We start from the raw sequence: 114,060 nt of genomic DNA, 5'->3' as shown, positions 1-114,060 counted from the left end.
GATATCTGGTATGAATTTCTTTAAATGTTAATCCAGATCCTTTACCGAAAGCTCGTTCCTTGAAGTTATCCATCTCCACAAGATCAATTGGCTGGTTAAGATGGTCTAAAATAATAGTGGCTGTTTCTTTTGCTCTCGATAGAGGGCTCGAGATTAATACATCCCAATTGGAATTTTGAAGGTGTAGTCCAGCTTCCTTTGCCTGCTTACGTCCTGTATTATTTAAGGGAATGTCCTCCTGGCCTTGTAAACGCGATTCTTTGTTCCAGTCCGTTTCGCCGTGTCTTACTAAACATATGGTAGTCAAGATATCTAAATCCTTTCTTATGATGAAGCCTGCTTAACTGTTTCGGTTAGGGTCACTATTATTGTACATAACCAGTTGGTCAGGAGCAATGGAAAACATCTCTCGTGTATGCTAGATGATCTTACCATTATAAGTGTTAGAAGGGAGAGTGTTGAAATCATAAGCGATTAAGTCTTCTAATGAATGAACATATGCTCTTCCTGACTCTGCAATCATAAGGTTCATGACAGTATCCTTTTCAGTATAAACTATGATTGGGATACGGTTTGCATAAGCAAACCCCATTTCCCACATCGTGCCGGAATCAGGATAGGGTTTATCACCACTATCATGGATAGCGATCATTACATCAGATTCTAAAATGTGTATCACGTCATTTGAGAATACGGCTTTTCTCCATCGTTCTTCTCCAAATTCTAGAGGTTTGAACTGGTTTTTCATGGGAATGAAGACTTCTAACCCCTTGATATCTTGTAGAATCTCAGCAATTTCTCGTACCCTATTACGTTCTTCTTCGTTAAAAAAAGGACCTGCTAAGAAAACTTTCATTATATAACCACCTTTAGAAAGGAATGAGAAAATGAGAATAATCGTTGTCTCTGATACACATATGCCAAAGAAGGGAGGAGCATTCCCTGAATCTTTCATACAGGAGTTGAGGGAGGTAGACTTGATCATTCATGCAGGGGATTGGAGTAGTATCGAAATATATGAAGCACTTACCTATTATGGAGAGGTAAAAGGAGTTTATGGGAATGTTGAAGAAGATGATATTGTAGAATTACTTCCTGAGAAGTTACTTATAAAGATAGATGGATATAAGATAGGTGTTGTGCATGGTCATGGAGAGAAGAAGACTACTGAAAAGCGAGTGATTGAAGCATTTGAAAATGAGGAAGTAGATCTCATTATCTTTGGCCATTCACACTTACCACTAACAAGATGGGTGAAGAAGACGCTTCTTTTCAATCCAGGCTCTCTAATGGACAAGCGTAAACTTCCTTATGCTTCTTATGGAATTATTGATACCTCAAACGGACTACAATGCACCCACCAATATATTACGTAGAGTGTAAACATAAACTACCCGCTCAATGAGAGCGGGTAGGCATTATTTGAGTAATTTCTTAATAAGTTTTAACCCGTGTTTACGACCAGGGTAACGTATGGAAAGGTCAAACTTTGTCGTTTGCTTAACGATCCCTTTTGAGTGGGTGAAGGCGTCGAAGCTTGCTTTACCGTGATAGCTACCTACGCCGCTTTGACCAACGCCCCCAAAGGGGAGGTGGGGGTTAGCAACATGGAAGAGCGTGTCATTAATACATCCTCCCCCGAAAGATAACTTTGATAAGATTTCTTCTTGTTTCTCTTCATTTTCGGAAAAATAATAGAGGGCAAGAGGTTTCTCATGGTCTCTCACTTCTGCTACAACTTCACCTAGGTCATCGAACGTTAATACGGGTAAGATTGGCCCAAAGATCTCATCCTGCATGACAGCATCCTTCCACGAAATGTGATCTAAAATAGTTGGTTCGATAGCAGTTATATCCTCATCACGCTCTCCGCCAGCTATCAGTTCTCCATCGTTTAAATATTCACTCAAACGATCGAAATGGCGTCTATTGACGATATGACTATATTCCTCATTATAAAGAGGATCTTCACCGTACAGGTCTTTTATAGCCTGTTTTAATTTACTTAGTAATTCGGGTTTAACAGACCGTTGGACATATAAATAATCAGGAGCGATGCACGTTTGACCGGCGTTGGTGAATTTCCCCCATGCAATCCGTTTTGCAGCCAGGTCTAGATTTGCATCTTCATCTACGATTGTTGGGCTTTTACCGCCCAGTTCTAATATGACAGGAGTTAGATGTCGACTTGCTTTTTCCATAACGATTTTTCCGACTGGAACACTTCCTGTAAAGAAAATTAAATCAAATCGCTGTTCAAGTAACTCTTGGCTTACTTCAGCATCTCCCTCTACTACTGCAAAAACGGCAGGATCAAACCATTTATTAACCATTTCCTTCAAGAGAGAAGATGTTTCAGGTGTAAGTTCGGATGGTTTTAGAACAACTGTGTTTCCAGCAGCCAAGGCTCCAATAACTGGGGCGAGCGCGAGTTGAAAAGGATAATTCCAAGGAGCAATTATGAGCGTAACTCCGTAAGGTTCCTGATATAAATAACTTTTAGATCCTGCATGCGTAAGAGGCGTTTTCACCTTTTGAGGCTTCATCCACTCTTTAAGGTTTTTTAGAGCAGAGGTGATCTCGCTATATAAAAAACCAATTTCAGTTGTATAACTCTCAAATTCCGATTTATGCAAGTCCTTATACAGCGCTTCTATAATGGATTGCTCATGTTCTTCAATCATGTTTCTTAGATTGTTTAATTGTTCTCTTCGAAATGAGAAGGGCTTAGTAGATTCTGTGTAGTAGAATGTGCGTTGATGTTGGACTAAATCATGAATCCTCATCTCAAAACCTCCTTAATCTCTCACCTTGAATTGCTTCAGATCGGCAGCGATTTCTGTATTAGAAAAATAGCTCTTTGCTTCATTTAATAATTGTTCAAGATCGTTGTCCTGATAGCGAGAAGAAATGTGAGTTAGAATCAATTGTTGTACCCCTGCGTCTCTAGCAATGCGAGCTGCTTGAGCTGTAGTGGAATGATAGTAATTAAAAGCTAACTCATTTTCGTTTTCAGCGAACGTGGCTTCATGAACTAGAACATCTGCATTCTTTACAAAAGGTATAAATCGCTCGTGATACCTTGTGTCTCCGAACACACAAACTTTTCTACCCTTTTTAGGTGGACCTAAATAATCCTCCCGGTTAATCATCGTTCCATTCTCTAACATGACGCGGGGATGGTCTTTAATTTGCTGGTAAATTGGTCCGGGTTGAACGCCCATTTCTTTCAATCGCTCTACAAGCAGTTCACCGGGTTTATCTTTTTCTTCAAAAGCATACCCATAGCTTAGGATCCCATGGTCTAACTTCTTGCAAGAGATTACAAATTGATCATCTTCATAAATCTTACCTTCTTCGATTTCATGGATATGGATATCGTAGGTTAACCTCGTTGAACTAACAGAGAGTGCTGTTTCGATAAATGTTTTAATACCGCGTGGGCCATATATTTCTAAAGGTGTAGTACCTCCTTGAAAAGACCGGCTTCCTAAAAAACCCGGCAATCCGAAAATATGATCGCCGTGCAAGTGTGTAATAAATATCTTATCAATTCTTCTTGGGCGAATTGATGTATTTAAAATTTGATGCTGTGTGGCTTCGCCGCAGTCAATAAGCCATGTGCTCCGTCTTTCTTGTAATAACTGTAAAGCGATGCTTGTGACGTTTCGTTTCTTCGAAGGAACGCCTGCGCCTGTTCCTAAAAAGATAAATTCCATGATGGTCCTCCTACTCTATGCAATGCTCTTCAACTTCTGCAATCAATTGTTTTAATAAGTCTATTCGTTCCTCAATAGTAAGATAATAGTACCGTTTTGTTCCTTCTTTCTCAATGGATACGATACCTGCATCACGTAGAATCTTCAAATGGTGAGATACTGCAGGTCTTGAAAGGGGAGACTTATCGGCAATTTCATTTACGCTTAAACGTTTATGTTGGTCTAACAATAGTATGATATCCTGTCTGGCCGTATCCCCTAATGCATGAAACGTTAGAGTGTTGAGGCGAAATAACTTTTCAAATTGAGTAGACATGATTCCATTCCTTCTTTCTGTTCATTAGTTTAAAAGTTTAAACGAAAAGGTGGGTGGAAGCAAGTTTTTATTTCACGATTTCAATATCTGTTGGTTAACTGAATATCGATGCTTTATTATCTTGATTAAGCCAAATAAAAAGGAGTATGAAACTTTTTTTGTTTCATACTCCTTTTTTAGTTGAAAGAGAGGTGGATCCGTTCTGATTACATCCAACCTCGTTTGTATTGCACTGGACCTTCTAATTCGACGCCGAGTTCATCAGCAGCCGCTTTCGGCCAATAAGGGTTTCGGAGCATTGCACGAGCTACGAAGATTAGATCTGCTCTTTCGTTACGAATGACTTCTTCTGCTTGAAGGCCAGAAGTAATCATACCAACTGCGCCTGTTGCAATAGATGCTTGGTTACGTATTTGATCTGCATATTGTAGCTGATATCCAGGATATACTTCTGGACGAACTGGTACAACGCCACCAGAACTACAGTCGATTAAATGAATCCCGAGAGCTTTCATGCGCTCTGCATAGTAGAGAAAATCATCCATTTGGTTGCCGTTATCATCGTGTTCATTAGCTGAGATGCGGACGAAAATCGGACCATCCCATGCGGTTTTCACTTCTTCAATCACTTCTTCTAAGAAGCGAAAGCGTCCATTACGGTCCCCGCCATATTCGTCAGTGCGCTTATTCGTAAGGGGGGATAAGAACTGACTAATCAAATAACCATGTGCTCCATGTAACTCAATGATATCAAAGTGCGCTTCTTTGGAACGTCGAGCAGCTTCCTTGAAGGCTTCAATCGTCCGCTTTATATCATGATTGGTCATTTCGGTTGGTGTTTTCATATCTTCTTTGAATGGGATGGCGCTTGGTGCAAATATTTCTTGCTCCAATATCGCCTTACGTCCAGCATGTCCTAATTGTATGGCAGATCTTGCTCCATGGCGATGGATTCCTTCGTTGATTTGTTGTAATCCTACAATGTGATCATCGCTCCATATGCCGAGGTCTTGTGGAGAGATTCGGCCTTCAGGTAATACTGATGTCGCTTCAATCATAATAAGGCCTGCTTGACCTGCAGCGCGGCTTTCATAATGAGCTAAGTGAAACGGTGCTACTTTTCCATCTTCTGTGTGTGAAGAATACATACACATTGGGGACATAGCAATACGGTTCTTTAATGTCACTTTTCCGAATGTAATAGGGGAGAATAAACTAGATTCCATTGGAAATGGTGCCTCCTTTATCGTTATGTAAGAATGAATATATTATTTCATAATCAAGGCTTCTTTACTTGTTTAATGCTTGGATTTTAATTGTTCCTTATGAGCATCTTTTAATTCTTTTAAGGAATAGAATGTTCCCCGCCACTCAATTCCACCTCTTTTTATTGTGAGTGATACGGCTCGTCCAATTGTATAGATGAACAACAGAGCAGAGTAGGGGAGGGTGAGCGCATAAATTGTCTTAAATTGAGTCAGTTTCTTAGTGGTTATGGCCATTAAAGTACACATAAGTGTTATAGCAATAAGACTGAGTGCTCTATTAGTATATGTTGAAAATAACAATGTTATAAAAGGAAACACTTGAGAAGTAAACGTACCTATAACGGCAACAATACTTAATAGAAATGAATAGTTCAAACCAGCAAATGTGTTCTTTTCTAATCCTTTAATTGCTTCTTGTAAAGAGGAATACCATTCAACTGATATGTCTTCCATACCTGTAGCGAGACGCTGCTTATATCCCAGGGATTTAACCTTTTGTCCTAGAAATAAGTCATCATCAGGTCGTTTGGCAATCAATTCATGAGTTCCTATCGCTTCGTAGGTTGGTCGCTTTAACATATTGAACGCTCCGATCCCCATTCCACCTTTCTGGGAATGGTCATTATTAGCCGTCCAAGGTCTCTTAAAGAAGCCAAATCCAAACATAAAATAGGATATAAAAGCTTTTAGTCCTTTACTTTTTGTTACTAAATTAGGAGCAACAGTAAGGTGATCAGCTTTCTCTTGTTCAAGAAACGAGAGTGCTCGTTCGATGGCGCTCTCTGAAAATTGAATATCACCGTCTGTAAAAACAATTACGTCACCTTCAGCTTCTTGATACCCTTTATAGAGTGCGTGATTCTTACCTAACCAACCTTCAGGAAGTGTTTCAATGGTGATCGTTTTTACTTGAAGCGGTAATTTATTCTCCCATTTCTTCATAATAGAGCCCGTGTTGTCTTCTGAGCGGTCATTTACGGCAATAATTTCAAGGAACTCGTGTGTTTGTGATGCTAATGATTGAAGCGTTTTGTCAATAGCACATTCTTCATCTTTGGCGGCTACTATTACAGACACAAATTGCTTTGAACTTTGCCTTTTAATGTTCCTGAGGTCTTGAATAGAGCGTAATCCCCTCCACCCATCCCAAAGAGCGAAGGCCCAAAACATAATGGTTATGAACAAAAGAAACGTCATTTTTTACCTCCGATCTTATGAGGTTAACCATATCATATTTTTAGACAAGTAACGATGTTCAATCGTTCTGTTTAGATTATCTTAAAACTTCCTCCATATAAAAATATCTCCTTTTGTGTGGGGGACCCAAATCAAGCTATAATAAAAAGGTTAATACTATTACATAAAAGCGGTGGTAAGAATGATCATCATGATCGATAACTATGATTCATTTACGTATAATTTATTTCAATATATTCAAATGGCTGGTTATGAGGTAGAGGTCTACCGAAATGACCAAATAACTATTGAAGAGATTGAGGCACTGACTCCTGAGGCCATTGTTCTCTCTCCCGGTCCTGGAACTCCTATGGAAGCGGGCATTTGTTTGTCCATTGTTAAGCATTTTTACAAACAAGTTCCTATACTAGGGATTTGTCTTGGGCATCAGGTTATTGTAGAATCCTTTGGCGGATTAATTGTGAAAGGAGATCGTCCCATGCACGGGAAAGTAACGAACATCCATCACGATTGCCAAGGAGTATATGAGGGGTTACCGTCACCAACTTCTGTGACGAGGTATCACTCATTGGTCGCACAAGAAAAGGCGTTCCCGAATGATCTCATAGTGACTTCGCGTTCAGAAGACGGGGCTATTATGGGGGTTCGTCACAAAAAATACCCAATCGAAGGTATTCAATTCCATCCTGAAGCGATCCTTACAAGCCTGGGGTATGATATGTTACAGAACTTCTTTGCGGTAAAGGAGGTTGCTTCTTCATGATTAAATTTCAATTTAATTTTGCAGATCAGCAAGGTGTTGTTGAGCCATATGTATTTACGAATCCCGAATACGTTATTGAAGCAAATGAAGTGCAAGACATTGAGCCTGCTTTTAAAAGGATAGAAGAGGCAATTGAGGAAGGGATGTATGTGGCTGGCTATGTATCCTATGAAGCAGCACCAGCTTTTGATGAACGTTTTAAGGTTGCATTGAATCCTGATATGCCTTTACTGAAGATGGGGGTTTTTCGAGATACTAGCGCAGTCCCCCTGGCGTCAATTACAAACGGTTATGAAGTTTCTAACTGGAAACTCCAATCTAATTATACCGAGTACCAGAGAGGGATTCACGCCATACATGAGGCTATTGAAAAAGGGGACACGTATCAGGTGAACTATACAGCTCGTTTAAAAGCTGAGTTTAGTGGAAACGATCACGCCCTATTTAATGTTTTAGCCCATAATCAACGATCGTCCTATAGCGCTTATTTACATTTTGACGATTACTCGATCCTGTCTGCCTCTCCGGAGTTATTCTTTCGCAAAGATGGCGGGCTTCTCACAACAAAGCCTATGAAAGGGACGGTGAAGAGAGGGAAAACAACTATAGAAGATGAAGAATTGAGGCAGCACTTATCTCAGTCAGAGAAAGATCGTTCTGAAAACGTAATGATTGTTGACTTGCTTCGTAATGACCTTGGTCGTATTGCTAGACCGGGAACCGTTAAGGTACCTCGATTATTTGAGATAGAAACGTATCCAACCGTCCACCAAATGACTTCTACTGTCCAGGGGGAAATAGCCCAAGAACTACCTTTTTTTGAGGTGTTTCGTGCTTTGTTCCCGTGTGGTTCGATTACAGGAGCTCCTAAGATCCGGACGATGGATTATATATCTTCATTAGAACAATCACCCCGAGATGTATACTGTGGAGCTATTGGGATGATCACACCAGATCGAAATGCGGTCTTTAACGTTCCTATACGTACCGTTTGGATTGACCACAATTCCAGGATCGCTACATACGGTGCTGGCGGAGGAATAACGTGGGAATCTACATCAAAAGGGGAATATGACGAACTTTGGGTAAAAGCTAAACTTCTAACGGAGAAACGTCCCTCTTTTCATCTTCTAGAAACCATTCGTCTGGAAAATGGTGATTATTTCCTAATTGAGAAGCATCTGAAGCGTATGAAATCTAGTGCCACCTACTTTCAATACTCTTGGCCAGAGACATCTATTCATGAAAAATTAGAGGAAATAAAGGGTTGCTATTCAAACGGCCTTTACAAAGTAAGACTTTTACTAAATAAAGAAGGCGAGATCACGAGTGAGGTTGTTCCAGAAAAAGAGCTTTTACGTGCTGTGAGGTGTAAGATAGCGGAAACATCGGTTAATGAGGAGGATCCTTTTCTATATCATAAAACAACTCATAGAGATGTATACAACGAGCACAAGGACTCTGAATATTATTCTGTTCTCCTTTTTAACAAAAGAAGAGAGCTAACAGAATTTTTGATTGGAAATGTTGTTTTGCTTATAGATGGTGATTATGTAACACCACCTATAGAGAGTGGGTTATTATCTGGTACGTATCGTGAATATTTAATTGAGGAAGGTGTCTTACACGTGCGTACACTCTATAAAGAAGATTTAGAGCGTGCTAGTGAAGTATGGATGATTAATGGTTTGAAGAAATGGGTGAAGGTTGATCTAGTTCACTAAAACGTTAGACAAGGGGTTTGAAATTTGGCATAGTAGTGTCGAACAAGATTTTAAGAGACAGGAGCGAATAAATGGATATTATTTGGTGGCTTATTATTATTTTAAGCTTTATTTTCAGTTATGTTGGATTAGTTTATCCCGTTTTACCAAGTCCGTTATTTCTGTGGATCAGCGTACTTGTGTATCAATTCGCTGTAAATGGTAATGAATTAGGCTTATGGTATTGGATTACGATGGTTGTGTTAACTATTGTGCTACTTATCTCTGATATTATTATAAACAGTAAAGCTGTTAAGCACTATGGGGGAACAAAGTGGGGGGAACGCATGGCTGCGATTGGTGTAATCATAGGCTCATTTGTATTCCCGCCTTTTGGTGTAATTCTTGTACCGTTTATTTTCGTTTTTATTACTGAATATATTCAGAAAGAAGATTTGCAAGTAGCTCTTCAGTCATCAAAAGGAGCTATTATTGGATTTCTTGGAGGAACCCTCGCAAAGTTCATTATTCAAACGTTTATTATAGGTTGGTTTATTCTTAACGTAACCCTTTTGTAAAAGGGGGACGCAACAACAAAAAAGCAGCTCTTCCCGGAAGGGGAGGGCTGCTTTTTTGTTGAGAAGGTCAGCTAGATGTATATAAGCCGCCGTTAATATGAATGAATTGACCTGTCATATAGGACGAGTCATCAGAGGCAAGAAGCACATAACTCCCAACGTGTTCAACGGGTTGGCCTGGGCGCCCCATTAAGGTATTTGTTCCGAATTGATCTACTTCCTCTTCTGGGAAGGTCGCCGGAATAAGAGGGGTCCAGATAGGTCCTGGTGCTACACCGTTTACTCGGATGCCGCGGTTTACAAGTTGTTGGGCCATAGACCGTGTGAAGGCGACCACGGCACCTTTTGTAGCTGTGTAGTCGACTAATTCAGCGTTTCCTGTATAAGGGTTGATGGAAGCTGTGTTGATAATAGCGCTCCCTTGTTTTAAATGTGGGAGTGCTGCTTTTACCATATGGAACATGGAGAAAATATTTGTCTTGAACGTGCTTTCTAATTGTTCTACTGATATATCTTCGATTGATTCTTTCGGATGCTGTTCTGCTGCATTATTGACTAACACGTCAAGTTTGCCAAATGTGTCTACTGTTTTCGCTACAATATCACGGCAGGTTGCATCATCGCCAACATCACCTGGCAGAAGTAAAGCTTGGGCGCCTTCTGCTTCTACTTTCTTCTTGGTTTCTTCTGCATCTTCGTGTTCATCTAAGTAAGAAATTGCGACGTGAGCCCCTTCTTTAGCATAGCCTATGGCTACAGAGCGACCAATTCCACTGTCTCCTCCTGTGATCAACGTTACTTTTCCTTTAAGTTTATTCCCGCTCTTATAGTCTTCGTCCGCTTGAAGAGGGGAAGGATTCATTTGGGCTTCATATCCTGGCTGACGTCCTTGTTCTTGTTTACGTGGTCCATCTTGCATTAAATCATCGCGATTCATATAGAGTCCTCCTTATTATGGCGCAAAACTATTTTAAGGTTCGGAGGTACTATTCCACTTGTAACCAGTTTGAAACTTTGATAGCGATATCTTTTTCTTTTTTGATAGAATCAGTTAATTAGGGTAGTCATATGTATGAAAATAAGGACTAAATCAGATCTGATTTAGTCCTTATGTGAATATTGCTATTCATGATAATAGAGTGGGAAGGTCGGTTTTAGTATCCTCCATACCCTCCGTAACCATATCCTCCATAATAAGGATATGGGCCTGGGCCGTAGCCGTATCCATAGTATGGTGGATAATACGGATAGGGAGGGCGAGGTGCTAAGAGGGCGCTGCCTACAAGCCCTCCTACAAGACCGCCAACAAAGGGCCCGCCGAAAAATGGACGCCCAAATCCAAAAGGACCTCCAAATCCAAAAGGACGTCTTCCTATAAAGATTCGTTCATCTGACCTGTATATATTATTGTTCTCATAGTACGGGTGCGTGGAATGTGAATAACCGTTGTAATGCATAAACATTTCCTCCTCCTTTATCTTCTCCGGTTATAATATGCTGTTTTAGCCTTATGTGGGTCTTTGTTCCAAGAGGAAATTTGAAAATAGGCACTTGACCTTGTGTTACACTGAATACAATATGGATTCCCGGAGGTGATGGAGGTGAAGGACTTTCATTGTTGCGCTACATGTGTTCACTTCACGATCATCAAAGAAAAGAGGAAATCGAAGCGATTCTGTGAACGATTGGGCTATGAAACAGACCCCAAATGGAAGTTTAATTGTTGGACACCAAAAGAACACGTAGTCACTTTAATGAAGAAAGATCAGAAAGAAAACCGTTGATTAAATACGAGATGAGGATCTCAGCTTATACTTAAGAACAATAAAGAAGGCTCAGAGTTTATATAAACTCTGAGCCTTCTTCGTGTTAATTTACTTATTACATATTGATAACAGTAACTTTATCGCGTACAACGGACAGAAGGCTTTCGCGAATTCCTTGTACACCAAGACCTGATGATTTTACACCTAAGAATGGGAAGTGATCCGGACCGCGGGAGGTTTTACCGTTCAGTTGAACAGTGCCGACTTCTAGTTTGTCTGCGATACTCATCGCGTTGTCAATATTCTTTGTAAAGATACTCGCTTGCAAGCCATATTCAGATTCGTTTGCAATCTGAATAGCTTCAGACTGACTCGATACGCGGATGATTGGAAGAACAGGGCCGAATGGCTCTTCCCAAGCTACACGCATGTCAGTTGTTACGTTGTCTAGAAGAGTAGGGTGAAGAAGGTTACCTTCACGTGTGTCGCCTGATACAACTTTGGCTCCTTGCTCTTTCGCATCATCAATTAAACTTTGAACATAATCTGCGCTCTTGTTATCAATTAATGGGGTTATATCTTTATTATCCTCTGGCATACCAACAGAAAGGCTCTTCACTTTATGGGCTATACGGTCCACAAGCTCATCTGCAATTTCATCTTGAACTAAAACGCGCTTAATGGCAGTGCAGCGTTGACCAGAGTAACTATATGCACCTGCTACAATTTCTTTTGCTGCTTTATCTAGGTCTGCATCTTCAAGGACAATTGCTGGGTCCTTACCACCAAGTTCAAGAACAAGAGGTACCATAGAAGAAAGCTTGGCAATATGGCGACCTGTACTAGTTCCGCCTGTGAACGAGATCATGTCTACTCTAGGGTGTTGAACTAGGAAATCACCAATTACAGAACCGCGTCCTGTTGCGACTGTTACAAGTTCTTTCGGCAGGCCAGCATCGATTAAAGCTTCCACCATTTTAATACCACTAATTGCACCTTGAGTAGCCGGTTTAAAGACTACACTGTTCCCTTGAACAAGAGCTGGAGCAATCTTTGAAGCAGAGAGGTTTACTGGGTAGTTAAATGGACCAATGGCTAAAATTGTGCCAAGTGGAGCTTTTTCAGCTAAACCTACTTTAGAACGAGAACCACCTTTGAATCCGTCTCCACGTTTTACTTCGCCGTTTAAGCGATAAGCATCTTCTACTGTGTAACGAATGTAATCAACAGTACGCTCTACTTCAGATACAGAGGACTTCTTGTTCTTGGCTACTTCTCTCATAATAGCCGTGCCTATTTCTTCTTTACGTTCCTCGAGGAGATCTGCCCATTTGTTCAAGATTTCGCCACGCTCTTGTACTGAACGTTCTGCCCAAGCTAATTGAGCTTGTGATGTATTTTCAATTGAAGTATTTAACTCTTCTTGAGATAAAGAAGGTACGCTTCCGACTAATTCTTTATTGGAAGGAGAATAAATATCAACAGTAGCGTTTGATTCGCTTACATTCCATTCTCCGTTTAGTAATGTTTTAATCATTTCGTTTGTAGTTGTACTCACTTGTAAAACTCCTTTATGGTTCAGTGTCTACTTCAGGTAGTTAAAAATTTTAATAATTCTTTACTAAGATGCTTCACTGTAAGTTATTTTATAATTGATTAAGGAATATTGCAAAGCATAAACACTGATATATCAATGAAAGTGCTTTCTCAAACGTATTTATTAGTAAAATATGTAATATCGTTCTAATAAATGTATTGTATGCGTTTTCTGTATATTTTCTAAAATACTTAAAATAATTAACAAGATTAAGTCAAATAAAAATAAGTGAGCTAAAAGCGCTCACTTATTATGGTTTGTGTTTATGTAAATATAATTCTCTGTATTCAATGGCAGAATGGGGAACATCTGTAAAGATGCCATCCACCTCTAGTTTATAGGAACGCATTAACCTCGATGGGCGATTAATCGTGTACGTTCTAACGGGGAGATGGAGACGCTTTGCTTCTTTAATTAATCCTCTATTTAACGCGTTATAATTTATGTGCAGCGCGTTGGCTTTTGTCTCTTCAATAAGGCTTTGAAGATCTTTCGGGCGTCTGCTTGTTAAACAAGCGCATTCAATCTCTTTTGATAATCGTTTAAAACGTTTAATGCTTTTAGGGTTAAAGCTCGAAATAATAGTTCTTTCTGCAACTCCGTAATGTTTTATAAGCGCAAGTACCTCTTTCTCAATATCTTTATAATCAATAATGTTGTTTTTTAATTCAATATTTAGAGAAAGTGATGTATTTGAAATCCATTTCAGAAACTCTTCTAAACTGAGAAGCCTTTCTCCAGTGTATTTTTCATTAAACCACTTACCAGCGTCTAGCTTTGTTAATTGCTCGTATGTGTAATCTTTCACATAACCTGTACCGTCAGTAGTTCGATGTAATGTTTCATCATGAATTAAGATAGGGACATGATCCTTCGTTAATTGTACATCTGTCTCAATCCCATCTGCCCCCATCTTTTGAGCTAGGGTGAAAGCGGCCATTGTATTTTCTGGTGCCAGTTTACTTGCACCTCTGTGAGCAAATATGGAAGTTTCCACTACAGCACCTCCTGAATGAAATAGATTCCATATTGATTGTGTTCCATCCAGTTGTAAAAGTCAATTTAGTTTCTGTGAAAGAATGTATTATGATAAGATAGCGTAAATATCTGAATAGTGAATAAATATTTACCCAAATAGGGGAGGAGTGGGATCATGTCAGATTGGAAATCAAAGCAGCAGCTTGTCGATCTACTCTGTCAATTAGTTGAGTACCCAAGTATTACTGGAAGTGAAGCAGAAATAGCCCTAGCTGAGCATATACATCAGCGTTTTATGGAAAAACCATATTTCAAAGAACACCCAAGCCATGTAAAACTCCATCCTTTACCAGACGGTCGTGAATTAGTGACGGCACTTGTGAAGCAAGATGATACACAGGATACAGTCATCTTACTAAGCCACTTTGACGTGGTAGGTGTTGATGATTTCGGATCTAAAAAGTCATTAGCTTTTTATCCTCGTGGTTTAACAGAAGAATATGAGCGAATAAAAGAAGAGCTCCCAGAAGCTATACGACATGATATAGAGAATGGTGAATGGCTTTTTGGTCGGGGGATAATGGACATGAAAGCTGGTCTTACCCTGCATATGTCTATGATTGAGCGTGCCATGGAAGGTGAGTTTAAAGGGAACCTGCTCCTTTTAACCGTCCCCGATGAGGAAGTTAACTCTTTAGGAATGCTTCAGGCACTTCCTGCATTACAAGAAATTAAGAAACAAGAGAATTTGAATTATAAAGCATGTTTGAATGGAGAGCCGATGTTTAGTCAGTACCCTGGTGATCCACGTCAATATGTGTATTCAGGGTCAATCGGAAAGCTTTTACCTGGATTTCTATGCTATGGAAAAGAAACACATGTTGGAGAACCTTTCGCTGGCTTAAATGCGAATTTAATGGTGAGTTACCTCTCGCAAGAACTGGAATTGAATGAAGCATTTATTGAAACCGTAGGAGAGGAAACAACTCCTCCCCCTATTTCTTTAATGCAACGGGATTTAAAAGATGAGTATTCCGTGCAGACTCCTCAAGCAGCCGTGGCTATGTATAATGTCCTTTACTTAAAGCAGTCAAGCAAAGACATTCATAATAAGTTACTTGAAGCCGCTCATCGGGCAAGTAGCCAAACGAGTAAGCATTTTAATGCAAAAGCGCGAGCGTTCTTAAAGGAGAAACCAGGAATTCATATACCAGAAAGACCTGTTCGAGTTTTTACGTATGAAGAGTTATATGATGAAGCGGTACAGCGTTTCGGGGAAGAGGAAGTAGAGAGAAGAAGGAATCTTCTTATTAGTCAAAGAGAGACAGGGGACCGGGAATTCTCAACTTTATTAGTGCAAGAACTCGCTTCATTATGTAAGGACTTAGCGCCGATGATTGTGTTATTTTATAGCCCTCCGTTTTACCCTTCTGTATCTTCAAAAGAAGATAAGTATATCAAAGATACGCTTCAGCATGTTAAGGATTACACAGAAGACAGATTTAAAATCAAGTTAGAAGAAGTGGAGTTCTTTCCTGGATTATCAGACCTTAGCTTTATAGGGCCTCCAACTTCTGAGACAAAATTAAATACACTTCTCGAGAATATGCCTTTACATGGAAATGGGTTCGAATTATCAGATGAACGGCTATCAATGTTACGGATGCCCATTTTAAACGTAGGCCCAAGAGGTAAGGACCCTCATCAGTGGTCTGAACGTTTGGAGCTAACCTACAGCTTTGAACAATTGCCAGAGATCATTTCTGAAACCATTCATACTTTATTGAAATCTTAGTTTAATTATTTTTCAGATCGGTATAAAAAAGTCCAGCTCAATAAATTGAGCTGGACTTTTAAGTTTATTTCCACATATCTCCGTCAAAGTAAATGCCGGTGTCTGGTCCGATTGGAAGACCAACCACAACCCAAATGATCAGCATGATTAGCCACGCAATAAAGAATGCGATGGAGTATGGAAGCATAGTAGAAATTAGCGTTCCGATACCGACGCGTTTATCATACTTTTGAGCAAATGCAATTACGATGGCAAAATACGTCATTAGTGGTGAAATAACGTTTGTTGTTGAATCTGCAATACGGTAAATCAATGTCGTGAATTCTGGGCTGTATCCAATACGCATCATGATAGGTACGAATACAGGCGCCATAATGGCCCATTTTGCTGATGCGCTTCCCATAACAAGGTTAATGAGAGAGGCGACAATAATAAATAGAATAACGACGCGGAAATCATTGATTCCTGTGCTGTCTAAAAATTCGGCACCTTTAATGGCTAAGATGCGTCCAAGGTTTGTTTTAGCAAAGAATCCTACAAACTGAGCTGCGAAGAAAGAAAGAACAATAAAGGAACCCATTGTTTCCATTGTTTCGTTTAACTGATTCGCTACATCTTTGTCGTTTTTAATATTCTTCGTAACAATTCCGTATACAAGACCAGGAATAAAGAAAGCCAAGAATATGCTCGGGACAAGATTGAAGAAGAATGGTGACATAAGAACATCTTCATTGTTTCGTAGTGGGGACCACTCAAATGCAATCAGTAAAGACAATAAGCCTAACGTAACAAGAAGAGATAGGAATGAAAGAATAAGTCCTTTTTTCTCTGCTTTTGTTAAGTAATTAATTTCTTCTTCGACTTCCCCTTGGTAATTGCCAAGACGAGGTTCAACAAAACGATTTGTCACCCATGTGCCGACTACTGTTAATAGAACTACAGAAGCTAACATAAAGAAGTAGTTCATTGTGTATTGAATTTGACCAGCGTACTCAGGGAAGGCAGAGTTTTTAACAGCTTCAATGGTCAAATCAGCGAGCAAAGGATCTAGAGCTGTTAACGATAAGTTTGCACTGAAACCTGCTGAAACACCGGCGAATGCTGCTGCTAGTCCTGCTAATGGGTGGCGTCCAAGACCTGCGTATAGGACAGCACCTAAAGGAACAAGAACAACGTAACCAGCATCTGCTGCCATGCTGGACATAATACCAGCAAATACTAGTGCAGCTGTAATCATAGAACTTGGTACAGATGTAACAAGGCCACGAAGCATAGCGCTGATCAAGCCAGAACGTTCTGCAACGCCAATACCAAGCATCGTTACAAGAACTGTTCCCAGTGGTGCGAAGCCTGTAAAGTTCGTTACAAAGTTCTCAAATATATACTGAATTCCCTCTGAAGACATTAAGTTGAAGACGGTAACTGTTTCTCCCTTAATAGGGTCCTCTACCGTCACGCCAATGGCTGCCATAATTCCTGAGACTACAATAATGAGTCCTGCTAATATAGCAAAGAGTGTTGCTGGGTGGGGAAGCTTGTTCCCGACGCGCTCGATGACGTCGAGGGCCTTTGTTACCCAACCGCGTTTTTGAGTATCCTCCATAGTTGGATCTCCCTTTCTTTTTCTTGTGATTTTTCAAACAATTTAATTTATCGTTTTGAGTACTAAAGAAGTATAGAAAAACTTATGACCGTTTTAAAGGGATATCGTAAAATACGCAATTCCTCGAATTTTGCCAAAAGTAAAAAAATAAACACTACCATTTTTATGTAAGAATCAATTTCCACTCCACATGTACAAGTGTAAGGCTGATGTATGTATTCTTTACCGCATCAACGCATTGGTGTGGTGACGAATGTTGCTCATTATAGAAGAGTGACTCTTTTATCTTTATCGCACTGGTGTGGACAAGGAAATATAGAAACTCATGCAGTAAAAGGTAAAATATTTTTTTTATTTTTTCTATTGCGCAATGTTAGTGTTTCAAAAAGAAGACGTGTTCATTCCCTTTTTCCTCCATGTTCATGACAAATTTGATTGGAAAGGGTACAATAGAATAAAAACTGAATGATCATTCAGTGTGTGGGGGTTTCTTTATGGTACAAACTACAGATAAGATTTATCAACTCTCAATTCCAACGCCTTTCGCAGTAGGCGATGTTCATACGTATTTATTAAAAGGAGAAATGCTAACTTTAGTTGATGCAGGAGTAAAAACAGAAGAGGCCTGGGAATCTTTAAAATCTCAATTGAATTCGCTTGGCTACAGACCAAAGGATATTAAGCAAATTGTTCTGACGCACCATCATCCTGATCACATAGGTTTAGTGGATCGTTTTGATCATTTGGAAGGGGTTTACGGGCATGAAGATAATAGAAATTGGCTTGAAAGAGATGAAGCATTTCTTACTCGTTTTCAAACATTTTTCCATACGTTATATAAGCAGTTTGGTGTAGATCAATCTCATGAAGCGTTTTTTAAGCATTTACAAGATCCGCTTAAATATGTAGCGAAGGGGACCTTAACTCGGCCTCTTCAAGAAGGTGACAGTATACCGGGACATTCAGATTGGGTTTGTCTTGAAACACCAGGTCATGCAGAGAGTCATTTATCGTTTTACCGGTCTGCTGATCAGTCTATGATATCTGGGGATCATTTACTTTATCACATTTCATCTAATCCTTTGTTAGAACCGCCTCGGAATCCTGGGGGAGAACGACCTCGACCGCTTGTCACGTATCAAAAGACGCTTGAAAGGTGTCTACATATGGATATTGGAGAAGTATATCCAGGTCATGGTCCAATTTTTGCTCATCCGGAGGAGCTTATTAAAGAACGTTTAAATAAGCAACGCTACCGCTCCAATAAGGTCTATCACATGCTAGAAGGAGGCCCTCTTACTCCATTCCAAGTATGTAAACAGTTATTTCCAAAGCATATAAAGAAACAATTTGGTTTAACGATGTCTGAAACTGTAGGTCAACTTGATCTCCTGGAAGAAGAAGGGCGTGTTCGTGTACACTTAGAAGATGGAGTCTATTATTATGAAGCAAAATAGGTGATGTATGTGACAAACACGCTAAACAGCAAAAAAGTTATTATTACTGGCGCCTCTAGTGGAATAGGTGAACGTCTAGCTTGGCATGTGGCTAAACAAGGAGGAGTTCCTATTTTACTAGCACGGCGAGGGGAACGTTTGAAGCAAATGATCGAGCAAATAGAAAAGGACACAGGAGTTGCAGGGTATGCGGATTCATGTGACTTATCGGACCGAGCAGATATTGATCGAGCATTTCGTGCGATCAAGGAAACAATAGGAGATGTAGATGCTTTAATTAACAATGCCGGATTTGGGATTTTTGAATCTGTGGAGATGACAGAGCTTGACCAATATGAATCAATGTTTCAAGTCAATGTGCTTGGTCTGATTCAATGCGTAAAAGCAATACTTCCTTCTTTCGTTTCACGCGGAGGTCATATTGTCAATATCGCTTCCCAAGCCGGAAAGATGTCCACCCCTAAAGCATCAGGCTATGCAGCCTCAAAACATGCGGTTTTAGGATTTACAAACGCTCTTCGGTTAGAGGTGAAGTCTAAAGGCGTATTTGTAACGGGGGTAAACCTTGGACCTGTACGAACCAACTTCTTCGACCAGGCAGACCCTGAAGGAAACTATCAAAAATCCGTAGAACGATTTATGTTAGACCCTGACACCGTAGCGCAAAAAGTGGTGAAGCACTTGTTCACCCCAAAACGTGAAATTAATCTCCCCTCTTGGATGGAAGCCGGTTCAAAGCTTTATCAACTCATGCCGGGCCTTACTGAAAAACTCATGCGCAAACAATTTGAGAAGAAATAAATCCTCACACCATGTGAGGATTTTTTTATGGAGTGAACTGTCTCTGTGGGGTGATCAAGAAAGGGCGATGAAGGCTCGAAACTGAGAGGCTTCCCAGCTCGCCGCGGAAAGCGAGTGATTTCCCGAACCACCTTATCCTCAATTTGAGCCAACGGAAGCATTCTCTCAACTTCGAGTCCTCCGCGTAAGGGGGCTTATGTGGAAAAAAGGGGGGATGTCGAAAAAAGGAAAACATCACCACTTGAAAAAGAGAACAAACATTCGCATAATAAAGGTAACAGATAATGCGAACAAACATTCGTTTCGTGGTAGGAGGGTGTCGTATGAATGCGGTGATTGATTATCAATCGTTTCCAAAGCGTAGTATTTTGTGTATTGATATGAAGAGTTTCTATGCCAGTTGTGCAGCTATTATGAAAGGTTTAGATCCGATGAGAACACATTTGGCTGTGGTGGCGGATTTGAAACGGCCGGGGAGTGTGGTGCTCGCGGCTTCTCCAGCTCTAAAAAAAGACTTTGGTATAAAAACAGGAAGTCGGTTATTTGAAATTCCCGATGACCCAAGAATCCATTTAGTCTCTGCTCAGATGAGGCTTTATTTGCATATCTCTACGGAAATTACACGACTTTTTAATCGATATGTACCAAAAGAAGCCATTCATACGTATAGTGTGGACGAAAGTTTTCTCGACGTAACGGGAACGGAGCGGTTATGGGGGGATGCAAAAGAAGTAGCTCGAATGATTCGAAAAGAGTTGTTCGAAACGTTCCACCTTCAATGTGCAATCGGCATTGGTCCAAACATGCTCCTTTCAAAGCTATGTCTGGATTTAGAAGCGAAGAAAACGGGAGTAGCTCATTGGGGATATGAAGATGTAAAGAAAAAGCTGTGGCCTGTCTCTCCTTTAAGTGAAATGTGGGGGATTGGATCTCGAATGGAGAAGCGACTCAATCGATTAGGGATTACAACTGTCGGACAGCTCGCTACCTTTCCTCTAGAGCAACTTGAGAAGCGGTTTGGTGTAATGGGAAATCAACTTTATTATCATGCCAACGGGGTAGATCTCTCTGAGCTTGGGGCACCGATTATGCAGGGGCAGATCAGCTTCGGGAAAAGCCAGATTCTCATGAGAGATTACCCAGATCCGAAAGAAGTGCGATACGTAATCTTAGAAATGTGTGAAGAAGTAGCAAAGCGAGCACGTGCTTACCGTAAAGCCGGTCGAACAATTAGTCTTGGACTCGGATATAGTAAAGATGAAGGGGGTGGAGGATTTCATCGTTCAAAATCGATTGCGTCTCCTACTAATATTACGACGGAAATGTATGATGTGTGTATGCAGTTGTTTGACGAGTTTTATTCCCATCAGACAGTTCGGAAAATTTCTATAAGTCTTTCGAGTATTACAGAAGATGAAGCTATGCAGCTTAGTTTGTTTGAGCAAGATCGTGATAAAAAGAGGGACCTTGGTTATGTTATGGATGAGATTCGGAACAAATATGGCAATGATGCTCTTTTACGAGCCGTTTCCTACACAGAGGCTGGAACTGCAAAGCATCGTAGTAAGCTTGTAGGAGGTCACTATGCAGAATAAGAAAGGGGTTGTTGTGAATATTCGCGGCCATACGACTGTCATTTATTAAAATGTAGAAGTCGCTCCAAAAAAGAGCGCATATGGACTTGTACTCTTCTTTGGGCGACTTTGATTTTAAATTATGCTTCCTTAAATAAATCTTTTTCAATAAGAGATTGTTTAATCGCTTCTTCATTAGTTCCTTGAACATCAAATTCGACTGTTTGGCCTGGTTGTAAGGATACCGCTAACACCCCAAGGAGACTTTTAGCATCCACTACCCAGTGATCTTTTTTTAATAGTACTGTATCTTCGTACTCGCTTATGGTATTAACAAAAAGACTTGCTGACTCTGCAAAGATTGGTTTTTTCACTTGCAATTTCATCTTTATCTCCTCCTAAAATCTTTTCTGTTTTCTTTATCATAATTATGCGTTTAATAGGCTATACCCTTCTTTCGGAAAGAAATATTCGTATTTTGTATAGTACGCACAAAATTTAAATCTGGGATGTAGGCGATTTATACAGAACAATCGAAACTCTTGCTCAACATGTTATGATTTTATAAGATGAAAAGAGATAAGAGGTGGTAGTAAAATGAAATTAACTATAATGGACGAAGCATTAGAACAGTTACGGTTATTACAAATAGAAGGTCATCCTATCTTACGTCTTTATTATGATATTGAAGGTTGTGGATGTGGGGTGAATGGCGTTCGTATTATGTATTTCACAAATGAAACGACACAATATGATGAAGTGGTAGAGAATGATCAGTACAAGATCGTTATAGATGAACAGCAAAAAACCTTTTTCGAACCAGAGATGAAACTGGAATGGACGGGACGTTTGTTCCGCTTAAAGAGTCCGAACCAAATGCTAAATGCTTCGTTATCTTCTAGAGTTATTCAAAAAGGAGTGGAGTTTGTTGGGTAAGAAAAGGCGGGAACACGAGGAAGAAGGGACATTGAAAGACCTTCTTCAAGATGATCTTGTTAAGCAGCTTCAATCTAAAAAAGCAGATCTAAAGAAACAAGAAGAAAAACGTAAAGAAGAAGAAAAACAAAAGAGAATCGAGGAACGAAAACAACGTGAAGCAAACAAAAGCTTTGAAGAGCTATTAAATGATAGCAGTCTCGATTGGGAAAACTTTAAAAAGTAACCGGTAAATACGTGTTTTTATTGTGTAAAGATGTGGTATTATAAAAGTAGAAAGCATATAATAAAAACGACCACAGCTGCAACTGTGGTCGTATGATCTACGTTCTCTCTACTTAAGAGGATCGGCCCATATGAATAGACCTCTCCTGCATAAACGTGTGAAGGGAGGTCTATTTTTTATGCTTTAATAACTCTGTTACAATTTTCACAACAAAGCTAAGAAGCGAAAGGACGAACATACCAAACGAAAACATCACCATGATTACTTGATATGCGTCGATAGGCATCACCCCCTTCCGGATAGGGGTTAGCCGACCACCCTTGTCATATAGAGAGACGAGATCTTTCCTAATTATACCATAATTATGGTGTTTGTCGTTAGTACATAAGAACGCTAGTGGTTTCCTTTGAAGTGGGTCAAAGGAACGAACCCTCCCTTTCCATTTGCCGAGGTGACTCTTCTGCATAAGCTCCCTTATGTGGAAGATTTGAAGTTGAGAGAATACTTCCGTTGGCTCAAATTGAGGATAAGGTGGTTCGGGAAATCACTCGCTTTCCGCGGCGAGCTGGGAAGCCTCCTCGTTCGCTACGCTCTCTGTGGGGTCTCCCCGAGGCTCCTACTGCCGCAGGAGTCTCGCAATTTCCCGAACCACCTTTGCCATATATAGAGGGAACGGAAGCATGCTACATAAGGGGAGGGGATTGTTGAAGCTCTGCCATGCTTGAGCTGCGGGGCCGTTCTACAACTTCTGATAAGGGGTATCTGGGGAGCGGGGAGACTCCTGCAGGAGAAAGAGGTCGACGAGACCCCGGAGCGAACGAAGTGAGTGAGGAGGCTCGACAGCTCGCCTGCGGAAAGCGAGTCGTTCCCCAGACACCCCTAGCTCCCAACTCATAACGGCCCCAACCCTACTAACATGTCTCGACTTCGAGTTTTTAGGGTTACTGATCTTTAGTTGAGTAAACAAAAGGGAAGTCCTTCTCATCTTTAAAAAGGATGAATAGGCTCGAAATGGTTTTAATTCGAGGGGAAATGGATAAACCAAGAGAGCATTCTATTTTGAGGAGGCAAAACGATGAGTACATCTTTTACTCAACAGTATATAAATGGAACATGGAAACAGGGTTCTAGTGAAAAAACCGTAGAAAATTATAATCCATATTCAAACGAATTAATTCAAACGATTCAGTCAGCAAATGTAGATGATTTAAATGAGGCATATGATTATGCTGAGAAGGCACAGTCTGGTTGGGCATCATTAAGACCTGCGGAGAAGCAAGCTTATTTTGATCGGTTGCTTAAGATTATGAATGATCGAAAAGAGGAAATCGTTGGATGGCTTGTTAAAGAATCGGGGAGTACAAAGGTTAAATCACAAGTGGAATTTCAAGCAGCGCTCGCGATTGTGAAGGAAGCCAGTTCTTTCCCAACTCGTATGGAAGGGACAATCCTGCCGTCAAATGTTCCTGGTAAAGACAACTATGTTCACCGTTCTGCAAAAGGAGTAATCGGCGTAATTGGACCATGGAACTTCCCGTTTCATTTAGCACTTCGCTCTATAGCGCCAGCCATTGCAACTGGAAATACGGTTGTGGTTAAGCCAGCTTCTGATACACCAGTCACATCTGGTTTATTAATTGCAGACTTGTTCCATGAGGCAGGATTCCCGGAGGGAGTCATTAATGTATTAGTGGGACGAGGCTCTGAAATTGGCGATGCATTCGTGGAACATTCAACCCCTAAATTAATTTCCTTTACCGGATCCACTGAAGTAGGTAGTCATATTGGGGAGTTGGCTGGTAAACATCTGAAAGACACTGCCTTAGAATTAGGTGGGAATAATGCAATGCTCGTGTTAAAAGATGCGGATATTGACCGGGCTGTTCAAGCGGCTGCGTTCGGTAAGTTCTTGCATCAAGGGCAAATTTGTATGTCTCTAAATCGTATTCTTATTCATGAGAGCATCTATGATAAGTTTACAGAGGCCTTTAAGAATAAAGTAGAGAGCCTAAAAGCAGGAGATCCTGCTGATGATGATACAGTAGTCGGGCCTGTGATTAACCAAGAAGCTGTAGAGCGAATTCAAGAAGACGTTGAAGAAAGTGTAAATCAAGGAGCGAGAAAGTTATTAGGAGGGAAGGTAGAAGGTAACCTTATGCATCCAGTGGTGTTGTCTAATGTGACGAACGATATGCCAATTGCCAAGAATGAAATTTTTGGTCCAGTGGCTGCACTAATAAAGGTGAAAGATGAAGAAGAAGCTATCCAGATTGCTAACGATTCTCCTTATGGCTTAAGCGGATCAATCTTTACAACCGATCGGTACCGTGGAATTGAAGTTGCCAAACGTATTGAAACGGGAATGATCCACATTAACGATCAATCCGTTAATGATGAAGCCCATGTTGCATTTGGTGGAGAGAAACAGTCTGGGATTGGCCGATTTGGCGGAGAATGGGCTATAGATAAATTTACAACTGTTAAGTGGATTAGTGTTCAATCTGAGTATAGGGAATACCCTTTTTAATAACTGTTCACAATAGATGAAGATCGTTCTCCATCTCTAAAATTTGAATGTCTACTAACAAAGAAGCTCCTCGCACTATGTGAGGAGCTTCTTGAAATTAGAATTGTTTTTTAGTTTAGCGGTGTTTTTGGTAAACATTGGGTCTCGTAATCTGTTGAAGCTGCGCATATACATCCTTTGTTAAAGGAGGTGCTTCTAACATAGAAAGGTTTCGTTCTAATTGTTTAATAGAACTTGCTCCAAACACAGCAGTTGAAACAGTAGGATCTTGGAGGACGTATTGCAACGCTAAAGCTTGTAATGAGCGTTCGTCAGAAGAATGGCCTAATAAATGCTCGATCATATGTTTCACTTCTTCTTGAGAATAGGATAAGTAGCCTTCCTGCGCCTTTTCTTGAACTTTTTCGAGGCCATTATTACTTAGCATCCCTTTAGCCAATGGACCTCTGGCCAGTACGCTAATTCGATTTTCGTTAAGCAAGTCCAGAATTTCTTCTTCCGGACGTCGGTCTAGTAGGCTGTATTGCATCATGACACTCACAATATTTGAACGCTTAACATATTCTCGGATAACGTTCGGTCGGATTGAAGAGATTCCGTAGTAACGGATGAGACCTTCCTGAACCAATTCGTCAAATGCAGCTATAGTTTCGTCAATTGGATCATCAATCGTTCCACCGTGTAATTGATAAAGGTCAATATAATCTGTCCCTAAACGATGTAAACTATTTTTTACCGCGTCTTTAATATAGGATTTGGAAGGATCCCAATACCAATCTTCTTGCTCTCGGTCAAAGTGGTTACCTCCTTTCGTTCCTAAAATAACTTCATCTCTTTTTCCTTTTAAAGCTTTACCGACAATCTCTTCATTACGTCCAAAGTTATATAAGTCTGCCGTATCTAAGTAATTAATGCCTGCGTCTAGCGCGCGGTTTACGATGTCTGTCGCTTTCTTTTCATCTGTTCCTAAAGTCATGCAACCCAATCCAATTTCTGATACCATCAAATTAGAGGAGCCTAGTTGTCGTTTATTCAAGATCTATCATCCTTTCTGTTTAAGGTAGTTTCATTTTAAAAGGGTCCTTTGGAAGACTCAACTGTTACACCTTTCCCTAAAATAGGGTAAGTTAAAATATCAATACGTTACAACTCTTGAGAGGAGCTATATATTCATGAAAAAATTCGAAGAAAAAACCGTACATACAGAATCAATCTATAAGGGGAAGGTGATTTCCCTTCAGGTGGACGATGTTTCGTTGCCTGATGGAAATACATCGAAAAGAGAACTCATTAAACATCCTGGTGCCGTGGCTATTATCCCTATTACTCCAGAGGGAAAGATGGTCTTTGTTGAGCAATACCGAAAAGCGTTAGAGCGCTCAGTGGTTGAGATCCCGGCTGGTAAACTAGAGCCAGGAGAAGGTCCTGATGAGACAGCAAAAAGGGAGCTGGAGGAAGAGACGGGGTATACTACAGAGTCCCTTGAGTTTGTTACCTCTTTCTCTACATCACCTGGTTTTGCGGATGAAATCGTTCATTTATATCTTGCGAAGGATCTAAAGAAAGCAGAGAACAAATTAGATGGAGATGAAGATGAATTTGTTGAGTTGATCGAAGCATCATTACAAGAAGCAGAAGAAATGGAAAGAGAGCAGAGAATATGGGATGCGAAAACAGCTTACGCCCTTCTTTATGTGAAGCTAAAGGGTTTAATGTCATAATGCAGTCTTATTTTGCAGATCTTCATGTTCATATTGGAAGAACCATTTACGGAGATCCGGTTAAAATTACTGCATCTGACAAGTTGACTCTTACAAATATTGTGGAACATGCTGCTTATCAAAAAGGATTAGACATGGTAGGAGTGATAGATAGCCATGTACCTGATGTGCAGGCAGAGATCCTTCATCTTATTAAAGAAGGGAAAGCGACTGAGCTTTCAGAAGGTGGTATACGTTATGGTCCTTTAACGCTTCTTTTAGGTTGTGAGGTGGAAGTATACGATGAGCACTGTCAGGGGCCGATCCATGTTTTATGTTATTTTCCGACTATGGAAGCTATGCAGCGCTTCACGGTTTGGCTTAGCGAGCGTGTGACGAATATAACGTTAAGTTCTCAACGAATGTATGGACCGGCAAGGGACCTTCAGAATTATGTGAAAGCTGAAGGAGGGATATTCATTCCGGCTCATATTTTTACTCCTTTTAAGAGTTTGTATGGGAAGGGGGTTATACAATCTCTTGAAGAAGTATTTCATCCCCAATTGATTGATGGTGTAGAACTTGGTCTAAGTGCAGACACCACGATGGCGGAAGGGATAGAAGAACTTTCTCCGTACTCTTTTCTAACAAATTCAGACGCCCATTCGCTTCCTAAAATCGCTCGCGAATACCAGAGTATTAAAATGGAACGATGTACGTTTAAAGAATTTGTGCTCTCTCTTCACGAATTACAAGGGAGAAGGATTGTTGCTAATTATGGAATGAATCCTTTACTTGGTAAATATTACACGACCGTTTGTAATGCGTGCTTACAGGACCCCGGGAATTGTGACTGTGAGGAAGCGGCTGTGGTAAAAGGAGTGGCAGACCGGATTAGTGAGTTGACAAAGGAGGGGGGATATAAAAGAAAGAGGCCTCCCTACATCTATCAAATCCCACTAGAGTATTTGCCAAAACTCGGGCCAAAAACAATGAAAAAGTTATTAAAAGCCTTTGGTACAGAAATGAATGTTCTTCATCATTGTTCTGAGAAAGACCTTGAAGAGGTTGTACCATCATCATTAGCTTATACAATTGTAAGAAATCGTTCAGGACATGTAGCAGTTGAAGCGGGTGGTGGAGGTACATACGGAAGAATAAAAAAAGAGAGATAGAAAAGTATCTCTCTTCTTTGGTCTATATTAAGAGAATCCTTCATAGAATACCTAATAACTAGAACAGATCGCTAGAAATGGAGGATTCTTATGTACGCCAAAGGATACGCCGCCTCTCAACACGTTCGGGAAAATGCTAGTATATATGTATTTACTAGCTTGCTATTTTTAATAGGAATCGTTTTTGGAGCTGTAATCGTAAATAGTATGAACGTCATTCAGAAGCAGGATTTGTTTTTTTATCTTGATCAATTCTTTGAACAAATGATGGGTGGGACGGTAAGTGACGCCCAAAGCCTTTTAAAGAGTAGTTTCTTTTACCATATGAAATATTTGCTACTTATTTTTATTCTGGGTATGTCAGTGATTGGGATGCCGATTATTTGGATCTTGTTGTTCATGAAAGGCATCGTAGTTGGGTTTTCAGTGGGTTTTCTTGTTAATCAAATGGGATGGAAAGGGTTGTTCATGGCAGCGGCTTCGATCGCCCCTCAAAACTTGATTATCATTCCTGTCTATATTATGGCAGGAAGCATTGCGATGATTTTCTCTTTTACATTACTACAAAAGCTCATGGCCAAGAAAGGGCATCAGCCATTATTACCTCCTTTAATGAGATACGGCGCAATCTTTGTTATCTTGTTTGCGGTGCTTAGCATTGCATCCATTATAGAGTCTTATGTATCGCCTGGTGCGTTAAAGGCTGTAGTAGAATTTATCTATGGTCATTAAAATTTTTAGGTAATAATCATTCTAATTAATAGATTGTAATGAATATAATTTGACACTTTCTCTGTATCTGCTTATAATGAAAGGTGGATATACGAGGGAGGGACCAGTCATGGAACAACGCATAGAGAAAATAAAAAAACAGCTCCATTCCCAGAGCTACAAGCTAACGCCGCAGCGTGAAGCAACCGTTCGTGTTTTGCTCGAACATGAAGAGGATCATTTAAGTGCAGAAGACGTTTACCTCCTCGTAAAAGAAAAAGCACCTGAAATAGGACTTGCTACGGTTTATCGTACATTAGAATTATTATCTGAATTAAAGATCGTCGATAAAATCAACTTTGGAGATGGAGTCTCTCGCTACGATTTGCGTAAAGAAGGGGCGGAACATTTTCACCACCATCTAGTTTGTGTGGAATGCGGTGCTGTTGAAGAAATTGAAGAAGACCTGCTAATCGATGTGGAGAAACGGGTTGAAAGCGATTGGGGTTTCCAAGTTAAGGACCACAGACTTACGTTTCACGGCATCTGTAAGAAATGCCAGGTTGTAACAGTAAAATCATAATGTGAGAATGCCTTTTTTCCTGTTGGAAGAAAGGTTTTTTATTTCTTTGTAGTTCATTATCATATATAACTTTTGGTAACATCATTGATTTATACATTATCGTAGACAAAACATGACAATCCGTTTATTTCTATTTACAAATGAAAAGAAATCGGTTACTTTTATCTTGTGTTTCTCTTTTTTTACTAGATTTCTCGTATATTTTACCGAATTTCTGGCATATCTTGTACTAAAGGACATAAGCACTAAAGGAGATGTGCGGATGCGTTTAGTACAACTAATAAAAGATACAATAAAAATCTTCGTGATTTTTACAGCGTGTACTTTGTTATTTTATTTTGGTTTACGCATGATGAATGATGAGTACGAACAAATTCATCGTTATGATGAACCTGAAGGTAAAGCTGTTAAAGTATTTCAATGGGAAGAAGAACAAATTGTAGATCGTTTATCGATCTTTTTCCGGTTAGGGGAGTAATGGTTCATGGAAAATGAGCGTAAAGATTTTCTTCATTATCTAAAGATTGAACGAGGGCTGTCTCATAATACCCTCATGTCTTACGAAAGAGACCTTACTCAGTATGTCACCTTTTTACAAAAAAATACTGAAGTTTCGGGTGTTCATATGATTACTCGTACGCATATTATGCAGTACCTGCACCATTTAAATGATCTTAACCGTTCTCAGTCTACAATCGCTCGAACGCTTTCTTCTATAAGGGCCTTTCATCAATTTCTTGTACGTGAACAGCTAGCTCAGTCAGATCCTAGCTTACATATTGAAACACCAAAGAAAGAAAGAAAGCTTCCGAAGATCTTATCTATGAAGGAAGTAGATGCTTTGTTGGCTATGAACGCGAAAGATGCTTTATCGATTCGTAATAAAGCCATGTTAGAAATGCTTTACGCTACAGGGCTACGAGTTACAGAACTTGTATCTCTAAAAGTAAGCGACCTTCATTTGACAATGGGGTTTGTCCGATGCTTAGGGAAAGGTTCAAAAGAGAGGATTATCCCACTTGGTAACATGGCTAAAAATTCAGTGGAAATCTATTTATCTAGTTCGAGATCTGAACTCGTAAAGCACAACCAAACAGATGAATTATTTGTTAATCATCATGGTCGACCATTGTCTAGACAGGGGTTTTGGAAGATATTGAAAGCGGTTGCGGGTGAGGTAGGGATCGAAAAAGAAATTACACCTCACACATTGCGTCATTCTTTCGCAACGCATTTATTAGAAAATGGAGCAGATCTTCGAGCTGTCCAAGAGATGCTTGGACATGCTGATATCTCTACCACTCAGATTTATACGCATGTATCAAAAGCGAGACTAACAGACATTTACCGCTCTTACCATCCAAGAGCGTAATTTTTTCCAAAAAATTGATGTCTGACATCATACCACTATCCCTGAGCTGAATAGATTTGTTCAATAAGGGAATGTAAAACTTTATAGGAGGGATCGAATTAATGGAACAATATAAACGTGTATTTTTAATCGTATTAGACTCAGTAGGAATTGGTGAAGCACCAGATGCAGAACAATTTAATGATAAGGGCGCTGATACGTTAGGACATATTGCCGAGCATATGAAGGGGCTTAATATGCCGAATATGGGCAAACTTGGCCTTAGCAACATCCGTTCTCTACAAGGGATTGAGCCGGCAGACAAGCCGCTAGCCCATTACACCAAGATGCAGGAAGCTTCTAACGGGAAAGATACAATGACAGGCCATTGGGAGATTATGGGCCTATACATTGATACGCCATTCCGCACATTTGAAGAATTTCCAAAAGAATTAATCGATGAGATTGAAGAGCGAAGCGGACGTAAAGTTATTGGAAACAAACCTGCTTCAGGAACAGCTATTCTAGATGAACTAGGACCTGAACATGTAGAAACAGGAGCTCTTATTGTTTATACATCTGCAGATTCTGTTATTCAAATTGCTGCTCACGAGGAAGTAGTACCTGTGAAAGAACTTTATGAAATCTGTGAAATGGTACGTGAGTTAACGAAGGATGAGAAATACATGATTGGTCGTGTCATTGCTCGTCCGTTTGTAGGAAAAGAAGGCAACTTTGAACGAACTTCTAATCGTCATGACTACGCATTGAAACCCTTCGGTCGTACTGTGATGAATGAGTTGAAAGATGAGAATTATGACGTAATCGCTCTTGGTAAAATCTCTGATATCTATGATGGAGAAGGTGTTACAGAAGAGATTCGTACGAAAGATAACATGGATGGTATGGACAAATTGGTCGAATCCATGGATAAAGACTTTACTGGTCTAAACTTCTTAAACCTTGTTGACTTTGATGCGAAATATGGGCACCGTCGTGATCCGAGGGGATATGGTGAGGCTCTAGAAGCATTTGACCAACGCCTGCCAGAAGTTTTAGACAAACTAAATGAAGATGATTTATTACTTATCACAGCCGATCATGGAAATGACCCGATACACCACGGCACAGATCATACAAGAGAATTAGTGCCACTACTTGTTTATAACAAGCAGTTTGAAGAGGGGAAAGAGTTACCCCTTCGTGAAACATTCTCTGATATTGGTGCTACAGTTGCAGAGAACTTTAATATTAAAATGCCTGAACACGGCAAGAGTTTCTTAAAAGATTTAAAGTAAGGGGAGGGCGTACACATGAACGCAGTACAAACTAAAGAAGCAGCACAATTTATTGAACAAAAGTTATCTGAGCAGCCTACTGTTGGGATGATCCTTGGATCAGGGCTAGGCGTATTAGCAGACGAAATTGAGGATGCTGTAACCATTCCTTATGGTGACATTCCTCATTTCCCGCAATCGACAGTGGCTGGACATAAAGGACAATTAGTAATCGGACAGCTCGAAGGAAAGCAAGTTATTGCAATGCAAGGCCGTTTCCACTATTACGAAGGTTATGACATGAAGCAAGTGACGTTCCCTGTTCGTGTAATGAAACAACTAGGCGTCGAATCGCTATTTGTTACAAACGCTGCAGGTGGTATAAATGAGAGCTTTAATCCAGGAAACCTTATGATTATTACGGATCATATTAATAATATGGGCGATAATCCACTCATTGGTAAGAACGATGATGAACTTGGCGCTCGTTTTCCGGACATGTCAAAAGCTTATGATGTAGAGCTTACAAATCATGCTAAAAATTGCGCAGATCGCCTTGGACTTAAGGTGCAAGAAGGTGTATATGTAGGAAACACAGGACCTTCTTACGAAACTGGTGCAGAGGTGCGCATGCTACGCACGATGGGTGGAGATGCTGTTGGTATGTCAACTGTGCCGGAAGTTATTGTAGCGAACCATGCTGGAATGAGAGTACTCGGCATCTCTTGCATCTCTAATATGGCTGCTGGTATATTAGATCAACCTTTAACGCACGACGAGGTAATTGAAACAACACAGCAAGTGCGTCAGGACTTTTTAAACTTTGTTAAAGAACTTACAAAATCACTGTAAAGGTGAAGACGATACTGGGGGAATTGAAACATGAGAATGTATGATATTATTGCTAAGAAACGCGATGGGCAAGCGCTAACATCAGAAGAGATCACGTTTTTCATTGAAGGATATACGAATGGTGATATCCCCGACTACCAGGCAAGTGCCCTTTGCATGGCAATCTTCTTTCAAGATATGAATGACGAAGAACGTGCAAACATGACGATGGAAATGGTGAAGAGTGGAGATACGATTGATCTATCTGCTATTGAAGGGATTAAAGTTGATAAGCACTCTACAGGTGGTGTTGGTGATACTACAACCCTAATCTTAGGACCACTTGTTGCATCACTAGATGTTCCTGTTGCAAAAATGAGTGGACGTGGATTAGGTCACACAGGTGGTACAATCGACAAACTTGAAGCTGTTCCAGGATTCCACGTAGAAATTGACAAAAGTGAATTTATAGAACTTGTGAATAAAAACAAGGTTTCTGTAATTGGTCAAACAGGTAATTTAACGCCTGCTGATAAGAAGCTTTATGGTCTTCGTGACGTAACAGCTACCGTTAACTCTATTCCTTTAATTGCGAGCTCGATCATGAGTAAGAAAATTGCAGCTGGTGCAGACGCGATTGTGTTAGATGTTAAAACAGGCGCTGGTGCATTCATGAAGAGCTTAGAGGATTCAAAGGCTTTAGCGGAGGCTATGGTAGCAATCGGAAACCATGTTGGCCGGAATACGATGGCTGTTATTTCTGATATGAGTCAGCCTCTTGGGCGTGCGATCGGAAATGCACTAGAAGTTAATGAAGCGATTGAAACACTTAAAGGAAATGGTCCAGATGACCTTACAGAACTTTGCCTTACTCTAGGCAGTCAAATGGTTGTATTAGCAGGTAAAGCTGCTACGTTAGACGAAGCGCGCGAGAAGCTTCAAGAGAATATGGAGAATGGCAAAGCGCTTGAGAAGTTTGCGACGTTCTTAAAATCTCAAGGTGGCGATGAGCGTGTCGTTAAAGACCCAAGTGTTATGAAAGAGGCTTCGTATAAAATTGAGCTTGAGGCCAAAGAAGCTGGGTTTGTAGAAGAGATCGTAGCAGATGAACTCGGCACAGCGGCAATGATGCTTGGTGCTGGGCGTGCGACAAAAGAATCTGAAATTGACTTAGCAGTAGGTCTTTATTTAAATAAAAAAGTGGGCGATTACGTAGAAGCTGGAGAGTCACTCCTTACCATACATGCAAATCAAGAAGATGTAGAGGACGTAAAACAAAAGCTTTACGAGAATATCACAATCTCAAAGAATAAAGTAGAAGCCCCTACTCTTATTCACGACATGGTAACAGAAAAATAAATAGGATCTATTCTTAAACTAGCTCAATGCTTTAGAGCACTTTTATCAAGTGCCTATGCATTGAGCTATTTTTTGTGCGCTATATTACTTTAAAGCACTAAATGGTGCCAGGCACCATTTAGTGCTTTAAAAAGGTAAAGATAAGATTTTTTTGGTTTTCTTGTTATATATTCTGATCCCTTGGAAAAAATAGCTAACATAAAGATTGGAGGGACCTCTATGAAAAAAATAGGTGTCTGGTTCATTTTGATGACAATGATAACGACAATGTTTGCGCCTGTCTCTTATGCGAAAGAAGAGTCAGGTCCAGAATTGGTAGAAAGTGCAAAGTCAGCCATTCTGCTAGAGCGTGATACAGGTGAGATTCTTTATGAGAAAAACTCAGGAGAATCACTTCCTCCTGCTAGCATGACTAAGATTATGACGATGATCCTTATAATGGAAGCTTTAGACGAAGGAAAGCTAAAGTTAAACGAAAAAGTACGTGCAAGTGAATATGCAGCATCAATGGGAGGATCGCAAATCTTCTTGGAGCCTGGTGAAGAAATGACGGTAGAAGAGCTTCTAAAAGGAGTCGCCGTAGCCTCTGGTAATGATGCTTCTGTTGCATTAGCAGAAAGAATTGCTGGTAGCGAAGCGGTATTTGTGAAGCAAATGAATCAAAAGGTAAAAGAACTTGGTCTTACAAATACAAAGTTCCAAAATACCACAGGCTTACCAGCTAATGATCATTACAGTACTGCCCATGATATGGCAGTAATGGCTAAAGAATTATTGAAGCATGAACAAATTACGAAATATACAAGTATTTATGAAGATTATCTAAGAAAAGGTACAGATAACGAGTTTTGGCTTGTGAATACGAACAAGCTCGTTAAGTTTTATACCGGTGTAGATGGCTTGAAAACTGGGTTTACACGAGAAGCTATGTACTGTCTAACGGCAACTGCAAAGAAAGATGATATGAGAGTTATTGCAGTGGTGATGGGGGCTGAATCGCCGAAAGATAGAAATGCTGATATTTCAGCCATGCTTGACTATGCATTTAATCATTACGAGACAGAGTCATTATATGAACGTCATCAACCTGTCGATACCCTTAAAAATATACGAGCGGCTAAGACAAAAGTCGATGTAGTAACAAGCGAATCTGTATCGGTATTGAAGAAGAAAGGTCAAACGATAGAAAATGTAGATGAAAAATTGGTGTATAACAAGAACTTAACTTTACCTATTCAAAAAGGCGAAATAGTTGGGACGCTTACGATTACAAGTAATGGTAAACCGTTATCTAAAACAAATGTAGTTGTAAATGAAACGGTTGAGGAAGCAGGGGTGTGGACGTTATTTAAACGCTCCATGAGTGAATTGGTGAAACAACGCTAAATTTAAGATCTTTACTCGAACTAAGACTAGTTTTGTCACGATGCAGGAAATAGGCATAAAAAAGAAGAAAGACTCATTAACCCATTAACAAGGAGGAAATACCAGTGAGTCTTTCAGTTCACTTTGAAACTAAACAGCATGTCTTATTGGTTCGCTTATCTGGTGAGTTAGATCATCATGAAGCAGAAAATTTACGTAATGACTGGCAGGACATCTTATCAAAGCAAAATCTGAAGCACGTAATCCTGAACTTAGAAGCCTTAAGTTTCATGGATAGCTCGGGATTAGGTGTGATCTTAGGAAGATATAAAGAAGTTAAACAACAAGGCGGCGAGATGGTTGTTTGTTCTATATCTCCTGCTGTACAACGGTTGTTTGAAATGTCGGGGTTGTTTAAAATTATTCGTTTAGAAGAAAACGAAGCGTTTGCACTTGAAACGTTGGGGGTGGCTTCCTAATGAAGAATGAAATGCATATCCAATTCTCTGCCTTGAGTGAGAATGAATCGTTCGCACGTGTAACGGTTGCGGCTTTTATTACACAATTAGACCCAACAATGGATGAGCTTACTGAAATTAAAACCGTAGTATCTGAAGCAGTAACCAATGCTATTATTCATGGTTATGATGGCTTCCCGGAAGGGTTGGTTCATATTGATTGTGAAATAGCGGAAGGAACGGTTTCAATCTCGATTTGGGATAAGGGGATGGGGATTGAGAATGTTGATGAAGCCAAACAACCTCTATATACATCAAAACCGGAGTTAGAGCGATCTGGGATGGGCTTTACAATCATGGAAAACTTTATGGACGAAGTGGACATAACATCAATTCCTGGGGAAGGCACGACAGTTCGGTTAGTCAAGCACCTAAAAAAAAGCAAAACCTTATGTAATTAAGGGGTCATGCGTATGGATGTGGAACTAAAACAAAATAAAAAACAAGAACAATTATCGGATCAAGAAGTTAAAGCGTATATTGCATTAAGTCAACAAGGCGATCAGGAATCGAGAAACATTCTTGTTGAGAAGAATATGCGTTTAGTCTGGTCGGTTGTACAGCGGTTTTTAAATCGTGGTTATGATCCAGATGATTTGTTTCAAATCGGATGTATTGGTTTGTTAAAGTCGGTAGATAAGTTTGATCTTTCCTATGATGTTAAGTTTTCCACTTATGCAGTTCCAATGATTATCGGCGAAATACAGCGTTTTATACGTGATGATGGCAGTGTGAAAGTTAGCCGGAGTCTAAAAGAGACAGGTAATAAAATCAGAAAGAAAAAAGACGAACTGACAAAAGTTTATGGGCGAGCTCCTACTGTTCAAGAACTAGCCAAGGAGCTAGATATTTCAGCAGAAGATGTTGTGTTAGCTCAGGAGGCTTCTAAAGCTCCACACTCCATCCACGAGACGGTATATGAAAATGACGGCGACCCGATTACCCTTCTTGATCAAATTGCAGACCAGGATACTAAATGGTTTGACAAAATGGCTTTAGAAGAGGCGATTCGATCATTAGATGAACGAGAACGCCTGATCATTTACTTACGTTATTTCAAAGATCAAACACAATCAGACGTAGCTGAACGGCTTGGTATATCTCAAGTTCAAGTCTCAAGGCTTGAGAAGAAGATCTTAGCTTTTATAAAAAATCAAATGAACGAGTAAAAAAGGTGTCTCCTTATCTTGAGGAGGCATCTTTTTTATTCTCTTATTTTTACATAACATGTAAACGCATGATTCGTGTACAGGAAACTCATACTAATTATAAATATTTCTTGTTAAGGAGGGTGGAAGATGAGCGAGATCGTTTATATAAGGATGCGGCAAAAAATAAACGGATATCGTCATCAGGTAATTTACTTATCTGATATAGCGCTCATTTCTGCTAACAAGCGGTTAACTGAAAAGTTAAACCGTGTGGTGATTCACACTGTTTCAAAACAAGATAAGAATATAGTCATTATTGATGTGTTTCGAGTCATCTATCAATTAAGTCAAACATTTAAAGATGCTGAGTTTCAGCCTTTGGGGCCAAATCAAACGATTGTTATGATCCCATCTAAGAAAAAGAAACCTGCTCTTTTATACGTCGTTTTAATTTGGCTATTGTTATTCATTGGTGCTGGTATGGCAATAATGAATTTCCATTTTGACGTAAGTATGGAGGAAGTACATCAACATCTGCACTTTCTGCTTACGGGTGACAAAGTGAAACACCCGCTATGGCTACAAATTCCATACTCTGTTGGATTAGGTGTAGGAATGATACTGTTCTTTAACCATTTGTTTAAGAAGCGGATTAATGAAGAGCCAAGTCCTCTTGAAATAGAGATGCACAAATACCAGCAGGATCTTGATCAGTATGTAGCTTATCACGAAAACCAAATTAATCAGGATTACAAAAATCATGACTCAACTGATTGAACTATTTATTGGATTAGCTGGAGGGCTTGCGGTAGGAGCAGGATTTGTTGCTTTCTTAACGGTACTTGGTATAATTCCGCGTTTAATTCAGTTAAGTAAGAGTGCTGTATTTACGAAGTGGTATGAAGCAAGTGTTGTACTTGGGGTTTTAACAGGAACGTTTTTATCTTTTAATGATATCCCTTTTAGTTTTCCTGATTTGTTGAGTTCTGTGTGGGGATTGTTCCATGGAGTATTTATAGGAATGTTAGCAGCTGCATTAACAGAAGTGTTGAATGTTTTTCCAATCCTGGCTAGGCGTATAGGGTTAGAGCGGAGTCTTTTATGGTTTTTAATGGCAATTGTATTAGGGAAAATAACGGGATCACTGTTTCAGTGGACGATTTTCGTTAAATAATTGAGGTGACGTTAATGAGTAAAAAGTTTAATCAGCAGCAGTATAATAATACGATCAAAGAATACCAACCTAAGCCGGCTTTGTTAGGGAATTGTTTGAAAGCCTTTTTAGTAGGTGGACTTATTTGTACCTTCGGTCAGGTTCTGACAGAACTCTATATGAATTTTATGGACATGAGTGAGAAGGAAGCTGGAAATTACACGGTGACTACTTTAATCTTAATCGCTTCCTTGTTAACTGGATTTGGCGTTTATGATAAGATCGGTCAGTTTGCTGGTGCAGGATCAGCAGTTCCCGTTACAGGGTTCGCTAATTCAATTACAAGTGCTGCTCTTGAGCATAAAAGTGAAGGAATTGTTCTGGGAGTGGCAACAAATATGTTTAAATTAGCTGGTTCGGTCATCGTTTTTGGGGTTGTGGCAGCTTATGTAGTAGGTATTATCCGATATGTCATCAAGCTAATTCTATAGGAGGTGGTCTTCATGCGGAAACAAGGAAAGCAATCATGGGTTTATGAAAACCCCATTTATATTAATGCTACAGGTACAGCGGTAGGTCCGAGGGAAGCGAAAGGACCCCTTGCCGGAACGTTTGATAAGAGCTTTGAAAACCTTCACTGTGATGAAGGTAATTGGGAGTTAGCTGAACGTAAGTTAATGGAAACGGCGGTGCAGTCATGTATAGAAAAAGGAGACATCACCAAAGAACAAGTCGACCTCTTCTTGGCAGGCGATCTATTAAATCAAAATGTGACCTCTAATTATTTAGCCAGATCTCTATCTATCCCTTTCCTTTGTATGTTTGGAGCTTGTTCAACTTCGATGGAGACATTAGCGGTAGGTAGTGCACTTGTGGACGGAGGATTTGCTAATCATGTTGTAGCTGCTGTGAGCAGTCATAATGCTACAGCTGAAAGGCAGTTTCGCTATCCGACTGAATATGGAGGGCAAAAGCCAAAGACAGCTACTTCCACCGTAACAGGAGCAGGTGCGGCATTAATAAGTAAGAAAAAATCAAGTATAAGAGTTGAAGCAGCGACGATTGGTAAAGTAATGGATTACGGTGCAAAGGATCCGTTCGATATGGGATCAGCTATGGCTCCTGCTGCTTATGACACAATCAAGACACACTTAGAAGATATGGGGAGGTTGCCATCTGATTACGATCTAATTGCAACTGGCGACCTTTCAGGTGTAGGAAGTCCAATTGTCAAAGATATGTTAAAAGAAGATGGGTACAATGTGGACCAAATGCACAATGATTGCGGATTGATGATTTATAACAGCGATCAAGAAGTTTTTGCGGGCGGAAGTGGCTGTGCTTGTTCAGCTGTCGTAACATATGGCCATTTAATTCAAGCCCTGGAAAAAGGGAAATACCAGCGAATATTAGTTGTAGCTACAGGCGCTCTAATGAGTCCGACAATGGTTCAGCAAAAGGAATCTATCCCAACTATTGCGCACGGAGTTGTATTAATGAGAGAGGAGGGTCAATAATGGATTATGTTTGGGCGTTTGTGGTAGGTGGTGCCATTTGTGTTATCGGGCAAATTCTACTTGATGTATTTAAGTTGACCCCCGCTCATGTAATGGCGTCTTTCGTTGTTTCAGGTGCTGTACTTGATGGGTTTAATATCTACGACAAGTTAATTGAGTTTGCTGGTGCGGGTGCTACTGTTCCGATTACAAGTTTTGGCCATTCTTTACTACATGGCGCCATGGAGCAAGCGGACAAGAACGGACTTCTTGGTATCGGAATAGGGATCTTTCATTTAACATCTGTTGGTATTGCTTCTGCCATTTTATTTGGCTTTTTAGTGGCTCTCATATTCAAACCGAAAGGATAGATGTATATGCTTTCCAAAAAAGTTATTGTCATCACAGATGGAGACGAGTATGCCAGGAAAGCCATTGATTACCTTGCGGGAGAGGTTGGGGGCACTTCTCTTGCCCAATATTCAGCAAATCCAACTACTGCTTCGTCTAAAGAAATTATAGAAGCGGTATATAGAGCTAAAGAAGAGCCTGTTTATGTTTTGTTAGATGATGCAGGTATTCAAGGTGTTGGGCCAGGGGAACGAGTGTTACTCGATCTTGCAACAGAATCATCTATTACAATTATAGGAGCAATTGCAGTGGCCTCTCATACCCGTTTCAGGGAATGGTCTAGATTTTCTTTTGCCATTGATCGTAAAGGCGAGATCATAGCCCAGGGTGTTGATAAAGAAGGCGAGAGGGAAATGGAGATCGGACGGATTAGCGGTGATACTGTTTATTCCCTTGATGAGCTAGACATCCCTACCGTAGTTGCAATTGGTGATATCGGGAAAATGTATGGTCAAGATGATTTAAAAAAAGGAGCGCCAATAACAAGAAAAGCAATTGAACTGATTTTGGAAAGGGCTGATGAAAATGAAAAAAGGGAGTAGTCAACCGATCTCTTCCAAAATACAAGAAAATGAGCAGTTTCTTAAAGATCGCGTTGGTGTTGGGGTCTCATTTGATTTGGGCTTTAGAAAAATTAAAGTGTTTGAAAAAGACATTGATATTTATTACTTAACGGGTATGTGTGATACCCAATATATTATTGAATTAATGAAGAAATTAGTAGAGATTAACGATGTTGAGAGGCATAATAAGTCTAAATTATTTTCGATTGTAGAAAATCGTTTAGTTCATCAACAAGTATCAAAGGTTAAAGATTTAGGGGAAGCTTCGACTCAGCTCCTCTCAGGTTTAATCATCGTATTTGTTGAGGGCTATAACGAAGCCTTTATTGTAGATGTGCGGATGTATCCAGGAAGGTCACCTAGTGAACCGGATACAGAAAAAGTTGTACGCGGCTCTCGTGATGGCTACACAGAAAATATTATCGAAAATACTTCTTTAACAAGAAGGCGAGTTAGGGATGAGAGACTTCGCCATGAAATCTTTCAAGTAGGTGAACGTTCTAAAACAGATATTTGTCTTTCCTATCTACAAGATGTAGCGGATCCAGATTTAATTAATCTTATTAAAGAAGAAATAAAGAATATCGATACAGATGGATTATCTATGGCTGACAAAACGGTAGAGGAATTTCTCGTTAGTCAAGGGAAGAATCCTTTTCCTCTTGTAAGATACACAGAGAGGCCTGATGTAGCTTCTGCTCATTTATTTGAAGGTCATGTATTAATTATGGTGGACACCTCCCCGAGTATGATCATTACTCCGACTACATTTTTCCACCACGTGCAACACGCGGAAGAATACCGTCAGGCTCCGATGGTTGGTTCTTTTGTTCGATGGGTTCGATACTTAGGTATTTTCATGTCTGTATTCTTATTACCGTTTTGGCTCTTAATGGTTAATGATCCAACATTGTTACCTCAATCATTAAAATTCATCGGCCCTCACGATGAGAGCAACATACCTGTATTCGCACAGTTAATAATTGCGGATATAGGGATTGAGTTTCTGAGGATAGCAGCCATCCATACTCCGACCCCTCTATCAACCGCAATGGGTCTAATTGCTGCCGTGTTAATTGGGCAGATTGCAATTGACGTGGGATTATTTATACCTGAGGTCATCTTGTATGTGGCCATGAGTGCTATAGGGTCATTTGCAACACCTAGTTATGAACTGAGTGTTGCCAATAAAATTAGCCGGCTTACATTGTTGTTAATTACTGCAATGTTTGGAATAAAAGGATTTGTGATTGGATTTACGCTATACATTCTGTTGCTTACGCGTACAAATTCTTTAAATACACCATATTTGTGGCCTTTCCTACCATTCAATTTTGGTGCTCTAATGCAAATTGTTTTCCGTGTTGCAGTGCCACTATCAAAGAATAGACCAAGCATTGTGAAACCTCAAAATCACCAACGCCAATAACATTTGTTTATTGAATAACACCTAGTGGTGTGGTAAATTTATTTTAATATTCTAATGAATGAAAGAAGGCAGTCTATTCTGTCTTCTTTTTAATGGTCTTGGGTAGAATGGGAGTGAAAAAGAATGGTACACGGTATGAACGGCAAGGGGCATTTGAAATTAGGTGGGGTAGACGCAGTTGAGCTTGCTTCAACATATGGTACACCTCTCTTTGTATATGATGTAAGTAAAATTAAGGAGAATGCTCGTAACTTTGTGGGAACGTTTAAAGATTTAGGGGTAGAAGCGCAAGTCGCATACGCATCAAAAGCATTTTCTTCTATAGCAATGCTCCAGGTAGCGAAAGATGAAGGTCTAAGTCTTGATGTAGTTTCTCAAGGAGAGTTGCACACAGCACTTGAAGCTGAATTTCCTCCTGAGCGTATACATTTACACGGAAACAATAAAAGCATTCCTGAATTAGAAATGGCGATTGAACACCAAATAGGCTGTGTAGTCTTAGATAACTTTTGGGAAATGGAATTGCTGCAAGGTCTATTGGCTGAAAGAGATGCATCTATCGATGTCTTATTACGGGTCACCCCGGGTATTGAGGCTCATACACATGATTATATTTTGACAGGACAGGAAGATTCAAAGTTTGGTTTTGATCTATGGAATGGACAAGCTGAAGAAGCTGTTAAATACCTACTTCAAGATCAGCATCATATGGACTTAAAAGGTTTGCATTGTCATATTGGATCTCAAATTTTTGAGACGGATGGCTTCATCATGGCTATTCGCAAACTTTACGGGGCTTTAGGATCTTGGAAAGAAACATACGGATTTCATCCTGACGTGTTGAATCTTGGGGGTGGATTCGGGATTAAATATACTGAATCAGATGAGCCATTGCCACTTTCTCACTATGTGCATCAGCTAGTGAGAGAAGTGAAAGAACAAGTGGAGCATTATGGGTTTTCTGAGCCTGAGATTTGGATTGAACCTGGCCGTGCTATTGTTGGTGATGCAGGAGTTACTCTATATACGATTGGATCCATTAAAGAGATTCCAAATGTGCGTACATATGTTGCAGTAGATGGCGGTATGACTGATAATTTACGTCCAGCATTATATTCAGCCAAGTATGAAGCTGTAGTTGCTAACAAGCTAAATCAAGAGAAGGTCAAAACCGTTTCAATCGCAGGGAAGTGCTGTGAATCCGGAGATATGTTAATATGGGATATAGATGTTCCGGAAGTGGAGAGTGGAGATCTTTTAGCTACCTTTAGTACAGGGGCTTATGGATATTCTATGAGCAATCATTATAATCGATTTCCGAAATCTGCTGTTGTCTTCGTAGAAAACGGTCATCATCAATTGGTGATCAAGCGGGAATCCTACCAGGAGATGACTCGATTAGATTTACCTTATACTCCACCAGATGGCGTCTAAATAGGAGAACGTATTTACAGGAGGAACTATACATGAATAAAGGTTCAATTACATTCGAAAACGGTGAAGTGATCCATTTTGATCTTTACCCAAATGAAGCGCCAGGTACAGTAGAAAACTTTGCAAAATTAGCGAATGAAGGCTTTTATAATGGCTTAACATTCCACCGTGTCATTCCAGGCTTCGTTGCTCAAGGCGGTTGTCCTAAAGGGAATGGAACAGGGGGCCCGGGCTATACAATTAAATGTGAAACGGAAGGGAATCCACATATTCACCAAGCTGGTTCTTTATCCATGGCTCACGCAGGTAAAGACACTGGTGGAAGCCAGTTCTTCATCGTACACGAAGAGCAGCCACACTTAAATGGGGCACACACGGTATTTGGTCAAGTAACAGATGGCATGGATACCGTTCTACGCATTCATCCAGGTGATGTGATGCAAGAAGTTAAAGTTTGGGAAGACTAATATTTTCTTTAAAGACTGTTCCATTTAAATGGAGCAGTCTTTTTTATATTCCGTATTAACCCCCATATGGGAAATACAAAGTTGAGAGAATGTTTCCGTTAATTATAGTTGAGTCTAAGGTGGGCCTGGAAACCACTCGCTTTCCTGTGGGGAGCTGGTGAGCCTCCTCGCCCGCGGAAAGCGAGTCGTTCCCCGGTCATCCCTAGCTCTCATTATCATAACGGCCCCATTCGCACTAGCGTGTCTCCGCTACGAGCCTTAAACAATCTCGCCCTTCAGAAGAATAAATTGAAAATTCTGGGGGGGAGTTTTTGACTGTAGACTTGCAATATTCGGTGAAGAGGGGGAGAATATGTATAGATTTGGAGAGAAGGAGCCTTTAGATGGTAGTTTTCGTATGGTTTGTTTTCATAGTTGCGCCTTTTTGTTTGCTCTTGCATGAGTTAGGCCATTCCTTATTGGCTCGTACAGCTGGTGCGGACCGTGTTGAGGTTTTTTTAGGAATTGGCCCATCTGTAAAATTTCAAATAAATCCTTCCTTTCGCATACATATTGCTTCGTGGTATTTCTTGGGTGCAATGGCTTCATATGATAAGCGAGAAGGTTTCTCTCCGGGGGATCGAATGGCTATATCGTTAGGTGGCCCATTATTTAGTTTAGGAGGAGCTGTGATTTCTTGGGGGATCTACCTCTATGCTCCTTATCCAATTGTTTCGTTAATGTTGGTTTTTAATTGTTGGTTATTTATCATTAACCTTATTCCATTTAGCGTCAAAGGTAAGCAGTCAGATGGCTACTTGGTTATAAAAGATGCTGCGTGTTTAATTAAGGAGAAGTGATGCTAAACGTTTAAAGGCTTGCATATTTAACGAATGTCGTTATAATAAGGGAGGAGTAAAAGATGAGGAAAAAGAATTGGTCCCTTTTCTTTATTTTGCTCGGTGTGAGTATGACATGGGGCGTCGTATATTGGATCCTTTTTGTGATTAAGTAATGAAGTTTGGCATATGTGACAAACCAAAGATGCTAACTTTAAATAAGTTTTGGTATAAACACTTCAAATAGGAAGCTAAAAATAAATATTATTGTAATCATCTCGTTGTCAATTATCGGCAATTTATTTTCATAATGAGGGGTTAATATGTTAATTCGATATAAGAAAAGCTTTGAAAAAATTGCCATGGGTCTTCTGTCTTTCATGCCCGAGGAAAAAGACGTTAAGAAGTTATTGCAAACAATCAGGGAATACGAAAGTAATGATAACTGGCAATTGTATCTTTGGAAAGAAGAAGATATCCTGGGCGCAATTGGTATACAGTTTGATGATCAATCAAAAGCTATTATTCAGCATTTAACCGTCAATCCATCACATAGAAATTCAGGGATTGGAAAGCGTATGGTAGATGCGGTGAAGCAACAGCTAGGTGAGCGTTATGATGTTTGTTCGAATGAATATACCGAGGCATTTGTAGACCACTGTGGCTCATAAATGTAAGTTATAAAATGAGAAAAGCCAGCTCCTCTGAAAGGAGGAGCTGGCTTTTTTCGTTAGTTAACGATTTTTTTGCCGTTCTACTAATGCATCTTTTCGTTCTTGTATAACATCTGAACGGTCCCGTACAGAATGGCGGTGCACAATAGACACGTCATCTAGATTGCTAGGCGAATTATATGAAATGCCCCACTCTTTGCATCTTAATAAGGCGGCTTCTTTTAGTTCTGCAGACAGAATGGGCAGTTCTATACTTTTGTAAGGTTCGTGCTGTTCGATTCGTTCACGAATTAAATCAATAGTAGATTGTAAAGCCTCAGCGTCTAAACCATACTTACCTAGATTGCTGTAATGGCTTGCTAAAATGGATTTTGCTTTTTTTATGGTTCTTTTAGCTCCAATAAAATTTCCACGCCTATGGTGATACAAGGCAACAGCTAGTTGGATGAGGCCTACCCAAACCGCGTTTTTATCGAGGGGGGTATCTTCTTTCCAGCGCTCTTCAAGAAGTTCATGACATTCAAAATAGTCTCTTGTGCCATGGAAATGAGCTATATAGTCAATGTAGGCTTGGTCAAACAAAGGGCAGCCTCCTTTCAAATTATAATGAACAAGGTAAGTGTATCATATGTGAAAACACAGACGCGAATGCGGTACATAAGTAAAGAGAGAGCTATCTAATTAGCTCTCTCTAGATACTGCTGAATTAGTATAACCAGCTAGCACCAACAATGATCAATAGAATAAACAATACAACGATTAACGCGAAACCGCCACCATAACCATAACTCATATTGAATTCCTCCTTATTTTCTGTTAACGGATAAATGTTTTTTTGATAACATTTATCTTACGGTATACCTTATGAGAAATCACTCCATTGTGTATGGGCGTTTATACCGGTGATGGATATTTTTTTAGAATCCAATTAAATGGATTACTTTTTAATCGTTATAGAGAGGGTTAAAGGATGAATACAAGCTATACGGTTAAAATTGATGCTTTTGAAGGTCCCCTGGATCTATTGCTTCATTTGATTAACCGCTATGAAATTGATATATATGATATTCCCGTAGCTACCATTACAGAGCAATACACCGCCTATATTCATACGATGCAGAAATTAGAACTGGATATAGCGAGCGAATACCTTGTAATGGCAGCTACGCTGTTAGCCATTAAAAGCCAAATGCTCCTTCCGAATCAGGAGCTTGAAGTTGAAGATGAGGAATATGATGAAGAAGACCCTCGTGAAGAACTAATGCGCCGATTAATAGAATATCGTAAGTATAAAGAGGCTGCTGATGAGTTGAAAGAACGGGAAGAAGCTACACAAATTTACACCCGACCTCCTATGAGCATAGAGGGAGAAGAAGAACAACAACAGTCAGTCAGTACCCAGGGCGATGTATCTATTTATGACATGATTGGGGCCATGCAAAAGCTTTTCCAGCGTAAGAAATGGGAACAGCCTCTTGAAACCAGAATACAGCGTCAAGAAATCCCGATCCAAGATCGTATGAATGAAGTTCGAGACGTTATTATTAGTTCTAAGGGTGGGGTGCGTTTCTTTGAAATGTTTCCTTTTCCAACAAGGACTCATATAGTTGTAACCTTTATAGCAATCTTAGAACTTATGAAAAATAAAGAAGTATACTGTGAACAATCAAACCACTTCGATGAACTCGTGCTATACAAGATGGAGGAATAGTGATATATGGAAACGAACGAATTACAAGCGATTGTAGAAGGGTTGCTATTTGCAGCAGGGGATGAAGGCATGACAACGAAACAACTTGCTGAAATTATAGAGGAAGACCCTAAGGCAATTGAGGAGATTTTGCAACAACTTAAAGAAGATTACGACCAGTCATCTAGAGGCATTTCTCTTATGCAATCAAAAGCTTTCTTTCATTTAACTACGAAACCAGAGCACTCCGCTTACTTTCAGCGACTGAAAGATGCTCCACACTCTTCTCGATTATCTCAAGCTGCTTTAGAAGCACTTGCTATTATTGCTTATCAGCAGCCTATTACACGAACGGAAGTTGAAGAAATACGTGGGGTGAAGAGTGAGCGACCCATTCAAACCTTGATTAACCGTTCTTTAATTGAGGAGCGGGGAAGAAAAGAAGGAAGCGGTCGAGCTATTTTATATGGTACAACGACAGATTTCTTAACCTATTTCGGCTTAACTTCTATTGAAGAACTTCCGCCTTTACCAGAAGGTGCTGAGCAGTTGGATATGGAAGATGAAGCAGATTTATTCTTTGAGTCTTTCCAAGAGACATTTGACGATTCATCAGAACCTTCCTAATTACAGGAAGGTTTTTTCAAGGCTCTAAGCTGAGAGAATGTTTCCTTTTACTCGGGTTTAGCGTAAGGTGGTTCGGGAAATCACTCGCTTTCCGCAGCGAGCTGGGGCGTTCCATTTTTCAATCATTCTACAAATCATTGAAAAAAGGACATTGTGGGGAATGTGTCGAATAGGTATGTAACATAGTAAAAGATTTCATAGATGAGTTCTGTGAGCCATGCTATGGGTATTTTAATTCTTTTATGATTGACCTAAATTAAGGAGGTCTTTAAATGAGTAATCAAATGGTTCGTGCCCAGATGGAAGAGGTAAAAGAGATCTTAAAGAAGTCTGTTGCGGATACGAATGACTATTTAAATCAACAATCCATTGGAGCCATGCTTCTTGAAGAGGGGAGCAAGGAACAGGAGTATTATAAGTTATTATTGAAAGCCTTACGTCGCTTAGAGGTGTTTTGTGATGAAGCATATGATGCCGTGCAAATCATCTTACAATCGGAAACATTCCGTAAACCTGCAGCGGAAAGAACGCTTTATGGTATTTATCATCAATGTATTATGGAGTTCTTTTCTCCAAAAGGGGATATATGGTACGAAGATAGCAGGGCAGCTTATACCGGGAAAGATGCCATTAAGTATCATCACGAACCACCACAGTCATTTCGTAAATTAATTGTAGAACTTGAGAAAGCATTCCAACAAATGAGAGAAGAATTGGCTTATTATGAAACGGATTATCATACTAAAATGGTCATGAAAGAAGATCGAAGAAGCTCCTCTTAATAAAGAGGGGCTTTTCACTTTTTTTAGGCAAAGGGCATACGATACGTCGAGGTGATCGGTGTGCAAAATGAAAGAAGACAATACTTACAATCTTTATTAAACTGGGCAAACGAAGTAGAGGGGTCTTTAAAACAAGCGCCTATAGAAAAAGGTAAGCTTGATGAGTGGATGGATGAATTTGATCAATGGAAGAAAATGATTCAAAAAACCATCCGTAAAGATGAAATTACTGCAGGTGATGTCGAAGACGTTGTACGTGAAGGGGAACGTATTATTTATCATTTAGAGGATTATGTGGAAACGAATAGGCAAACTGGACGTGTCCCGATTGGTAAACATAAACTTCCTCCCCTACCTTACCCGTATAATGCTCTAGAACCATATATATCTAAAGAAATCATGCGCCTGCATCATGATGTTCATCATCAAAGCTATGTGGATGGTTTAAATAAAGCCGAAATCGAGCTGGAAAAGCTTAGAAAAAACGGAAAAGACACTTTAATCAAACATTGGTTAAGAGAACAGTCCTTCCATGGTTCAGGGCATTTTTTACACACGATTTTCTGGTTTAATATGTCCCCGGATGGAGGAGGTAAACCAGAAGGGGAATTGTTGAAGCAAATTAATAAAGACTTTGGTAGTTTTAAATCATTTAAGAAACAGTTTACAGATGCAGCTAAATCTGTAGAAGGTGTTGGATGGGCTTTATTAGTCTGGGAAATGCGTTCTGGCAGATTAGCCATTCAAACAGTAGAAAAGCATCAAAATGTTTCACTGTGGGATGTAGTCCCGCTTCTTGCGTTAGATGTATGGGAACATGCTTATTATTTGCAGTACCAAAATAAGCGAGGGGATTATGTTGAGAATTGGTGGAATGTTGTGAACTGGAAAGACGTGACGGCTCGGTTTACATCTGTAAAAGATTTAAAGTGGAGTCTGTATTAATAAACAAAGCCGTGATGACTGTCATCACGGCTTTATTACATTTGGAGTCATAATTGAGATGGTAGAAATGATTCATATGCTTGTCAGCTTCGCATATGTTAATACAAAGTTAATGGAATGGGAGGATTCCCCTTGAAGCTGAAGTGGATCGTTTTAATATGTGTTTGTTTAAGTTTAGTGTTAGCTCCTTTAAAGGTGGATGCTAAACCTTCAGTCTCAGCGCGTAATGCTGTGTTGATGGAGCAAGAAACAGGACGAGTCTTATATGAAAAGCAAGCTCATGAGAAGAGAAATATCGCTAGTATCACAAAGATTATGACTGCGATCATTGCGATTGAATCTGGGATGATGGATGATACAGTTGAAACCTCTAAACGTGCTGTATACACGGAAGGGTCATCAATCTATCTAGAAGAAGGAGAGGAAATGAAGCTAGAAGATCTCGTCTACGGTCTGATGCTTCGCTCCGGGAATGATGCTGCTATGGCAATCGCTGAACACGTTGGAGGAAGTATGGAGGGGTTTGTCCATCTCATGAATCAGAAGGCAGAATGGATTGGCATGAATCATTCACATTTTGCAAACCCTCATGGCCTAGATGCGGATGGTCATTATTCTACCGCATATGATATGGCGCTTCTAACCAGGTACGCTATGGAAAATGACGTGTACAAGAAAATCGCTGGTACTACAACTTATAAGTCTGAGACGAGAACCTATGCTTGGGGTAATAAGAATAAGTTGCTTACCCGGTTATATGACTATAGCACAGGAGGGAAAACGGGGTACACAAAAACAGCGGGGCGTACGCTTGTGTCAACAGCTGAAAAAGATGGAATGAATCTTATAATGGTTACATTGAATGGACCTGATGATTGGAATGATCATATCCACTCGTTTAATTGGGGATTTAAGACTTTCGAAATGAGAGATTTGAGGGAAGAAGGAGAACAATCCCTTGATTCTACGACTGGTTACTTATGGAATACGGTTAAAGCACCTTTAACAGAGGAGGAGTATAAGCAGGTAACGACCAAAACACAAATTCAAAAACCATCAGATTATGAATCTTTCAATTCTATTTTAGGCCAAGCAATATTTGAAGTAGACGGAGAGGTGGTAGCAACAGCTCCTGTTATGGCTGATCCTATGAGAGCAACTCAAACAAAGAGCTTTACTCAGAGTGTTTTCTCTTTATTTAAAGAGATCATAGGGGCGAAATAATGGTTAATCTAATATGGGTTTTTATGGCCGCTGGTGGTATTGTTTTTGCTATGTTTAATGGGACAATGGCGGAAGTAAATGAAGAGCTCTTTCAAACAGCTGATGATGCTGTAATGCTAAGTATTAGTCTGATGAGTGTATTGGTTTTCTGGTTAGGGCTGATGAGAATTGCTGAAAAAGCGGGATTATTAGAGATTTTAGCCCGCTTTTTTCGCCCATTAATTAGGCGGCTTTTCCCGGATATACCTGATGATCATCCGGCAATGGGCTATATTTTATCTAATATTTCAGCAAATTTGTTTGGTCTTGGAAATGCTGCGACGCCTATGGGGATTAAAGCTATGGAAGAAATGAAGAAGTTACAGCCCGATAGTGATGAGGCAAGTCGATCAATGATTACTTTTTTAGCTATCAACACCTCTAGTGTTACTCTGATTCCAACTACCGTCATTGCAATTAGGATGAAATATGAATCCATTGCTCCTACCGAAATCGTAGCTACTACTATTGTTGCTACATTAATTTCAACATTTGGAGCTATTATGGTAGATCGCTTTTTCTACTCGCTGCGTGAGAGGAGGATCAAGTAATGCAATGGTTAACAACGGTCAGTACATGGATGATCCCCTTAATCATTTTACTTGTTCTAGTTGTGGGTACAGTTAAGCAAGTGCCTACCTATGAGACGTTTGTTGAAGGCGGAAAAGAAGGAATTAAAATGGCTGTTAGTTTAATCCCCTTCTTGTTAGGGATGATGGTAGCGATTGCTATATTTAGAGCATCTGGAGCTATGGAAGCGGTTGTCGGGTTATTCTCCCCTTTATTGCAACTTGTTGGTGTTCCATCTGATATTGTTCCTTTAGCGCTAGTCCGCCCCATTTCTGGAACTGCTGCTCTTGGAATGACAACGGAGATTATAGGTACCCATGGTCCTGATTCATTTTTAGGAAGACTTGCGTCTACTATGCAAGGGAGTACGGATACAACACTTTACATTATTACTGTTTATTTTGGTGCTGTCGGTATTAAGAGAATGGGAGATGCGTTGAAAGTTGGACTAATTGCGGATTTTATTGGTATAATTGCCTCTATCATCGTTGTGTCGATTGTATTTGGTTAACAAAAGCGTTAAGATGAAAATGCGTTAACATCTTCATGTTAGCGCATTTGTTATGCATAAACGGTCTACATAATATAGATTGAAAAGGAGTTTGGAAATGGCAGATCATCAGGAAAGATTGCAAAAGGTTATAGCAAAAAGTGGAGTAACGTCTAGAAGAAAAGCAGAAGTTTATATTATCGATGGAAGAGTGAAGGTAAATGGGAAGGTTGTAAATGAACTTGGAACTAAAGTTGGCCCAAATGATACCGTTGAAGTAGATGGGGTACCTCTTGAGAAAGAAGTTCCTGTCTATTACTTGTTGTATAAACCTAGAGGAGTTATTTCGAGTGTTAGTGATGATAAAGACCGAAAAGTTGTGACTGACTTTTTACCAGAAGTTAATGAGCGGGTTTATCCAGTAGGTCGACTTGATTATGATACGTCAGGTTTAATTATCTTAACCAATGATGGATCCTTTGCTCAGTCACTTATGCATCCGAAACACCAAATCGATAAAGTATATGTAGCAAAGATAAAAGGTATACCTACTAAAGAAGAATTGCAAAGCATGAAAAAAGGGATCAAATCAGATGGTGAACATTTGAAAGCTATTCATACAAAAATGTTGTCTAGTGACCGTAAGAAGAATACATCCATTATTCAAATGGTGCTACATGAAGGGAAGAACCGACAAATACGCCGCATGTTTGATGCATTAGGTTATCCAGTAGACAAGTTAAAGCGCGAGCGCTATGGTTTCTTATCGACTGAAGGTCTTCAACCAGGGGAATGTCGTGAGTTGACTCCACATGAAGTGAAATTACTGAAAAAGGCATCTGAATAAAATTGTAACTAAATTTTCAAAGTTTACCACTATGTAAAATGGTATAATGTGCGGGAGGAGTGACAAACATGGCGAATAAGAAAAAGAAAAGGCTTATTTTTCGGAGTGTAGTTTTAGCTATTTTAGCAGTTGCCGTTGGTTTTGCGCTCTATTCCTCCTTTACAGATGACGAGAAGGCTGTTTTAAAAGAAGGGGACACGGCCCCTAATTTTAAATTGAAAACGGTTAATCATGAACAAGATACTCTTGCCTTATCAGACTTTGAAGGTAAGGGTGTTATGGTGAACTTTTGGGCTACATACTGTGAACCTTGTAAAGATGAAATGCCTTATATGGAAGAGTTATATAAGAAATACAAGGATAAAGACGTAGAAATTCTGGCCGTCAATCTCGACCAGAGTGAACTTGTCGTTACTCGTTTTCTAAAAGAATATGGCATATCATTCCCAATTGTTCATGATCAAAAAGGCCAAGTCATGGGGGAGTATGGGGTAGGTTACCTACCGGCTAGTTATTTTATTAACCCAGACGGTACAATTGAAAAGAAAATCATTGGACCATTAACGCTTGATCGTCTGGAAGGATATTTACAAGACATCATACCTGAGTCTTAAACGAGCCAAGGGATAGAGAGGTTTTTACATGAACAAAATTAAATGTGAGTGCGGGCATATTAATCCGGAGGGCACCGTTCTTTGTGAAGCTTGTGGGAAACCGGTTGAAGAGAATCAGCATATTGATGGGAATAATAAAAGCAAACTTTTGAATATGCGATACGATGGAAGTGCGAGACGTTCAAAAACGTACAATAAAACAATTGTTGATAAAATTTGGAATTTCTTTTCTTCTGTAAAGGTGGGGGTTTGGCTAATTGCTATTACGTTGATCGCCTCCTCATTAGGGACGATCTTCCCGCAGGAAATGAATAACCAATCACCTTTACCTGCTGAACAATATTATGAAGAGAACTATGGAATGGCAGGACAAATTTATTATCAACTTGGTTTCCATGATTTATATGGTTCTTGGTGGTATATGATTTTAATTGCTTCAATTGGAGTATCTTTGGTTATAGCTAGTATTGACCGTGTTGTTCCTTTATATCGGTCACTAAAGAAACAAAAACCAAAGCGTCATGAGACTTTCTTAAAAAGACAGCGTCTATTTGGCCAAGCCGAATATGCTTCAGATCAAGATTATCATACCGTTATTGAGCAATTAAAAGAACGTCGATATAAAGTAACTCAAGAGAATGGTCATGTTCTTGCGGAGAAAGGTCGTTTCTCGCGTTGGGGTCCTTACGTAAATCACATAGGGTTAATTATCTTCCTCTTAGGTGCTTTAATGCGATTTGTTCCATCTATGTATGTGGATGCCAACGTATGGGTACGTGAAGGCGAAACCAAAATGCTCGAGGGAACTGAAGGAGAATATTACATTAAGAATGAAGATTTCATTGTAGAAATGTATGATGAAAATGATGAACGGTTTAAAGAATCAATTGAGAAGCAAGGCGGTTCTGTACCTAAAAACTATCAAACGAATGCGGTTCTTTATCAAAGAACAGATGAATCTCTTCCGGGTGTAGATCCTGAACTTGAGCAAGTAAAAGAAGGGGAAATTCGTGTAAATGAACCTTTGAAAATAGATGGTTTCGCTATTTATCAGACAACCTATCAGCTAAATGAATTTAAGACGATGACATTTAAGCTTCATGAAAAAAACGATGCAGATGAAAAAGCGATCGGTGAGTTTACAGTTGATTTAGTTGATCCGAAATCAGAATATACATTAGATAATGGATACCGAGTTGAGCTTTATGACTACTACCCTGAATTCGAAATGAAAGACGGGGTTCCAAGCTCTTACTCCAAATACCCGAAAGATCCTGCCTTCGTGTTCCATGTCTATCCACCAGGACAAGTTGAGCCAGAGGTGAACTTCTTAGCGATTGGCTCTAATTTAGATCCTAACGGGGATAATCAATATAAGATTGGTATTACCGATTTAGAAATGCGAGATGTGACAGGATTAACCATTCGCAAAGACTATACGCTTCCATTGTTAGGTATTGGTGGCGCCATCTTTATGATTGGGGTCATACAGGGGATGTATTGGAATCACAGACGCATATGGATTCAACCTAAAGAGCAAGGATTTTGGGTTGCAGGTCATACAAATAAAAACTGGTTTGGTCTTAAGAAAGACTTAGAGAAAGTGTTAGAAGGAACTAGTGTGGAACCACCAGAAGACCAACAGGAGTTAAAAGAGTAAAACCCTAAATCGTTTGAAGGGTAAGGAGGAATAAAGTTGGAATTAAGCACAATTAGTAGTAATTTACTCTATGCATCCTTCTTTCTTTATTTGATCGCTACTTTCTTTTTCGGAGGTACGATACGGGAGAAGGATGCTCAACAGAAAGAGTCTAAGGCTGGTAAGATTGGTATTACAATCACCATTATTGGTTTTGTAGCGCAAGTAGGCTACTTCATAACTCGTTGGATTGCTAGCCAGCATGCCCCTCTAAGTAATTTATTTGAATATACGACTTTCTTTGGAATGATGCTTGTACTTGCTTTTATCGTTATGTATTTTATATACCGATTAAATGTGCTGGGCCTTTTTGTATTACCGACCGCTTTATTAATTATTGCCTATGCGAGTATGTTTCCTAGTGAAATCTCACCATTAATTCCAGCGCTAAATACACATTGGCTATACATTCATGTGTCTACTGTTTCTCTAGGTCAAGCAATACTAGCAGTAAGCTTTGGGGCTGGACTTTTATACTTAATTAAAACAATTGATCAAACTGAGAGAACAAAAAAAACCTCATGGTTAGAGTTTATTATTTATACTCTTTTTGCAGTCATTGGATTTATTGTAATTACAAGCGGATTCCGCTTAGGTGGCTATGAAGTTACGTTTGAAGTTCCTGCTGAAGGAGAGGCAGTGGAGGTAAGTACAGTCGATTATACGTTGCTTCCCATTGTTGGACCTACAGATGGAACGCTGCAAACTCAAGGTGCAAGTGGACCATTGATAGAAGCTCCTTCTTGGATGCAAGGAGAAAAGGCAGCAAGAAAGTTAAATACAATGATTTGGTCCCTTCTAGTAGGTCTTGTCTTATACGTAATGACTCGTCTTATATTAAGAAAACGAGTTGCTGCAGCGATACAACCCAAGTTGGCACGCGTGAAACCTTCCTTAGTAGATGAAGTATCTTATCGTGCAGTAGCAATCGGATTCCCGGTCTTTACCCTTGGTGGGCTAATTTTTGCAATGATTTGGGCACAAATAGCATGGAACCGTTTCTGGGGTTGGGACCCGAAAGAAGTTTGGGCTCTCATTACTTGGTTGTTCTATGCGGTTTTCCTACACTTGCGATTAGGTGCAGGGTGGCATGGGGAAAAGTCTGCATGGCTTGCCGTCATTGGATTTGCCATTATCATGTTTAACTTAATAGCTGTTAACCTAGTGTTAGCAGGACTACATTCATACGCGTAATTTGTTACAAAGGCTGCTAATCTTTAGATTTGTAGCCTTTGTTTTAAAAAAGAAGGGAGATAGAAGTATGGACCAGGGTGGAAAGATTTTAGTAGTAGATGATGAAGAACGTATTCGTCGGTTAATCCGCATGTATTTAGAGAGAGAAGATTACGAAGTTGTAGAAGCCGAAGATGGGGAAGAGGCTCTAGAGCTTGCTATTGGTGAGGATTTTGACCTTATACTTCTAGATTTAATGATGCCCGGAAAAGATGGTATTGAAGTGTGTCAGGATATACGTGAGAAAAAAGCAACACCCATCATCATGTTGACGGCCAAAGGGGAAGAATCGAATCGTGTTCAAGGTTTTGAAGCAGGGACAGATGATTATATCGTAAAACCCTTTAGTCCAAGAGAAGTAGTGCTTCGGGTTAAAGCTTTACTAAGGCGCTCCTCTTCCACTAAATTCTTGCAAACTGAAACAGGAGCAAGAGATGTGTTGGTGTTTGATCATTTAACCATTGATAATGATGCGCATAGGGTGAAAGCTGATGGTAAGGATGTTAGCTTAACACCTAAAGAGTATGAACTTCTTCTTTTCCTTGCACAAGCTCCTGATAAAGTCTTTGACCGTGAGCAACTTTTAAAGGAAGTTTGGCAGTACGAATTCTTTGGTGACTTGCGTACAGTCGATACTCATGTAAAGCGTCTCCGCGAGAAACTAAGTAAAGTATCGAAAGACGCTGCCAAAATGATCGTAACAGTGTGGGGCGTAGGATATAAATTTGAGGTAGTTGGTGACTAATGTTCTGGCGAAGCGTAGTAGGTAAGTTGTGGTTTACCATACTACTATTAGTATCATTCGTATTATTTATATTAACGGTATTATTACTCGAATTCTTTGAAAGTTACCATATCTATCAAGCTGAGAAGGAATTGATGCAAACAGCTGAAAAGGTGGAAGGTATTCTTGATGAGTACGAAGAGCGTCCATTGGCCCTTTCGATTGCTGAGAAAATTATTGATCCGTCAAGCAGGATTGTAGTTGCGTTTGGTGAAGAGGATCATTGGATTTCACCCACTTATAAAGAGGATGTACCCGTTGTCCCTATGGAGTGGTTGTATCAAGATGATTCATTATCGACCGTATTTAATTCAAAACAAACGGTGATGAAAGAAGATATCATTCCTGAAACGGATACACATATCATGATTGTGGGCATCCCTCTTTCCGAGAGTGGTTCTGGCATCTTCGTTTACCAATCCCTCGCCTTTGTTGAACAAACAACTTCACAAACGACGAGAATCATTTTCTTAGGGGCAGGAATAGCGATTATTCTAACAACGATTTTTGCATTCTTCTTATCGACACGGATTACGTCCCCTCTTATTAAAATGAGAGAAGGGGCATTTGAGTTAGCACGAGGTGAATTTAATACAAAGGTTCCTATCTTAACCCATGATGAAATTGGAGAACTGGCAATGGCCTTTAATCGTATGGGAAGGCAGTTGAAGTTTCATATAAACGCACTAAACCAGGAGAAGGAGCAGTTATCAGGGATTCTTCGTTCTATGGCCGATGGTGTTATTACACTAAACCGAAAAGGTCATATGTTAGTAACGAATCCTCCTGCGGATCAATTCATTGATGCTTGGTTCTATGAACATGAAAATGGACTTCCGAATCACGACCTTTTACCAGGTGAACTACAGGATATGCTTCAAGAAGTTATTACGCAAGAGAAAGAAATTATGACAGAGCTAGTGGTTCAAGGGCGAAGTTTTGTAGTCATCATGACTCCTCTGTATGATAAAACATATGTTAGAGGGGCAGTTGCTGTTATTAGGGATATGACAGAAGAACGAAGATTGGACAAACTTCGTAAAGACTTTATTGCTAATGTTTCTCATGAACTGAGAACGCCGATTTCTATGTTGCAAGGATATAGTGAAGCTATTGTGGATGATATAGCTGAATCCAAAGAAGACAAAAATGAATTAGCTAAAATTATATATGACGAGTCCCTCAGGATCGGAAGACTTGTAAATGAATTATTAGATCTTGCACGTATGGAAGCAGGCCACATACAACTAAATCGGGAGTTAGTTGATATCCATGATTATATTGAACGGATTGTGAAAAAATTCTCAGGGTTAGCTAACGAAAAGAATATCTCCATTCATGTTGAAGTGGATGAAGGCCTGCAACAAGTGTATTTTGATTACGACCGTATTGAACAGGTACTAACGAACTTACTTGATAATGCTATTCGACATACAGAACAAAATAAACAAGTTTTTGTAAATGTAGTAAGAGAAGAAGAGGACGTTCAATTTTCTATTCATGACCAAGGTATTGGGATAGCGGATGAAGATTTACCGTTCGTGTTCGAGCGTTTCTATAAGGCAGATAAGTCACGTAAGAGAAGTGAAGGTGGTAAGTCAGGGACTGGGTTAGGCCTTGCTATTGCTAAAAATATCGTAGAAGCTCACAGAGGCTCCATCTCTGTTCATAGTAAGCAAGGGGAAGGAACAACTTTCCTATTCAAGCTTCCAAACGATCTCGAATCATGAAGAACAATCTTGTTTCCTATGAAACGATCTACGTTGAAATGCTTCCTTTTCTAATTTAACTATGCTACGATACAAACATAATATAATTTCATATTTAACTATGGTGTTCTCTTATGAGAACTGAATAGGGAATCTGGTTGAAGTCCAGAACTGTCCTCGCAACTGTACGTGTGGACGAAAGGGAAATGCCACTTTATATATATAAGGGAAGGCTCTCGAGTAGATCGATACACAAGTCAGTAGACCTGCCATGGTTAACCGTTTCAAAGCTTCGAGGATTGAGCGTTTGAGAGACCTATCTTGTCATTGTTATACGAGATCCGTCATGCTCAAAGACTCTTCCATTAAAAGGAAGAGTCTTTTTTCGTAACAAAAGGTCTGTCTTCGTTCCATCTCTTCGTGTCGCAAAGAAACAAGTACATATTTATGGAGAGGTTGGATGAGATGAAACAAATGATGAAAATGCTACTAGCTGCTTTATTCGTATTAGGAGGACTTACTGCTTGTGGTCAGTCAACAGAGGATGCAAATAGTGGAGAGGGTAGTCAATCTACACAAGAAGAGCAGCAAGAACAACGTGTACAAGTGGAAATTACAAAGAATAACGGAGAAGAAGCTGTAGCTGAAAAAGAAATTGAAATTGAAGCAGGAACAACGGTAATGGAAGTAATGAAAGCAAATTTCGATATAGAGACAGGCAGCAACGATGGTTTCATCACTTCGATCGAAGGTGTAGCCCCTAAAAATGGCGAACAGAAAGCATGGTTTTATTCCGTTAATGGAGAAGAAGCTATGGTTGGTGCTAAGGAGTATACATTGGAACCTGGAGACAGGGTGACATTTGACTTTCACAGTTGGGAGTAATACTGATGAACTTATATAAATTAACATTGATCTCATTGCTCGCTGCACTTGCCACAGTTGGAAGGTTCTTGTTTAGTTTCTATCCAAACGTTCAACCAGTCACAGCGATTATTATTATTTGTGGAATTTGGTTGGGGCCCTTGTACTCTGTGGTGCTCGCTGTTGTGACCACCGTTTTATCTAATCTGTTGTTAGGTATGGGAATATGGACATTGCCTCAAATAGTAAGCTGGTCCTTAATCGGTTTACTTGCCGGTTGGTTAGGAAAGTATAGGCATGTAATTCCTACGTATATATATGCTGCATTTGCAGGTGTCAGTGGCTATTTCTTTGGATTTATGATGGCTGTTACATACGGTCAAGTAGGGAACCATTTCTTTGCATATTGGCTAAGCAGTCTCCCATTTGACACGTATCATGCTGTTGGTAATGTTGTATTCATGATCGTATTATATCCAGTATTGTCTCGTTTGTTTAAACAATATGAGAATAAAAACATACAGTCTTTTAAACAACCCAATCAGTCATTGAACTGATTGGGTTGTTTTATAGTTGATTGAATGAGATTTTCACAAGATAAGGGCAGCATTGTTTGAGACTTGAAACTGAGACACTAGGATAATATTGCAGCCGTTACCTTATGAGGACTAGGGCTTGCTGTGGGATAACTCGCTTTCCTGCGGGAGTCTTGTCGTCACACGGCAAGCCCTTATTTAATTTGATGAACGGCCCCTCCTTACTCTCAACCCAGTAAACAAAAACGTTATCCTTAACCAATAGCCAATCTATTTAACAAACATTAGACATTATTCAATTTTGGTAGGAAATGGTCTATTCAAAAGCTTGGAAATAATTTATAGTATGAAACGGGTGAAACGTTTTACATAATTTATCGACTAATGTTATGAACGGGAGGTTGACGAATGGATTCCGTATTTCAAGATCTTTATGAGAAATATCATAAAGATCTCTTTCAATTTATATTTTACATGGTGAAAAACCGGGAGCAAGCTGAAGATCTCGTTCAAGAAGTATATATTAAAGTCATGAATTCTTATGATCGATTTAAAGGGGATAGTAGTGAAAAAACATGGATGTTCTCTATTGCACGTCATGTTACAATCGATTTCTTTCGTAAGCAAAAGCGAAAAAGGAATCGTATCATGGAGTTCTTTGACTGGGGGGAGCATGGCCATTTCATACAAGATGATCAGCCCATCCCGGAAGAAATTGCCCTGCAGAACGAAGAGATTCAAAAGATGTACCATTGTTTAGAGAGATGTACAACAGATCAGAAGTCGGTGATCATCTTGAGGTATATTCAATCTATGTCTATACAAGAGACAGCGGACATTTTAGGAATGTCAGTCAGTAAAGTTAAAACCACTCAACATAGAGGAATGAAAGCACTTCAAACTTATATGAATGAAGAAGACGAGGAGGGGATCAAAAGTGAAACGAAATAAATATCACAGCAATGACTCCATAAAAGATCTCCTGAAAAACATGCCTGATGTGGAAGATCGACAAAGCTCTGAAGATCTATATCGAAAAATCTCTGCCAAGCGTAATAAAGAATTACAAAGACAATCTAAGCGAAAAAAACTGGCTACAGGATGGGGAGTGGGGATGGCTTCAGTAGCTGCAATTATTATATTTTTAATCGCTGCCTTACCCTCTATGCAACAAGAGCAAGCCTATGATACCTCTTCTTCTGACGAATCAGTAGAATTAAGCAACGACCAAGCTGAATCTAAAGATGGAGACCAAAAGGAAAATGAAATTGATCGTTCATCAGATGCAAATACACAAGAAGAAAGTTCCTCATCCGAAAAGGCGGAATCTAGTTTCCATGATAGTATGACTACGGAATCTTCATTAATCTCAAGAGTTGTGACTAATAATGAGAATGAACTCCATGCCATTGCAGCGTTTGGGGATTTTCAAGGACAATATGTAGTACCAGTCACCTTTTCAGTCTTAAAAGAGTCCAACACCATGGAACAACTATATAATTCATTAGAAGGCTCATTAGATGAAGATGAGTGGGGAGTGAGGGCATACCAGTTTTCTTCTGTATCATTTGATATAAACAAAGAAGAAGGAGTCGTCGTAGTAAACTTTCCTGAGGATTATGATTTTCCTGAATCCTCTACTCAGGAGAATATCTTTATAATGTCTCTTAAAGTGATGTTTGGTCCCCTTGATGTGAACACAATAAAGCTTGAGACAGAAGGTGAATCAGGTGTTAATCTAGGTAACAATACAGGTTTAGAGGAAATCAATATTTCCAAAAGATCTATCTACAAGTTATATACACCGCAAAATGGTCCGCAACTATTTATTTCAATTCCTGTTAATCAAGGAACAACGATAGCAGAAGCACTAAACGAACTTAAAGTCGATGAACCGGCATTTACTATTGAAGGTACGATTCCAAAGGCAGTAGATATAGGGGACATAACAACTAATGGAGAGCTCTTAGAAGTTAATATAAATGGCGGTGACAATTTTGATGGAGATCAACAAATGCTCACAATGATTGAATCCATTCTTATAACGGCTAAGCAATTTGGATTTACTCAGGTTAAATTCAACCATCTTCCAAAAGACGAGGTGGGAATGTACGATTTAAACAAAACCATTTCTGTTCCATATAGTGTTAATCCTATGCCTTTACAACAAAGTGCCCCTTAGAAATAAAAAAGCTCGCCTCTATTGGCGAGCTTTTTCACTTTATTTATTTTCTTCATAGCGTGCTAAGCACTCATCGATGAGCTTGCTCGCTGCTTCTACACCTTCGTATTCTCCGATCTCAGTTTTCTTACCTTGAAGATCTTTGTACGTTTTGAAGAAGTGAGAGATTTCTTCTAATTTATGTTGAGGAATATCGTCTAAAGTGTGAACATCTTTGAAGCGTGGATCCTCAGTAGGAACTGCAATTAGCTTCTGATCTTCTTCCCCGTCATCAATCATATTTAAGAAACCAATTACGCGAGATTCAATTACGCAGCCTGGGAAAGTAGGGTTTGTAACAAGCACAAGTGCATCAAGTGGATCATCGTCTAGTGCTAACGTGTCATCAATATACCCGTATTCTGCAGGGTAGAATTGAGAAGAGAAAAGGACGCGGTCTAGTTTGAATACACCTTTTTCCTTATCAAATTCATATTTGTTTTGACTTCCTGTTGGAATTTCAATAAACACATCAATAACTTTATTTTCAGCCATATGAATGCCTCCTTATTCGACAATAGTATGTAAGTTCTTGCAGATTTATATTATATCAACATTTAGCTAGGAAGGAAAGCATAGAACATGTTAATATAAAGGTATCGACGTATGTTAGGACTGATGATAAATGGACCAACATTCTTTAGTTGAGCAACTTTCCCCAAAAGTCAAGCTTGTTCGTGTCGAGAGGGGCTATACACAGGAGCGTATGTCTTTGATACTCGGTGTATCTAAAAAGACCCTTGTCCAAATAGAGAAGGGTAGAATTCAAGCTAGTTGGACAACGTTAGTAGCTATGGTTGCTTTGTTTCGAGATAGTGAAGTCATACAAAATACATTGGGGGAAGATCCTCTAGAAGTTTTAGAGACGATTGCCCATGAATCTGTAAACCGCCCTAAGCAGCGCACATTTGGTGGGAAGGTATGGTGGACATCAGTAGAAGAGCATAATGGATATATGTTACAACAAAATGTTTTAAGTCAACATTATAGAATTATTGATGGGAATTATTATAGGTACTTTAGCAGCTTTGATCTTAAAGAAGCGCGTAAGAAACTGGCTGAGCTAGGGGAAAATCCGATATAAAAAAGATCCCTCCATTATGTGAAGGGATCTTTTTAGGAAGATAGATTATTCGAATTTCAATGCATCACCGTCGAACGGTTCGTCTTCAACTTTAATGGAATCTGTAGGGCAACCTTCGAAAGCATCTTCCATATCTTCATGGAGATCCTCAGGAATCTCAGCAGTACCTTTATTATCATCTAAGATGACAAATGCAATGCCTTCATCATCGTAATCATAAATATCTGGAGCTGCAGCCCCGCAAGCCCCACATGCAATGCATGTTTCTTTGTCGACAATTGTATATTTAGCCATGTCACATACCCTCCTAAAATATTTAAGACCCTGGTATGGATCTTCTATTACATATATAAGTATCCTAATTTGGAAACATTTTCGCCTAATACATATTGTAAAGCTCTTCTTTTAACATTTCAACTAAAAATCGGCGATTTCACCATGCAACCTAAGCTGGACGTGGCCCTTCAAATAGCTTTTCTGAAGGGTAGAGAAAGGGGATTTAATGTTTAACACTTTATTACTTCACAGCATTCAACAATTACAAGGCGAAAGAAGTGCTTCGGCGATTTTGCACATGCTAACGGGTAAGAAATCTTCACAAACATTCCAGGACGTTTATGCATACCATCTATCATCTTTTTTTGGAATTCATCGGACGATTACTCGGGATGAATTAATGTTTGAATTGAAAAAGTTAAAAGCGCTTCAGTATATTAGCACGAGAGAACGAGCACTTCAATTAACAGAATCCGGATTGAAAGAACTCAACAAAGCACCAATTGAACATACGCCCTTAGTTTGGCTGAATGGTACTGCATATCAACATATGGACCAGCAATTTTGGGGTCGTTTAGTAGTATTCGTACAGACAGCCTCTAATATCGCTTCTGGTCAGCATCAATTTATTCCAGTTGACGACCGAAAAGAGGTTTTGGATTGGGTGAAAGTAAAGTATCGACATGAACAGTCGAACCTTAATGAATACTTACAGCACCTATATTCTGAAGTATATGATCTTTTGAAAGGTATGCCTGAATGGGTTGCTGAATTTACAACTTATCGTTTGTCTGCTTACCATCGCTATGGAATGAGTAAAGATCAGTTGGCTATGCGCTACAACCTATCTGTACATGATGTCACAATTACCCTTCAGGCTGTTATTCATTATTTGTTACAAAGGGTTTTAGATAACCAAAGCGCCTATCCTTACCTATTTCAAATGTGTGAAGATCTTCAAGTGACATACCCCCTTACTCATTCTGCTCAAAAAACTTTTGAATGGATTGAGAAAGGCTATACTCTCGAGACCATAGCAAGGATTCGTAAATTAAAAATGAGTACAATCCAAGATCATATTGTAGAGATTGCTCTAGTGAATCCGCGTTTTTGCATTGATGAATATGTTACAAAAGAAGCGGCACAGAACATTTCCCATACAGCAAATACACTAAACACGAATCGTTTGAAAACAATTAGGGATGAGCTGAATGGAGATTACTCTTATTTTGAAATTCGGCTCGTGTTAGCAGCCTCGCAAGGAGTGTCAAATCATGAACGACGAAACACTTGATAAGCTACTGTATAATTACTTTGGATATGAACAATTTAGAGAAGGTCAAAGAGAGATTATTGAGGATTTACTTAAAGGAAATGATGTTTTAGGTATTTTACCTACTGGAACTGGTAAATCGATGTGTTATCAATTGCCATCTCTCCTCTTAGACGGAACTGTAATCGTGGTAAGTCCACTGATTTCATTAATGGTTGACCAAGTGAAGCAGTTAAAACAACAAGGTATGAAACGTGTTGTGGCAGTAAACAGTTTCCTCAACCCACAACAAAAGCAGCAGGTGTATACTCATATTGATCAATATAAATTAGTCTATTGCTCACCAGAGATGCTTCAAAATGACCAATTTTTACAGGTTTTGAAAGAGAAAGTCTCGGTTTCGTTACTAGTAGTGGACGAAGCGCATTGCATATCACAATGGGGGCATGAGTTTCGTACGGACTATTTAAAGTTGGATGAAACACTGAAGGAGTTAAAAGAACCAACTGTATTGGCATTAAGTGCCACCGCTCCAGTGCATGTCCAAGATGACATTGTGAAACAAATGGACCGACCAGATATGCGGAAACATATTTACCCCATGGACCGGGAAAATATTGCGTTTACAGTAGAACACGTTGCTGGTATGGAAGAGAAGATACAACGTTTAGCTGCTATATTAAATACACATTCAGTACCGACTATGATTTATTTTTCGAGTCGTCAGTGGACAGAAAAAGCGGCTTATGAATTAAATCAACGTGTTGAAGGGGTGAAGGTTGCTTATTATCACGGTGGAATGGATCAAATGGACCGTTTGCTGATTCAACAACAATTTATGAATAATCAATTAGATGTTATTTGTTGCACCAGTGCTTTTGGGATGGGGGTTAACAAAGGAAATATCCGGCTTGTTGTACATGCCCATATTCCATCGCAAGTTGAATCTTTTCTGCAAGAGATCGGTCGCGCAGGGCGAGATGGATTTCAAAGTGTTAGTTTAACGTTGTATAGTCCAGGAGATGGTGAAATTCCGAAGCGTTTTATTGAGACAGAACTTCCGACTGAAGAAATGGTTTCTAACGCCATGCGTTACCTGCAGTCATTATCCAACAAAGGTATGTATATTCCTGCTCAGACAGAGGATATAGAGGAAACATTGCAACTTAGTGAGGTTCAATGGCGCTTTTTATCCTATCAATTCGAGAAGCATGGCCTTATTAAAGGGAGAAATATTCTAATACATCAAGGCTGGAAAGAGGCTTACTATTCGATCCTTTCTTTTATTCAAGAAAGAACTAAGATCAAACAGAATAAATTAGCAGAACTTTTACATTGGGTGCACTCAGAAAAATGTTTGAGGTCCACATTATATAGTTCATTTCAAGCCTCATTAAAAAAGCCCACTGGTTTTTGTTGCGACCGTTGTGACTTTAGGTTTGATTTATGGACAACAAGTAACACCGATAAGCGAAGTGAGTTGTTAAATTGGGAAGAAGAACTCCAGAAGATTTTTTTACAAGGGGGGTCTGAATGAATCAAGCTGATTTAATAAAAAAAATGACGGATCGACAAGTGGTAACTCAACTCTATATCACTCAAATATTCATTTTAGTCCTTTCGCTGGTGTCTAGTTGGTTTTTATTTGATTCTGTAAAAGATTGGTATAATTTATTTGCTTGGGATATGAAAGGTATTTTATATTATGGTGGGTCAGCTGCTGTTCTTATACTAAGCATAGACATATTGCTCATGACGGTTATGCCAAAACGTTTTTACGACGACGGAGGTATAAATGAAAAAGTTTTCAGGAACCTCCCAGTTATAGAGATTATGGGTTTGACATTTTTTGTGGCTTTTGCGGAGGAAATGCTATTTCGTGGCGTGATTCAAACAGAATATGGTTACCTAGCTGCTAGTATATCATTCGCGCTCGTTCACATTCGCTATTTGACTAAACCGGTATTGTTTATTTCTGTTATTGCAATTAGTTTTTATATTGGGTGGATGTATGAAATTACAAATAATTTGTGGGTCACAATATTTGCCCATTTTATGATTGATCTCGTGTTAGGAGTCATGATTCGATATCGTATACTGAGGTGACGAACTATGGAAGAACCCTTTAGAAACAACGACCAAGCTAAGAATTTGCGACAGAGAATGCAAGATGAGGAAAGAGGTTTGTTGCAAGAACCTGATCCACAGGAATTAGGTGAAGCTATTTCTAGTCTTCCATCTAGAAATGAAGTACATAAGAGTAAGCAAACTAGAATGAAGTGGAAAATTAAATATCCATTCATTCGCTTATTAGTTTTTCTATTTGTTGTTTTTATACTTCTTATTCCTTTATATTATCTGTAAATTTAAAGTGGGGAAGAAAGCAAAATTTTCCTTAGTAACAGTTAAAGTCTCCGTTATGTAGGTAGTTATAAAATAGTGACAGGAAATAATCTATAGAAAAAGAGGTTTAGAGTTGTTAACTCTAAACCTCTTTATTAATTGAGAGGTAAACCTTAGGTAACCATCCGTTTTAAAAGAAGATTTGGCGATCTCGTTCTTCTTTTAGAATCTCAACTGCTTCACGGAATCGTTGTGAGTGTATGATTTCCCTTTCTCTTAAATATTTTAGACCATCATTTAAGTCGGGGTCATCGGATAAATTAATGATCCATTGATAAGTAGCACGTGCTTTTTCCTCTGCGGCAATATCCTCGTATAAGTCCGCAATAGGATCCCCTTTAGCGGCAATGTACGTGGCGGTCCACGCCGAACCGGCGGCATTTTCATAATAGAGAGCATGCTCATGATTAGCGTAATGGGCGCCCAAACCAGCAGCCTTCATTTGTTCCGGCGTCGCGTCTTTTGTAAGTTTATACACCATAGTCGCAATCATTTCCAAATGGGCGAATTCTTCTGTGCCGATATCAGTTAGGAGTCCTACAACTTTATCAGGGATTGTGTATCGCTGATTTAAGTACCTCAGAGCTGCAGAAAGTTCTCCATCAGCTCCGCCATATTGTTCAATTAAATATTTTGCGAGCTGTGGGTTACAGGAACCTACCCTAACAGGATACTGTAGTTTCTTCTCATAATACCACATACTTTACCTCCTTTTTACACCTGCCATGGCCAAGGTGCATTGTTCCAATTCCAAGGATATCCTGAGTAACTTTCTCCATACTGTCGAAGAGGTCCGTATTGCTGTTCATATTGCTTCTTAAGCTTCTTGCTTTGTTGAGCATATTGATTGAATTGTTTGATCGCTTCATAATCTTCAGGGTGGGTGTCTAAATATAACGTAAGTTCTACTAATACAAAATCTACAGCTTGAATCTCCTCTAGCAATTCATAATAGGCAGGGGGAAGGGGGTGGTTCATTTATCATCATTCCTCCCGTCAGGATCTGGATATGGACTGTAAAATGCCGGCCAAAGGGTGCCGCAATAAAGTGCTTGCTTAGGGCTGAATTGCTGTAGGTTTGGGGGTTGAAACCCGATATAAAGTTGAGGTGGCGTTTGATAGCTTTTTACACGAACGGGCGGGCATGGATCATTTGGGCTATTATAGGGCTGATAGTACTTTACTTGAGTGAACATCTTTATTTCTCCTTTCTGTTGAACTTACATTCATACCATTACTACTTATGAATATTTTGTGAAGCCTTATCCTATTACAAGTTTAATCCTTATATCGAAGAAGGGTTTTTGTTTTTTTAATCGAATTATTTAATGAAGGGTACCATTTTATTAATACATAAATTGAGGTGAAGGCGATGTTTGTAAAGGGAATTATGAAAGCTGCTCATGAATGTTGGACAGCTTCAGTAAACACACCGTTAAATGAAGTAATTGATAGGCTTAATCAAAATGATATTCAAGGTATGCCTGTTGTAGTGGAGGGTACCTTTAAAGGAATGGTTTCAAAAGAACTGATCTATAAGAATTTCTTCGAAAGCGGAATGACGAGAGATTCCTTTTTGGCTGAACGAAAAGTTGGAGATGTGATGGCATATGAGGATCTCTATATTACAGAGAATGATGTGTTTGAACAAACACTAACAACTTTCAAGGGGTTTTCTATAGTTGCCGTCATTGGGAATGATCGGAAATTCTTAGGTATCGTTACACGTTATGATGTTTTAGAGCAGTTTGAAAGTGCATTTGGTATGAAGAAAAAAGGTGTAAGAATTGCATTTACATCAGAGGAATCTGAAGGCCGCATTGCTCGTCTGGCTGAAATTGTTAAGCAATATCATGAAAATATAATTTCTCTGGCTACTTTCGATGAAACAGCTAAACTCACAAGAAGAATTGTGTTGAAAATTGAAAAGAAAGATAATATTGACAAATTTGCTAAAAAACTAGAGCGTTCTGGCTTCAGAATACTTGATATTAAAGAAGATTAAAAAGGACTAGACCCTTCCTCGCATCCATATAATGGGTGGGGGAGGGGTTTTTATTGTTTAGCGCTTTAATTATTAGTGGTGTGGCATGGTTTGCAACCTTTTTCGCTATATACTGGCTTCCGTTTGCTAGAGTACCACTCTCATCCGATTTTTTTTTGCTCGCCATTTTGGCCCCAGTTGATTTTCTGTTTGGAAGTTTATGTTTGCTGGTAGCTTGTATAAACCATGGATTGTTATTTCGAGCTCTGGTACAAACGAACGTTCGTTCAGAAGTGAAAGTTTTATCCTTGTTAGGATGGCTAAGTCCTGCTGTGCTGGTCATTTTTTCTATAAAAGTTGTTGCTATCGTTTTCTGTATGTCTGTTATCTATGGTATTCTTTCTATGGAGAGAAAAAGGAACAAACGTGGAAATGTTAGGAGACGGTCTTTGTAAAATCTCTGAGATAATTTGTGCAAAACATATTCAAAACCCATACATAGTTTACACAAAGCGCTTTCTTTTTTATAATAGGAACAAATAGTTTTATGGGGGATATGGTATGTCCAGCACTCAAGGTAAATACAACATCAAAGCCGTTTCTACAATGCTCGGAATTCAATCAGGAACACTGCGTGCATGGGAACGTAGGTATAAAATGATACGCCCGACACGTAATGAGGCTGGTCATCGATTGTATACGGATGAACACATTAAAGTATTAAAGTGGTTAATAGATAAAGTGAATAGAGGTTTTACTATATCTCAAGCGGTTTCTTTGCTTGAAAACAATCAGAACGCTCAATCTAACGTTGAGGAAGAAAATGTTGCTTCAAAAGAAAGTCATGTTGAAGCTTTGTCTGATGAATTATTAGATGCCTTGTTACAGTTTAATGAACGAGAGGCTCAGATGAAACTTGATCATGCATTTAGTATTTTCTCACCTGAAAAAGTAGCGATCGATGTAGTTGGTCCTATACTAGTTAAGATTGGGGATCTGTGGGAAGCAAATGATATTTCTAGTGTGCATGAACACTTTGCAAGTAACTTTCTTCGCTCCAGATTAGGGATGATGTTGATTTCAATGCCAGTTAATCATATGCAGCCGAAAGCTGTATGTGTCTGTGGCCCTAACGAAAAGCATGAGTTAGGTATTTTAATATTTAGTCTCTATCTGAAAAGGCAAGGATATGATGTTGTTTATTTAGGTCAGAGTATCGCACCAGGCGATGTTGAAGTGATCGTGAATGAATTAAAGCCTAAGTATTTGTTTATGTCTTGTACGATGAAGAAAAATATTCCTGCAACAGTCCACATTGCTGATGCTCTAAAAGAACGCTATCCAGACTTGGCAATTGGTCTTGGCGGCTATGCATTAGACACCTTGCCATCCAAGGATAAAGATCCCATACAACCTTACATCATAGGGAATAACAGTTCGGATTGGTCAGAGTGGTTGTCCATTCATTCTTAAGACTCGCGTTTAGGCGCGAGTCTTTTGCTTCCTAAACAGCGTGAATGAAATAAAATTCTTGTAGCTGTGCCCATTCCAATTTATACTTTAAAAATAGTACCAAACTAATAAAAAAAACATATACTAAGGTAAGGCATCGCATATGCATTCAAAGGGGGACGAGTGAATGCGTCTTGAAAGGTTATCTAGTAATAAATTTAAAATATTTCTAACGTTTGATGACTTGCTTGATCGCGGAATATCGCGAGAGGATCTGTGGCATGACTTACCTGCTGTTCACGCATTATTCCATGACATGATGTTCGAGGCTACAGATGAATTAGGAATCGAATTAGAGGGTATGCTCCAAGTTCAGGTATATCTGATGCAGGCTCAGGGCATGCTCATTGTCGTTACTCAAAGTGATCAAACGAATGAAAATTATGATGAAGACTATATTGAAATGAAAGTAACACTTGATGAGAGTAAAGAAATGATGTTTAACTTCCATGCTTTTGAAGACATTATTCAAGTGGCTCAACACTTACTTCAATTAGGCATTAAAGGTGGATCGGTGTATTATATGGACCACTACTATATGCAACTTTCTGATGAGGATATGACGGAGTTGAACCGTGAAGACTTGATTGCTATTCTTTCTGAGTTTGGTTCACCAAGTACAGTTACTAGTTATCGTTTAAATGAGTATGGAAAAACAATTTTAGCTGGAAATGCAATTCAGGAAATTACAACCTATTTTCAGTAAACAAAAGATCGGTCCACAAAAGCGGACGGTCTTTTTTTTGTGAATAAATCTTATACATATAATAACTCTTAAAACATTTCTAATTAGAGAGAAAATATTTATGTTAATATTAGAAGGATTTCTATGAACATGTTACGATAAAAAAGAATAGTAAATATAGGGGTGAAGAATTGCAAGAATTCGAAAACCCCTTTATAATGAAATCGCTTACATTACAAAAGGTTTAGTTTTCATCAAAATATGTATTTTCGTGTTTCCATAAAGGCTGAGAAGTTGTATACTAATTTCTGAAGAAATGGAATGTACATTGACTGAACCGAATTTTCATGGGAGGTAAGTTCATGGTAGCCGACAAAGCAGCAGATTCTGCGAATGAAAATCATGACAAATTAGACGTATTAAAATCAACTCAAACTGTGGTTAATAAGGCACTTGATAAATTAGGGTACCCATCCGAAGTGTTTGAATTGCTTAAAGAACCTGTAAGAATGATGACAGTTCGAATTCCAGTTCGAATGGATGACGGGTCAATTAAGATCTTTACAGGGTATCGAGCTCAACACAATGACGCAGTGGGCCCTACAAAGGGTGGCGTAAGATTCCACCCAAGCGTTACTGAAAAAGAAGTAAAAGCTTTATCAATATGGATGAGTTTAAAGGCTGGGATTGTTGACCTTCCTTACGGTGGAGGAAAAGGCGGAATTGTATGCGATCCACGTGAAATGTCTTTCCGTGAACTAGAGGGGCTTAGTCGCGGTTATGTACGAGCTATAAGTCAAATTGTAGGTCCTACAAAGGATATTCCTGCTCCTGACGTGTTTACAAATTCGCAAATTATGGCATGGATGATGGATGAATATAGCCGTATTGATGAATTTAATAACCCTGGTTTTATTACAGGAAAACCTCTTGTTTTAGGCGGTTCTCATGGTCGTGAGTCTGCGACGGCTAAAGGTGTTACAATTTGTATTGAAGAAGCCGCTAAAAAGAAAGGTATTGATATAAAGGGAGCTCGTGTTGTCATTCAAGGCTTTGGTAACGCAGGAAGCTTCTTAGCTAAGTTTATGCACGATAAAGGGGCAAAAGTGATTGGGATTTCTGATGCACAAGGCGCGCTTCATGACCCAGAAGGGCTTGATATTGACTATCTACTAGATCGTCGAGATAGTTTCGGGACGGTTACTAATCTATTTAAGAACACAATTACTAATGAGCAACTTTTAGAGTTAGATTGTGATATTTTGGTTCCTGCAGCCATTGAGAATCAAATTACCGAAGAAAACGCAGCCAATATTAAAGCGAGTATTGTTGTAGAAGCTGCAAATGGACCAACTACACTAGATGGAACACGAATTTTATCAGAACGTGGAATTTTATTAGTTCCTGATGTATTAGCATCATCCGGTGGAGTAACGGTTTCATACTTCGAATGGGTGCAGAATAACCAAGGATATTACTGGACTGAAGAAGAAGTTGAAGAAAAGCTTCATAAAGTAATTGTTAAAGGCTTCAATGCCGTATATAATACTGCGGAAACTCGTCGTATTGATATGCGATTGGCCTCTTATATGGTTGGTGTACGTAAAATGGCAGAGGCTTCGCGCTTCCGTGGATGGATATAGGTTGAATCTTTTGCAAGCATCTCCTATCATTATGTGGGTAGGAGATGTTTTTTGTTTTGGGCTCTGATCATGTTGATCTGTTTCATATAACTCCCTGATACGGAGTACTTTATACTGAGATACTTTAGAGCATGGAAGGGGCTGCTTGGGTTTCCTTGGCGACAATGCGCTTTCCTGCGGGGGAGCTGGGAAGTTTCCTCGTTCACTCACGCTAAGCCAAAGCTAACGGAAATAATCTCTCAGCTTCGAATCTTACAGAGCCTATTTTTAAAGAACATGATATACAAGAAAATATTAGACAAATGATACTTATGAATCGTGATATGTGTTGTTATAGAGGAGTGAAGGAATTTTGCAAAAGGAAGATGTAATTATTGTGGGCGCAGGGCCATGTGGTTTATCGACTGCGATTGAACTCCAAGAAAGAGGTCTGAATCCTCTTATAATTGAAAAAGGAAATGTAGTAAATGCAATCTATAACTATCCAACTCACCAAACTTTTTTCAGCTCAAGTGAAAAGTTAGAAATTGGTCGGATGCCCTTTATTACAGAAATGAAAAAGCCAGTACGTAACCAAGCTCTTGCGTATTATCGTGCTGTAGCAAAGAGAAAGAATCTTCGAGTAAATGCTTATGAAAAAGTAACAAGTGTAACAAAGAATAATGGGAACTTTACCTTATGCTCCGAGCGAAATAATGGTGAGGAAGTAACGTATCAAGCTAATCAGATCGTTATAGCAACAGGATACTATGATCACCCGAATCACATGGGAATCCCGGGTGAATCGTTAGATAAAGTAAGTCACTACTTCAAGGAATCTCACCCTTATTTCGATAAAAATGTCGTGGTTATAGGCGGGAAAAACTCTGCAGTAGATGCCACATTAGAACTAGTGAAAGCCGGCGCGAATGTAACAGTTCTGTATCGTCAGTCTGACTATTCTAAGAGTGTGAAGCCGTGGATTCTTCCTGAATTTGAAGCGCTAGTTAACAAAGAGGTAATCAATATGGAGTTTAATGCTAACGTAACTGAAATTACCTACGATAAAGTGTACTATGAGGTTGATGGTGAAAAGAAGGACGTTGAGAATGACTTTGTTTTTGCAATGACTGGATATCACCCTGATCATAGTTTTTTGAGAAAGATGGGAATTGAAATTGAAGATGATACGGGTCGTCCTACTTTTAACAAAGATACTATGGAAACCAATATTAAAGGTATATATATAGCAGGAGTTATTGCTGCGGGTTATAACAATAATGAGATTTTTATTGAGAACGGACGTCACCATGGTGAATATATTGCGGAAGCGATTTGTGGACAGAAGTAAATAGGAGAAAAGGTTCTACGCGTTTATATGCGTAGAACCTTTCTATGTAATTAAGGAATTTATTATAGAAACTAATATGAATTAGGCAAAGATATGGACGAGCTCTGAAGGGTTTTGGGTCATTTCCAAAGCGATCATAAGTTTAATACGAGCTTTTGGACCTGTGAGGCCGTTTGAGAATACAACTCCCATATCTTTCAGCTTGCGACCGCCACCTTCATAACTATAAACGTCTTGAGCTATACCTTGGTAGCATCGGGATACAAGGACTACAGGAATTTTGTCTTCGATTAATAGTTTTAAAGGCTCAACGATTTGAGGTGGAACATTTCCCTGGCCAAGTGCTTCGATGACTATTCCGTCTGGTTTAGTTTGTCGAATAGCTTCCACTGTTTCTGAGTCCATTCCAGCATATGTTTTTATAAGGGTTACGCGCTTTTGAATCTGTTGAATCGGGTAAGACTCATGTGACGTTAAAGTATGGTGAAACATAATGCCCGTTTTAGTAACAATGCCTATAGGTCCGTACTGAGGACTCTGGAAAGTGGCGACATTACTAGTGGACGTTTTTGTAACGTTCTTTGCACTATGAATTTCATCATTCATTACGACTAGAACACCTTTATCTTGGGCTTCGTCAGAGCAGGCAACGCGTACAGACGTTAATAAGTTGTAAAGGCCGTCTGAGCCAATTTCATTAGAAGACCGCATAGCTCCAGTAACGATGATAGGCTTCCTTGTTTGTAAGTACAAATCTAAAAAGTAAGCTGTCTCTTCTAGAGTGTCTGTTCCGTGAGTAATAACGATTCCATCTATTTGCTCCGTAGCCAATCTTTCATGTATTCTTTGTCCTAAAGTCAACATGTGTGCAGGCGTCATATGTGGAGAGGGTAAATGGAAGACTACCTCATCTTCAATATTTGCGTATGTAGCCAAAGAGGGAAGCATTTCATATAGAGGGTGATCTACGTCTGGCGCTACTGTCCCTGTATCTTTATCTTCTTTCATGGAGATTGTTCCACCTGTATGTAATACTATAATCTTTTTCACTATAACACCTTCTTATTTCAAGTATTTTCTTTCCATTATGTTCATGATACGATGAAATAGATTGAATTGAAAGAGGAGGAACGGTCGTGTTTACAATACTTTCAGCAGCAGTGGCACCGGGCTTTGCGCTCATGTCTTTTTTTTATTTGAAAGACCGTTTTGACTCTAAGCCGTTCTCAATTGTGTTTAGAACGTTTGTGATGGGATCGTTATTGGTGTTTCCAATTATGTTTATCCAGTACGCTTTTGAAACTGAAGGTGTATTACAATATCCAGCTACAAAATCGTTCCTTCTATCCGGAGGGTTAGAAGAATTCTTTAAATGGTTTATTTTTATGTATGCGGTTTATAAGCAAGACCATTTTGAAGGACGTTATGATGGGATTGTTTATGGAGTTTCTATTAGCCTGGGCTTTGCTACTGTTGAGAATATATTATATTTGTTAGCTAATGGTGTAGAGGTTGCTTTTTTAAGAGCTCTTTTCCCAGTTTCTTCTCATGCCCTGTTTGGAGTTATTATGGGCTATTATTTGGGGAGAGGGAAAACCAATCGGAAAAAAGGCTCCATCTATATTGTTTGGCTTGCACTAGTAACGCCTATTTTACTTCACGGTTTATATGATTATATTTTAGAAATTTGGCAGTCTACATGGCAGTATACATTGACCCCATTTATGATCATACTATGGCTTATTGCCTTAAGAAAAGTAAAACAAGCAAACACCGTACCTGCTGGTGTAGTTCCAATTGAACAAAATAAATGGAAAGCATAAAAGCCGCTCCTTTAAAGGAGCGGCTTTTTTATGTAGATCATGTTGTGTTGCTCTCGTACGTTAATCTTACTGTCTAGCTCCTGGGGATTAGAGGCTAGCGAGATAAGCAAATTAACTTCAGTGGCTTAACGCCACTTACGTTAGTTTGCTTATCCATATGCGGGTCCACAGGATGTGGGTCAGTTCAGCGTTGGCACAGGACGTGCCAGTTTTAGCTGAACTTCCACTTGCCCCATCCGCTTTTCTTTCATGTATAAAATCCCATTAGATTCAGAAACTACAGATCATAAGACTATAGTTCAGGAGGATATACGGGATATGAAATGGTTGCGAGTGGTTTCTATTTTATTGATCGTTTGTATGCTAACGATCTCCATATCATCTAGTGTTGATCAAACATCTCATGCGTTTAGTCCAAGGATTTTGCAGAAAGGTTCTACGGGAGATGATGTGATCGAATTACAGGCAAGGCTTCAGTATATAGGATTCTATGAAGGAAACATTGATGGGGTCTTTGGCTGGGGAACTTATTGGGCACTCCGAAACTTTCAGAAAGAATTCGGATTAGAAGTGGATGGGTTGGCTGGACAGGAAGCGAAACAAAAGTTAATTGATGCTACAAATTATGATAGACAATATGTAAAGAAGCAGATTAATTCCGGGAAAGATTTCACCTATTATGGAGGAACATCTAAAGAACAGCAAACGGAGCCTTCACAAAAAGGTGAAGACCAAAAGAAAGATGATGGGCCATCAGAACCTACTTCAGTAAACGTTCCGACTGGTTATTCTCAAAATGATATTCAGCTTATGGCAAATGCGGTTCATGGAGAAGCACGAGGAGAACCTTATGTGGGGCAAGTAGCGGTTGCTGCTGTTATCTTAAACAGGGTGGAAAGTTCTACTTTCCCAAATAGTGTTTCTGGGGTCATCTTTGAGCCAAGGGCATTTACAGCAGTTAGTGATGGTCAAATATGGCTTGAGCCAGATGAAACTTCTAAGGAAGCGGTTATGGATGCAATGAACGGTTGGGATCCTTCCCAGAATGCTCTCTATTATTTTAATCCAAATACCGCTACATCAGATTGGATTTGGAGTCGGCCGCAAATTAAAAAAATAGGCAAGCATATATTTGCTAAATAGAGAAAGGGTGGAACTGTTATGATTCGTTGGCTCCTTATTGGTGTGTTAGCTGTTGGAGTTACAGGTACTGCTGTTTGGGGGTACCAGGAACACCAGGAGAAGAATGCCATACTTGTTCAGGCAGAGAACTCCTACCAACGTGCTTTCCATGATTTGTCTTACCATACGAATTTGTTGCACGATAAGATTGGAACGGTTTTAGCAATGAATTCACAAAAGCAATTATCACCTCAATTAGCCGATATTTGGAGAATTACGTCTGAAGCACATAATGATGTGGGGCAGTTACCCCTTGCCCTGCTCCCTTTTAACAAGACTGAAGAGTTTCTTTCGGATATAGGGGAGTTCACTTACCGAACAGCAATCAGAGATTTGAATAAAAATCCTTTAACGGATGATGAAGTTAAATTGTTAGAAAGCTTGTATAAACAGTCTGGCAAAATTGAGAAAGAATTACGCAAAGTTCAATACATGGTTCTAAATGAAAACTTACGATGGATGGATGTACAGCTAGCTCTAGCAAGTGATGAAAAATCAGATAATACCATTATTAATGGTTTTAAAACGGTAGAAAAGAATATGGAAGGGTATGCTGAAGGTGATTTAGGTCCAACTTTTACAGGTGCCTCACAGCAAAACCATGAATATAAATTCTTGAAAGGTGAGAACCTCTCAGAAGAGAAGGCTAAAGAAAAAACAAAAGAGATTTTTGAGATTCCTCAAGGTGCTAAGGTAACAATGACTAAGAGTGGAAAGGGTGCTGAAGTTCCAACTTACAGTCTTTCCTATAGAAGTGATAAGAAGAATGGGTATATGGATATATCAGTAAAAGGTGGCCATCCTATTAGTATATTAGTTGAAAGAGACCTTCAAGAAGCTGAGTTAGGACTATATGAAGGTTCTGAAAAGGCGAAAAATTTTCTAGAGAAGTATAAATATAAGGGGATGGAGAACTTCCAGAGCACACAATACGAACAAGTAGGAGTATACAATTTCTTGTATGTTCAAGATGATGTCCGTATTTATCCTGATTCCTTACAAGTAAAAGTAGCTCTTGATAATGGGGATATCCTTGGTCTTTCAGCACGAGATTTTCTTATGAATCATCATGAGCGTTCCATTAAAGAGCCGAAAATTTCTGAAGAAGAAGCAAGAAGCAATGTGAATCCAAATGTAAAAATACGAGAACAACATATGGCCATAATTGAAAATGATCTCAGCGAAGAGGTTTTGTGTTATGAATTCCTTGGTACTTTAGGAGAAAGTACCTATCGGATTTTCATTAATGCTAACGATGGCGTAGAGGAAAAAGTTGAGAAACTGAAGCAAGCAGAAATGAAATTTGGATAGGAGAGTTTTGGGAAAGATAGACATCTATCTTTCCCTTTTTGTTTTTTTTTGACATAATATATTTATGAGACCTTAGGACCATGTTAAGGGGAGAGAGGAACATACAGTGATAAAAATCGGAATGTCATTAACGCTTGAACCAAACCAGGATAATGATGAAGAGCCAGAAACTTTTCGTTGTAAGCTCGTAGAACAAGATGACCAAATGCTTTATATTGATTACCCTGTAAATGAAAAGACTGGAAGAACTGGATTTTTCTTTGAGGGGACGCAGTTTAAAGTAACGTTTGTCGGAGAAGATCAATCTATATATATGTTTAACACAGAAGTCAAGGAACGTAAGAAGTTACAAATTCCTGTTTTAGCTATACATAACCCAGGCAAGAAAAAAATGATACGCATACAGCGTCGCCAATATGTCAGGGTAGAAACAGCAGTTGATGTGAGTGTACAAGGGCTTCCGGGACGACAGGAGCCTTTTACTACCATAACCCTTGATATTAGTGGCGGAGGAGCGGCTGTAATACCACCGGAATCTCATCAATTACAAGAGCAAGATAACCTGGAAGTATGGTTTGTTATCCCTCTTACATCAGGTGAGATTCATTATATTAAAGCTATCTCAAGAATCGTTCGAATTTTTCAGGAGAAAGCAACAAATCGAGATCAACTTTCTCTTGAATTCATGCAGATTGACCACCGTGATAGAGAGCTGTTAATTCGTTTCTGTTTCGAACGCCAGTTGCTTTGGAGGAGAAGTAGAGTAAGATAACGTATAAAGCTTATTAGAGAGGATACGCTATTACCAAAAAAGAGGTTGTATACTATGAAACGTTTTGAACAATGGCTTTGTACACTTGTTTTGGTACACGCAGTATTATTAGTCATGTTTCAGGCTTTAATGCTTTATACCGACTTTTCTTTATATGTACAACCAGTCTACGAATATTTTGGTGTCGGTAAAAGCCTTGAAACCAATATCGTAGAAACAATAGACCGCATCTTTGGTGATGTGTTATCCTTTTGAAGTATAACTATACCATTACATAACGCAAGGAAATGTTTTATTACCTTGAGTTAAATCAAACATTTGAAGCTAGCCTTACTTAAATGGTTAGTCGTATTGTATTTTTGCACGTGAAAGAGGGATTATGGATGATGAAACAAAATATTGCAGTAGCTATTGATGGGCCAGCGGCTGCTGGTAAGAGTACAGTCGCCAAGATTATAGCAGAGAAGTTAACCTATGTTTATATAGATACAGGTGCTATGTACCGTGCTCTTACGTACAAAGCTATTAAAGAAGGTGTTTCTTTAGAGGAAGAAAGATCGTTAATGAATTTGCTTAAGGATACCACTATTGACCTTCAGCAATCAGTAGAGGGCCAAAAAGTTATATTAGATGGTGAGGAAGTAACACTTGATATCAGAACTGAACAAGTAACCAATCAGGTATCGATAGTAGCTAAGCATGGAGAAGTTAGACATGAAATGGTTAAACGACAGCGTGAGTTAGCTTTAAAGCGAGGCGTGGTGATGGATGGTCGTGACATAGGCACACATGTCATTCCAGATGCTGAAGTAAAAATCTTTTTGATTGCTTCGGTTCAAGAACGCGCAGAACGACGTCACAAAGAAAATCTCGAAAAAGGTTTTTCTTCAGACTTGGAGAAATTAAAAGATGAGATCAGAAGACGTGACAAAATAGATTCAGAGCGTGAAGTTTCTCCTCTCTTGAAAGCAGAAGATGCAGTTGAAATTGATACCACGTCTTTATCTATTATAGAAGTGGCTGAAAAAATATTACGTGTTGTTCACGATAAACTAGATAGAGGTGAATAATAATGGCGTTATATAAGATAGCCAGATCCATTTGTGCCACCATCTTTTATCCTCGCTACCGAATCAAGGTAGAGGGAAAGGAAAACATTCCAGAAAAAGGTCCAGTTGTAATATGTTCAAATCATATTTCAAATTTTGATCCAATTGTAGTAGGTATCACTGCTCCTAGAGATATTTATTTTATGGCTAAAGAGGAATTGTTTAAAAATAAATTTATTGGTGGACTATTAAAACGTATTCATGCTTTTCCTGTGAAAAGGGGGATGAAAGACCGTCAAGCTCTTCGTAAAGCCATGGGTGTTTTAGAAGATAATGAGGTTTTAGGATTATTTCCAGAGGGGACTAGGAGTAAAACCGGAGAATTAAAAAAGGGACTGGCTGGAGCTGGTTTTTTCGCACTTCGGTCTGAAGCAACAGTTATCCCTTGTGCTATTGTAGGCTCATATAAGGGAAAGGAGCCTTTGCGGGTGATCTATGGGAAACCTGTACCAATGGCAGAATTAAGAGAGCGAAAGGCTTCATCTCAAGAGGTTACAGATGTTATAATGGGAGATATCCAGAAGCTTTTAGACAAAAAACGCTAGTAGACGTCTTTTGCTTGACAAAAAGCTTCAAATATTAGAAGTTAGAACCAAGGATTAATTAATGGTTGGTTGTGGCGGAACTGAAGGAGGTCTTTTTTAATGGATGAAATGAACCAAGAAATGTCAGAAATGCCGAACGTTTCAGTCGGCGATGTACTTACGGGTAAAGTTGTAAAAGTTGAAGACAAGCAGGTACTTGTCGATATCGGTTACAAAGTTGAAGGCATCGTTCCAATCAGTGAACTTTCTAGCTTGCATGTAGAAAAAGCAGCTGATGTGGTATCAGAAGGTGACGAGTTAACGCTAAAAGTGAAGAAAATGGATGACGAAGAAATTGTCTTATCTAAGCGTGCGGTAGATGCTGAATCAGCTTGGGAAGACCTTGAAGCAAAATTAGAAAGTGGAGAAGTATTCGAAGCTGAAGTCAAAGACATTGTAAAAGGTGGACTTGTTGTTGATGTAGGACTTCGTGGATTTATTCCAGCTTCTCTTGTCGAAACATATTATGTTGAAGACTTTAATGATTACAAAGGTAGAACTCTTACGCTCAAAGTAATTGAGCTAGACCGAGAACAAAATCGAGTAATCCTTTCTCATAGTGCCGTAGTAGAAGATGAAAATGACGCGCGCAAAGCTGCTTTACTTCAGGAACTTGAAGCAGACCAAGTATTGGACGGTACTGTACAACGCTTAACTGATTTTGGTGCTTTCGTAGACATTGGTGGAGTAGATGGGCTTGTACACATCTCTCAGCTTGCTCATGAGCATGTCGATAAAGCTTCCGATGTGGTAGAGGAAGGACAAAAAATTCAAGTACGTGTTCTTTCTGTAGACCGAGACAATGAACGAATTTCACTTTCTCTTAAAGACACACTTCCTGGACCTTGGGACCAGGTTGGAGATAAGATTCGTCCAGGAGATATACTAGAAGGTAAAGTTCGCCGTTTGGTTAACTTTGGTGCCTTTGTTGAACTTCTTCCTGGAGTTGAAGGTCTTGTACACATTTCTCAGATTTCTAAGCAGCACATTGGTACCCCTCAGGAAGTTCTTGAGGAAGGTCAAGATATTAAAGTTAAAGTGCTGGATGTAAACGAAGATGAAAAACGAATTTCACTAAGTATTAAAGAAATTGAAGCTGATCAAGATCGTCAGCAAGTAGAACAATATACAAGAGATGACGATGGTGGCTTTCAATTAGGTGATTTTATTGGTGACAAACTAAACAAACTAAAATAAACTACAAATTCGGTGATATTATTGAGTCGATCTAAGAGAAAACTTGAGCATATTAGACATGCACTTTCCCGTGAGGATCTTGGCGTTAATAGCTTTGATGAGATGGAAATTATTCATCAAAGTTTGACGGATATTCATTGGGACGATATTTCATTGCAGACTCAATTAGGCGAACTTACCTTAAGTTCGCCTCTTTTTGTAAATGCAATGACCGGAGGAGGCGGAGAGAAGACAGAAGCGATAAACCGTGACCTTGCAATAGCTGCAAAGGAAACAGGAATCGCGCTTGCTGTAGGATCTCAAATGTCTGCTCTTAAAGATGAAAGAGAAATGAAGAGTTATCAAGTCGTAAGACAAGAGAATCCAGACGGAATCGTCTTTGCTAACGTTGGAAGTGAAGCAACACTTGATCAAGCTAAGCTTGCTGTTGACATGTTAGAAGCCAACGCGTTGCAGATCCATTTAAATGTGTTGCAAGAATTAATTATGCCTGAAGGAGATAGAGATTTTACAACTCGATTAGAGCAAATAGAAGAAATCGTAAAATCTGTAGAGGTTCCAGTTATACTAAAAGAAGTTGGGTTTGGTATTTCACAGGAAACTACCCGTCAGTTAAAAGAAATAGGGGTCTCCTATATTGATGTAGGAGGTAAGGGGGGGACAAACTTCTCTAATGTTGAGAATAAACGGAGAAGACAACCTCTTGAATCTTATAATGGATGGGGAATCCCTACCGTGACGTCTATCAAAGAAGTGAAAAGCGTTTTCCCTGAATGTAATGTAATTGCTTCTGGTGGAATGCGTGACGGCTTGGATGGAGCGAAATCATTCGTATTGGGTGCTAACGCATTTGGTATGGCTGGCCAACTTCTTAGAACCTTGATGAAAGATGATCTTGAGACCTTAATTAAGAAAGTAGATCATGTGCACGAAGAGTTTAAGATTGCCATGATGCTTTTAGGTGCTAAAGAAACCTATCAACTAGATGGGAAACCCCATATCTATACCGGTTCTACGAAGTCTTGGTTAGAACAAAGGATTACAACCTTATAAAGGATGAAAGCCCATTGCTTACATATAAGCAATGGGCTTTTTTTATAATTTTTGATCTTTTCTAGCTTGTTCCGGAGTGTCTAAGTACGTACTTCCTTTTGGATGATTTTGTGTGTCGCGATCACTTTCTACCCGATTTTCTTTTTTTAACTTCTTTTGTTGTCGATCCTTACCCATGAGCACACCTCCTCTTTCAAAATAGTATTTTCTTGATTCGAAACGTTATTCATGATTAGAAATCCCACAATTGACCATAATGAAAGGAGGGAAGGTGGATAGGATGGTTCAGGGTCTGATTTTTTACTATTTATGTTGGGGATTATGGGTGGTAGCAACTTTCCTAATGTCTAAGACTCGAAAGCGTATAGTGGCAAGTATGTACGTATTGATACTTTTAATTAGTTCAGGCTCTTCTTGGGAGCTTTTTAGATATTCTGGAAGTTACGCTGTATTGGTAATTTTAGTTTTTTCAATGCACATTATTTTGCATTATCAAAAGGTATTTTATCCAACACTAGCGTCTCTGTTCATCGGTGTTGGGTATGCAGGGATACTCTTGTTTGAGAAAGTTGTACCCGTTTGGATGATGATGCCAAGGCTTGTCATTGTAGGGGTTCTTTCATTTGTGGTTGTAAGCATGCTAGTAGAACCGGTCTTTTTAAAAATCGCCGTGTGGGGGTTTGCTTCAGCTCTAGGTGAATGTCTGTATACGATTATCTTAAGTGGGTATGGGTATGCTGAAGATGTGGGGGATTGGGCTTACCTTGATGTTTATAGTTTAGTCTGTAGTTTAGTTATCTTAAATAGTGGATTTGTTAAAGTAAGCGAGATCTTAGAACAAACAGTGACGAATCGGATCAAGAGAAAGGTAGGATTTCGATCATGAATGAATATACTTACCCAATTTTATTTGGAGTTATTATAGGAGTTACGATACGTTTAGTAATGTTAAGGGCTGATTATCGCCAATATCCTACTTATCTACATGGTAAGGTGATCCACATTTCGCTTGGCTTCATAGCTGCTTCCCTTGGGACGATTGCCGTACCAGCTATTATGGAACTAGAATTTACGGCTGTAACTTTTCTTACCATTGCAGCTTCTCAGTTTAGGGAAGTGAGGAATATGGAAAGAAATACATTAACAGAATTAGATGCTTATGAACTGGTACCAAGAGGGAATACATACATAGAAGGAATTGCTATAGCATTCGAAGCACGTAACTACCTTGTTATCTTTACTTCCTTATTAGCTACACTTAGCTTTTTAGTGTGGAACATTTGGGTCGGGATTATCATTTCCTTCGTTTGCTTCTTTATTGTTCGTAAGTTTATGAGTGGGAAAACTCTTAAAGATATCGTGAATATTGAATATGTTCAACCTCATTTTGAAGGGGCAGGTTTGTATGTAGATAATATTTATATAATGAATATTGGTTTGCCTCAAAGACAAGAGGAAATTGGGGAGTATGGAATGGGATTTGTGTTAACCCCAAAAAATTTCAATGTTCGTTCAACTATTGCCAATCTAGGTCAGCGACAAGCGATCCTACACGATATATCGGTCTCTATGGGGGTATTTAGAGATAGCGGTACACCTGCATTAGTGCCATTAATTAAAAGGGATCTTGATGATGGACGCATCGGTGTGTTTGTTTTGCCTCAAGAGAGGGATAAAGAAAAGGCTATAAAAATTATTGGTGCAGTACCTGTCCTTGAGAATGCAATTCGTATGCCATCTGAATCTAAAGCGAATAAAGAAGAGGGGGGTCTCAAATGAAAGTAGAAAAAATGGTATTGGCTTCTGTTACTATGAAGCGAGATAATGTTGATGGCGGTTCCCCAATCTTTATTTGCGATACGAAAGAAGAAATGGATAAAGTGGCTGCCAATCTAGAAGCGATTTTAGATGGTATTTCTCACGCCTTAAGTGATGAGTTATATATTATTGTTAAGCATTAACCTCTGAAAGGCTGTTACTGTCCTATTTGTAAGAGAAAAGGATTGTTAGTTTGAAGTCCTTCTGCTAAAATGAAAAAGTTAAGAGTAAACCCTTCTTACTTGACAAGAAGGGTTTGCTTATTCATTTACAATGACACATAACAGTCGTGCTTAACATGTGAAAACACTCTTGTGTGTAATTGTAAAAATAAGAATATGATAAAGAAAGGGTGAACCTTTCATGCGAAAATCTGTAGTAGCCGTAGTCGGTAGACCAAATGTGGGGAAATCCACAATTTTCAACCGCCTAGTTGGAGAGCGTATTTCTATTGTAGAGGATACGCCAGGTGTAACAAGAGACCGTATTTATGCAGAAGCAGAATGGTTAAATACCACGTTTAATATAATTGATACAGGTGGAATAGAGCAAGGAGACGAGCCTTTACTTGTGAAAATGAGAGGACAAGCAGAGGTCGCTATTGATGAAGCGGATGTTATTGTCTTCATGGTAAATGGCCGTGACGGAATTACGGGAGCTGATGAAGAAGTCGCAAAGCTCCTTTACAAGTCAAATAAGCCAGTTGTGCTTGCTGTTAATAAGATTGATAACCCAGAAATGCGAGAGAAGATTTATGAATTCTATTCACTAGGATTTGGAGAGCCATTCCCTATTTCCGGAACGCACGGACTAGGATTAGGGGATATGCTTGACGAAGTTGTTAATCACTTCCCAGAGCGTGAGGAAGTTGATGTGGATGATGATACAATACGCTTTAGTTTAATTGGACGACCAAATGTAGGGAAGTCCTCTCTTGTTAATACTATGTTAGGGGAAGAGCGTGTCATTGTAAGTGATATCGAAGGAACGACAAGGGACGCTATTGATACCTCTTTCACTAAAGATGAGCGGGACTACATTATTATTGATACCGCTGGAATGCGTAAGCGTGGGAAAGTTTATGAAACAACTGAGAAGTATAGTGTCATGAGAGCACTAAAAGCTATTGAACGCTCGGATGTTGTTTTAGTTGTTCTCGATGGTGAGTCTGGTATCATTGAGCAGGATAAGCGTATTGCTGGATATGCTCATGAAGCAGGGAAAGCGGTTGTTATTGTCGTAAACAAATGGGATGCAGTTGACCGCGATGATAAAACAATGAAGAAATTTGAAGATAAAGTACGTCAAGAATTTCAGTTCCTTGACTATGCACCGATTGTTTTCTTATCTGCCAAAACCAAAAAACGTGTTCACACATTATTGCCTAGCATTTTACAGGCGAGTGAGAATCATACGAAACGTGTTCAAACCAATATACTAAATGAAGTAATAATGGATGCTCTGGCAATGAACCCAGCACCATCATTAAAAGGACAGAAACTTAAAGTCTTTTATATGTCGCAAGTAGCTGTATCACCACCAACATTTGTGGTGTTTGTGAATGACCCAGACTTACTACACTTTTCATATGAACGTTTCTTAGAAAACCGAATTCGTGACGCATTTGGTTTTGAGGGAACACCAATTAAGATTTATGCACGTAGACGAAAATAAGGGGAGAGTGAAGGCATGGCAAATGTAGCCGTACTAGGTGCAGGAAGCTGGGGAACAGCTCTATCCATTGTGTTAGCCGATAACCACCATGAAGTTCGTTTATGGACTCACCGAGCAGAACAAGCCAATGATATAAACGAGTCGCATACGAATAAGAAATACCTGAAGGAAGTCTCTTTACCAGAATCCATTGTTGCATACACAGACTTAAAGCAAGCTGTTCAAGATGTTACTGCTGTTGTGCTAGTGGTTCCAACAAAAGCGATCAGAGACGTTTGCAAGCAGTTACGAGAAGTGTTAGATCACAAAGTAACTCTTATCCATGCTACTAAAGGTATTGATCCAGACTCGTTAAAGCGTGTGTCAGAAATAATTACTGAAGAAATGCCTAGTGATTATTATGATGATGTCGTTGTTCTAAGTGGACCTTCACATGCAGAAGAAGTAGGGCTCAGGCAACCAACGACTGTTACAGTTTCATCTGAAACCATGAAAACAGCCGAATTGGCTCAAGATCTCTTTATTAACGAGCATTTCCGTGTCTATACGAATCCCGATATTGTTGGTGTGGAATTAGGTGGTGCTCTAAAGAATATTATTGCTTTAGGTGCAGGGATTTCAGATGGTTTAGGATACGGAGATAATGCAAAAGCTGCTCTCATTACCCGCGGCCTTGCTGAGATTGCCCGTTTAGGTACTTCTATGGGATCAAGTCCTTTAACATTTGCTGGATTAACAGGTGTAGGGGATCTCATTGTAACTTGTACAAGTCAACACAGCCGTAACTACAGAGCGGGCTATATGTTAGGGCAAGGTCAAAACCTTGAAGACGTTCTGGAGCATATGGGTATGGTTGTAGAAGGGGTTAGAACTACTAACGCTGCTTATAAACTCTCGAAGGAACAAGGTGTGGAAATGCCTATAACTCATGGAATTGAACAAATTCTATTCCAAAATGCTGAACCGAAAGATGTTGTCGATCAGTTAATGACAAGGGGTCGTCGTCATGAAATGGAAGATTTAACGAATGTGTTAAGTGATTAAATTTTCCTGAACACCTCACGCTTAAACTTCCTCCGCATATAATGTGGTGAAAGTTTATTATAAGGAGGAAGTTACGTGAGCGGATTCCAAAAAAAAGCATTTGAGCATCTTCAAAATAAAGCCAATATCTCTCCAGATGAGATCATGAAAGTTGCTGACTCTGTTAAGAATGCGAACTTTAAAGACGAGAAAACAGTTCGTAATCTTGTAAAGCAATTATCCAAAATGGCAGGTAAACCTGTGTCTAAGGAAAAAGAAGATAAAATTGTAAAAGCCATAACGAATAACAATATGGATATGAACCAATTAAATCAAATGTTTAAAAAATAGTTATAAATAGGCACTTGAGTATACCAATACATGAATGATTGCATACTATAAAACGCAGCAGGATATCAACTAGAGTTGTATGTTAAGGGTAATATTTAGTCAAACCGAGGTGAATTCGCCCCATTCGCCTCGGTTTTTTGGTATGTAAAAGTATGAATTGGGTTTATTGCTAGCATATGGTAAGGTTATAAATTGTGGTATAATAAATGCCGTGAAAGTTGACATATGCAAAAGGAGCTGAACACGTTGTCTAAATCGATGCTAAATATGTATATTTCTTTTGCGGGTATTATATTTATGTTCCTTTCGATCGGTCTAATTATGCTTAGCCGTCATAAGTTAAAGGGAATTTTAAGTGGAGTTACTGCTTTTTTAGCTTACATATTTATGATACTAGCAGGTCTTATCATTTTTTATATCGTCTTTAGTGGACCGACATCTTAAGAAGTGGAGGTATGACTGATGTATATCAAGAAAATGACGGTGCTATTAGTGGCAGCGTTCATTTTAACTGGGTGTTTGTACCCGGACGATCGCTTATCCAAGAATCAAATTCCTAATCAAGTTCAATTGGAATCACTTCAATCTGCAGTAGATGAATATAAAAAGAATAATCCTTATTCTCTACCGATCAAGACAAGGGATCAAGATACAAATATATTCCAGAAGTATCCGATCGACTATAAACGATTACGTGAGGAGAATCTAATATCAGAAGCGCCAGGGAATTCATTTGAACGTGGTGGCGTGTACCAATATGTATTAATTCATGTAGAAGATGACCCTACTGTAAAAGTTATGGATTTAAGAGCCACCCAAGAACTGCAAAAAATTAATAATCGTATCACAGCCTATCGAAATGAGCATCAATATGCTCCCTATGGAGAAAGAATTGCAAAAGATGTTTACAAAATTGACCATAAGAAGATTGGGTTAGAACAAAGTCCTACCATAAAAAGCCCCTTCTCTGATACTCAACTCCCGGTTGTGATGGATGCCAAAGGCAAAATATACTTGGATTATCGTCAAGAGCTCTATAAAGCCTTGCAAGAGAAGCAGCATTCCTATACATATGGAGATGATATTCGATACATACTTGCGAAAGATTCTCCTATTGTGCCTTCTCACTCTCTTCCTTATACAATACAAGACGGAGAACCCGTCTTTAGAGGGGTCGACGCAGACAACCCTTCATAGCGCTCCTAAAAAACCTTTCAACTTAGTTGAAAGGTTTTTTATATTATATTTTCTATGTAAGCCCTCTTATATGGAAAGCTCGAAACAGAGATAAAGTTTTTTTGCGGTAGGTGGAGAGAGGTTTCCGTTAGTATTAATGGAGCGTAAGGTGGGCCTGGAAATCACTCGCTTTCCGCGGCCTCACATGACGTGGGGTCGTTCGACGTTGTCACAGGACGTGACGGTCTTAGTCGAACTTCCTCTATCTTTTAACAGCCTCCTCGGGAAAACCACCCTGCGGGATCTCGTCGACCTCTTTCTCCCGCAGGATTCTCGCAATTTCCAGGCCCACCTTTGCCGAATGGAGAGACGGAAACGAGCCAGATTTGTGAGGCAGGGAGCTTAAGAGCAATTATAATAAGCGGGTCCGTCCAACTGATTAGCGTCAGGGCAGGCTTGGGGACTGCGAGACTCCCGCGGGGTAAGGAGCCTATCCAGTTCCGGAGTGAAGGAGCTAGCGGGATAAGCCATCTTTTTTACAAAGGATGATCGCCTTTTCCAAAAAGCTATCTTATCCGGCCCCACACGACGTGGGGTCGTTCGAAGTTGTCGCAGGATGTGACGATCTTAGTCGAACTTCCTTATATATAAAGGCACCACTCCTGCACTTTAAATCTAGGGGAGACCCCGGAAAGCGCGAAGCGATTGAGGAGGCTTCCCAGCTCCCCGCAGGAAAGCGAGTTGTCCCCAAGCCTGCCCAACCTCTTTTGTTGCAAAGGACCTATCCTGACTAAGTGTCTCAACTTCGAGTCTTCAACAATCCTGCCCTATTCTTGAACAAGGTTTAGAAAATTTCAGATAACCTGCAAAACTATAGCATAATCGGTCTTTAGTTTTTATATAGTAACAATAGTAGTAGGTCAAAAGGAAGTAACCTTTGACTGGACTAGATTCTATTAGGTTTCAAAAACAAGTCATAAAACAGTAGGACAACATCATAGACTTGTAATGCAAAGATTCGTTAGCACTCATTATTTGTTTGTCCAAGCGAAGTAAATGGATCGGGAGGGGATCACTTGGAAAGAGTTGATGTTTTTAAAGACATTTCTAAACGGACTGATGGAGATATTTATTTAGGTGTTGTAGGAGCGGTGAGAACAGGGAAATCAACCTTTATTAAAAAGTTTATGGAGCTTGTTGTCCTTCCAAATATCCAAGATGAAGGTGAACGTGCACGAGCCCAGGATGAACTTCCTCAATCTGCAGCTGGTAAGACGATCATGACTACTGAGCCGAAGTTTGTACCAAATCAAGCCGTACAAGTGCATGTGGACGAAGGCTTGGATGTGAATTTCAGGGTTGTAGATTGTGTTGGATATACAGTTGAAGGAGCTAAAGGTTACGAAGATGAAAATGGGCCTCGGATGATCAATACTCCTTGGTATGAAGAACCTATACCATTTCATGATGCGGCAGAAATCGGAACAAGAAAAGTAATCACAGAACACTCGACTATTGGGGTGGTGGTTACTACTGATGGCACTATTGGAGAAATTCCGAGAATGGATTATGTTGAAGCTGAGGAGAGAGTGGTAGAAGAATTAAAAGAGGTCGGAAAGCCATATATTATGATTATTAACTCTGTCCGTCCTCATCACCAGGACACTGAATTGTTGAGACAACAATTGCAGGAAAAATATGATATACCTGTCATTTCTATGAGTGTAGAGGGAATGAGAGAGAGCGATGTTTACAATGTTCTTCGTGAAGCATTATATGAATTCCCTGTTCTTGAAGTGAATGTTAATTTGCCTAGCTGGGTTATGGTTTTGAATGAGGGACATTGGCTACGTAAAAATTATCAGGACGCCATTCAAGACACTGTGAAAGACATTAAGAGATTGAGAGACGTAGACAGGGTGGTCGGACAATTTTCCGATTATGATTATATTGATAAGGCACAGTTAGCTGGTATGGAGATGGGGGAAGGTGTAGCTGAGATTGACCTTCAAGCACCAGATTACCTCTATGATCAAGTACTAAAAGAAATAGTAGGAGAAGAAATTAGAGGCAAAGATCATTTGTTGCAGCTTATGCAAGATTTCGCTCATGCCAAACGAGAGTATGACCAAGTGTCTGAAGCTCTTCAGATGGTAAAGCAGACAGGTTACGGTATTGCAGCCCCTGCTCTTGAAGATATGTTCTTAGATGAGCCGGAAATTATACGTCAAGGTTCAAGGTTTGGGGTTCGATTGAAAGCTGTTGCACCATCAATTCATATGGTGAAAGTGGATGTTGAGTCTGAATTTGCACCAATTATAGGTACTGAGAAGCAAAGTGAAGAATTAGTTCGATATTTAATGCAGGACTTTGAAGAAGATCCATTATCTATCTGGAACTCAGACATATTTGGTCGTTCGTTAAGTTCGATTGTAAGAGAAGGCATCGGTGCTAAGCTTGCATTAATGCCTGAAAATGCTCGTTATAAATTAAAAGAAACACTTGAAAGAATTATAAATGAAGGCAGCGGAGGGCTAATCGCGATTATTTTATAAGCGGTTAGCCACCGCTTTTTTTATTTTTTTTTTAAGAAATTTTATAGAAAGAACTATTCCCTAATAGATGTAAAATAGAAAACTTATCCATATGTTCAAAACCCTTTCATATCAAGGGGTTTAGCTTTTTATAGATAATTCAGAAAATAATTGTTTTATATGCATAAAAGGCCCTGAAGTCTTGATGTATCAGTCTTTTTGTTGAAGAAAGTTTATTGTTTTTATTGAAATCACGCTCTTCATCGTTTAATATAAGGCTTGTCATCAAGTTTTCTTGGTGAAAATACGTATAAGACGTTACAAAAATGTGCACAAATGTAGGTAACAACATGTTTCCAACTTGGCACAAATGAATGCGTAACCATTTCCTGGGAGGAGGTGAATAGCATGAACAAGACAGATCTGATCAATGCAGTTGCAGAGAAAAGTGATCTTTCTAAAAAAGATGCTACAAAAGCTGTAGATGCAGTTTTTGATTCAATCACTGAAACACTTAAAGACGGTGATAAAGTACAACTTATTGGTTTTGGTAACTTTGAAGTACGTGAGCGTGCGGCTCGTAAAGGTCGTAACCCACAGACTGGCCAAGAAATCGAAATTTCAGCTAGCAAAGTACCAGCATTCAAACCAGGTAAAGCCCTTAAGGATTCCGTAAAGTAATTACATATAGGGCATAATGAGTAAGGCTGACTCAATTTTATGGGTCAGCCTTATTTTCACATACAGACACTTAATTTGATGTATATGAATTGACACACATTTTATTTTAAGAGATAGTAAATAAAGATTAGCTCTAGGAGGATTGAGATGAGCAACCAAAAGTCTAGCGGAGATTTTTTTGTAATCAAAGCACTTGAGGATGGAGTGAATGTAATTGGCCTCACTAGAGGGACCGATACACGATTCCATCATTCCGAAAAACTCGATACTGGTGAGGTTATGATTGCCCAGTTCACAGAACATACCTCAGCAGTTAAAGTTAGAGGGAAAGCAGTAATTCAGACAAGTCACGGCGAGATGAACACCGAGGCAGAGTGACCTGAACGCTCTGCTTTTTCTTTTATACATATAATCATTTAGAATAAATGGGCACACTATAGTTACTCATAAATGTGTTGAGACAGTTAGATATGCTATAATAGACAGAGTTAGCCGAGATACGGCACGAAAGGTTTTGGGTGATGTCAGTGAAAGATACAAATGTGAATATTGAACACTTAAGAACTAGTATTGAACATCAAATCCAACATCCTTATTTAGCCAAATATATATCTGATCCCGTAATCTGTGAAGATAAACTCATGTTTCTAACGTCTTTATTGCAAGATACAGACCTAAGTGAAGACAAGCAGAAGCATTATATAATCTCAACGATGCTAGTACAAATAGCTCTAGATACTCATGAACTTGTGAATTCTTCAACAATGAACGAAGAGGACCATGTAACAAAGAGTCGTCAGCTTACCGTATTAGCTGGTGACTATTACAGTGGGTTATATTATTACCTTTTGTCTAAAATAGAGGATTTACCAATGATTCATACACTAGCTTCTGCCATTAAAGAGATCAATGAATTGAAAATGAAGATTTACAATCAAGATTTTCCTTCTATTGCTCAAGTAATGGATGCCTTAAAACAAGTTGAATCGTTATTGATACAACGCGTAGCAGAATTTGTGAACCAACCAATGATGAGTGAGGTAGCAGGGGATTGGCTTTTAGCTAAAAGGCTTCAAGATGAAGACCGCCGTTTTAGGAAACGTGAAAATTCCCCTTTAATTGAACTACTTATTAAAAGCACACTCGTTCATCAAAATGGAGCGCAAGCACTTCGAACAATAGAGAAGTATATGAAAAAGCAAATGGTTTCTGTTGAGCAATCTTTAACTCATTTGCCTGGTAGCTTTAGTACTCTGAAAACGTACCTCCAGCATCATATATACCATTCATTTTATTTGAAACATCAAGCTGTGGAGGAAGGATAGCCAATGGATCAACAAACGAAATCACAACGTGTTCATCATGTTTTTGAGAAAATTTATAACCGGTACGATGTTATGAATTCAATTATTTCCTTTCAACGTCATAAAGCATGGCGTAAAGACGTCATGAATCGTATGAACGTTCAAAAAGGAGAATGTGCAATCGATGTTTGCTGTGGGACAGGTGATTGGACTTTAGCACTTGCAGAGGAAGTAGGAGAAAAGGGTAAAGTTGTGGGCCTTGATTTTAGCGAAAATATGCTAAGTGTTGGTGTGGAGAAGAAAAATAATTTGAACTTGGATTACGTCGATTTCAAACATGGGAATGCCATGGAACTTCCTTATGAGGATAATAGTTTCGATTATGCTACAATCGGTTTTGGCCTTAGAAATGTACCGGATTATTTACAAGTCCTAAAGGAAATGAATCGTGTAGTAAAGCCAGGAGGCTTAGTTGTATGCTTGGAAACATCTCAGCCGACTGCGTTAGGGTTCAGACAAGCATATTATTTTTACTTCCAACACATTATGCCTTTACTAGGTCGTCTTTTTGCAAAAAGTTATGAAGAATATTCGTGGCTTCAAGAATCTGCGAAAGATTTTCCTGGCAGATTAGAATTGAAAAAGATGTTTGAACAAGCCGGATTGAAAGATGTTGAAGTAAAAAGCTACACGGGTGGAGTTGCTGCAATGCATCTCGGAACGAAGCCGTTGAAGTAAGAAAATGATATAAAGGTGACTCCAATGAAATTAGCGATGATCTATCCATACTTAAAACAAGATATTGATAAAATAGAAAAGACTCTTAATACGACCATTCAAGCTGATCATAGTATTTTAAGAGAAGCTTCTACCCAATTGTTACAGGCAGGAGGAAAGCGAATCCGTCCTGTTTTTGTTTTATTAGCGGCTAAGTTTGGCAACTACGACATAGAAAGAATCAAACATGTGGCTGTAGCTTTGGAGCTTATTCATATGGCTTCTCTTGTGCATGATGATGTCATAGATGACGCTGAGCTTAGAAGAGGAGAGCAAACGATTAAAGCTAAGTGGGATAATCGGGTTGCCATGTATTCAGGGGATTACATATTCGCCAGAGCCATTGAGAGTTTGTCTAATTTAGAAAATGTAAAGGCTCACCAAATTCTCTCAAAAACCATTGTAGAGGTTTGTGTTGGTGAAATAGAACAAATTAAAGACAAATTTGATTGGGAACAAAATCTGCGAACTTATCTCCGTAGAATCAAACGTAAGACGGCTCTCTTAATTGCTGTAAGTTGTCGTCTTGGAGCTGTTGCTGCCGGGGCTAATGAATCGGTTGAAAGGGCTCTCTTTAAGTACGGGTATTATGTGGGAATGTCTTATCAAGTCATTGATGATGTTTTAGATTTCACTGCAACCGAGAAGGAACTCGGGAAGCCTGCTGGCAGCGATTTGATGCAAGGGAATATTACAATTCCAGTTTTATATGCAATCAAACAAGATGATTTATTCAAACAAGAATTGAAAGGCTTGTTCCAAAAAGAAGAGGTTACTAAAAACGATATGGCTTGGGTAATCGCTAAAATTAAAGATTCAGGAGCTATTGAGCAATCTTTTGCCTTGAGCGAACAATATCTAGAAAAAGCTTATGAAGCTCTAGATCATCTCCCTGATCAAAAGGAAAAACAAACCTTTATGAAGATTGCTAAATATATCGGCAAACGTAAATCTTAAGAAATTGTTTGCTACTTTTCCGAAAATTTGATAGAATTTCATCTGGTTAAACATTTAAACGCTTTCATAATTCTACATAACTAAGAGGTGGAGAAAATGGAAAAAACGTTCATTATGGTCAAACCAGACGGAGTACAAAGAAATTTAATCGGGGATATTGTCAACAGGTTTGAAAAAAAGGGGTTTAAATTAGCTGGTGGGAAGCTAATGCAGATTCCGTCAAGCCTTGCTGAAGAGCATTACGGGGAGCATAAAGAAAAGCCTTTCTTTGGTGAACTGGTTGAGTTCATTACATCTGGACCTGTTTTTGCTATGGTGTGGGAAGGGGAAAATGTAATTGCTACAGCCCGTCAAATGATGGGGAAAACAAACCCTTCAGAAGCTTTGCCAGGAACTGTAAGAGGAGACTTTGGATTAACAGTAGGTAAGAATGTCATTCACGGTTCCGATTCTCCAGAAAGCGCTCAGCGCGAAATTGGTCTGTTCTTCAATGGGGAAGAACTCCTTAATTATGAGAAAAACGACCAAAACTGGCTTTACTAGAATTCCGGATTATGAACCTTACTTGCATGGTGAGGTAAGGAAAACAAAGGATATTAGCAAGAGGCCGTAATCTATTTTAGATTACGGCCTCTTGCTTATTTTAAGAGAAAACGGTTCCCTTTACTGATGTTATAGTTGTTATAAATGTGAATTAGAGTATTTACCTTTTTAGCATGGCGTTCTTCAATTATATTTACAATAGGTGAGCCTTTTATTAATATAGAGATTGAAAGATTGGGCATTAGAGTGGAGGAGAAAGAAATAAATGGAAGATGAATACTATGGATTTATAAATCAAGTTAGGCGCAAAACAGGGGTAGATCTTTCTTTATATAAAGAGGGGCAAATGAAACGTAGGTTAACTACTTTGCGAGATAAGAGAGGCTATTCTAGTTTTGAACGATACTTCCAAGCTATTTCAAAAGATGAAGACTTATTTTTTGAATTTCTAGATCGTATGACCATTAATGTTTCCGAATTTTATAGGAACCAGAAACGTTGGGAAATACTAGAGTCGAAAATATTACCTGATTTAATAAAGGGTAAGAAGACTTTGAAAGTTTGGAGTGCTGCTTGTTCTACTGGTGAGGAGCCATACACAATAGCTATGGTTCTTAGTCGTTACTTTCCCTTAAACGATATACATATACTTGCTACTGATATTGATGAGAATGTCATGGAACGAGCAAAAAAAGGGGTATATCCAGAGCGCTCTTTAAAAGAAGTACCTAATGATATAAGGAACAAATACTTTATGCAGAAAGGGAACTTGTTTGAAGTATCGGATGATATAAAAAAAACCGTAACATTTAAGAAACATAACTTGCTTTCTGATCATTATGAATCGAATGTTGATTTAATTATTTGTAGGAATGTTTTAATTTATTTCACCGAGCCCGCAAAAAATGAAGTCTATAAACGTTTTAGCCATTCGCTAAATAAAGGTGGGGTATTATTTGTGGGAAGCACAGAGCAAATCTTTAACGCCCATAACTATCAATTTGACATCGCGGATACATTTTTTTATAAGAAAAATGGGTAGAAGAGGGGGGAAGAGATCCTCTAAGTTGCACATGAAATATTCTGACTTTTTTGGATTTTTAGATAGATTGTGCAATTTTTCATATTTGATGAACACAGTTCCTAATGGATATGATATAGTAATACAAAATTCATAAAGTATAGCTGAGAAAAGGAGAGTTTAGATGAGATATTTAACTGCAGGCGAATCACATGGCAAACAACTAACCACAATCGTAGAAGGGATCCCTTCCCTCATGCCACTACTTACTGAGGACATCAATGAATCATTAATCCGCAGGCAGGGTGGATATGGACGTGGACGCCGTATGCAGATTGAGAAAGACTTAATTAATATTACAGGTGGCGTCCGACATGGATACACACTAGGGTCTCCAATATCATTGGTTCTAACAAATGATGATTTTACTCATTGGAGAAATATAATGGGAGAAGATCCTATAGGTGACGATGAAGAAGTACGTCGCACAATTAGTCGCCCTCGTCCTGGGCATGCAGATTTGAACGGTGCATTAAAATATGGACACAGAGATATGCGTAATGTATTAGAGCGTTCTTCTGCGAGAGAAACTGCTGCACGCGTAGCGGCAGGTGCAATAGCAAAAAAACTACTTGCTGAACTTGATATTAAGATTACAGGTTATGTGAATACAATTGGTGGTATCACAGCTTCTTATGATGAAACGATGTCTCTACAGGAACGTCAGGATATGTCAGAAGCTTCACCTGTTAGAACTCTCGATAAAGAGGCAGAAGAGAAAATGATGCAGGCAATTGATACAGCAAAGCAAGAAGGGGATTCGATTGGAGGTATTGTCGAAGTAATGGTTGAGGGCATGCCAGCAGGTATTGGCTCATACGTTCAGTACGACCGTAAAATTGATTCTCGCATAGCTGGAAGTGTAGTCAGCATTAATGCCTTTAAAGGTGTTGAGTTTGGAGTAGGCTTTGAAGCTGGCCATCTCAACGGAAGCGAAGTTCATGACGAAATCGCTTGGTCAGAAGAGAGAGGTTATTACCGTAAGACAAATCGTTTAGGTGGATTTGAAGGCGGAATGACTACAGGAATGCCTTTAATTGTAAAAGGTGTGATGAAACCAATACCTACACTTTACAAACCATTACAAAGTGTGGATATCGATACGAAAGAGCCATTTAAAGCAAGCATAGAACGATCAGATTCATGTGCGGTTCCTGCTGCTGCAGTGGTAATGGAACATGTTGTCGCATGGGAGTTAGCGCGTGCACTAACAGAGCAATTCCCACATGACCAGTTCCCTAAATTAAAAGAAAGCTTAGATCAATACCGAGAAGAAATTAGGTGCTTCTAATGGAGCAGCTACAAGTTGAACATGACTCTGGAATATACTCCATAACAATTGGAGCGGGTTTGCGCCATAAAATCACAGATTACTTGCCTACTTCGTATAGGCAAGTTTTCGTTATAACAGATAGTCATGTTGCCCCTTTATATCTTCAAGATGTAAAAAATGCCTTTTCTAAGGAAACAACAGTAGCAAGCTATGTTGTTCCTGCAGGAGAACATTCTAAAAGTCTATCTGTATTCTATGATTGTCATACCAAAGCTATTGAGAATGGTATAGATCGGGAATCTTTAATTGTAGCCCTTGGAGGGGGAGTGGTTGGTGATCTAGCTGGTTATGTAGCAGCTAGTTATATGCGAGGAATAGACTATGTTCAGGTTCCGACCACATTACTTGCACATGATAGTAGTGTAGGTGGAAAAGTTGCTATTAATCATGAACTTGGTAAGAATATGATTGGGCATTTCTATCAACCAGTTGCTGTTATTTACGATACTGAAACCTTACGTACACTAAGTAAAACTGAATGGCGCTCAGGAATGGCTGAAGTGATTAAACACGCTTGGATTGCAAAGGATCAATCGTTTCTAGAACAATGTTATAAAATAAATAGCTTTTCGGATATGGAAAGTGATTGGATGAATTCTATCCTATACCAAGGGATTGCTGTTAAGGCAAGAATAGTATCGGAAGATGAAAGGGAGCAAGGTATTCGCCGTTTTCTGAATTTTGGTCATACACTGGGGCATGCGATTGAAGCAGAGCTTGGATATGGTAAGATCACGCACGGAGAGGCTGTTGCTGTTGGAATGGACTTTGCTCTTAGAGTGAGTGAGTCTCATTTTAATACCGATCTTAATCGCCAGACGTATAGAGAATGGATTTCCAGGCATCATTATCCTATTACTATTTTAGACCAGTTAAATACAGATGGACTGTTACATAGGATGACAAGGGACAAGAAAAATGTTCAATCTGACATAAGATTGGTATTATTATCGGAGCAAGGTAAGCCAGAAGTTGTTTCCTTTACAGTGGATCAGATTAAAGAAGAGCTAAAAGAGTATCACAAAGAGGTGAGTTAGGTATGATTAGAGGAGTTAGAGGAGCTACAACAGTTAAGAAGAATAGAGCAGAGGAAATTGTGACAAATACTCATGTGTTGCTAGAGGAAATGATTGTAGAGAACAAGATTGATCCTGATCAAGTTGCTTCGATTCAAATTTCAACTACTGAAGACTTGAACGCAACATTCCCGGCAAAAGCGGTCCGCAAAATAGAAGGTTGGACGTTTGTTCCGGTTATGTGTATGAGAGAAATACCGGTACCGCAATCTCTTGAAAGGTGCATTCGAGTTATGATGCACGTAAATACGGAAGTAAGCCAAAGAGATATTCGCCATATCTATCAGTTTGAAGCTAAGCAATTACGTCCGGATCTTATTCAAGAAGAAGGGAAGGGTTTATCATGAGAACAAAACCAATCTTTAATCAATTAAAGCCATATGTCCCAGGAAAAACAATAGATGAAGTGAAAGAAGCATATGGACTAGAGAGAATTATTAAACTAGCTTCCAATGAAAATCCATTCGGCTTTTCTAGTCATGTGCAAAAACATCTTTCAGATGCGGTTACCAATCTTGAAATCTACCCTGATGGCTACGCTAGAAAGTTAAGAACGAAACTAGCTGCTGAACTTAATGTTGATGAGACAAAGTTGATCTTTGGGAATGGATCAGATGAGATTATGCAAATTATTTGCCGAACTTATCTAGAACCAGGAACGAATACAATAATGGCAACCCCAACCTTCCCGCAATACCGACACAATGCACTTATTGAAGGTGCCGAAGTTCGTGAGGTGCCTTTAGTAAACGGTTATCATAATTTAGAAGAAATGTTATCCATCATTGATGAACAAACACGAGTTATTTGGTTGTGTAACCCTAACAATCCTACAGGTAATATTTTCACTCAAGCTGAGTTTGATGAGTTCATGAAGAAGTGTCCTGAACATGTACTTGTTGTGCTAGATGAAGCTTATATGGAATATGTTGGATCTGAAGATTTTCCAAATGCACTTGATGCCCTCGGGAAATATGAGAATTTAATTATCACTCGAACTTTCTCAAAAGCTTATGGACTAGCTGCTTTACGTATAGGATACGGAGTAGCTCAAGAGTCTGTAATTACGAAACTTGAACCTGCCCGTGAGCCTTTTAATACATCTGTCATTGCTCAACATGCTGCCGTTCTAGCACTGGAAGATAAAGCGTTTATTGAAAAAACTTTTGAGCAAAACGTTGAAACCAAACAAGAGTTAGAGGCTTTTTGTGAACGTCTCGGACTACGTTACTACCCTTCGGAAACGAACTTTTTGCTCATTCATTTACCTATAACAGGTGATGAAATGACGGAACACCTTCTACAGAATGGATTCATCGTTCGCTCTGGTGAAGCCCTTGGTATTCCTCAATCCATTCGTTTAACAATTGGGAAGAAAGAACATATGCAAGAGGTTATGAACGCAATGGAGCAGAAATTGACAAAGGTTGAGAATAGTTAAGCGATGGAGCAAACGAAGATTTTTGTTGTAGGTTTAGGGTTAATCGGGGGTTCGATTGCCCTAAATCTGCAAAATAATAGTAATGTAAAAATTATAGGTTTTGACGGAAATGATAAGGCGATTGATTACTCTCTTCAGAACAACATAATTAATCAAAAGGCTAATTCCTTTGAGGATGGTGTATTACAAGCGGACATTGTCTTTCTTGCTACTCCTACTTCGATTACAAGGTCCTATATCCAAAAGCTAGATGACATGGAATTAAACAAAGAAGTTCTAGTGACAGATGTTTGTTCTGTTAAGAAGCCTGTCATGGACATGGCTCAATCGCTAACCAACCAACAAATTGTCTTTGTAGGTGGCCACCCTATGGCAGGGTCACATAAGAATGGAATAGAAGCAGCCAAGGCTCATTTATTCGAAAATGCTTATTATTTATTTATTCCTGGGATACACGCTAAAGAAAAACACATCTCTATGCTTGAACAATTATTAAACTCGACCAAGAGTTATTTCGTTACTGTCGATGTTGAAGCGCATGATCAGATGACTGGAGTTATATCACATTTCCCTCATTTGATTGCCTCAGCGCTTGTTCACCAAGCTCGATCGTGGCATAGCACACATCCTTTTCTACATGAACTTGCTGCAGGTGGGTTTAGGGATATTACAAGAATTGCTTCTAGTCATCCAAAGATGTGGAATGATATATTCTTTCAAAATAGAGACACGATGATTTCTCTTCTAACTGATTGGATTCATGAAATGAACCATCTCAAATCACTTGTAGAGACTTTGGAACATGATGAATTACATACGTATTTAGAACAAGCTAAACAATATCGTGACGGTCTCCCTGTTAAACAAAAAGGGGCTATTCCATCTTTTTATGATGTATACGTAGATATTCATGACCAACCTGGTGCCCTTTCTGAGGTTACTCACATTGTGGCACAAGAAACAATCAGTATTGTAAACATTCAAATACTAGAGATTCGAGAAGGAATAACGGGTGCTCTGCGCCTAAGTTTCCAAACAGAAAAAGATCAAAAACGAGCTAAAACCCTTCTAAAATCGAACGGATATGAAGTTACTATTGAATAATAAAGGTAGTGAATATATGGACCAAATGGAAATTCAACCAAGACCACACACCCTTAATGGAACAATACATGTACCAGGAGACAAGTCAATCTCACACAGGGCTATTATGCTAGGTTCTTTAGCTGAAGGAAGAACAACAGTGAAACGTTTTTTGACAGGTGAAGATTGTTTGACAACGATCCAAGTATTCCAATCAATGGGTATTCACATTGAACAAAACGGTGATGAGGTTAAGATTGAGGGGAAGGGGTTACATGGTCTTTCGGAATCGGTGACTCCTTTAAATTTAGGGAATTCAGGTACAACGACCCGATTACTTCTTGGTATTTTAGCGGGGACATCGAACCACTACACACTATTCGGAGACCAATCTCTCTCTAAGCGTCCTATGAATCGTGTTGTTGATCCTTTGCGAGAAATGGGAGCTTTCATTGATGGTAGGGAGCATGGAAACCTTTTACCTTTAAGTATTAGAGGTCAGAGTTTAAAACCTATTCATTATCGCTTGCCTGTCAATAGCGCGCAGGTTAAATCAGCAATCTTGCTAGCGGGTCTATTTGCAGATGGAACTACTACAATAATGGAGCCAGTTAAGACTCGAGATCATACAGAACGCATGCTACAGGCTTTTGATGTAAACGTGAAGCGCGAAGAAGATCTGATTCATATTTCAGGAGGTCAGACATTGACCGGAGTGGATATTGAAGTACCTGGTGATATATCTTCTGCTGCATTCTTTATGTGTGCAGCGGCTCTAAAAGAAAATAGTGAGATTACATTAAAAGATGTAGGATTAAACCCTACCCGTACAGGCATCATTGATGTTCTTAAAGATATGGGAGTATCTATGACAGTAAATACTACCCGTCATATTGGGGATGAACCAGTGGGTGATATTACTGTTAAAGGTGGAGCAATGAACGGGACTACATTATCAGGTGATTTGATTCCCCGTTTAATTGATGAGCTGCCAATAATCGCTCTTGTGGCTTCAAGAGCTGAGGGTAAAACCATTATTAAAGATGCAGAAGAACTAAGGTATAAAGAGACTGATCGTATACAAGCTGTTGTAGATACTCTAAAACAGATGGGTGTAGAGGTGGAGGCTACTAGAGATGGAATGATAATTGAAGGTTCTACAAATCCTTTGAAGGGTGGCACCTACTCTTCTTATCACGATCACAGAATTGGAATGATGGTCGCCGTTGCATCGGTTATATGTGAAGAAAAGATCATGCTAGATCATCCATCGTGTATCTCAATCTCTTATCCAAGCTTCTTTGATCACTTAGATGCCTTATACACTCAACGTTAGAGAGTAAGCTGTAGATAATAAAAGCATAACGAACATGAAGCCTTCATACCTTGTACCAAAAGCTAGTAAAGGGGACAAGTTGTATGAAGGCTTATTGTATACAAGCAGAACAAGCTTTATTGAATAAAGAATGGAAACCATTAACCATTGGGATCAAGGATGGGAAGTGGATACAATCTTATAAGTTAAAACGGAACACCTATACATCTATCATAGACCCTTTATGGATTGCACCAGGAAAAGTTCATATAGACTTACAGTTTCCTCTTTATCAAACTGAATATCAGTCCGCTCTAGTAAGACGATATATGTTTAGAGGTGCAACCCTACTGGTAGTACAATGCCCTATTACTTCAACAAGGAATATGGTAGATGAATTTCAAAAGATGAAGTGTACATTAGATGGTCTTGGTCTAGATTATATGATTGCGCCACTTGTACCTCTTACAAAGTTGACTCCTGTAATGGTACGTTATTTTGGGGTAGAACGTGTACCCTTCCTGTTATTTCAGGTTCAGTCTAAGAAAGAGATGAATAATAAAGTTTGGGGATGGATTGCTCAAGCGCAAGATCCTTCTTTTTTACCAATCGCACCTGTAGTATCTAAGGAAAACTCAATTTCTTATGGAGACTGGTTAGCTTTAGCAAACTATCATAATGTTCGAACGCTACCAAAGGTATTGGATGAATGTCCTATAGTAAAAGAAAATTTAAGAGCGACAGGAATTTATCCATATAAAGGAGAATTTATGTATTCAGGTGATGCGGATTTCAATATTTTTCGGATACAATCACACACACAAATTGATACACCTGATCAAATGTTTTATCATAAAGCTATTCCATGTGTTACAGTGTTACGTGGTCAAGTTATTCGTTCTCATGTTGAGGTTAACGATATGGAAGGGATTGGTTGTTACCTGAAAGCATCCATCCCAAACCATTTTATGAGTTGATGAAAGGGTGTAGACATGCAAGGCATAGAACAAGCCATTCAATATATGAATGCAGGAAAAACAGAACAAGCTGTAGAAACACTACGTACAGAGTTATCCCGTGCGGGTGATGAAGAAAAATATACAATAGCGGAAATGTTTATGCAGTGGGGGATGGTTGAAGAGGCTAAAGACGTTTTAGAGGAGCTTAAACAACGTTACCCAGGTGAACATGAATTAACGCTTTTACTTGCTGAGATTTACGTAGATCAGGAAGATGATGAAAAGGCAATTGATCTTTTAAATCAAATTCCTGAAGAAGATGAACAATATTTAGGAGCTCTTGTTCAACTTGCAGATCTTTATCAAACGCAAGGGTTATTCGAAGTATCTGAACAAAAGCTGTTGTTAGCAAAGAACATTTCTCCTAATGAACCTGTTATTGATTTTGCTTTGGGTGAACTCGCTTTCTCTGTTGGAGAGTATCAAAAGAGTATTCCTTATTACGAGAAAGCCTTACGCCGTGATCAAAAGATGGGTGAAACAGATATTACCTTGCGTCTTGCGGAAGCATTTGCCATTGAAGGTGACTTTGATCAAGCATTAGATTACTTCCAAGCTGCTGATGAAATGACCCCTGATATACTGTTCCGATATGGTTTTACTGCTTATCAAGCTAACCGCATAGATATTGCTATTCGCGTGTGGAATAAGCTAATTGAAGAAGATCCATTCTATCAATCTGCTTACCCTTTACTTGCTGAAGCATACGAATCTGAAGGTATGATTGATGAGGCTTATGATGCAGCGAATAAGGGATTAAAGAAAGACGAATTTAATAAGGACCTATTTTATTTAGCAGGAACGTTAGCATTTCGTCTTACGAAGAAGCAAGAGGGATATCAGCATATCAGGCAGTCATTATCGATTGACCCTGGGTTCAAAGAAGCTGCTTTATTCTTAGTAGAGCGTCTAAAAGAAGATGGAGATTACGAAGCCATTAAAGACATTTTAGAGTACCTTATTGAAATGAATGAAGAAGAACCTCTATATAAGTGGTATCTAGCTCAGGCAAATAATGAATTAGAACACTTTAAAGAGGCATTAAACGACTATCAAGAAGCATATAATACCTTTAAAGATGATAGTGACTTCCTAAAAGAATATGGCTATTTCCTTGTAGAAGAAGGAAGAGTGAAGGAAGCTCACAGTGTATTTGAGCGTTATCTCACTATAGAACCAACTGATGAAGAAGTGGAGACATTTATGGCCCGTTTACAGTCTGGTGACGAGGAATAGGTATTTCTCTGTTTAAAAAGGAGGGCATAAAAGTGAAAATGCCGGTCTCGGTAGAGGATAAAAAGGAATTTGTTCGTTGGTTTTTGAATCATTTTCAATTAAAACGTAGGGAAAGTGTATGGATTCTAAACTATTTAATTAACCATGATTCAATTATGGAAAACGTACATTTTGTTGAAGAAGCACGATTCTGTCCAAGAGGTATTGTTATTTCAACTCATTGCGTTGATGAAGTCCCATTTCGCTTCTATAAGGATCAAATCATGACAACAGATGCAGAAAAGTCATTTCATGATATTCGTCTGAATCGAAATGAAGCCGTTTATATCCAACTCAATTTCAAAAATTCTCACCAGAGCGCCTCTTATGCAGCCGTTTTGGAGGAAAATCCTTTTATGCCTCAAGATTACTTTATCACCGAGAAGGATCAGGAATTAGCTGAATTGGTTTTGCAGACGTCCATTTCGAACTACCAAACTCAAAAGCTTAGAAGAAAGATTGACCGAGCTTTAGATAGTGGAGATAAAGAAACGTTTGAGAGATTAAGTGAACAGTTAAATGAACTCAAGAGAAATGTAACTCCCTAATTTTATTAGGGGGTTTATTTTTTTAACAGAGGGTAAATTCAGAAAACAATGGCAAATTTAATGATTAAACCTTTCGATTTCATGACCGAGAGGCTATAATGAAAGGGAAGAATTGAATGAAAGGGGGGTAATGCAATGAAATGGAGCGGACAAGATGTGTCATTGTATTCACAATCTAAAGAATTTGTGGATACTGGAATTGTGCCACTTATTCCCTATTCACTATCAGGTTCAGAGAAAGAGCTTACACAGTTGGCAAATCAGTCTGAACTATTAACGTTATTTATGAAAGAAGTGGAAGAAGAATATAGAGGAAGAATTTTTTTGGCTCCGTCCTATACGTATCTTAAAGAAACGTCTATCGATAAAGAAATCGAACGTATTAATGAATGGACAGAAAGAATGGAAGCAGAAGGCTTTAAGCATCTTCTTTTCTTCACGTTTGATCAACAATGGAAAAAAGTAGAGAGAAAGCTAAATCCTTCTTTAATTTGGCTGCCTCTTCCTCAGGTAGATGATATACATAATGAAGAAGCTAAAAAAGTCCTTCGTTCTCAAATTGATCAAGTAACCGAATTAATTACAGCATATTGGCAAGAATAATTTCTAAAGCGATTTCAATTCCAATATTGACCGTCTAATTAGTTTGCGCTATCATTATAATGTCCTAGTAAACTGTGTGAATATTTACCATGAATGTTGGATCATATTGGATAGAGGGGGGAAAACAATGAGCGATAAAAAACAACCAGTATCCCGCCGTCAGTTTCTGAACTACACGCTTACAGGTGTAGGAGGGTTTATGGCAGCGGCTATGCTTTCGCCGATGGTTCGAATGGCAGTGGATCCAGTGCTTCAGCCAAAAGAAGGCGGAGAGTTTCACGCTACGGGTACCGAAGTTAAAAACATTACGGAAGAACCAATTCGTGTAGATTTCTCTTTCGAGCAGCAAGATGCGTGGTATGTATCTGAAGTTTCGAAAACAGCGTGGGTTTACAAAAACGAAAGTGGAGATGTAATTGCATTTTCACCAATTTGTAAACACTTGGGATGCATTGTTAAATGGGAAGGCGGTCAGGGGAACGAGAACCAGTACTACTGTCCTTGCCATGGGGGGCTTTATGAGAAGAATGGAGCGAACGTACCTGGTACACCTCCATTAGCTCCGCTAGATCAATACAAAGTCAAAATTCAAGATGGCATGCTGTACTTAGGAGAAGTCATTCCAAACAAGGTGGTGTAATTCATGCTTCAAAAACTTTACGATTGGGTGGACGAGCGTGTCGATATTACACCGTTATGGCGTGATATTGCGGATCACGAAGTTCCTGAACACGTGAACCCTGCTCATCATTTTTCAGCATTCGTTTATTGTTTCGGAGGACTTACGTTCTTCGTAACCGTTATTCAAGTATTATCTGGTATGTTTTTGACAATGTATTATGTACCGGACATTGAAAATGCATGGGAGTCTGTTTACTATCTTCAAAAAGAGGTAGCTTATGGTCAAATTGTACGTGGTATGCACCACTGGGGTGCTAGTCTCGTAATCGTGATGATGTTCTTACATACATTACGTGTATTCTTCCAAGGGGCTTATAAAAAACCTCGTGAATTAAACTGGGTAGTAGGGGTACTTATTTTCTTTGTTATGCTCGGTCTTGGTTTCACAGGTTATCTGCTTCCTTGGGATAACAAAGCATTCTTCGCTACACAAGTAGGTCTTCAAATCGCCGAACAAACACCTCTTATAGGTACGGAAGTGAAGACACTACTAGCTGGTGACCCGGATATCGTAGGGGCACAAACGTTAACTCGTTTCTTTGCTATCCACGTATTCTTCCTGCCAGCTGCATTATTCGGATTAATGGCAGCGCACTTTGTTATGATTCGTAAACAAGGAATTTCTGGTCCACTATAGGACTCCATTGATGTAAAGGAGGGATCGCTGTGCATAGGGGAAAAGGTATGAAGTTTGTCGGTGACTCGCGTGTCCCGGCTGAGAAGAAACCTAATATACCAAAAGACTATTCGGAATACCCTGGTAAAACAGAGGCATTCTGGCCAAACTTCTTGTTAAAAGAATGGCTGGTTGGTGCTGTTTTCCTAATTGGATTTTTAACACTAACGGTTGTAGCTCCATCACCGCTTGAAAAACTAGCTGATCCAACAGATGCTGGTTACATTCCGTTACCAGACTGGTACTTTTTATTCCTTTACCAGTTCTTGAAATACGAGTTTGCGAGTGGACCGTATATCGTATTAGGTGCATTTATTATTCCTGGTCTTGCATTTGGTGCACTATTATTAGCACCATTCTTAGATACAGGAAAAGGCCGTCGTCCATTCGAGCGTCCTATTGCAAATGCTATGATGTTAATTGGTTTAGCGGCTACTGTTTTCTTAACATGGGAAGCAGCAGATCATGTAGACTGGGAACAGCGCGCGAAGTCAGGTCAAATTGTAGAAGATGTTGAAATAGATAAATCATCTGATGGATACAAAATCTACTCTCAAAACTGTGCATCCTGTCATGGTGACAATCTTGAAGGCGGAAATGGTCCAGCACTAATTGGTGTTGAGTATTCTGCAGATGAGATTAAGGATATTGCACAGAATGGAATTGGAGGCATGCCTGCTAACATATTCCAAGGTTCTGATGAAGAATTAGACAAACTCGCGAACTTTATTACTGGTGTTGGAAGTGAAGGTAGCGAATAAATAAGATACTTAAAAAGGGAGCTGGCTTTTAGGTCAGCTTCTTTTTCTGGTTATAGAAAAGGAGGGATGACGTGCTTCGTTATCTTTTAACGTTCAAACCATTTGTTTTACTTTTGCTAATCGTGAATATTTTAGGAACTATTTATGGGTATTGGTGGTATAAGAGTCAGCTTGAAATAACTCCAACAATTTTTATACCATTTGTACCTGATAGTCCAACAGCTAGTTTGTTCTTTTGCATTTTTTTATTCTTCTTCTTAATAAAAAAAAGTGTTCCACTTATAGAAGCACTTGCCATAATTACTTTGTTTAAGTATGGAATATGGGCAGTGGTGATGAACATTTTGACGTTAATTGTGACAGGATATCTTCCGTGGCAAGGTTATATGTTAATTGCTTCTCACGGGGCTATGGCTATTCAAGGTTTACTGTATGCTCCTTATTACAAAATTAAAGTTATTCATATCGTTATTGCTGGTATATGGACATTGCACAATGACATAATCGATTATGTGTTTGGGATGATGCCAATCTATTCAAAGCTAAGTGACTTTAGTCAAGAAATAGGTTATTTCACATTCTGGCTTAGCTTACTTTCGATTGGGATTGCCTATTTCCTAACTATTCATCTTAAACGTAAACGAGCGAATCACCTATAACTACTTGTACTAATTCTACTTATCCTCTCATACATTGAAGCAAGAGTGGTTTGAGAGGGGAGCGTTATGAAACAGATACAAAAGAAAATATTATGGGGATTACTGGTCTGTTTTGGACTTAGCTTGTTTCACATCGGTTATAGTAGTGCAACATCTTTTTCAAATGAGATGAAAGAGACCACTTATCGCTTCTTACAGTATGTTGAAGAAGGTAGATATGAGGCAGCTGATGCAGTATTAACGAAGTTGAGAAGAGATTATAGTATCGATGATAAAGAATATAGTGTAGTGTTTCAAGATGTTCTAAACGAAGCTCATCAAGCGCTAATTGATCCACACGTAGTCCCGGAGGATAAATACCATAAAAGTCTCACAGTTGTGTTACTTTATGAGGCTACCTGGAATAAAATAGATCCTCTTTGGTTATCGTGGAAGGACCATTTATTATCGGAAATGACGAATGATCCTTTAAAAAATAACGAAAGACTTCAAAAAGTATATTCTTTATATGAACGACTTCTTCCAGCGGTGAAAGTATCAGGAACTGAAGAGAGTGTTCAGATAATGGAAAGACACATGAAAGAGTTGCATGAAATGCAGTCACTTAATGGTGATGATCTACAAGGAAATCAGATAAGTGTGTTCGCCCAAGAGGTGAAAGAGGTTGAAGTAAAACGTAAAAAAAGCTTAACAGAAGAACCAGGTTTCATCTGGCTAATGGGTTCTGTTGGTAGTTTAATTTCATTCACATTAATGTATGTAGGTTGGAGAAAATATAAGGGTGAGAAAACAGATGATACCGAAAAAAAGAGAGAGCGGGATAGTTGACTTTCCCGTGTCTTTTGACTAAAATTGACCTTAATAAGATCTTTATATAAAGGTCGATTATATTAGTGGAGGAATGAAAAGATGGGTCAATATCTAATTTATTTGGCTTTAATCATTATCATCCCGATTTGGGCGCAAATGAGAGTGAAAAAAACGTATAAGCGATATTCAAAAGTCCGTAATGAATCAAATATGACTGGGGCGGAGGTAGCCCGTAAAATATTAGATGACAATGGACTCTCTAATGTGCAAGTGGAAGAAGTTAAAGGCATGTTATCCGATCACTATGATCCTCGGAGTAAGGTTGTTCGTTTATCTTCAGGGAACTACCATGAACCATCCGCAGCTGCACAAGCAGTGGCAGCACACGAAGTAGGGCACGCAATTCAGGATGCTGAAGCCTACGCCTTTTTACGATTCAGGCATGCTCTTGTACCTGTAGCTAGCTTTGGCTCGAATGCTTCCATATTCTTAATTATTGCTGGTGCTTTCTTTAGCCAAGTACTATTAGGAGTTGGAATTGCATTCTTCGCTTTAGCTGTATTGTTCCAGTTCGTTACGCTACCTGTTGAATTTAATGCCTCAAGTAGAGCAATGAACCAGCTTGTATCTACTGGTATCATTCGTAATAACGAGGAGCGTCAGACTAAGAAAGTTCTAAATGCAGCGGCTTGGACTTATGTAGCGAGCGCTCTGGTAGCACTTCTTGAACTAGTGCGTCTTGTACTTTTATTCACTGGGATGAATGAAGATTAATAAGTAGTTTCAAAACGCTTAGAGCAGGTATAATGTGCTCTAAGCGTTTTTTCGTTCAGAATTTATATGGGCTAACAATAAAAAAAGAGCTTCAATATCATTGAGCTCTTCTTTATATCTTTTTCATATTAACGTTCAATCGGGTTCTTGTCTTCGTCGAGTGTAAACCCTTCTCCAAGGACATCGTGAACAGATGTGACTGCTACAAATGCATGCGGATCAATTGAGTTAATAATGTTTTTTAATCGGACAATTTCATTTCGAGCTACCACGCAGTATAATACATCACGGCTTTCGCCTGTATAACTCCCTTTTCCAACTAGAATTGTAACACCACGGTCCATATCTTTCATAATCTTATCTGACACAGCATTAGATCGTTCAGATATAATTGTGGCTCCTCTAGCTGCGTATGCTCCTTCTTGAATAAAGTCAATCACTCTCGCTCCTACAAAGACCGCTACTAGAGTGTACATACCTTGAATATAGTTTAAGTAAATCAGTACGGAAGCTAAAATAACACATGCATCGAATAAGAACATGGTTCGACCCATACTCCAGCCTGCATATTTATGGACAAGTCTTGCAATAATGTCGACTCCTCCCGTTGTACCGCCGCTCCTGAAAATAATACCAAGACCAACACCTATGAATACACCGGCCATTAGAGAAGCGATAATCATTTCATCTTTTAAGGCAAATTCTATATTATTCATAAATATAGGGAATTCAAATATCCACAAGAAAAATGAAACAGCAAAGGTTCCTATGATTGAGTAAATCAACGTTGTTTTTCCAAGTAACTTCCACCCTAGGAAGAACACCGGAATATTTAAGACTAAGTTCATAATTGCAATATTTAGACCAAAGTGGTCAAGAATAAGTAATATACCCGTGAAGCCACCCTCAGCAAGATCGTTTTCCATATTAAAATAAAGAACACCAAAGCTGAAAATAGCAGAACCGAGTAGAATCAATAGGATGTTTTTAATATTTACCCCCATCTTCATCAAGAAGCGCCTCCTTTCGTCACACTCCATCCATTATAGTCAAACAGAGATGTAGGAGCAATAATAGTGAAAAAAATTTGTCAAAAGCCCGCCTTTTAGCTAACATGATAAGAGATTACATATGAAAGTTGTAGAAATGAGGGTTCCTATGAAATTTCAATCACACGCACTAACATCAAAAGAGATGCAAGAACGCGTTGATGCTTATATATCGCAATTTAAAGAAGGGTATTTCTCACCTCTAAGTATGATGGCTCGTATGACTGAAGAGGTAGGAGAACTAGCTAGAGAGGTCAATCATCATTACGGTGAGAAACCAAAGAAATCTTCTGAAGATAATAATTCAATGGAAGAAGAGCTCGGAGATCTTTTATTTGTGATGCTTTGCTTTGCCAATTCTTTAGATATTGATATGACTGAGAGCTTTGAAACTGTTATGAATAAATTCGAAACAAGAGATAAAGATCGCTGGACGAAACGAGATCAAGAGGAGGACCATAAAAATGACTAATACAAAAATAATAGTGGCAGGACCAAGGGGCAAAATGGGGAGAGAGGCTGTAAAGATGATTCACAACACAGAGCACTTTACACTTGTTGGATGTGTGGATCATAAAAACGGTGGATTACGAGTAAAGGATATAGAGGGTTTGCCTGATACAGATGCTCCAATATATCAAGATATAGAGCAATGCTTTAAGAGAATAGAAGCAGATGTTTTAGTAGACCTAACTACACCTGAATTTGGCTATAAACATACAAAGCTTGCACTTGAACATGGAATCCGTCCTGTAGTCGGAACTACGGGTTTTACAAAAGAACAGCTCCTGGAATTAGAGCAATTATCAGAAGAAAAAGAACTTGGTGTCGTCATCGCACCAAACTTCGCACTAGGTGCAGTTCTAATGATGCAATTCTCAAAATGGGCAGCAAAATACTTCCCTGATGTTGAGATTATTGAGCGTCATCATGACCAGAAACTAGATGCACCTAGTGGTACTGCAGTGAAAACAGCTGAATTAATTCAAGAAGTACGAGAGGCTAAGAAGCAAGGTCATGAAGAAGAGAAAGAAACACTAGCAGGAGCTCGCGGTGCTGACGTTGATGGTATGCATATTCATAGTGTTCGTTTGCCAGGATTGGTCGCCCATCAAGAAGTGATGTTTGGATCTAGCGGAGAAACGTTGACAATCAAACATGATTCCATCAATCGTGAATCCTTTATGACCGGTGTGAAATTGTCTGTTGAGAAAGTGATGGAATTAAACGCATTTATCTATGGATTAGAAAATTTATTAGAGTAGGGAGTAGGTAGTCATGAATATCGCATTAATCGCACACGATCAAAAAAAAGAAGATATGGTTCAATTTGCTACAGCTTACCAGCATATTTTAGAACAACATAGCCTTTTTGCTACTGGTACAACAGGAACAAAGATTACAGAAGCTACAGGGTTATCACTTCATCGATTTCAATCAGGCCCTCTCGGTGGCGATCAACAAATAGGTGCTTATGTGGCACAGAATGACATGGATGTTATTTTATTCTTTCGGGACCCTTTAACAGCTCAACCTCACGAGCCGGATGTTAGTGCATTAATGCGATTATGCGACGTCTATCAAATCCCGCTTGCAACAAATTTAGCAGCCGCGGAAATAATGGTGAGAGCCATTGAACATGGTGATTTCCATTGGAGAGAGATCATTCATAA

132 protein-coding genes and 1 riboswitch (2 of these 133 only partly in view) are annotated in these 114,060 nt (G+C 39.2%); of the genes, 107 read left to right on the top strand and 25 right to left on the bottom strand.

What is annotated here, in order from left to right; all coding sequences use genetic code 11:
* Both N780_RS02635 and N780_RS02630 read right to left on the bottom strand, forming a co-directional pair.
* Positions 1-307 carry the 5' portion of a histidine phosphatase family protein gene (locus N780_RS02635; protein ID WP_036779658.1) on the bottom strand. 269 nt of this gene lie to the left of the window's left edge, so 307 of the gene's 576 nt are visible here — the first part of the coding sequence; the start codon lies at positions 305-307; its stop codon lies off the left edge, out of view.
* A 111-nt stretch (positions 308-418) separates the two neighbouring features.
* The gene (locus tag N780_RS02630) at positions 419-856 is read right to left on the bottom strand and encodes a nucleoside 2-deoxyribosyltransferase (protein WP_036779655.1); all 438 of its coding nucleotides are present in this window, start codon (positions 854-856) and stop codon (positions 419-421) included.
* Between the two features lie 31 nt (positions 857-887).
* Here N780_RS02630 and N780_RS02625 point away from each other — a divergent pair, with 31 nt between their 5' ends.
* The gene (locus N780_RS02625) at positions 888-1,376 is read left to right on the top strand and encodes a metallophosphoesterase family protein (RefSeq protein ID WP_036779652.1); all 489 of its coding nucleotides are present in this window, start codon (positions 888-890) and stop codon (positions 1,374-1,376) included.
* A gap of 42 nt (positions 1,377-1,418) precedes the next feature.
* Here the strand turns inward: N780_RS02625 and N780_RS02620 are convergent, their stop codons facing one another.
* The 5 genes from N780_RS02620 to N780_RS02600 all read right to left on the bottom strand — a co-directional run bounded on the left by N780_RS02620 (position 1,419) and on the right by N780_RS02600 (position 6,500).
* On the bottom strand, positions 1,419-2,786 hold the full coding sequence (locus tag N780_RS02620; protein ID WP_036779649.1) for an aldehyde dehydrogenase: 1,368 nt from the start codon (positions 2,784-2,786) through the stop codon (positions 1,419-1,421).
* Positions 2,787-2,798: 12 nt separating this feature from the next.
* Positions 2,799-3,719, bottom strand: coding sequence for a ribonuclease Z (rnz, locus tag N780_RS02615; protein WP_036779646.1), 921 nt, complete (start codon positions 3,717-3,719; stop codon positions 2,799-2,801).
* A gap of 10 nt (positions 3,720-3,729) precedes the next feature.
* Positions 3,730-4,035 (bottom strand): ArsR/SmtB family transcription factor, encoded by a 306-nt coding sequence (locus N780_RS02610; protein WP_036779644.1) that lies wholly within the window; start codon positions 4,033-4,035, stop codon positions 3,730-3,732.
* 206 nt (positions 4,036-4,241) lie between these two features.
* Positions 4,242-5,261, bottom strand: a complete 1,020-nt coding sequence (gene namA, locus N780_RS02605; RefSeq protein WP_036779641.1) for an NADPH dehydrogenase NamA — start codon at positions 5,259-5,261, stop codon at positions 4,242-4,244.
* A 72-nt stretch (positions 5,262-5,333) separates the two neighbouring features.
* The gene (locus tag N780_RS02600; protein ID WP_036779639.1) at positions 5,334-6,500 is read right to left on the bottom strand and encodes a glycosyltransferase family 2 protein; all 1,167 of its coding nucleotides are present in this window, start codon (positions 6,498-6,500) and stop codon (positions 5,334-5,336) included.
* A 181-nt stretch (positions 6,501-6,681) separates the two neighbouring features.
* Here N780_RS02600 and N780_RS02595 point away from each other — a divergent pair, with 181 nt between their 5' ends.
* The 3 genes from N780_RS02595 to N780_RS02585 all read left to right on the top strand — a co-directional run bounded on the left by N780_RS02595 (position 6,682) and on the right by N780_RS02585 (position 9,544).
* Complete coding sequence (locus N780_RS02595; RefSeq protein ID WP_036779637.1) at positions 6,682-7,263, top strand: anthranilate synthase component II; 582 nt, start codon at positions 6,682-6,684, stop codon at positions 7,261-7,263.
* Positions 7,260-8,987, top strand: coding sequence for an aminodeoxychorismate synthase component I (gene pabB / locus N780_RS02590; protein WP_036779635.1), 1,728 nt, complete (start codon positions 7,260-7,262; stop codon positions 8,985-8,987). The genes N780_RS02595 and pabB overlap by 4 nt, the downstream gene beginning before the upstream one ends.
* A 71-nt stretch (positions 8,988-9,058) precedes the next feature.
* Complete coding sequence (locus N780_RS02585) at positions 9,059-9,544, top strand: DUF456 domain-containing protein (protein ID WP_036779632.1); 486 nt, start codon at positions 9,059-9,061, stop codon at positions 9,542-9,544.
* A 67-nt stretch (positions 9,545-9,611) separates the two neighbouring features.
* Here the strand turns inward: N780_RS02585 and N780_RS02580 are convergent, their stop codons facing one another.
* Both N780_RS02580 and ymaG read right to left on the bottom strand, forming a co-directional pair.
* The gene (locus tag N780_RS02580; RefSeq protein WP_036779630.1) at positions 9,612-10,481 is read right to left on the bottom strand and encodes an SDR family oxidoreductase; all 870 of its coding nucleotides are present in this window, start codon (positions 10,479-10,481) and stop codon (positions 9,612-9,614) included.
* 217 nt (positions 10,482-10,698) lie between these two features.
* Positions 10,699-11,001, bottom strand: coding sequence for an inner spore coat protein YmaG (ymaG, locus tag N780_RS02575; protein WP_232299476.1), 303 nt, complete (start codon positions 10,999-11,001; stop codon positions 10,699-10,701).
* A 138-nt stretch (positions 11,002-11,139) separates the two neighbouring features.
* On the opposite strand from ymaG, the gene N780_RS02570 reads away from it, so the two are divergent.
* Positions 11,140-11,328, top strand: a complete 189-nt coding sequence (locus tag N780_RS02570; protein ID WP_036779627.1) for a hypothetical protein — start codon at positions 11,140-11,142, stop codon at positions 11,326-11,328.
* Positions 11,329-11,425: 97 nt separating this feature from the next.
* Here N780_RS02570 and N780_RS02565 read toward each other — a convergent pair whose 3' ends face one another.
* Together N780_RS02565 and N780_RS02560 are read right to left on the bottom strand one after the other, a co-directional pair.
* A complete protein-coding gene (locus tag N780_RS02565; RefSeq protein ID WP_036779845.1) occupies positions 11,426-12,847 on the bottom strand; it encodes an NADP-dependent glyceraldehyde-3-phosphate dehydrogenase in 1,422 nt (473 codons plus the stop codon).
* Positions 12,848-13,157: 310 nt separating this feature from the next.
* Positions 13,158-13,904, bottom strand: coding sequence for a glycerophosphodiester phosphodiesterase (locus tag N780_RS02560; RefSeq protein ID WP_036779623.1), 747 nt, complete (start codon positions 13,902-13,904; stop codon positions 13,158-13,160).
* A 156-nt stretch (positions 13,905-14,060) separates the two neighbouring features.
* Here N780_RS02560 and N780_RS02555 point away from each other — a divergent pair, with 156 nt between their 5' ends.
* Complete coding sequence (locus N780_RS02555; protein ID WP_036779620.1) at positions 14,061-15,680, top strand: M20/M25/M40 family metallo-hydrolase; 1,620 nt, start codon at positions 14,061-14,063, stop codon at positions 15,678-15,680.
* A gap of 64 nt (positions 15,681-15,744) precedes the next feature.
* Here N780_RS02555 and N780_RS02550 read toward each other — a convergent pair whose 3' ends face one another.
* On the bottom strand, positions 15,745-17,283 hold the full coding sequence (locus N780_RS02550; protein WP_036779617.1) for an AbgT family transporter: 1,539 nt from the start codon (positions 17,281-17,283) through the stop codon (positions 15,745-15,747).
* A 494-nt stretch (positions 17,284-17,777) separates the two neighbouring features.
* On the opposite strand from N780_RS02550, the gene N780_RS02545 reads away from it, so the two are divergent.
* The 3 genes from N780_RS02545 to N780_RS02535 all read left to right on the top strand — a co-directional run bounded on the left by N780_RS02545 (position 17,778) and on the right by N780_RS02535 (position 21,136).
* Positions 17,778-18,740, top strand: coding sequence for an MBL fold metallo-hydrolase (locus N780_RS02545; RefSeq protein WP_036779614.1), 963 nt, complete (start codon positions 17,778-17,780; stop codon positions 18,738-18,740).
* Positions 18,741-18,743: 3 nt separating this feature from the next.
* Entirely contained in the window at positions 18,744-19,541 is a 798-nt protein-coding gene (locus N780_RS02540) for an SDR family NAD(P)-dependent oxidoreductase (protein ID WP_052114854.1), read from the top strand.
* 323 nt (positions 19,542-19,864) lie between these two features.
* A complete protein-coding gene (locus N780_RS02535) occupies positions 19,865-21,136 on the top strand; it encodes a Y-family DNA polymerase (protein ID WP_156969056.1) in 1,272 nt (423 codons plus the stop codon).
* Positions 21,137-21,255: 119 nt separating this feature from the next.
* Here N780_RS02535 and N780_RS02530 read toward each other — a convergent pair whose 3' ends face one another.
* A complete protein-coding gene (locus N780_RS02530) occupies positions 21,256-21,501 on the bottom strand; it encodes an HPr family phosphocarrier protein (protein WP_036779610.1) in 246 nt (81 codons plus the stop codon).
* A gap of 211 nt (positions 21,502-21,712) precedes the next feature.
* Here N780_RS02530 and N780_RS02525 point away from each other — a divergent pair, with 211 nt between their 5' ends.
* Both N780_RS02525 and N780_RS02520 read left to right on the top strand, forming a co-directional pair.
* On the top strand, positions 21,713-22,051 hold the full coding sequence (locus N780_RS02525; protein ID WP_036779607.1) for an iron-sulfur cluster biosynthesis family protein: 339 nt from the start codon (positions 21,713-21,715) through the stop codon (positions 22,049-22,051).
* Positions 22,044-22,277: a YqkE family protein gene (locus N780_RS02520; protein WP_036779606.1), complete on the top strand. Its 234-nt coding sequence runs from the start codon at positions 22,044-22,046 to the stop codon at positions 22,275-22,277. The genes N780_RS02525 and N780_RS02520 overlap by 8 nt, the downstream gene beginning before the upstream one ends.
* 169 nt (positions 22,278-22,446) lie before the next feature.
* Here the strand turns inward: N780_RS02520 and N780_RS20345 are convergent, their stop codons facing one another.
* Entirely contained in the window at positions 22,447-22,563 is a 117-nt protein-coding gene (locus N780_RS20345) for a putative holin-like toxin (protein WP_255687396.1), read from the bottom strand.
* 789 nt (positions 22,564-23,352) lie between these two features.
* On the opposite strand from N780_RS20345, the gene N780_RS02510 reads away from it, so the two are divergent.
* Positions 23,353-24,804: an aldehyde dehydrogenase family protein gene (locus tag N780_RS02510; protein ID WP_036779603.1), complete on the top strand. Its 1,452-nt coding sequence runs from the start codon at positions 23,353-23,355 to the stop codon at positions 24,802-24,804.
* Positions 24,805-24,919: 115 nt separating this feature from the next.
* Here the strand turns inward: N780_RS02510 and N780_RS02505 are convergent, their stop codons facing one another.
* Positions 24,920-25,840, bottom strand: coding sequence for an aldo/keto reductase (locus tag N780_RS02505; RefSeq protein WP_036779600.1), 921 nt, complete (start codon positions 25,838-25,840; stop codon positions 24,920-24,922).
* 136 nt (positions 25,841-25,976) lie between these two features.
* Here N780_RS02505 and N780_RS02500 point away from each other — a divergent pair, with 136 nt between their 5' ends.
* The 24 genes from N780_RS02500 to N780_RS02385 all read left to right on the top strand — a co-directional run bounded on the left by N780_RS02500 (position 25,977) and on the right by N780_RS02385 (position 45,267).
* Complete coding sequence (locus tag N780_RS02500) at positions 25,977-26,525, top strand: NUDIX domain-containing protein (RefSeq protein WP_036779597.1); 549 nt, start codon at positions 25,977-25,979, stop codon at positions 26,523-26,525.
* Entirely contained in the window at positions 26,525-27,679 is a 1,155-nt protein-coding gene (locus tag N780_RS02495) for an endonuclease Q family protein (protein WP_036779594.1), read from the top strand. Before N780_RS02500 ends, N780_RS02495 begins: the two co-directional genes overlap by 1 nt.
* A 90-nt stretch (positions 27,680-27,769) precedes the next feature.
* Complete coding sequence (gene spoIIM, locus N780_RS02490; RefSeq protein ID WP_036779592.1) at positions 27,770-28,411, top strand: stage II sporulation protein M; 642 nt, start codon at positions 27,770-27,772, stop codon at positions 28,409-28,411.
* A 109-nt stretch (positions 28,412-28,520) separates the two neighbouring features.
* Positions 28,521-28,973: a ferric iron uptake transcriptional regulator gene (gene fur / locus N780_RS02485; RefSeq protein ID WP_036779589.1), complete on the top strand. Its 453-nt coding sequence runs from the start codon at positions 28,521-28,523 to the stop codon at positions 28,971-28,973.
* Positions 28,974-29,235: 262 nt separating this feature from the next.
* Complete coding sequence (locus N780_RS02480) at positions 29,236-29,451, top strand: YqzK family protein (protein ID WP_036779586.1); 216 nt, start codon at positions 29,236-29,238, stop codon at positions 29,449-29,451.
* Positions 29,452-29,457: 6 nt separating this feature from the next.
* The gene (gene xerD, locus N780_RS02475; RefSeq protein ID WP_036779584.1) at positions 29,458-30,345 is read left to right on the top strand and encodes a site-specific tyrosine recombinase XerD; all 888 of its coding nucleotides are present in this window, start codon (positions 29,458-29,460) and stop codon (positions 30,343-30,345) included.
* Between the two features lie 101 nt (positions 30,346-30,446).
* Positions 30,447-31,622, top strand: coding sequence for a phosphopentomutase (deoB, locus tag N780_RS02470; protein ID WP_036779582.1), 1,176 nt, complete (start codon positions 30,447-30,449; stop codon positions 31,620-31,622).
* A 15-nt stretch (positions 31,623-31,637) separates the two neighbouring features.
* On the top strand, positions 31,638-32,453 hold the full coding sequence (locus tag N780_RS02465; protein WP_036779579.1) for a purine-nucleoside phosphorylase: 816 nt from the start codon (positions 31,638-31,640) through the stop codon (positions 32,451-32,453).
* Between the two features lie 30 nt (positions 32,454-32,483).
* Complete coding sequence (locus N780_RS02460; RefSeq protein WP_036779576.1) at positions 32,484-33,791, top strand: pyrimidine-nucleoside phosphorylase; 1,308 nt, start codon at positions 32,484-32,486, stop codon at positions 33,789-33,791.
* Between the two features lie 219 nt (positions 33,792-34,010).
* Positions 34,011-35,177, top strand: a complete 1,167-nt coding sequence (locus N780_RS02455) for a D-alanyl-D-alanine carboxypeptidase family protein (protein WP_036779572.1) — start codon at positions 34,011-34,013, stop codon at positions 35,175-35,177.
* A 104-nt stretch (positions 35,178-35,281) separates the two neighbouring features.
* A complete protein-coding gene (gene spoIIAA / locus N780_RS02450; RefSeq protein WP_036779570.1) occupies positions 35,282-35,635 on the top strand; it encodes an anti-sigma F factor antagonist in 354 nt (117 codons plus the stop codon).
* Positions 35,635-36,075 carry an anti-sigma F factor gene (gene spoIIAB, locus N780_RS02445; RefSeq protein ID WP_036779568.1) on the top strand — a complete coding sequence of 147 codons (441 nt, stop codon included), beginning with the start codon at positions 35,635-35,637 and terminating at the stop codon, positions 36,073-36,075. The genes spoIIAA and spoIIAB overlap by 1 nt, the downstream gene beginning before the upstream one ends.
* A gap of 12 nt (positions 36,076-36,087) precedes the next feature.
* Complete coding sequence (gene sigF, locus N780_RS02440) at positions 36,088-36,843, top strand: RNA polymerase sporulation sigma factor SigF (RefSeq protein WP_036779565.1); 756 nt, start codon at positions 36,088-36,090, stop codon at positions 36,841-36,843.
* Between the two features lie 129 nt (positions 36,844-36,972).
* Complete coding sequence (locus N780_RS02435; protein ID WP_036779563.1) at positions 36,973-37,602, top strand: stage V sporulation protein AA; 630 nt, start codon at positions 36,973-36,975, stop codon at positions 37,600-37,602.
* Positions 37,583-37,999: a stage V sporulation protein AB gene (locus tag N780_RS02430; RefSeq protein WP_036779560.1), complete on the top strand. Its 417-nt coding sequence runs from the start codon at positions 37,583-37,585 to the stop codon at positions 37,997-37,999. The genes N780_RS02435 and N780_RS02430 overlap by 20 nt, the downstream gene beginning before the upstream one ends.
* A 14-nt stretch (positions 38,000-38,013) precedes the next feature.
* Positions 38,014-38,469, top strand: a complete 456-nt coding sequence (gene spoVAC / locus N780_RS02425; protein WP_036779558.1) for a stage V sporulation protein AC — start codon at positions 38,014-38,016, stop codon at positions 38,467-38,469.
* A gap of 12 nt (positions 38,470-38,481) precedes the next feature.
* Positions 38,482-39,495, top strand: a complete 1,014-nt coding sequence (gene spoVAD / locus N780_RS02420) for a stage V sporulation protein AD (RefSeq protein WP_036779555.1) — start codon at positions 38,482-38,484, stop codon at positions 39,493-39,495.
* Positions 39,495-39,845 carry a stage V sporulation protein AE gene (spoVAE, locus tag N780_RS02415; protein WP_036779553.1) on the top strand — a complete coding sequence of 117 codons (351 nt, stop codon included), beginning with the start codon at positions 39,495-39,497 and terminating at the stop codon, positions 39,843-39,845. Before spoVAD ends, spoVAE begins: the two co-directional genes overlap by 1 nt.
* A gap of 6 nt (positions 39,846-39,851) precedes the next feature.
* Positions 39,852-40,427: a stage V sporulation protein SpoVABEA gene (gene spoVAEA, locus N780_RS02410; protein WP_036779550.1), complete on the top strand. Its 576-nt coding sequence runs from the start codon at positions 39,852-39,854 to the stop codon at positions 40,425-40,427.
* Complete coding sequence (locus N780_RS02405) at positions 40,411-41,877, top strand: spore germination protein (protein WP_036779840.1); 1,467 nt, start codon at positions 40,411-40,413, stop codon at positions 41,875-41,877. Before spoVAEA ends, N780_RS02405 begins: the two co-directional genes overlap by 17 nt.
* A 123-nt stretch (positions 41,878-42,000) precedes the next feature.
* Positions 42,001-43,311 carry a diaminopimelate decarboxylase gene (lysA, locus tag N780_RS02400; protein ID WP_036779548.1) on the top strand — a complete coding sequence of 437 codons (1,311 nt, stop codon included), beginning with the start codon at positions 42,001-42,003 and terminating at the stop codon, positions 43,309-43,311.
* Positions 43,312-43,343: 32 nt separating this feature from the next.
* Complete coding sequence (locus tag N780_RS02395) at positions 43,344-43,778, top strand: peptidylprolyl isomerase (protein ID WP_036779546.1); 435 nt, start codon at positions 43,344-43,346, stop codon at positions 43,776-43,778.
* A gap of 383 nt (positions 43,779-44,161) precedes the next feature.
* Positions 44,162-44,617 (top strand): M50 family metallopeptidase, encoded by a 456-nt coding sequence (locus N780_RS02390; protein WP_036779543.1) that lies wholly within the window; start codon positions 44,162-44,164, stop codon positions 44,615-44,617.
* Positions 44,618-44,919: 302 nt separating this feature from the next.
* Positions 44,920-45,267 (top strand): GNAT family N-acetyltransferase, encoded by a 348-nt coding sequence (locus N780_RS02385; protein WP_036779541.1) that lies wholly within the window; start codon positions 44,920-44,922, stop codon positions 45,265-45,267.
* A 63-nt stretch (positions 45,268-45,330) separates the two neighbouring features.
* Here the strand turns inward: N780_RS02385 and N780_RS02380 are convergent, their stop codons facing one another.
* Both N780_RS02380 and N780_RS02375 read right to left on the bottom strand, forming a co-directional pair.
* Positions 45,331-45,852: a DUF309 domain-containing protein gene (locus N780_RS02380; RefSeq protein ID WP_036779538.1), complete on the bottom strand. Its 522-nt coding sequence runs from the start codon at positions 45,850-45,852 to the stop codon at positions 45,331-45,333.
* A 124-nt stretch (positions 45,853-45,976) separates the two neighbouring features.
* The gene (locus N780_RS02375; RefSeq protein ID WP_036779535.1) at positions 45,977-46,063 is read right to left on the bottom strand and encodes a YjcZ family sporulation protein; all 87 of its coding nucleotides are present in this window, start codon (positions 46,061-46,063) and stop codon (positions 45,977-45,979) included.
* A 177-nt stretch (positions 46,064-46,240) separates the two neighbouring features.
* Between N780_RS02375 and N780_RS02370 the strand changes: the two genes are divergently transcribed.
* The 17 genes from N780_RS02370 (at position 46,241) to N780_RS02290 (ending at position 62,105) form a co-directional block, all read left to right on the top strand.
* Positions 46,241-46,981 carry a segregation/condensation protein A gene (locus N780_RS02370; RefSeq protein WP_036779533.1) on the top strand — a complete coding sequence of 247 codons (741 nt, stop codon included), beginning with the start codon at positions 46,241-46,243 and terminating at the stop codon, positions 46,979-46,981.
* A gap of 6 nt (positions 46,982-46,987) precedes the next feature.
* Positions 46,988-47,587 (top strand): SMC-Scp complex subunit ScpB, encoded by a 600-nt coding sequence (scpB, locus tag N780_RS02365; RefSeq protein WP_036779530.1) that lies wholly within the window; start codon positions 46,988-46,990, stop codon positions 47,585-47,587.
* Positions 47,588-47,859: 272 nt separating this feature from the next.
* Complete coding sequence (locus N780_RS02360; protein WP_036779527.1) at positions 47,860-48,369, top strand: DUF3907 family protein; 510 nt, start codon at positions 47,860-47,862, stop codon at positions 48,367-48,369.
* Positions 48,370-48,429: 60 nt separating this feature from the next.
* Positions 48,430-49,314: a superoxide dismutase gene (locus N780_RS02355; protein WP_036779525.1), complete on the top strand. Its 885-nt coding sequence runs from the start codon at positions 48,430-48,432 to the stop codon at positions 49,312-49,314.
* A 132-nt stretch (positions 49,315-49,446) separates the two neighbouring features.
* Positions 49,447-50,538, top strand: coding sequence for a D-alanyl-D-alanine carboxypeptidase family protein (locus tag N780_RS02350; protein ID WP_269746684.1), 1,092 nt, complete (start codon positions 49,447-49,449; stop codon positions 50,536-50,538).
* Positions 50,538-51,128 carry a nucleoside recognition domain-containing protein gene (locus tag N780_RS02345; RefSeq protein ID WP_036779521.1) on the top strand — a complete coding sequence of 197 codons (591 nt, stop codon included), beginning with the start codon at positions 50,538-50,540 and terminating at the stop codon, positions 51,126-51,128. Before N780_RS02350 ends, N780_RS02345 begins: the two co-directional genes overlap by 1 nt.
* Positions 51,128-51,658, top strand: a complete 531-nt coding sequence (locus N780_RS02340; RefSeq protein ID WP_036779518.1) for a spore maturation protein — start codon at positions 51,128-51,130, stop codon at positions 51,656-51,658. Before N780_RS02345 ends, N780_RS02340 begins: the two co-directional genes overlap by 1 nt.
* Before the next feature lie 97 nt (positions 51,659-51,755).
* Positions 51,756-52,484 (top strand): pseudouridine synthase, encoded by a 729-nt coding sequence (locus tag N780_RS02335; protein WP_036779515.1) that lies wholly within the window; start codon positions 51,756-51,758, stop codon positions 52,482-52,484.
* Positions 52,485-52,552: 68 nt separating this feature from the next.
* Entirely contained in the window at positions 52,553-53,098 is a 546-nt protein-coding gene (gene resA, locus N780_RS02330; protein WP_036779513.1) for a thiol-disulfide oxidoreductase ResA, read from the top strand.
* A gap of 28 nt (positions 53,099-53,126) precedes the next feature.
* Entirely contained in the window at positions 53,127-54,758 is a 1,632-nt protein-coding gene (resB, locus tag N780_RS02325) for a cytochrome c biogenesis protein ResB (protein WP_036779512.1), read from the top strand.
* A 36-nt stretch (positions 54,759-54,794) separates the two neighbouring features.
* Positions 54,795-55,991 (top strand): c-type cytochrome biogenesis protein CcsB, encoded by a 1,197-nt coding sequence (ccsB, locus tag N780_RS02320; RefSeq protein ID WP_036779510.1) that lies wholly within the window; start codon positions 54,795-54,797, stop codon positions 55,989-55,991.
* Positions 55,992-56,058: 67 nt separating this feature from the next.
* Positions 56,059-56,775: a response regulator transcription factor gene (locus N780_RS02315; RefSeq protein ID WP_036779509.1), complete on the top strand. Its 717-nt coding sequence runs from the start codon at positions 56,059-56,061 to the stop codon at positions 56,773-56,775.
* Entirely contained in the window at positions 56,775-58,544 is a 1,770-nt protein-coding gene (locus N780_RS02310) for an ATP-binding protein (RefSeq protein WP_036779507.1), read from the top strand. The genes N780_RS02315 and N780_RS02310 overlap by 1 nt, the downstream gene beginning before the upstream one ends.
* 84 nt (positions 58,545-58,628) lie before the next feature.
* Positions 58,629-58,811, top strand: a riboswitch (cobalamin riboswitch).
* Between the two features lie 177 nt (positions 58,812-58,988).
* Positions 58,989-59,408, top strand: coding sequence for a DUF4430 domain-containing protein (locus tag N780_RS02305; protein ID WP_036779506.1), 420 nt, complete (start codon positions 58,989-58,991; stop codon positions 59,406-59,408).
* Positions 59,409-59,413: 5 nt separating this feature from the next.
* Entirely contained in the window at positions 59,414-59,944 is a 531-nt protein-coding gene (locus tag N780_RS02300; RefSeq protein ID WP_036779504.1) for an ECF transporter S component, read from the top strand.
* Positions 59,945-60,331: 387 nt separating this feature from the next.
* Positions 60,332-60,874, top strand: coding sequence for an RNA polymerase sigma factor SigX (gene sigX / locus N780_RS02295; RefSeq protein ID WP_036779503.1), 543 nt, complete (start codon positions 60,332-60,334; stop codon positions 60,872-60,874).
* Positions 60,861-62,105, top strand: a complete 1,245-nt coding sequence (locus tag N780_RS02290; protein WP_036779501.1) for an RsiX family anti-sigma factor — start codon at positions 60,861-60,863, stop codon at positions 62,103-62,105. Before sigX ends, N780_RS02290 begins: the two co-directional genes overlap by 14 nt.
* A gap of 39 nt (positions 62,106-62,144) precedes the next feature.
* Here the strand turns inward: N780_RS02290 and N780_RS02285 are convergent, their stop codons facing one another.
* Positions 62,145-62,639 (bottom strand): inorganic diphosphatase, encoded by a 495-nt coding sequence (locus N780_RS02285; RefSeq protein WP_036779499.1) that lies wholly within the window; start codon positions 62,637-62,639, stop codon positions 62,145-62,147.
* Positions 62,640-62,769: 130 nt separating this feature from the next.
* Between N780_RS02285 and N780_RS02280 the strand changes: the two genes are divergently transcribed.
* Positions 62,770-63,228, top strand: coding sequence for a helix-turn-helix transcriptional regulator (locus N780_RS02280; RefSeq protein WP_036779496.1), 459 nt, complete (start codon positions 62,770-62,772; stop codon positions 63,226-63,228).
* A gap of 45 nt (positions 63,229-63,273) precedes the next feature.
* Here the strand turns inward: N780_RS02280 and N780_RS02275 are convergent, their stop codons facing one another.
* Positions 63,274-63,522, bottom strand: a complete 249-nt coding sequence (locus N780_RS02275) for a ferredoxin (protein WP_036779494.1) — start codon at positions 63,520-63,522, stop codon at positions 63,274-63,276.
* A gap of 208 nt (positions 63,523-63,730) precedes the next feature.
* Here N780_RS02275 and N780_RS02270 point away from each other — a divergent pair, with 208 nt between their 5' ends.
* The 4 genes from N780_RS02270 to N780_RS02255 are packed head-to-tail and all read left to right on the top strand — an operon-like array spanning position 63,731 to position 67,141.
* Complete coding sequence (locus tag N780_RS02270; protein ID WP_036779491.1) at positions 63,731-64,798, top strand: YpbB family protein; 1,068 nt, start codon at positions 63,731-63,733, stop codon at positions 64,796-64,798.
* Complete coding sequence (locus tag N780_RS02265) at positions 64,779-66,314, top strand: RecQ family ATP-dependent DNA helicase (protein WP_036779489.1); 1,536 nt, start codon at positions 64,779-64,781, stop codon at positions 66,312-66,314. The genes N780_RS02270 and N780_RS02265 overlap by 20 nt, the downstream gene beginning before the upstream one ends.
* A complete protein-coding gene (locus tag N780_RS02260; protein ID WP_036779487.1) occupies positions 66,311-66,883 on the top strand; it encodes a CPBP family intramembrane glutamic endopeptidase in 573 nt (190 codons plus the stop codon). Before N780_RS02265 ends, N780_RS02260 begins: the two co-directional genes overlap by 4 nt.
* Before the next feature lie 6 nt (positions 66,884-66,889).
* The gene (locus tag N780_RS02255; protein ID WP_052114840.1) at positions 66,890-67,141 is read left to right on the top strand and encodes a hypothetical protein; all 252 of its coding nucleotides are present in this window, start codon (positions 66,890-66,892) and stop codon (positions 67,139-67,141) included.
* Positions 67,142-67,310: 169 nt separating this feature from the next.
* Here N780_RS02255 and N780_RS02250 read toward each other — a convergent pair whose 3' ends face one another.
* The 3 genes from N780_RS02250 to N780_RS02240 are packed head-to-tail and all read right to left on the bottom strand — an operon-like array spanning position 67,311 to position 68,376.
* On the bottom strand, positions 67,311-67,880 hold the full coding sequence (locus tag N780_RS02250; RefSeq protein WP_036779485.1) for a manganese catalase family protein: 570 nt from the start codon (positions 67,878-67,880) through the stop codon (positions 67,311-67,313).
* Between the two features lie 14 nt (positions 67,881-67,894).
* Positions 67,895-68,158 carry a spore coat protein CotJB gene (locus tag N780_RS02245; protein WP_036779482.1) on the bottom strand — a complete coding sequence of 88 codons (264 nt, stop codon included), beginning with the start codon at positions 68,156-68,158 and terminating at the stop codon, positions 67,895-67,897.
* Positions 68,155-68,376 (bottom strand): spore coat associated protein CotJA, encoded by a 222-nt coding sequence (locus N780_RS02240; RefSeq protein ID WP_036779481.1) that lies wholly within the window; start codon positions 68,374-68,376, stop codon positions 68,155-68,157. Before N780_RS02240 ends, N780_RS02245 begins: the two co-directional genes overlap by 4 nt.
* A 176-nt stretch (positions 68,377-68,552) precedes the next feature.
* Here N780_RS02240 and N780_RS02235 point away from each other — a divergent pair, with 176 nt between their 5' ends.
* The 5 genes from N780_RS02235 (at position 68,553) to N780_RS02210 (ending at position 74,334) form a co-directional block, all read left to right on the top strand.
* Positions 68,553-69,185 (top strand): CBS domain-containing protein, encoded by a 633-nt coding sequence (locus tag N780_RS02235; protein ID WP_036779479.1) that lies wholly within the window; start codon positions 68,553-68,555, stop codon positions 69,183-69,185.
* Between the two features lie 540 nt (positions 69,186-69,725).
* Entirely contained in the window at positions 69,726-70,637 is a 912-nt protein-coding gene (locus N780_RS02225) for a MerR family transcriptional regulator (RefSeq protein ID WP_036779476.1), read from the top strand.
* 166 nt (positions 70,638-70,803) lie between these two features.
* Positions 70,804-71,382: a genetic competence negative regulator gene (locus N780_RS02220; protein WP_036779474.1), complete on the top strand. Its 579-nt coding sequence runs from the start codon at positions 70,804-70,806 to the stop codon at positions 71,380-71,382.
* Between the two features lie 341 nt (positions 71,383-71,723).
* Positions 71,724-73,004 carry a Glu/Leu/Phe/Val family dehydrogenase gene (locus tag N780_RS02215; RefSeq protein WP_036779471.1) on the top strand — a complete coding sequence of 427 codons (1,281 nt, stop codon included), beginning with the start codon at positions 71,724-71,726 and terminating at the stop codon, positions 73,002-73,004.
* Between the two features lie 352 nt (positions 73,005-73,356).
* Positions 73,357-74,334: a YpdA family putative bacillithiol disulfide reductase gene (locus tag N780_RS02210; RefSeq protein ID WP_036779468.1), complete on the top strand. Its 978-nt coding sequence runs from the start codon at positions 73,357-73,359 to the stop codon at positions 74,332-74,334.
* 81 nt (positions 74,335-74,415) lie between these two features.
* Here N780_RS02210 and N780_RS02205 read toward each other — a convergent pair whose 3' ends face one another.
* The gene (locus N780_RS02205) at positions 74,416-75,384 is read right to left on the bottom strand and encodes an asparaginase (RefSeq protein WP_036779466.1); all 969 of its coding nucleotides are present in this window, start codon (positions 75,382-75,384) and stop codon (positions 74,416-74,418) included.
* A gap of 86 nt (positions 75,385-75,470) precedes the next feature.
* Between N780_RS02205 and prsW the strand changes: the two genes are divergently transcribed.
* The 9 genes from prsW to fni all read left to right on the top strand — a co-directional run bounded on the left by prsW (position 75,471) and on the right by fni (position 83,365).
* Positions 75,471-76,157 (top strand): glutamic-type intramembrane protease PrsW, encoded by a 687-nt coding sequence (prsW, locus tag N780_RS02200; RefSeq protein WP_036779463.1) that lies wholly within the window; start codon positions 75,471-75,473, stop codon positions 76,155-76,157.
* A gap of 318 nt (positions 76,158-76,475) precedes the next feature.
* A complete protein-coding gene (gene sleB / locus N780_RS02195; protein ID WP_036779460.1) occupies positions 76,476-77,300 on the top strand; it encodes a spore cortex-lytic enzyme in 825 nt (274 codons plus the stop codon).
* A gap of 18 nt (positions 77,301-77,318) precedes the next feature.
* Positions 77,319-78,650, top strand: coding sequence for a germination protein YpeB (gene ypeB, locus N780_RS02190; protein ID WP_036779457.1), 1,332 nt, complete (start codon positions 77,319-77,321; stop codon positions 78,648-78,650).
* Positions 78,651-78,756: 106 nt separating this feature from the next.
* Positions 78,757-79,422, top strand: coding sequence for a flagellar brake protein (locus N780_RS02185; protein WP_036779455.1), 666 nt, complete (start codon positions 78,757-78,759; stop codon positions 79,420-79,422).
* A 54-nt stretch (positions 79,423-79,476) separates the two neighbouring features.
* On the top strand, positions 79,477-79,677 hold the full coding sequence (locus tag N780_RS02180; protein WP_052114839.1) for a DUF5359 family protein: 201 nt from the start codon (positions 79,477-79,479) through the stop codon (positions 79,675-79,677).
* 131 nt (positions 79,678-79,808) lie between these two features.
* Positions 79,809-80,492 carry a (d)CMP kinase gene (gene cmk, locus N780_RS02175; RefSeq protein WP_036779835.1) on the top strand — a complete coding sequence of 228 codons (684 nt, stop codon included), beginning with the start codon at positions 79,809-79,811 and terminating at the stop codon, positions 80,490-80,492.
* Positions 80,493-80,494: 2 nt separating this feature from the next.
* Positions 80,495-81,076 carry a lysophospholipid acyltransferase family protein gene (locus tag N780_RS02170; RefSeq protein ID WP_036779451.1) on the top strand — a complete coding sequence of 194 codons (582 nt, stop codon included), beginning with the start codon at positions 80,495-80,497 and terminating at the stop codon, positions 81,074-81,076.
* Between the two features lie 99 nt (positions 81,077-81,175).
* Complete coding sequence (gene rpsA, locus N780_RS02165) at positions 81,176-82,312, top strand: 30S ribosomal protein S1 (protein ID WP_036779448.1); 1,137 nt, start codon at positions 81,176-81,178, stop codon at positions 82,310-82,312.
* 12 nt (positions 82,313-82,324) lie between these two features.
* The gene (fni, locus tag N780_RS02160; RefSeq protein WP_332307798.1) at positions 82,325-83,365 is read left to right on the top strand and encodes a type 2 isopentenyl-diphosphate Delta-isomerase; all 1,041 of its coding nucleotides are present in this window, start codon (positions 82,325-82,327) and stop codon (positions 83,363-83,365) included.
* A 42-nt stretch (positions 83,366-83,407) separates the two neighbouring features.
* On the opposite strand, the gene N780_RS19390 is transcribed toward fni, so the two are convergent.
* Positions 83,408-83,542 carry a YpzI family protein gene (locus N780_RS19390; protein ID WP_084599270.1) on the bottom strand — a complete coding sequence of 45 codons (135 nt, stop codon included), beginning with the start codon at positions 83,540-83,542 and terminating at the stop codon, positions 83,408-83,410.
* A 79-nt stretch (positions 83,543-83,621) separates the two neighbouring features.
* On the opposite strand from N780_RS19390, the gene N780_RS02155 reads away from it, so the two are divergent.
* The 32 genes from N780_RS02155 to N780_RS01995 all read left to right on the top strand — a co-directional run bounded on the left by N780_RS02155 (position 83,622) and on the right by N780_RS01995 (position 111,338).
* Positions 83,622-84,251, top strand: a complete 630-nt coding sequence (locus N780_RS02155) for a YphA family membrane protein (RefSeq protein ID WP_438942498.1) — start codon at positions 83,622-83,624, stop codon at positions 84,249-84,251.
* A complete protein-coding gene (locus tag N780_RS02150; protein WP_036779440.1) occupies positions 84,248-85,144 on the top strand; it encodes a YIEGIA family protein in 897 nt (298 codons plus the stop codon). The genes N780_RS02155 and N780_RS02150 overlap by 4 nt, the downstream gene beginning before the upstream one ends.
* Positions 85,141-85,326, top strand: a complete 186-nt coding sequence (locus N780_RS02145) for a capping complex subunit for YIEGIA (protein ID WP_036779438.1) — start codon at positions 85,141-85,143, stop codon at positions 85,324-85,326. Before N780_RS02150 ends, N780_RS02145 begins: the two co-directional genes overlap by 4 nt.
* 220 nt (positions 85,327-85,546) lie before the next feature.
* Positions 85,547-86,857 carry a ribosome biogenesis GTPase Der gene (der, locus tag N780_RS02140; RefSeq protein ID WP_036779436.1) on the top strand — a complete coding sequence of 437 codons (1,311 nt, stop codon included), beginning with the start codon at positions 85,547-85,549 and terminating at the stop codon, positions 86,855-86,857.
* Between the two features lie 15 nt (positions 86,858-86,872).
* A complete protein-coding gene (locus N780_RS02135) occupies positions 86,873-87,901 on the top strand; it encodes an NAD(P)H-dependent glycerol-3-phosphate dehydrogenase (RefSeq protein ID WP_036779434.1) in 1,029 nt (342 codons plus the stop codon).
* Positions 87,902-87,976: 75 nt separating this feature from the next.
* Positions 87,977-88,231 (top strand): stage VI sporulation protein F, encoded by a 255-nt coding sequence (locus N780_RS02130; protein ID WP_036779430.1) that lies wholly within the window; start codon positions 87,977-87,979, stop codon positions 88,229-88,231.
* Positions 88,232-88,477: 246 nt separating this feature from the next.
* Entirely contained in the window at positions 88,478-88,675 is a 198-nt protein-coding gene (locus N780_RS02125; RefSeq protein WP_036779428.1) for a DUF2768 domain-containing protein, read from the top strand.
* Positions 88,676-88,693: 18 nt separating this feature from the next.
* Positions 88,694-89,428 carry a YphF family lipoprotein gene (locus tag N780_RS02120; RefSeq protein WP_036779425.1) on the top strand — a complete coding sequence of 245 codons (735 nt, stop codon included), beginning with the start codon at positions 88,694-88,696 and terminating at the stop codon, positions 89,426-89,428.
* Between the two features lie 1,055 nt (positions 89,429-90,483).
* Positions 90,484-91,962: a stage IV sporulation protein A gene (spoIVA, locus tag N780_RS02110; RefSeq protein WP_036779417.1), complete on the top strand. Its 1,479-nt coding sequence runs from the start codon at positions 90,484-90,486 to the stop codon at positions 91,960-91,962.
* Between the two features lie 387 nt (positions 91,963-92,349).
* The gene (gene hbs, locus N780_RS02105; RefSeq protein WP_036779415.1) at positions 92,350-92,622 is read left to right on the top strand and encodes a non-specific DNA-binding protein Hbs; all 273 of its coding nucleotides are present in this window, start codon (positions 92,350-92,352) and stop codon (positions 92,620-92,622) included.
* Positions 92,623-92,769: 147 nt separating this feature from the next.
* On the top strand, positions 92,770-93,000 hold the full coding sequence (gene mtrB / locus N780_RS02100; protein ID WP_036779413.1) for a trp RNA-binding attenuation protein MtrB: 231 nt from the start codon (positions 92,770-92,772) through the stop codon (positions 92,998-93,000).
* A 143-nt stretch (positions 93,001-93,143) separates the two neighbouring features.
* Positions 93,144-93,947 carry a heptaprenyl diphosphate synthase component 1 gene (locus tag N780_RS02095; protein WP_084599268.1) on the top strand — a complete coding sequence of 268 codons (804 nt, stop codon included), beginning with the start codon at positions 93,144-93,146 and terminating at the stop codon, positions 93,945-93,947.
* Positions 93,948-93,950: 3 nt separating this feature from the next.
* Positions 93,951-94,664, top strand: coding sequence for a demethylmenaquinone methyltransferase (gene menG / locus N780_RS02090; RefSeq protein WP_036779407.1), 714 nt, complete (start codon positions 93,951-93,953; stop codon positions 94,662-94,664).
* 24 nt (positions 94,665-94,688) lie between these two features.
* Positions 94,689-95,660, top strand: a complete 972-nt coding sequence (hepT, locus tag N780_RS02085) for a heptaprenyl diphosphate synthase component II (RefSeq protein WP_036779405.1) — start codon at positions 94,689-94,691, stop codon at positions 95,658-95,660.
* 96 nt (positions 95,661-95,756) lie between these two features.
* Positions 95,757-96,203 (top strand): nucleoside-diphosphate kinase, encoded by a 447-nt coding sequence (gene ndk / locus N780_RS02080; RefSeq protein ID WP_036779403.1) that lies wholly within the window; start codon positions 95,757-95,759, stop codon positions 96,201-96,203.
* A 265-nt stretch (positions 96,204-96,468) separates the two neighbouring features.
* Positions 96,469-97,245, top strand: coding sequence for a CheR family methyltransferase (locus N780_RS02075; protein ID WP_036779401.1), 777 nt, complete (start codon positions 96,469-96,471; stop codon positions 97,243-97,245).
* Positions 97,246-97,408: 163 nt separating this feature from the next.
* Complete coding sequence (gene aroC / locus N780_RS02070) at positions 97,409-98,575, top strand: chorismate synthase (RefSeq protein WP_036779398.1); 1,167 nt, start codon at positions 97,409-97,411, stop codon at positions 98,573-98,575.
* Complete coding sequence (aroB, locus tag N780_RS02065; RefSeq protein WP_036779397.1) at positions 98,575-99,654, top strand: 3-dehydroquinate synthase; 1,080 nt, start codon at positions 98,575-98,577, stop codon at positions 99,652-99,654. The genes aroC and aroB overlap by 1 nt, the downstream gene beginning before the upstream one ends.
* 2 nt (positions 99,655-99,656) lie before the next feature.
* Positions 99,657-100,040: a chorismate mutase gene (aroH, locus tag N780_RS02060; RefSeq protein WP_036779395.1), complete on the top strand. Its 384-nt coding sequence runs from the start codon at positions 99,657-99,659 to the stop codon at positions 100,038-100,040.
* Positions 100,037-101,134, top strand: a complete 1,098-nt coding sequence (hisC, locus tag N780_RS02055) for a histidinol-phosphate transaminase (RefSeq protein WP_036779394.1) — start codon at positions 100,037-100,039, stop codon at positions 101,132-101,134. Before aroH ends, hisC begins: the two co-directional genes overlap by 4 nt.
* 3 nt (positions 101,135-101,137) lie before the next feature.
* A complete protein-coding gene (locus tag N780_RS02050) occupies positions 101,138-102,238 on the top strand; it encodes a prephenate dehydrogenase (protein WP_036779392.1) in 1,101 nt (366 codons plus the stop codon).
* Positions 102,239-102,254: 16 nt separating this feature from the next.
* Entirely contained in the window at positions 102,255-103,553 is a 1,299-nt protein-coding gene (gene aroA / locus N780_RS02045) for a 3-phosphoshikimate 1-carboxyvinyltransferase (RefSeq protein ID WP_438942496.1), read from the top strand.
* Between the two features lie 83 nt (positions 103,554-103,636).
* Positions 103,637-104,509 (top strand): hypothetical protein, encoded by an 873-nt coding sequence (locus N780_RS02040; protein ID WP_036779390.1) that lies wholly within the window; start codon positions 103,637-103,639, stop codon positions 104,507-104,509.
* A gap of 15 nt (positions 104,510-104,524) precedes the next feature.
* Positions 104,525-105,787: a tetratricopeptide repeat protein gene (locus N780_RS02035; protein WP_036779387.1), complete on the top strand. Its 1,263-nt coding sequence runs from the start codon at positions 104,525-104,527 to the stop codon at positions 105,785-105,787.
* Between the two features lie 32 nt (positions 105,788-105,819).
* Positions 105,820-106,374: a ReoY family proteolytic degradation factor gene (locus N780_RS02030; protein ID WP_036779385.1), complete on the top strand. Its 555-nt coding sequence runs from the start codon at positions 105,820-105,822 to the stop codon at positions 106,372-106,374.
* Between the two features lie 135 nt (positions 106,375-106,509).
* A complete protein-coding gene (locus tag N780_RS02025; RefSeq protein WP_036779383.1) occupies positions 106,510-106,977 on the top strand; it encodes a DUF2487 family protein in 468 nt (155 codons plus the stop codon).
* 127 nt (positions 106,978-107,104) lie between these two features.
* Positions 107,105-107,617, top strand: coding sequence for a Rieske (2Fe-2S) protein (locus tag N780_RS02020; protein WP_036779381.1), 513 nt, complete (start codon positions 107,105-107,107; stop codon positions 107,615-107,617).
* A 3-nt stretch (positions 107,618-107,620) separates the two neighbouring features.
* A complete protein-coding gene (qcrB, locus tag N780_RS02015; RefSeq protein WP_036779379.1) occupies positions 107,621-108,295 on the top strand; it encodes a menaquinol-cytochrome c reductase cytochrome b subunit in 675 nt (224 codons plus the stop codon).
* A gap of 29 nt (positions 108,296-108,324) precedes the next feature.
* Positions 108,325-109,095, top strand: coding sequence for a menaquinol-cytochrome c reductase cytochrome b/c subunit (locus N780_RS02010; RefSeq protein ID WP_036779376.1), 771 nt, complete (start codon positions 108,325-108,327; stop codon positions 109,093-109,095).
* Positions 109,096-109,166: 71 nt separating this feature from the next.
* Positions 109,167-109,754, top strand: coding sequence for a lipoprotein heptaprenylglyceryl N-acetyltransferase LhaT (gene lhaT / locus N780_RS02005; RefSeq protein WP_036779373.1), 588 nt, complete (start codon positions 109,167-109,169; stop codon positions 109,752-109,754).
* Positions 109,755-109,820: 66 nt separating this feature from the next.
* Positions 109,821-110,582: a sporulation protein YpjB gene (locus N780_RS02000; RefSeq protein WP_036779371.1), complete on the top strand. Its 762-nt coding sequence runs from the start codon at positions 109,821-109,823 to the stop codon at positions 110,580-110,582.
* Between the two features lie 81 nt (positions 110,583-110,663).
* Positions 110,664-111,338, top strand: a complete 675-nt coding sequence (locus N780_RS01995) for a zinc metallopeptidase (RefSeq protein ID WP_036779368.1) — start codon at positions 110,664-110,666, stop codon at positions 111,336-111,338.
* Positions 111,339-111,466: 128 nt separating this feature from the next.
* On the opposite strand, the gene N780_RS01990 is transcribed toward N780_RS01995, so the two are convergent.
* Positions 111,467-112,348 (bottom strand): YitT family protein, encoded by an 882-nt coding sequence (locus N780_RS01990; RefSeq protein WP_036779366.1) that lies wholly within the window; start codon positions 112,346-112,348, stop codon positions 111,467-111,469.
* A gap of 148 nt (positions 112,349-112,496) precedes the next feature.
* Here N780_RS01990 and N780_RS01985 point away from each other — a divergent pair, with 148 nt between their 5' ends.
* The 3 genes in view from N780_RS01985 to mgsA are tightly spaced (at most 13 nt apart) and all read left to right on the top strand, a layout consistent with a single transcriptional unit that may run on beyond the window.
* Positions 112,497-112,859, top strand: coding sequence for a nucleotide pyrophosphohydrolase (locus N780_RS01985; protein ID WP_036779831.1), 363 nt, complete (start codon positions 112,497-112,499; stop codon positions 112,857-112,859).
* A complete protein-coding gene (dapB, locus tag N780_RS01980; RefSeq protein WP_036779364.1) occupies positions 112,852-113,652 on the top strand; it encodes a 4-hydroxy-tetrahydrodipicolinate reductase in 801 nt (266 codons plus the stop codon). The genes N780_RS01985 and dapB overlap by 8 nt, the downstream gene beginning before the upstream one ends.
* Before the next feature lie 13 nt (positions 113,653-113,665).
* On the top strand, positions 113,666-114,060 hold the 5' portion of the coding sequence (gene mgsA, locus N780_RS01975; RefSeq protein WP_036779362.1) for a methylglyoxal synthase. It continues 19 nt past the right edge of the window; the window shows 395 of its 414 coding nt (coding positions 1-395); the start codon lies at positions 113,666-113,668; its stop codon lies off the right edge, out of view.

It is taken from the genome of Pontibacillus chungwhensis BH030062, from assembly GCF_000770675.1.
GTDB classification, from domain to species: domain Bacteria; phylum Bacillota; class Bacilli; order Bacillales; family BH030062; genus Pontibacillus; species Pontibacillus chungwhensis.
This window is presented reverse-complemented; position numbering and strand designations above follow the sequence as displayed.

Bases quoted from the DNA above. Each gene is read 5' to 3' on its own strand.
- N780_RS02545 (WP_036779614.1), top strand. From the start codon at position 17,778: ATGGTACAAACTACAGATAAGATTTATCAACTCTCAATTCCAACGCCT.
- N780_RS02075 (WP_036779401.1), top strand. From the start codon at position 96,469: ATGGAAGATGAATACTATGGATTTATAAATCAAGTTAGGCGCAAAACA.
- N780_RS02435 (WP_036779563.1), top strand. From the start codon at position 36,973: ATGAGCGAGATCGTTTATATAAGGATGCGGCAAAAAATAAACGGATAT.
- xerD (WP_036779584.1), top strand. From the start codon at position 29,458: ATGGAAAATGAGCGTAAAGATTTTCTTCATTATCTAAAGATTGAACGA.
- N780_RS02150 (WP_036779440.1), top strand. From the start codon at position 84,248: ATGAATGAATATACTTACCCAATTTTATTTGGAGTTATTATAGGAGTT.
- fur (WP_036779589.1), top strand. From the start codon at position 28,521: ATGGAACAACGCATAGAGAAAATAAAAAAACAGCTCCATTCCCAGAGC.
- N780_RS02020 (WP_036779381.1), top strand. From the start codon at position 107,105: ATGAGCGATAAAAAACAACCAGTATCCCGCCGTCAGTTTCTGAACTAC.
- N780_RS02235 (WP_036779479.1), top strand. From the start codon at position 68,553: ATGTTTGTAAAGGGAATTATGAAAGCTGCTCATGAATGTTGGACAGCT.
- qcrB (WP_036779379.1), top strand. From the start codon at position 107,621: ATGCTTCAAAAACTTTACGATTGGGTGGACGAGCGTGTCGATATTACA.
- hepT (WP_036779405.1), top strand. From the start codon at position 94,689: ATGAAATTAGCGATGATCTATCCATACTTAAAACAAGATATTGATAAA.
- namA (WP_036779641.1), bottom strand. From the start codon at position 5,261: ATGGAATCTAGTTTATTCTCCCCTATTACATTCGGAAAAGTGACATTA.
- N780_RS02525 (WP_036779607.1), top strand. From the start codon at position 21,713: ATGAAATTAACTATAATGGACGAAGCATTAGAACAGTTACGGTTATTA.
- N780_RS02585 (WP_036779632.1), top strand. From the start codon at position 9,059: ATGGATATTATTTGGTGGCTTATTATTATTTTAAGCTTTATTTTCAGT.
- N780_RS02395 (WP_036779546.1), top strand. From the start codon at position 43,344: ATGAATAAAGGTTCAATTACATTCGAAAACGGTGAAGTGATCCATTTT.
- N780_RS02280 (WP_036779496.1), top strand. From the start codon at position 62,770: ATGGACCAACATTCTTTAGTTGAGCAACTTTCCCCAAAAGTCAAGCTT.
- N780_RS02455 (WP_036779572.1), top strand. From the start codon at position 34,011: ATGAAAAAAATAGGTGTCTGGTTCATTTTGATGACAATGATAACGACA.
- rpsA (WP_036779448.1), top strand. From the start codon at position 81,176: ATGGATGAAATGAACCAAGAAATGTCAGAAATGCCGAACGTTTCAGTC.
- N780_RS02050 (WP_036779392.1), top strand. From the start codon at position 101,138: ATGGAGCAAACGAAGATTTTTGTTGTAGGTTTAGGGTTAATCGGGGGT.
- N780_RS02285 (WP_036779499.1), bottom strand. From the start codon at position 62,639: ATGGCTGAAAATAAAGTTATTGATGTGTTTATTGAAATTCCAACAGGA.
- N780_RS02275 (WP_036779494.1), bottom strand. From the start codon at position 63,522: ATGGCTAAATATACAATTGTCGACAAAGAAACATGCATTGCATGTGGG.
- dapB (WP_036779364.1), top strand. From the start codon at position 112,852: ATGACTAATACAAAAATAATAGTGGCAGGACCAAGGGGCAAAATGGGG.
- N780_RS02220 (WP_036779474.1), top strand. From the start codon at position 70,804: ATGCGTCTTGAAAGGTTATCTAGTAATAAATTTAAAATATTTCTAACG.
- N780_RS02610 (WP_036779644.1), bottom strand. From the start codon at position 4,035: ATGTCTACTCAATTTGAAAAGTTATTTCGCCTCAACACTCTAACGTTT.
- spoIIM (WP_036779592.1), top strand. From the start codon at position 27,770: ATGTACGCCAAAGGATACGCCGCCTCTCAACACGTTCGGGAAAATGCT.
- aroH (WP_036779395.1), top strand. From the start codon at position 99,657: ATGATTAGAGGAGTTAGAGGAGCTACAACAGTTAAGAAGAATAGAGCA.
- N780_RS02040 (WP_036779390.1), top strand. From the start codon at position 103,637: ATGAAGGCTTATTGTATACAAGCAGAACAAGCTTTATTGAATAAAGAA.
- spoIIAB (WP_036779568.1), top strand. From the start codon at position 35,635: ATGAAGAATGAAATGCATATCCAATTCTCTGCCTTGAGTGAGAATGAA.
- N780_RS02305 (WP_036779506.1), top strand. From the start codon at position 58,989: ATGAAACAAATGATGAAAATGCTACTAGCTGCTTTATTCGTATTAGGA.
- N780_RS02370 (WP_036779533.1), top strand. From the start codon at position 46,241: ATGAATACAAGCTATACGGTTAAAATTGATGCTTTTGAAGGTCCCCTG.
- N780_RS02600 (WP_036779639.1), bottom strand. From the start codon at position 6,500: ATGACGTTTCTTTTGTTCATAACCATTATGTTTTGGGCCTTCGCTCTT.
- hisC (WP_036779394.1), top strand. From the start codon at position 100,037: ATGAGAACAAAACCAATCTTTAATCAATTAAAGCCATATGTCCCAGGA.
- N780_RS02530 (WP_036779610.1), bottom strand. From the start codon at position 21,501: ATGAAATTGCAAGTGAAAAAACCAATCTTTGCAGAGTCAGCAAGTCTT.
- N780_RS02025 (WP_036779383.1), top strand. From the start codon at position 106,510: ATGAAATGGAGCGGACAAGATGTGTCATTGTATTCACAATCTAAAGAA.
- N780_RS02135 (WP_036779434.1), top strand. From the start codon at position 86,873: ATGGCAAATGTAGCCGTACTAGGTGCAGGAAGCTGGGGAACAGCTCTA.
- aroA (WP_438942496.1), top strand. From the start codon at position 102,255: ATGGACCAAATGGAAATTCAACCAAGACCACACACCCTTAATGGAACA.
- N780_RS02035 (WP_036779387.1), top strand. From the start codon at position 104,525: ATGCAAGGCATAGAACAAGCCATTCAATATATGAATGCAGGAAAAACA.
- resA (WP_036779513.1), top strand. From the start codon at position 52,553: ATGGCGAATAAGAAAAAGAAAAGGCTTATTTTTCGGAGTGTAGTTTTA.
- aroC (WP_036779398.1), top strand. From the start codon at position 97,409: ATGAGATATTTAACTGCAGGCGAATCACATGGCAAACAACTAACCACA.
- N780_RS02265 (WP_036779489.1), top strand. From the start codon at position 64,779: ATGAACGACGAAACACTTGATAAGCTACTGTATAATTACTTTGGATAT.
- N780_RS02145 (WP_036779438.1), top strand. From the start codon at position 85,141: ATGAAAGTAGAAAAAATGGTATTGGCTTCTGTTACTATGAAGCGAGAT.
- N780_RS02310 (WP_036779507.1), top strand. From the start codon at position 56,775: ATGTTCTGGCGAAGCGTAGTAGGTAAGTTGTGGTTTACCATACTACTA.
- N780_RS02120 (WP_036779425.1), top strand. From the start codon at position 88,694: ATGTATATCAAGAAAATGACGGTGCTATTAGTGGCAGCGTTCATTTTA.
- spoVAEA (WP_036779550.1), top strand. From the start codon at position 39,852: ATGCTTTCCAAAAAAGTTATTGTCATCACAGATGGAGACGAGTATGCC.
- N780_RS02540 (WP_052114854.1), top strand. From the start codon at position 18,744: ATGTATGTGACAAACACGCTAAACAGCAAAAAAGTTATTATTACTGGC.
- N780_RS02335 (WP_036779515.1), top strand. From the start codon at position 51,756: ATGGCAGATCATCAGGAAAGATTGCAAAAGGTTATAGCAAAAAGTGGA.
- N780_RS02465 (WP_036779579.1), top strand. From the start codon at position 31,638: ATGAACGCAGTACAAACTAAAGAAGCAGCACAATTTATTGAACAAAAG.
- aroB (WP_036779397.1), top strand. From the start codon at position 98,575: ATGGAGCAGCTACAAGTTGAACATGACTCTGGAATATACTCCATAACA.
- N780_RS20345 (WP_255687396.1), bottom strand. From the start codon at position 22,563: ATGCCTATCGACGCATATCAAGTAATCATGGTGATGTTTTCGTTTGGT.
- N780_RS02390 (WP_036779543.1), top strand. From the start codon at position 44,162: ATGGTAGTTTTCGTATGGTTTGTTTTCATAGTTGCGCCTTTTTGTTTG.
- N780_RS02565 (WP_036779845.1), bottom strand. From the start codon at position 12,847: ATGATTAAAACATTACTAAACGGAGAATGGAATGTAAGCGAATCAAAC.
- ymaG (WP_232299476.1), bottom strand. From the start codon at position 11,001: ATGCATTACAACGGTTATTCACATTCCACGCACCCGTACTATGAGAAC.
- N780_RS02385 (WP_036779541.1), top strand. From the start codon at position 44,920: ATGTTAATTCGATATAAGAAAAGCTTTGAAAAAATTGCCATGGGTCTT.
- hbs (WP_036779415.1), top strand. From the start codon at position 92,350: ATGAACAAGACAGATCTGATCAATGCAGTTGCAGAGAAAAGTGATCTT.
- spoVAC (WP_036779558.1), top strand. From the start codon at position 38,014: ATGAGTAAAAAGTTTAATCAGCAGCAGTATAATAATACGATCAAAGAA.
- N780_RS02500 (WP_036779597.1), top strand. From the start codon at position 25,977: ATGAAAAAATTCGAAGAAAAAACCGTACATACAGAATCAATCTATAAG.
- N780_RS02180 (WP_052114839.1), top strand. From the start codon at position 79,477: ATGAAACGTTTTGAACAATGGCTTTGTACACTTGTTTTGGTACACGCA.
- N780_RS02375 (WP_036779535.1), bottom strand. From the start codon at position 46,063: ATGAGTTATGGTTATGGTGGCGGTTTCGCGTTAATCGTTGTATTGTTT.
- N780_RS02535 (WP_156969056.1), top strand. From the start codon at position 19,865: ATGAATGCGGTGATTGATTATCAATCGTTTCCAAAGCGTAGTATTTTG.
- N780_RS02555 (WP_036779620.1), top strand. From the start codon at position 14,061: ATGTCAGATTGGAAATCAAAGCAGCAGCTTGTCGATCTACTCTGTCAA.
- pabB (WP_036779635.1), top strand. From the start codon at position 7,260: ATGATTAAATTTCAATTTAATTTTGCAGATCAGCAAGGTGTTGTTGAG.
- scpB (WP_036779530.1), top strand. From the start codon at position 46,988: ATGGAAACGAACGAATTACAAGCGATTGTAGAAGGGTTGCTATTTGCA.
- N780_RS01985 (WP_036779831.1), top strand. From the start codon at position 112,497: ATGAAATTTCAATCACACGCACTAACATCAAAAGAGATGCAAGAACGC.
- N780_RS02595 (WP_036779637.1), top strand. From the start codon at position 6,682: ATGATCATCATGATCGATAACTATGATTCATTTACGTATAATTTATTT.
- N780_RS02360 (WP_036779527.1), top strand. From the start codon at position 47,860: ATGAGTAATCAAATGGTTCGTGCCCAGATGGAAGAGGTAAAAGAGATC.
- N780_RS01990 (WP_036779366.1), bottom strand. From the start codon at position 112,348: ATGAAGATGGGGGTAAATATTAAAAACATCCTATTGATTCTACTCGGT.
- N780_RS02155 (WP_438942498.1), top strand. From the start codon at position 83,622: ATGAAAGGAGGGAAGGTGGATAGGATGGTTCAGGGTCTGATTTTTTAC.
- N780_RS02570 (WP_036779627.1), top strand. From the start codon at position 11,140: ATGGAGGTGAAGGACTTTCATTGTTGCGCTACATGTGTTCACTTCACG.
- menG (WP_036779407.1), top strand. From the start codon at position 93,951: ATGGATCAACAAACGAAATCACAACGTGTTCATCATGTTTTTGAGAAA.
- N780_RS02170 (WP_036779451.1), top strand. From the start codon at position 80,495: ATGGCGTTATATAAGATAGCCAGATCCATTTGTGCCACCATCTTTTAT.
- N780_RS02495 (WP_036779594.1), top strand. From the start codon at position 26,525: ATGCAGTCTTATTTTGCAGATCTTCATGTTCATATTGGAAGAACCATT.
- N780_RS02480 (WP_036779586.1), top strand. From the start codon at position 29,236: ATGCGTTTAGTACAACTAATAAAAGATACAATAAAAATCTTCGTGATT.
- N780_RS02630 (WP_036779655.1), bottom strand. From the start codon at position 856: ATGAAAGTTTTCTTAGCAGGTCCTTTTTTTAACGAAGAAGAACGTAAT.
- N780_RS02095 (WP_084599268.1), top strand. From the start codon at position 93,144: ATGTCAGTGAAAGATACAAATGTGAATATTGAACACTTAAGAACTAGT.
- N780_RS01995 (WP_036779368.1), top strand. From the start codon at position 110,664: ATGGGTCAATATCTAATTTATTTGGCTTTAATCATTATCATCCCGATT.
- N780_RS02625 (WP_036779652.1), top strand. From the start codon at position 888: ATGAGAATAATCGTTGTCTCTGATACACATATGCCAAAGAAGGGAGGA.
- N780_RS02255 (WP_052114840.1), top strand. From the start codon at position 66,890: ATGGAAGAACCCTTTAGAAACAACGACCAAGCTAAGAATTTGCGACAG.
- N780_RS02405 (WP_036779840.1), top strand. From the start codon at position 40,411: ATGAAAAAAGGGAGTAGTCAACCGATCTCTTCCAAAATACAAGAAAAT.
- sigX (WP_036779503.1), top strand. From the start codon at position 60,332: ATGGATTCCGTATTTCAAGATCTTTATGAGAAATATCATAAAGATCTC.
- N780_RS02300 (WP_036779504.1), top strand. From the start codon at position 59,414: ATGAACTTATATAAATTAACATTGATCTCATTGCTCGCTGCACTTGCC.
- ndk (WP_036779403.1), top strand. From the start codon at position 95,757: ATGGAAAAAACGTTCATTATGGTCAAACCAGACGGAGTACAAAGAAAT.
- mtrB (WP_036779413.1), top strand. From the start codon at position 92,770: ATGAGCAACCAAAAGTCTAGCGGAGATTTTTTTGTAATCAAAGCACTT.
- N780_RS02340 (WP_036779518.1), top strand. From the start codon at position 51,128: ATGCAATGGTTAACAACGGTCAGTACATGGATGATCCCCTTAATCATT.
- rnz (WP_036779646.1), bottom strand. From the start codon at position 3,719: ATGGAATTTATCTTTTTAGGAACAGGCGCAGGCGTTCCTTCGAAGAAA.
- N780_RS02240 (WP_036779481.1), bottom strand. From the start codon at position 68,376: ATGTTCACTCAAGTAAAGTACTATCAGCCCTATAATAGCCCAAATGAT.
- sleB (WP_036779460.1), top strand. From the start codon at position 76,476: ATGAAATGGTTGCGAGTGGTTTCTATTTTATTGATCGTTTGTATGCTA.
- spoVAE (WP_036779553.1), top strand. From the start codon at position 39,495: ATGGATTATGTTTGGGCGTTTGTGGTAGGTGGTGCCATTTGTGTTATC.
- N780_RS02225 (WP_036779476.1), top strand. From the start codon at position 69,726: ATGTCCAGCACTCAAGGTAAATACAACATCAAAGCCGTTTCTACAATG.
- deoB (WP_036779582.1), top strand. From the start codon at position 30,447: ATGGAACAATATAAACGTGTATTTTTAATCGTATTAGACTCAGTAGGA.
- N780_RS19390 (WP_084599270.1), bottom strand. From the start codon at position 83,542: ATGGGTAAGGATCGACAACAAAAGAAGTTAAAAAAAGAAAATCGGGTA.
- N780_RS02345 (WP_036779521.1), top strand. From the start codon at position 50,538: ATGGTTAATCTAATATGGGTTTTTATGGCCGCTGGTGGTATTGTTTTT.
- der (WP_036779436.1), top strand. From the start codon at position 85,547: ATGCGAAAATCTGTAGTAGCCGTAGTCGGTAGACCAAATGTGGGGAAA.
- cmk (WP_036779835.1), top strand. From the start codon at position 79,809: ATGAAACAAAATATTGCAGTAGCTATTGATGGGCCAGCGGCTGCTGGT.
- N780_RS02270 (WP_036779491.1), top strand. From the start codon at position 63,731: ATGTTTAACACTTTATTACTTCACAGCATTCAACAATTACAAGGCGAA.
- spoVAD (WP_036779555.1), top strand. From the start codon at position 38,482: ATGCGGAAACAAGGAAAGCAATCATGGGTTTATGAAAACCCCATTTAT.
- ypeB (WP_036779457.1), top strand. From the start codon at position 77,319: ATGATTCGTTGGCTCCTTATTGGTGTGTTAGCTGTTGGAGTTACAGGT.
- N780_RS02245 (WP_036779482.1), bottom strand. From the start codon at position 68,158: ATGAACCACCCCCTTCCCCCTGCCTATTATGAATTGCTAGAGGAGATT.
- N780_RS02260 (WP_036779487.1), top strand. From the start codon at position 66,311: ATGAATCAAGCTGATTTAATAAAAAAAATGACGGATCGACAAGTGGTA.
- sigF (WP_036779565.1), top strand. From the start codon at position 36,088: ATGGATGTGGAACTAAAACAAAATAAAAAACAAGAACAATTATCGGAT.
- N780_RS02250 (WP_036779485.1), bottom strand. From the start codon at position 67,880: ATGTGGTATTATGAGAAGAAACTACAGTATCCTGTTAGGGTAGGTTCC.
- N780_RS02550 (WP_036779617.1), bottom strand. From the start codon at position 17,283: ATGGAGGATACTCAAAAACGCGGTTGGGTAACAAAGGCCCTCGACGTC.
- N780_RS02460 (WP_036779576.1), top strand. From the start codon at position 32,484: ATGAGAATGTATGATATTATTGCTAAGAAACGCGATGGGCAAGCGCTA.
- N780_RS02510 (WP_036779603.1), top strand. From the start codon at position 23,353: ATGAGTACATCTTTTACTCAACAGTATATAAATGGAACATGGAAACAG.
- resB (WP_036779512.1), top strand. From the start codon at position 53,127: ATGAACAAAATTAAATGTGAGTGCGGGCATATTAATCCGGAGGGCACC.
- N780_RS02580 (WP_036779630.1), bottom strand. From the start codon at position 10,481: ATGAATCGCGATGATTTAATGCAAGATGGACCACGTAAACAAGAACAA.
- N780_RS02620 (WP_036779649.1), bottom strand. From the start codon at position 2,786: ATGAGGATTCATGATTTAGTCCAACATCAACGCACATTCTACTACACA.
- N780_RS02315 (WP_036779509.1), top strand. From the start codon at position 56,059: ATGGACCAGGGTGGAAAGATTTTAGTAGTAGATGATGAAGAACGTATT.
- N780_RS02215 (WP_036779471.1), top strand. From the start codon at position 71,724: ATGGTAGCCGACAAAGCAGCAGATTCTGCGAATGAAAATCATGACAAA.
- N780_RS02000 (WP_036779371.1), top strand. From the start codon at position 109,821: ATGAAACAGATACAAAAGAAAATATTATGGGGATTACTGGTCTGTTTT.
- lysA (WP_036779548.1), top strand. From the start codon at position 42,001: ATGGTACACGGTATGAACGGCAAGGGGCATTTGAAATTAGGTGGGGTA.